General features: G+C 50.9%; 93 protein-coding genes and 1 pseudogene (1 of these 94 running past the window's edge). 44 read left to right on the top strand and 50 right to left on the bottom strand.

What is annotated here, in order from left to right; genetic code table 11:
* On the top strand, positions 1-497 hold the 3' portion of the coding sequence (locus DZC79_RS18610; RefSeq protein ID WP_118953126.1) for an NAD(P)H-binding protein. It extends 430 nt beyond the left edge of the window; the window shows 497 of its 927 coding nt (coding positions 431-927); its start codon lies beyond the left edge, outside the window; it ends in the stop codon at positions 495-497.
* Positions 498-509: 12 nt separating this feature from the next.
* Entirely contained in the window at positions 510-1,436 is a 927-nt protein-coding gene (locus DZC79_RS18605) for a helix-turn-helix domain-containing protein (protein ID WP_118953125.1), read from the top strand.
* A 153-nt stretch (positions 1,437-1,589) separates the two neighbouring features.
* Here the strand turns inward: DZC79_RS18605 and DZC79_RS18595 are convergent, their stop codons facing one another.
* A complete protein-coding gene (locus DZC79_RS18595; protein ID WP_118953124.1) occupies positions 1,590-2,396 on the bottom strand; it encodes a carboxypeptidase-like regulatory domain-containing protein in 807 nt (268 codons plus the stop codon).
* Positions 2,397-2,701: 305 nt separating this feature from the next.
* Between DZC79_RS18595 and xth the strand changes: the two genes are divergently transcribed.
* Positions 2,702-3,427, top strand: coding sequence for an exodeoxyribonuclease III (gene xth, locus DZC79_RS18590; protein ID WP_118953123.1), 726 nt, complete (start codon positions 2,702-2,704; stop codon positions 3,425-3,427).
* 54 nt (positions 3,428-3,481) lie between these two features.
* On the opposite strand, the gene DZC79_RS18585 is transcribed toward xth, so the two are convergent.
* Positions 3,482-4,084: a DUF6630 family protein gene (locus DZC79_RS18585; RefSeq protein WP_118953122.1), complete on the bottom strand. Its 603-nt coding sequence runs from the start codon at positions 4,082-4,084 to the stop codon at positions 3,482-3,484.
* A gap of 231 nt (positions 4,085-4,315) precedes the next feature.
* Here DZC79_RS18585 and DZC79_RS18575 point away from each other — a divergent pair, with 231 nt between their 5' ends.
* Complete coding sequence (locus DZC79_RS18575) at positions 4,316-4,492, top strand: DUF3606 domain-containing protein (RefSeq protein ID WP_118953120.1); 177 nt, start codon at positions 4,316-4,318, stop codon at positions 4,490-4,492.
* 986 nt (positions 4,493-5,478) lie between these two features.
* Here the strand turns inward: DZC79_RS18575 and DZC79_RS18565 are convergent.
* From DZC79_RS18565 to DZC79_RS18525, 9 genes and pseudogenes are all read right to left on the bottom strand, one after another.
* Positions 5,479-6,240 (bottom strand): annotated as a pseudogene (locus DZC79_RS18565) (GNAT family N-acetyltransferase); the annotation flags it as partial.
* Between the two features lie 201 nt (positions 6,241-6,441).
* Positions 6,442-8,427 carry a sensor histidine kinase gene (locus tag DZC79_RS18560; protein ID WP_157977261.1) on the bottom strand — a complete coding sequence of 662 codons (1,986 nt, stop codon included), beginning with the start codon at positions 8,425-8,427 and terminating at the stop codon, positions 6,442-6,444.
* Between the two features lie 395 nt (positions 8,428-8,822).
* Complete coding sequence (locus DZC79_RS18555; RefSeq protein ID WP_118953116.1) at positions 8,823-9,743, bottom strand: hypothetical protein; 921 nt, start codon at positions 9,741-9,743, stop codon at positions 8,823-8,825.
* Between the two features lie 264 nt (positions 9,744-10,007).
* Positions 10,008-10,655: a response regulator transcription factor gene (locus DZC79_RS18550; protein ID WP_118953115.1), complete on the bottom strand. Its 648-nt coding sequence runs from the start codon at positions 10,653-10,655 to the stop codon at positions 10,008-10,010.
* Positions 10,656-10,788: 133 nt separating this feature from the next.
* Entirely contained in the window at positions 10,789-11,832 is a 1,044-nt protein-coding gene (locus DZC79_RS18545; RefSeq protein ID WP_118953114.1) for a YWFCY domain-containing protein, read from the bottom strand.
* 95 nt (positions 11,833-11,927) lie between these two features.
* The gene (locus DZC79_RS18540) at positions 11,928-12,449 is read right to left on the bottom strand and encodes a hypothetical protein (RefSeq protein WP_118953113.1); all 522 of its coding nucleotides are present in this window, start codon (positions 12,447-12,449) and stop codon (positions 11,928-11,930) included.
* A gap of 33 nt (positions 12,450-12,482) precedes the next feature.
* Positions 12,483-13,328: an alpha/beta fold hydrolase gene (locus tag DZC79_RS18535; protein ID WP_118953112.1), complete on the bottom strand. Its 846-nt coding sequence runs from the start codon at positions 13,326-13,328 to the stop codon at positions 12,483-12,485.
* Positions 13,329-13,343: 15 nt separating this feature from the next.
* On the bottom strand, positions 13,344-13,826 hold the full coding sequence (locus DZC79_RS18530; RefSeq protein ID WP_118953111.1) for an SRPBCC family protein: 483 nt from the start codon (positions 13,824-13,826) through the stop codon (positions 13,344-13,346).
* Positions 13,827-13,865: 39 nt separating this feature from the next.
* A complete protein-coding gene (locus tag DZC79_RS18525) occupies positions 13,866-14,186 on the bottom strand; it encodes an ArsR/SmtB family transcription factor (RefSeq protein WP_118953110.1) in 321 nt (106 codons plus the stop codon).
* A gap of 589 nt (positions 14,187-14,775) precedes the next feature.
* On the opposite strand from DZC79_RS18525, the gene DZC79_RS18515 reads away from it, so the two are divergent.
* The 6 genes from DZC79_RS18515 to DZC79_RS18490 all read left to right on the top strand — a co-directional run bounded on the left by DZC79_RS18515 (position 14,776) and on the right by DZC79_RS18490 (position 19,036).
* The gene (locus DZC79_RS18515; RefSeq protein ID WP_118953108.1) at positions 14,776-15,105 is read left to right on the top strand and encodes an ArsR/SmtB family transcription factor; all 330 of its coding nucleotides are present in this window, start codon (positions 14,776-14,778) and stop codon (positions 15,103-15,105) included.
* 53 nt (positions 15,106-15,158) lie between these two features.
* A complete protein-coding gene (locus tag DZC79_RS18510) occupies positions 15,159-16,001 on the top strand; it encodes an arsenite methyltransferase (protein ID WP_118953107.1) in 843 nt (280 codons plus the stop codon).
* A gap of 28 nt (positions 16,002-16,029) precedes the next feature.
* Positions 16,030-17,103, top strand: coding sequence for an ACR3 family arsenite efflux transporter (arsB, locus tag DZC79_RS18505; protein WP_118953106.1), 1,074 nt, complete (start codon positions 16,030-16,032; stop codon positions 17,101-17,103).
* Between the two features lie 2 nt (positions 17,104-17,105).
* Positions 17,106-17,870 (top strand): metallophosphoesterase family protein, encoded by a 765-nt coding sequence (locus DZC79_RS18500; RefSeq protein WP_118953105.1) that lies wholly within the window; start codon positions 17,106-17,108, stop codon positions 17,868-17,870.
* On the top strand, positions 17,871-18,164 hold the full coding sequence (locus DZC79_RS21920; protein WP_118953104.1) for a DUF4365 domain-containing protein: 294 nt from the start codon (positions 17,871-17,873) through the stop codon (positions 18,162-18,164).
* 302 nt (positions 18,165-18,466) lie between these two features.
* Positions 18,467-19,036: a hypothetical protein gene (locus DZC79_RS18490; protein WP_157977260.1), complete on the top strand. Its 570-nt coding sequence runs from the start codon at positions 18,467-18,469 to the stop codon at positions 19,034-19,036.
* A 147-nt stretch (positions 19,037-19,183) separates the two neighbouring features.
* Here the strand turns inward: DZC79_RS18490 and DZC79_RS18485 are convergent, their stop codons facing one another.
* Positions 19,184-20,212: an Atu2307/SP_0267 family LLM class monooxygenase gene (locus tag DZC79_RS18485; RefSeq protein ID WP_118953102.1), complete on the bottom strand. Its 1,029-nt coding sequence runs from the start codon at positions 20,210-20,212 to the stop codon at positions 19,184-19,186.
* Positions 20,213-20,525: 313 nt separating this feature from the next.
* On the opposite strand from DZC79_RS18485, the gene DZC79_RS18480 reads away from it, so the two are divergent.
* The 4 genes from DZC79_RS18480 (at position 20,526) to DZC79_RS18465 (ending at position 23,223) form a co-directional block, all read left to right on the top strand.
* Positions 20,526-21,389, top strand: coding sequence for an alpha/beta fold hydrolase (locus DZC79_RS18480; RefSeq protein WP_232831880.1), 864 nt, complete (start codon positions 20,526-20,528; stop codon positions 21,387-21,389).
* Between the two features lie 70 nt (positions 21,390-21,459).
* Positions 21,460-22,053, top strand: a complete 594-nt coding sequence (locus DZC79_RS18475) for a dihydrofolate reductase family protein (RefSeq protein ID WP_118953100.1) — start codon at positions 21,460-21,462, stop codon at positions 22,051-22,053.
* Positions 22,054-22,103: 50 nt separating this feature from the next.
* Positions 22,104-22,367, top strand: a complete 264-nt coding sequence (locus DZC79_RS21530; protein ID WP_198666946.1) for a hypothetical protein — start codon at positions 22,104-22,106, stop codon at positions 22,365-22,367.
* Between the two features lie 277 nt (positions 22,368-22,644).
* Positions 22,645-23,223 (top strand): dihydrofolate reductase family protein, encoded by a 579-nt coding sequence (locus tag DZC79_RS18465; protein ID WP_118953098.1) that lies wholly within the window; start codon positions 22,645-22,647, stop codon positions 23,221-23,223.
* 24 nt (positions 23,224-23,247) lie between these two features.
* Here the strand turns inward: DZC79_RS18465 and DZC79_RS18460 are convergent, their stop codons facing one another.
* Positions 23,248-23,793: a hypothetical protein gene (locus DZC79_RS18460; RefSeq protein WP_157977259.1), complete on the bottom strand. Its 546-nt coding sequence runs from the start codon at positions 23,791-23,793 to the stop codon at positions 23,248-23,250.
* A 626-nt stretch (positions 23,794-24,419) separates the two neighbouring features.
* Between DZC79_RS18460 and DZC79_RS18455 the strand changes: the two genes are divergently transcribed.
* Positions 24,420-26,348: a T9SS-dependent choice-of-anchor J family protein gene (locus tag DZC79_RS18455; protein ID WP_118953096.1), complete on the top strand. Its 1,929-nt coding sequence runs from the start codon at positions 24,420-24,422 to the stop codon at positions 26,346-26,348.
* A 215-nt stretch (positions 26,349-26,563) separates the two neighbouring features.
* Here DZC79_RS18455 and DZC79_RS18450 read toward each other — a convergent pair whose 3' ends face one another.
* The 5 genes from DZC79_RS18450 to DZC79_RS18430 form a co-directional block, all read right to left on the bottom strand.
* Positions 26,564-27,757 (bottom strand): MFS transporter, encoded by a 1,194-nt coding sequence (locus tag DZC79_RS18450; protein ID WP_118953095.1) that lies wholly within the window; start codon positions 27,755-27,757, stop codon positions 26,564-26,566.
* A gap of 127 nt (positions 27,758-27,884) precedes the next feature.
* A complete protein-coding gene (locus tag DZC79_RS18445) occupies positions 27,885-28,733 on the bottom strand; it encodes an AraC family transcriptional regulator (protein WP_157977258.1) in 849 nt (282 codons plus the stop codon).
* 461 nt (positions 28,734-29,194) lie between these two features.
* Positions 29,195-29,950: an SDR family oxidoreductase gene (locus tag DZC79_RS18440; protein WP_118953093.1), complete on the bottom strand. Its 756-nt coding sequence runs from the start codon at positions 29,948-29,950 to the stop codon at positions 29,195-29,197.
* A 70-nt stretch (positions 29,951-30,020) separates the two neighbouring features.
* The gene (locus tag DZC79_RS18435; protein ID WP_118953092.1) at positions 30,021-30,401 is read right to left on the bottom strand and encodes a helix-turn-helix domain-containing protein; all 381 of its coding nucleotides are present in this window, start codon (positions 30,399-30,401) and stop codon (positions 30,021-30,023) included.
* 84 nt (positions 30,402-30,485) lie between these two features.
* Positions 30,486-31,172, bottom strand: coding sequence for a class I SAM-dependent methyltransferase (locus DZC79_RS18430; RefSeq protein WP_232831879.1), 687 nt, complete (start codon positions 31,170-31,172; stop codon positions 30,486-30,488).
* A 112-nt stretch (positions 31,173-31,284) separates the two neighbouring features.
* On the opposite strand from DZC79_RS18430, the gene DZC79_RS18425 reads away from it, so the two are divergent.
* On the top strand, positions 31,285-31,626 hold the full coding sequence (locus tag DZC79_RS18425) for a winged helix-turn-helix transcriptional regulator (RefSeq protein ID WP_118953091.1): 342 nt from the start codon (positions 31,285-31,287) through the stop codon (positions 31,624-31,626).
* Between the two features lie 2 nt (positions 31,627-31,628).
* Here the strand turns inward: DZC79_RS18425 and DZC79_RS18420 are convergent, their stop codons facing one another.
* Entirely contained in the window at positions 31,629-32,006 is a 378-nt protein-coding gene (locus DZC79_RS18420; RefSeq protein WP_118953090.1) for a hypothetical protein, read from the bottom strand.
* A gap of 132 nt (positions 32,007-32,138) precedes the next feature.
* Here DZC79_RS18420 and DZC79_RS18415 point away from each other — a divergent pair, with 132 nt between their 5' ends.
* The gene (locus DZC79_RS18415) at positions 32,139-32,783 is read left to right on the top strand and encodes an RNA polymerase sigma factor (RefSeq protein ID WP_118953089.1); all 645 of its coding nucleotides are present in this window, start codon (positions 32,139-32,141) and stop codon (positions 32,781-32,783) included.
* A gap of 332 nt (positions 32,784-33,115) precedes the next feature.
* Here DZC79_RS18415 and DZC79_RS18410 read toward each other — a convergent pair whose 3' ends face one another.
* The 4 genes from DZC79_RS18410 to DZC79_RS18385 form a co-directional block, all read right to left on the bottom strand.
* Positions 33,116-36,526, bottom strand: a complete 3,411-nt coding sequence (locus tag DZC79_RS18410; RefSeq protein WP_118953088.1) for an Ig-like domain-containing protein — start codon at positions 36,524-36,526, stop codon at positions 33,116-33,118.
* Between the two features lie 641 nt (positions 36,527-37,167).
* Positions 37,168-37,743, bottom strand: coding sequence for a glycosyltransferase family 32 protein (locus tag DZC79_RS18405; RefSeq protein WP_198666945.1), 576 nt, complete (start codon positions 37,741-37,743; stop codon positions 37,168-37,170).
* Positions 37,744-38,395: 652 nt separating this feature from the next.
* Positions 38,396-39,148 carry a sensor histidine kinase gene (locus DZC79_RS18395; protein ID WP_118953085.1) on the bottom strand — a complete coding sequence of 251 codons (753 nt, stop codon included), beginning with the start codon at positions 39,146-39,148 and terminating at the stop codon, positions 38,396-38,398.
* Between the two features lie 715 nt (positions 39,149-39,863).
* Positions 39,864-40,538 carry a response regulator transcription factor gene (locus DZC79_RS18385; protein ID WP_118953083.1) on the bottom strand — a complete coding sequence of 225 codons (675 nt, stop codon included), beginning with the start codon at positions 40,536-40,538 and terminating at the stop codon, positions 39,864-39,866.
* A 520-nt stretch (positions 40,539-41,058) separates the two neighbouring features.
* On the opposite strand from DZC79_RS18385, the gene DZC79_RS18375 reads away from it, so the two are divergent.
* The 3 genes from DZC79_RS18375 to DZC79_RS18365 all read left to right on the top strand — a co-directional run bounded on the left by DZC79_RS18375 (position 41,059) and on the right by DZC79_RS18365 (position 46,458).
* Positions 41,059-43,962, top strand: coding sequence for a sensor histidine kinase (locus DZC79_RS18375; RefSeq protein WP_118953081.1), 2,904 nt, complete (start codon positions 41,059-41,061; stop codon positions 43,960-43,962).
* Positions 43,959-44,705, top strand: a complete 747-nt coding sequence (locus DZC79_RS18370; protein WP_198666944.1) for a LytR/AlgR family response regulator transcription factor — start codon at positions 43,959-43,961, stop codon at positions 44,703-44,705. The genes DZC79_RS18375 and DZC79_RS18370 overlap by 4 nt, the downstream gene beginning before the upstream one ends.
* 166 nt (positions 44,706-44,871) lie before the next feature.
* On the top strand, positions 44,872-46,458 hold the full coding sequence (locus tag DZC79_RS18365) for a Na+/H+ antiporter (protein WP_118953079.1): 1,587 nt from the start codon (positions 44,872-44,874) through the stop codon (positions 46,456-46,458).
* A gap of 111 nt (positions 46,459-46,569) precedes the next feature.
* Here the strand turns inward: DZC79_RS18365 and DZC79_RS18360 are convergent, their stop codons facing one another.
* Both DZC79_RS18360 and DZC79_RS18355 read right to left on the bottom strand, forming a co-directional pair.
* Positions 46,570-48,420, bottom strand: a complete 1,851-nt coding sequence (locus DZC79_RS18360) for a T9SS type A sorting domain-containing protein (protein WP_118953078.1) — start codon at positions 48,418-48,420, stop codon at positions 46,570-46,572.
* Between the two features lie 165 nt (positions 48,421-48,585).
* On the bottom strand, positions 48,586-49,326 hold the full coding sequence (locus DZC79_RS18355) for an SDR family NAD(P)-dependent oxidoreductase (RefSeq protein ID WP_118953077.1): 741 nt from the start codon (positions 49,324-49,326) through the stop codon (positions 48,586-48,588).
* An 89-nt stretch (positions 49,327-49,415) separates the two neighbouring features.
* Here DZC79_RS18355 and DZC79_RS18350 point away from each other — a divergent pair, with 89 nt between their 5' ends.
* Positions 49,416-49,757 carry a winged helix-turn-helix transcriptional regulator gene (locus DZC79_RS18350; protein WP_118953076.1) on the top strand — a complete coding sequence of 114 codons (342 nt, stop codon included), beginning with the start codon at positions 49,416-49,418 and terminating at the stop codon, positions 49,755-49,757.
* A 19-nt stretch (positions 49,758-49,776) separates the two neighbouring features.
* Here DZC79_RS18350 and DZC79_RS18345 read toward each other — a convergent pair whose 3' ends face one another.
* Together DZC79_RS18345 and DZC79_RS18340 are read right to left on the bottom strand one after the other, a co-directional pair.
* Complete coding sequence (locus DZC79_RS18345; protein ID WP_118953075.1) at positions 49,777-50,427, bottom strand: response regulator; 651 nt, start codon at positions 50,425-50,427, stop codon at positions 49,777-49,779.
* 2 nt (positions 50,428-50,429) lie between these two features.
* Positions 50,430-52,421 carry a tetratricopeptide repeat-containing sensor histidine kinase gene (locus tag DZC79_RS18340; protein WP_118953074.1) on the bottom strand — a complete coding sequence of 664 codons (1,992 nt, stop codon included), beginning with the start codon at positions 52,419-52,421 and terminating at the stop codon, positions 50,430-50,432.
* Between the two features lie 282 nt (positions 52,422-52,703).
* On the opposite strand from DZC79_RS18340, the gene DZC79_RS18335 reads away from it, so the two are divergent.
* Both DZC79_RS18335 and DZC79_RS18330 read left to right on the top strand, forming a co-directional pair.
* Positions 52,704-54,941 carry a gliding motility-associated C-terminal domain-containing protein gene (locus DZC79_RS18335; RefSeq protein ID WP_118953073.1) on the top strand — a complete coding sequence of 746 codons (2,238 nt, stop codon included), beginning with the start codon at positions 52,704-52,706 and terminating at the stop codon, positions 54,939-54,941.
* 33 nt (positions 54,942-54,974) lie between these two features.
* Positions 54,975-57,590, top strand: a complete 2,616-nt coding sequence (locus DZC79_RS18330; RefSeq protein WP_198666943.1) for a PKD domain-containing protein — start codon at positions 54,975-54,977, stop codon at positions 57,588-57,590.
* Between the two features lie 16 nt (positions 57,591-57,606).
* Here the strand turns inward: DZC79_RS18330 and DZC79_RS18325 are convergent, their stop codons facing one another.
* Entirely contained in the window at positions 57,607-59,019 is a 1,413-nt protein-coding gene (locus DZC79_RS18325; RefSeq protein ID WP_118953071.1) for an aminotransferase-like domain-containing protein, read from the bottom strand.
* Between the two features lie 95 nt (positions 59,020-59,114).
* Between DZC79_RS18325 and DZC79_RS18320 the strand changes: the two genes are divergently transcribed.
* The 8 genes from DZC79_RS18320 to DZC79_RS18280 all read left to right on the top strand — a co-directional run bounded on the left by DZC79_RS18320 (position 59,115) and on the right by DZC79_RS18280 (position 71,243).
* Positions 59,115-60,059 (top strand): DMT family transporter, encoded by a 945-nt coding sequence (locus DZC79_RS18320; RefSeq protein ID WP_118953070.1) that lies wholly within the window; start codon positions 59,115-59,117, stop codon positions 60,057-60,059.
* 463 nt (positions 60,060-60,522) lie between these two features.
* Entirely contained in the window at positions 60,523-62,961 is a 2,439-nt protein-coding gene (locus DZC79_RS18310; RefSeq protein WP_157977257.1) for a DUF5686 and carboxypeptidase-like regulatory domain-containing protein, read from the top strand.
* 80 nt (positions 62,962-63,041) lie between these two features.
* A complete protein-coding gene (locus DZC79_RS18305; RefSeq protein WP_118953067.1) occupies positions 63,042-63,899 on the top strand; it encodes a helix-turn-helix domain-containing protein in 858 nt (285 codons plus the stop codon).
* A 196-nt stretch (positions 63,900-64,095) separates the two neighbouring features.
* Complete coding sequence (locus tag DZC79_RS18300; RefSeq protein WP_118953066.1) at positions 64,096-64,506, top strand: OsmC family protein; 411 nt, start codon at positions 64,096-64,098, stop codon at positions 64,504-64,506.
* Between the two features lie 59 nt (positions 64,507-64,565).
* A complete protein-coding gene (locus tag DZC79_RS18295) occupies positions 64,566-65,552 on the top strand; it encodes an alpha/beta hydrolase (RefSeq protein ID WP_118953065.1) in 987 nt (328 codons plus the stop codon).
* Positions 65,553-65,780: 228 nt separating this feature from the next.
* The gene (locus DZC79_RS18290) at positions 65,781-66,518 is read left to right on the top strand and encodes an ImuA family protein (protein ID WP_118953064.1); all 738 of its coding nucleotides are present in this window, start codon (positions 65,781-65,783) and stop codon (positions 66,516-66,518) included.
* A 3-nt stretch (positions 66,519-66,521) separates the two neighbouring features.
* Positions 66,522-68,027: a Y-family DNA polymerase gene (locus tag DZC79_RS18285; RefSeq protein WP_118953063.1), complete on the top strand. Its 1,506-nt coding sequence runs from the start codon at positions 66,522-66,524 to the stop codon at positions 68,025-68,027.
* 15 nt (positions 68,028-68,042) lie between these two features.
* Positions 68,043-71,243, top strand: a complete 3,201-nt coding sequence (locus DZC79_RS18280) for an error-prone DNA polymerase (RefSeq protein WP_118953062.1) — start codon at positions 68,043-68,045, stop codon at positions 71,241-71,243.
* Between the two features lie 11 nt (positions 71,244-71,254).
* Here DZC79_RS18280 and DZC79_RS18275 read toward each other — a convergent pair whose 3' ends face one another.
* Together DZC79_RS18275 and DZC79_RS18270 are read right to left on the bottom strand one after the other, a co-directional pair.
* Complete coding sequence (locus DZC79_RS18275) at positions 71,255-71,992, bottom strand: DUF3108 domain-containing protein (protein WP_118953061.1); 738 nt, start codon at positions 71,990-71,992, stop codon at positions 71,255-71,257.
* A 342-nt stretch (positions 71,993-72,334) separates the two neighbouring features.
* A complete protein-coding gene (locus DZC79_RS18270; protein WP_118953060.1) occupies positions 72,335-72,643 on the bottom strand; it encodes a DUF1905 domain-containing protein in 309 nt (102 codons plus the stop codon).
* Positions 72,644-73,093: 450 nt separating this feature from the next.
* On the opposite strand from DZC79_RS18270, the gene DZC79_RS18260 reads away from it, so the two are divergent.
* The 3 genes from DZC79_RS18260 (at position 73,094) to DZC79_RS18250 (ending at position 75,326) form a co-directional block, all read left to right on the top strand.
* The gene (locus DZC79_RS18260) at positions 73,094-73,306 is read left to right on the top strand and encodes a hypothetical protein (RefSeq protein ID WP_118953058.1); all 213 of its coding nucleotides are present in this window, start codon (positions 73,094-73,096) and stop codon (positions 73,304-73,306) included.
* A gap of 276 nt (positions 73,307-73,582) precedes the next feature.
* Positions 73,583-74,419, top strand: a complete 837-nt coding sequence (locus DZC79_RS18255; RefSeq protein ID WP_118953057.1) for a T9SS-dependent choice-of-anchor J family protein — start codon at positions 73,583-73,585, stop codon at positions 74,417-74,419.
* A 652-nt stretch (positions 74,420-75,071) separates the two neighbouring features.
* Positions 75,072-75,326: a hypothetical protein gene (locus tag DZC79_RS18250; protein WP_118953056.1), complete on the top strand. Its 255-nt coding sequence runs from the start codon at positions 75,072-75,074 to the stop codon at positions 75,324-75,326.
* A gap of 1,097 nt (positions 75,327-76,423) precedes the next feature.
* On the opposite strand, the gene DZC79_RS18245 is transcribed toward DZC79_RS18250, so the two are convergent.
* On the bottom strand, positions 76,424-76,987 hold the full coding sequence (locus tag DZC79_RS18245; RefSeq protein WP_118953055.1) for a DUF4142 domain-containing protein: 564 nt from the start codon (positions 76,985-76,987) through the stop codon (positions 76,424-76,426).
* 127 nt (positions 76,988-77,114) lie between these two features.
* On the opposite strand from DZC79_RS18245, the gene DZC79_RS18240 reads away from it, so the two are divergent.
* A complete protein-coding gene (locus tag DZC79_RS18240) occupies positions 77,115-77,519 on the top strand; it encodes a hypothetical protein (protein ID WP_118953054.1) in 405 nt (134 codons plus the stop codon).
* Here DZC79_RS18240 and DZC79_RS18235 read toward each other — a convergent pair.
* The 12 genes from DZC79_RS18235 to rnhA all read right to left on the bottom strand — a co-directional run bounded on the left by DZC79_RS18235 (position 77,516) and on the right by rnhA (position 90,918).
* Entirely contained in the window at positions 77,516-78,310 is a 795-nt protein-coding gene (locus tag DZC79_RS18235; protein WP_118953053.1) for a GNAT family N-acetyltransferase, read from the bottom strand. The two genes, DZC79_RS18240 and DZC79_RS18235, sit on opposite strands and share 4 nt — an antisense overlap.
* A gap of 86 nt (positions 78,311-78,396) precedes the next feature.
* Positions 78,397-78,849, bottom strand: a complete 453-nt coding sequence (locus DZC79_RS18230) for a DoxX family protein (protein WP_118953052.1) — start codon at positions 78,847-78,849, stop codon at positions 78,397-78,399.
* Positions 78,850-78,914: 65 nt separating this feature from the next.
* Positions 78,915-79,508 carry a Crp/Fnr family transcriptional regulator gene (locus DZC79_RS18225; RefSeq protein WP_118953051.1) on the bottom strand — a complete coding sequence of 198 codons (594 nt, stop codon included), beginning with the start codon at positions 79,506-79,508 and terminating at the stop codon, positions 78,915-78,917.
* Positions 79,509-79,726: 218 nt separating this feature from the next.
* A complete protein-coding gene (locus DZC79_RS18220; protein WP_118953050.1) occupies positions 79,727-80,017 on the bottom strand; it encodes a hypothetical protein in 291 nt (96 codons plus the stop codon).
* A 247-nt stretch (positions 80,018-80,264) separates the two neighbouring features.
* On the bottom strand, positions 80,265-81,839 hold the full coding sequence (locus tag DZC79_RS18215) for a DHA2 family efflux MFS transporter permease subunit (protein WP_118953049.1): 1,575 nt from the start codon (positions 81,837-81,839) through the stop codon (positions 80,265-80,267).
* A gap of 54 nt (positions 81,840-81,893) precedes the next feature.
* Positions 81,894-83,012 (bottom strand): HlyD family secretion protein, encoded by a 1,119-nt coding sequence (locus DZC79_RS18210; RefSeq protein ID WP_118953048.1) that lies wholly within the window; start codon positions 83,010-83,012, stop codon positions 81,894-81,896.
* A 72-nt stretch (positions 83,013-83,084) separates the two neighbouring features.
* A complete protein-coding gene (locus DZC79_RS18205) occupies positions 83,085-84,437 on the bottom strand; it encodes a TolC family protein (RefSeq protein WP_118953047.1) in 1,353 nt (450 codons plus the stop codon).
* Positions 84,415-85,062: a TetR/AcrR family transcriptional regulator gene (locus DZC79_RS18200; RefSeq protein ID WP_118953046.1), complete on the bottom strand. Its 648-nt coding sequence runs from the start codon at positions 85,060-85,062 to the stop codon at positions 84,415-84,417. The genes DZC79_RS18205 and DZC79_RS18200 overlap by 23 nt, the downstream gene beginning before the upstream one ends.
* Positions 85,063-85,345: 283 nt before the next feature.
* Positions 85,346-86,218 (bottom strand): SDR family oxidoreductase, encoded by an 873-nt coding sequence (locus tag DZC79_RS18195; protein ID WP_118953045.1) that lies wholly within the window; start codon positions 86,216-86,218, stop codon positions 85,346-85,348.
* Between the two features lie 89 nt (positions 86,219-86,307).
* Positions 86,308-87,345 carry a class 1 fructose-bisphosphatase gene (fbp, locus tag DZC79_RS18190; RefSeq protein ID WP_118953044.1) on the bottom strand — a complete coding sequence of 346 codons (1,038 nt, stop codon included), beginning with the start codon at positions 87,343-87,345 and terminating at the stop codon, positions 86,308-86,310.
* A 61-nt stretch (positions 87,346-87,406) separates the two neighbouring features.
* A complete protein-coding gene (locus DZC79_RS18185) occupies positions 87,407-90,391 on the bottom strand; it encodes a M1 family metallopeptidase (RefSeq protein WP_157977256.1) in 2,985 nt (994 codons plus the stop codon).
* A gap of 62 nt (positions 90,392-90,453) precedes the next feature.
* Positions 90,454-90,918 (bottom strand): ribonuclease HI, encoded by a 465-nt coding sequence (rnhA, locus tag DZC79_RS18180; RefSeq protein WP_232831878.1) that lies wholly within the window; start codon positions 90,916-90,918, stop codon positions 90,454-90,456.
* A 99-nt stretch (positions 90,919-91,017) separates the two neighbouring features.
* Here rnhA and DZC79_RS18175 point away from each other — a divergent pair, with 99 nt between their 5' ends.
* Together DZC79_RS18175 and DZC79_RS18170 are read left to right on the top strand one after the other, a co-directional pair.
* Entirely contained in the window at positions 91,018-91,770 is a 753-nt protein-coding gene (locus DZC79_RS18175; protein WP_118953041.1) for a menaquinone biosynthetic enzyme MqnA/MqnD family protein, read from the top strand.
* Positions 91,771-91,865: 95 nt separating this feature from the next.
* Positions 91,866-92,072 (top strand): hypothetical protein, encoded by a 207-nt coding sequence (locus DZC79_RS18170; RefSeq protein ID WP_118953040.1) that lies wholly within the window; start codon positions 91,866-91,868, stop codon positions 92,070-92,072.
* Positions 92,073-92,150: 78 nt separating this feature from the next.
* Here DZC79_RS18170 and DZC79_RS18165 read toward each other — a convergent pair whose 3' ends face one another.
* From DZC79_RS18165 to DZC79_RS18155, 3 genes are all read right to left on the bottom strand, one after another.
* The gene (locus DZC79_RS18165; protein WP_118953039.1) at positions 92,151-94,340 is read right to left on the bottom strand and encodes a S9 family peptidase; all 2,190 of its coding nucleotides are present in this window, start codon (positions 94,338-94,340) and stop codon (positions 92,151-92,153) included.
* A gap of 119 nt (positions 94,341-94,459) precedes the next feature.
* Positions 94,460-94,669 (bottom strand): hypothetical protein, encoded by a 210-nt coding sequence (locus DZC79_RS18160; protein ID WP_118953038.1) that lies wholly within the window; start codon positions 94,667-94,669, stop codon positions 94,460-94,462.
* A gap of 86 nt (positions 94,670-94,755) precedes the next feature.
* Positions 94,756-95,067: an FtsB family cell division protein gene (locus DZC79_RS18155; protein WP_118953037.1), complete on the bottom strand. Its 312-nt coding sequence runs from the start codon at positions 95,065-95,067 to the stop codon at positions 94,756-94,758.
* Between the two features lie 161 nt (positions 95,068-95,228).
* On the opposite strand from DZC79_RS18155, the gene DZC79_RS18150 reads away from it, so the two are divergent.
* From DZC79_RS18150 to DZC79_RS18130, 4 genes are all read left to right on the top strand, one after another.
* On the top strand, positions 95,229-96,188 hold the full coding sequence (locus DZC79_RS18150) for a transketolase family protein (protein WP_118953036.1): 960 nt from the start codon (positions 95,229-95,231) through the stop codon (positions 96,186-96,188).
* A gap of 496 nt (positions 96,189-96,684) precedes the next feature.
* Entirely contained in the window at positions 96,685-97,401 is a 717-nt protein-coding gene (locus tag DZC79_RS18140) for a LytR/AlgR family response regulator transcription factor (RefSeq protein ID WP_118953034.1), read from the top strand.
* Between the two features lie 117 nt (positions 97,402-97,518).
* On the top strand, positions 97,519-97,743 hold the full coding sequence (locus tag DZC79_RS18135; protein WP_118953033.1) for a hypothetical protein: 225 nt from the start codon (positions 97,519-97,521) through the stop codon (positions 97,741-97,743).
* Between the two features lie 203 nt (positions 97,744-97,946).
* The gene (locus tag DZC79_RS18130; RefSeq protein WP_118953032.1) at positions 97,947-98,477 is read left to right on the top strand and encodes a hypothetical protein; all 531 of its coding nucleotides are present in this window, start codon (positions 97,947-97,949) and stop codon (positions 98,475-98,477) included.
* A 74-nt stretch (positions 98,478-98,551) separates the two neighbouring features.
* Here DZC79_RS18130 and DZC79_RS18125 read toward each other — a convergent pair whose 3' ends face one another.
* The 3 genes from DZC79_RS18125 to DZC79_RS18115 are packed head-to-tail and all read right to left on the bottom strand — an operon-like array spanning position 98,552 to position 104,205.
* On the bottom strand, positions 98,552-99,880 hold the full coding sequence (locus DZC79_RS18125; RefSeq protein ID WP_198666942.1) for a TolC family protein: 1,329 nt from the start codon (positions 99,878-99,880) through the stop codon (positions 98,552-98,554).
* 32 nt (positions 99,881-99,912) lie between these two features.
* A complete protein-coding gene (locus tag DZC79_RS18120) occupies positions 99,913-103,017 on the bottom strand; it encodes an efflux RND transporter permease subunit (protein WP_118953030.1) in 3,105 nt (1,034 codons plus the stop codon).
* Positions 103,018-103,047: 30 nt separating this feature from the next.
* Positions 103,048-104,205 carry a serine hydrolase domain-containing protein gene (locus DZC79_RS18115; protein ID WP_118953029.1) on the bottom strand — a complete coding sequence of 386 codons (1,158 nt, stop codon included), beginning with the start codon at positions 104,203-104,205 and terminating at the stop codon, positions 103,048-103,050.
* Between the two features lie 230 nt (positions 104,206-104,435).
* Between DZC79_RS18115 and DZC79_RS18110 the strand changes: the two genes are divergently transcribed.
* Entirely contained in the window at positions 104,436-105,221 is a 786-nt protein-coding gene (locus DZC79_RS18110; RefSeq protein WP_118953028.1) for a T9SS type A sorting domain-containing protein, read from the top strand.
* 50 nt (positions 105,222-105,271) lie between these two features.
* On the opposite strand, the gene DZC79_RS18105 is transcribed toward DZC79_RS18110, so the two are convergent.
* Entirely contained in the window at positions 105,272-106,780 is a 1,509-nt protein-coding gene (locus DZC79_RS18105; protein WP_118953027.1) for a GH3 auxin-responsive promoter family protein, read from the bottom strand.
* Between the two features lie 160 nt (positions 106,781-106,940).
* On the opposite strand from DZC79_RS18105, the gene DZC79_RS18100 reads away from it, so the two are divergent.
* Positions 106,941-112,106 (top strand): DUF7948 domain-containing protein, encoded by a 5,166-nt coding sequence (locus DZC79_RS18100; protein WP_118953026.1) that lies wholly within the window; start codon positions 106,941-106,943, stop codon positions 112,104-112,106.
* Positions 112,107-112,413: 307 nt separating this feature from the next.
* On the top strand, positions 112,414-115,343 hold a 2,930-nt coding region (locus DZC79_RS18095; RefSeq protein WP_118953025.1), incomplete at its 3' end, for a DUF7948 domain-containing protein.

Genomic DNA, 115,343 nt, shown 5'->3' with positions numbered 1-115,343 from the left:
ACCAGAGTATCGACCTCATCAAGGGCAAAGGCCTGATGGGCAAACTGCTTACGCTACGTTATTCCGGCCTTTGGGCATTGCTGACCGGGAAGACCGGCCTGCTGATGGGCAACTATGGCGGAGATGACCGGATCGTTTTTGTTTCGCCAAAAGACATTGCTGATGCCGTTGCCGAAGAACTTGTGTTGATGCCTGGGCAAAACACGATCCGGTATGTGGGCAGTGAGGAACTGACCTGTAACGAAGCGGCCCGCATCATCGGAACGGCAATCAACAAGCCCTGGCTGAAATGGGTGTTGCTGACAGATAAAGCCATGATGCAGGGATTAAAAATGGCTAAAGTACCCCAAAAGCTAGCCGAAACTCTGGTGGAGATGCAGACTGTCATGCACAGCGGCAAACCACTGGAAAATTTTCATCGAAATCAGCCGAAAATGGGCAAGGTTAAACTTTCAGCATTCGCAAAGGAGTTTGCCCAGGTATACCAGCAAAAATAAGTACCTTGTATCATGAGCAGTACACCGCTTCTGCGTTTCAGCACCATCAGCGAGTATCACCCTGCCGCCGGCCTGTCCAAACCGGCGCACCCGCTGATCAGTGTTGTCCGTATGGAAAATGTCAATATGCCAATTGCCGAGATCCCCTTCCGCCTGGTCGGTGATTTTTACTGGATCTCGATGAAAAGGAAACAGCATATTAAATTCCGGTACGGTCAGCAAACCGGCGACTTTGATGAAGGTGTATTGTTCTTTATGGCACCAGGTCAGTTGTTTGGCGTGGAAAGTGTGGAGCAGGTCGCAAATTTTCAAAAGCCCGAAGGCTGGATGATCCTGATTCACCCTGATTTTTTATGGAATACACCGCTTGCCAAAAATATCAGGCAGTATGAGTACTTTAGCTATTCAGTGAACGAGGCGCTGTATCTTTCCGAAAAGGAAGAAGCGATGCTTACCGCGATCGTGAACCAGATCGAATATGAATACAGCACGGCTATTGACCACTACAGCCAGGATGTGATCATTGCACAATTGGAGTTACTGTTAACCTATTCTCAACGGTTCTATCAGCGGCAATTTATTACCCATAAAAAAGCCAATCATGAACTGCTGACACGCCTGGAAGATTACCTGAGCAGTTATTTTAACAGCGGTGCTTTAGCAAGCCAGGGCTTACCCAGCGTAACGCGTATCGCCGAAACACTGAATATTTCACCGGGTTACCTGAGCAGCATTCTCAAGACACTAACCGGGCAAAACATGCAGCAACACCTGCACCATAAACTGATTGAGCTGGCCAAGGAAAAACTCACTACCACCACCCTCTCCATCAGCGAGATCGCTTATGAACTCGGATTTGAGCACCTGCAGTCCTTCAGCAAATTATTCAAAACGAAGACCAACCTGTCGCCGCTGGAATTTCGGACGTCATTCAATTGAAATTATCAGCCAGTTAACAGGCCCAGATATTCCACCACTGCGATTTAAAGACGCAAGGGACCCGTTCGCCACTTCTGTTACGCTATATAACGGCGTTCCGATCGAGTCCGTATAAAAGATGCCGGGGCACACAAGAATTTCTACAACTCAAATCTACGCGAAGATTATTGCCCGCAAACTTAGCAATGACCTGCAACAGTTAAGAGAACTGTGGGAAAAATAAAATTCGAGGATACTTGGATAAGTGGCATATGCGCCCCCTTTGGACAGATTAAGGCCAACAGTGCCGCTATACCCCAGCGTTCTATTCTTTTTGAGTATAATATTAATAATCCCTCCTTCACCCGCCGCGCTATAAGAAGCGGGAGGATTCGGCATTACTTCTATACGTTCAACTGTTTCAGCCGGTATGGCCTTTAAATATGCTACTAGTGGAGCACCGGGAGGTACTTGTATGACCTTCTCGTTGATCATAATCGTAACGCCCCCTCTACCTATTATTGATATAGAACTTCCACGGACATCCACCTGAGGTGTTTTAGAAAGCAGATCAAGTAAGTCAGATCCGACGACGTTAATATTGCCGGCAACATTGAAAACCAACCTGTCTATCTTACGCTCTAAAAGGGGCTTTTTAGATGACACGGTCACTTCAGATAATGTTTTTGTAGTTTCCATTAATCGAATGCCAATCACGGTATCACCAGAGAAATGGAATAAGGCTGTTTTCCTTTCATATCCGGACGATGATATCTCCAATAAATAATCCCCTTTCTGCAGACCGCTGTAAGTATATGTTCCAGTGCTATCAGTAATGCCAACCCTCTTTAACAAGGAGTCTTGAAATAAGCGGATTGTTGTATTTGGTAATCCTCCTTTTTCGTTAGACACAATAACTTTTATTGACTGGGCTTTGATTATCATAGCAGGAAATAATAATAAAAGAAGTAATAATTTCATTTGGTTATGAGAAGCGAGATTTGTGGTTTTTTTGATGTTTTTAATAATAATTCACAGTCGTTTTAATCTCCACTATGAAATTATAATATTTATTTTAAATTGAAAAATATTTTTATATTTTTAAAACTTATTATTTCAATAAAATTATAAATTGTTGAAAATCAAATAAATAAACTTAATCACCGCTCCAATCAAGTCGGCCGTAACGACGGCACAGGTCGTCAACTCCAAGATCATATAAAAATCAAGTTGATAATTTACTCCTACTGCTCCTAAATGCAGATTTATGATTTTTAAACGACCACTTGCCGCTTCTGCTTAGATGGTTGAAGGAAGCAAAGCCTGATGTCGTATGTCTGCAAGAGCTTAAAGCACCGGATGACCGCTTCCCGGAAGCTGCGCTTAAGAAAGCGGGGTACAATGCCATTTGGCATGGGCAGAAAGCCTGGAATGGCGTTGCTATACTTTCAAAGTCTGAGCTGCAGGAAACCATGCGCGGGCTCCCCGGCGACCCTGACGATACTCATAGCAGATATATCGAAGCGATCACCTTCCAAATGGTAATTGGCTGCATTTATCTGCCGAATGGCAACCCTTACCCGGGGCCAAAGTTCGATTACAAGAGGCACTGGTTCAGCCGTCTGGAAAAGCATGCAAAAAGGCTTATAGCAATGGAGCTGCCGATTGTCCTGGCGGGTGACTATAACGTTATGCCAACGGAGCTCGACGTTTATAAGCCCGAAAAATACCTGGATAATGCTCTATTCCGAAAAGAGATTCGCGCTGCCTTTCAGAAACTACTGAAACAGGGATGGACCGACGCCTTTAGAAGCCTCCACCCAAATGATGTTATCTACACATTTTGGGACTACCTGCGCTATGCCTACCAACGAAATGCAGGTCTCAGGCTGGACCATTTCCTGCTTAGCCCAATGATAGCAGAAAATCTGAAGTCGGCTGAAGTTGACAAGGAAGTCAGGGGATGGGAACACGCCAGCGACCACGCTCCTGCCTGGATCAAAATAAAATAGCATTGCGAAAATTGTCCGCTGGCGTCGCACGGTCATCGCCGGATGAAGATTCGACTAAATATACTCCCTTATAACTTCGTAATCCGAATTACCCTGCTCGTCAAACAAGACTCTGCCACAATCTTGGCAGACATCATCGGCAAGAACCTCACCTCTTTTAAGCTGCCACACATTCATACTTCCACACCGACAATAGACTGTATACAGCACCTCGCCGGCTTGACTTGCCCAGGGCCGGAATTTCCAGGAATCAGTACTGCTGCCTTGAATGGCTTTACTGTTTTTTTGGTCAACCACACCAATATAGTAGCTATCGTTGCCTCGGTCAAGGAGTACAATTTCCAGGCCTTCCATTTTTAGTACGGTATTCGTTTCCTTAAGGAGCGCCGGGATGAAGTCCCCTGGATTTTTACTCGCGCGATGTGCTTTTTCATAAGCGCTTCCTAAATCAACCTGCGTTCTAGGTTTTACAGCCGCGGCACGCAACTGTACAAAGGTTCCTATCTCGCCTTCATTTTCTTCGCCCTTCCAATCCGCCACATGTAGTATCCCGGTACTCAAAAGGTGCTCAAGCAACGCGTCATTTGACAGGTCTTCGACCGAAAGCTGTGCTATTTCATTTTTGGGAATCAGGAATGGTAGAAATTTGATTTCCATACAGTTTTTGTTTCTAAAATACAACGAAGCGCGCAAAAAGTCTGCCAAGCTAAAAGGATGCAGTCCGGGTCGCAAAAACTCTAAACGTCACTTGATTTATCGTCACAGCTTCATAGCTCGTGTTCAGCTTACCATCCTGGGCGCCTTTAAAAAAGTTTCTTTTGCTGCGGCTTCAGCACGTTTTTTGCAAACTTTTCTAATGAAACTATTGTTGGACCTAAAAATATAGCTATGTCAGACGATAAAAATAAAACAGACGCACGTGACCGCAACCGTGTTGCCGGAAAAGAAGATTACGAAATCAACTATTTGGCCAAGGAGCTGGGAGTATCTGCTGATCAGGTAAGGCAGGCAATAAAGGCTGTCGGTAATGACCGGGCTAAAATCAAGGACTATTTGAAAAAGTAATGTAACCGGTACATATCTGAGAAAATAATGTCGAACCGGCATTTGCCTTACGAACAGAGTGGACATTTTGTGTAGTGTCTAAACATCAACTGGAGCAATTGCGAGCGCAACGAAACCCAAGGCTATAGTTATCAGGGGCAAAAGGACAAGATAAAGGATTATTGCATGACCTCGCCTATACCTGTCCTTTAGCGTAGCTTTTGCCAAATACTTTGCTAAGTACCAGGCACCGATAATGGCCGCAACGTACAGTAAAATAATGATCAGCACCATAATAATGCAAATATAAATAGAATGCTGCTGTGCCTAGCACAGCCCGCGAATCATTCAACTTTATGCGAAACGACTTTGGCTTTCCGCGTTTATCCACTTTTTTCATAAGCCGACTTTCAGCTCTAAAAAGCCTACAGGAAGAACGTATTCTGCCGATCTGGATTCGCAGGCTCATAACTCAAAAGCATTGTAATGGATCATATTTTCCTCATTAAACCTCATTAAGTCATTTTGTGACATGCCAATAACATGACCACCGGTAACAAGGACCTGGAAAGCGGATCGATGCTCTTTTTAACGAGCTGAATATGGGCATCCAATAGATTGTAATGTACGTCAGTAAAGGGGTCGCAGCTCCTTGATTAAAATTCAACCAGACAGGGCCGTTATAGCCGAGCAACAATCTAAAACCGCTGCAGGTTACCGGCTTTAGTACCGTTATCTATAAAAGTCATGATTGGGCCCGACAACTAGATATGGTCCTTTATGACCTCTAAATCGAATTCGCCAGGTCGTTAAACAAGACTGTGCCACAATTTTGGCAGACATCATCGGTAAGAACCTCACCTCTTTTAAGCTGCCACACATTCATACTTCCACACCGACAATAGACCGAATGCAGCACCTCGCTGGCTTGACTTCCCCACGGCCGGAATTTCCAAAATTCATTACTGCCGGTGTCACTAAGCCACGTTCGCATCGGGTGTATTTTATCAGGTATGCGACAGAATGGGCACCATCAGTTGTTGCTTTTCGAAGTACGGTTGCAGTTTTTTTGATACAAGCAGCTTAAGGTCTTCCTCATGATACGGCTGGTATTCGAACGTTCCGTTAAGAGGGGTAAATCCTAACCGGATTTCCTGCTCTTTTTCGCCGGTAAAGGAGTTTATTACCTCCCTGATTGCTACTTCCTGCGGAGCAAATATTTCCTGTATATAGAGTGTTTCTTCGACTTCCTGCATTACTATCACGCTTTTTAGAGCATCTATGTAGTACATGGCGTCGCTGAATCCAAATTCCGGATTGGCTGCACAATAAAAGAAAGACAGTGCCTGACACTGCATCGGGAATGCGCTGTTGGGTACCGCATGGTGCACGGCTTGCCGAAATACATGAAGATCTTCTGGTACTGAAAGGTCTAGTTTGCGTACAGAATGCTTTTTGTTCTCAGTTGATGGCCGGGTATGTGTTACCGCCTGGTATTCGTTAACGGGTACTAAACCAAATTTAGGATAAAACTGGTAGACTGTTTCATTTGCAAACAGCAGTATCCCATCTGATTTGTCTTTATAAATCTTCAGAATGTATTCCATTAGAAAACGGCTCAGTCCGCGGTTCCGGTAAGCTTCATCCGTCATAACAGTCCCTACCTGCAACACGGTTCTGGGTTGGTTATCCCAACTTGAAGTAAACAGGCTTGCGGTGATGTGCGCTACTATTTTATCCTTATCAAACAACGAATACAACTGGCAGCTATTATCCCAATATCCTGACTGGTAATATTTTTCAAAATATCATCTTTTCTCATTACTTTTTTGTGATCGGGTAAATTGCCTCATTCGAACTTGTAGAATTTAATTCGATGAATAAAAAAGGCGACGATTTTTCGATGTATGCTGTTTGATGACGAAATGCTCAAAGCCTTTGTCTATTTATTAATGTACTGTTTTTACAAACTATCTTAATAACACAGATAACTGTATCACGTACCCGTTCGGGTGCTGATTCTGTATACTGTAGTCTCCATTAAGGCCGTTGATCCTTTCTTCAATATTTTTCAGACCCATGCCATTGCTTTTTTGAGCGCCATCCCAGCCGTTGCCATTGTCTTTGTAAGTGATCGTAAGCCGGTTATTGTTTTGCTCAAAATTCACTTCAATTTTGCTGAATTCGGCATGCTTAATTGTATTGGTAATGCATTCATTTAAAATTGCTTTCAATTCAGAGTATTGGTAATGACTGATAAAGCGTTTTTCATTCAATGACTTTCCGATGGCATAAGCAAAACTGTTGTCGGGATTTAGCTTTCGCAATAGCTGTTCGGTATCCTCAATGAGGTTGGCAATAGTATATTGCCGGTCTGACCTGAGATCATGCGACAGGCTGCGGATAAGCATCATGGTATGATCGATCTGTTTTTCCAGTTCGGCTTTTTCGCTGCTGTTGCCGGTTCCCTGTGAGCGCACCAGGGCTTTGGCATACAAAAGAGCCGGGTTGGTTTCATCGTGTATATTCCGGGCAAGGTTCATTTTGAACTTTAAAAACCGGCCTTGCTGTCTGTGACGAACAAATCGTATTATAAATATACCCAGCAACAACAAAAGCCCGAGCGCCAAACCTGTCAGCATTAATTTACGTTCGGTTGCTTTTTGCTTTACGGCGGCTTCTTCCAGTAATAATTGTTTCTCCTCTGCTTCTGCTTGTGCATACAGTATATTGTCTACGTCCTGTGCAATAAGCGAGCGGGACGAGTCCAGGATCGCGATCGCCCTCGTCAGCGTATCGGCGCTTTCTTTAAAAAGCCCCTGGTTATACAGCGCCTGTGCTTTGTAGTTTTCATACTCGAACAGCAGGTAAGGTTTCCCGCCTTTTTCTATAATCCGTCCATAAATATCAAGGTAACGGGCGGTACTGTCGCGGTTGCGCTGCTTTAAAAAATAGTTAAGTTTCCAGAAATTAAGATTGATGTCAATAAGGTTTCTTCGTTCCTGGGGCATTGTGGCACTGTTCCGTAATGCCTCCAGCTGTTGTATGGTCTCCCATTGTTTCTTGGCGTCTTTTGTTGCAGATGCCCCTTTAATAGCTGTAAGGGTCTGCACATGACCGAGGGCACTCATTAAATTGTTGTCTGTGCCGTATTTTTCTTTTGTGATGCGAATGATTTGCTGCATTAATGCAGCTGCAGCATCGCCATTGGTTATCTCCCCGAGATCGTAATAAGCAGCTGCGGAAAAATAAAGAAAAATGACAGCCTGACCCAGATTCTTCCCGGTCATGGGCTCTTTTCTGGCCAGCTGTGGTATGGTATCTATATAGCTCTTTGATTTTTCGTAAAGTGCTATTATTTTTTTCGGCGAACTAACTACCTCGTAATATGCGGCGAGAGAGGATAAAGCCGAAAGTGAGGGCCTGTTGTGGTTGGCAGCTCGCTCCAGTTTGTCAATTTTCTCCGTGTAGTATAACTTTTCCCCCATACGGCTGGCCATATGGGCCTGGGAACTCAAAATAGCGTAATAGTTGCGCTTCTGTTCATAGGTATTATCCTCCTCCCATATTGTTTTTCGGTATTGCCTTAACAGCTCAATAGCTTCTTTGTTTGTAAAGTTAATGTTGGCCGACAGCAGCAAGTTCACTGTCGCATAAACAGAATCGAGATACACTTTTCTTTCTATGCGACCGCCTGTATAGGCCTGATCGATCCCCGAGATTACTTTTCGGGCAGAATCTTTTACATTATCACCATACACCACCGGTGAGATAAAATAGAATATAAAAAAAACGATCAGTATCTTTTTTAACGAGTACCTATTGTGAATCGAGACGCCATCATTGTTCTTAACCGACAGAAGCGAGTCCAATAAAACTTTCATTGACAAAATATTATTCAATTTCTTTGAGTTTCGCTGATGGTATACAAAAGCAGCATAAATGACCAGGCGCAAAGAAAAGAAATAATAATCAAATAATATTTAATTGAATTTGACACCGCAGGTATTATGGAGACCACGGCGTATGTTTATTCTTTACTGATCATATAGTAGAAATATGATATCAATCCTATAAGAACCAGCCCAAAAAGCTCCGTGAAAAGGCCGTTGAAATCGGCAATGCCCTACTGAAGGAAGGTGCGGAAGGAAGGAATGGCTTTGGTGAGCCTAAAAATCTACCGAAAGAATTAAGACCGGTTATTCCCTCAATAGGAGGATCTTGTTCATTTCTTATACATTCCCTATCTTCCAATAAAAAATGGCGATCAGCTATTTGGATAAGATAATGCCATCCGGCACACCGCGCTGGCTAATGGGACAATCACTTCACATTCCGGAAAAGGAGAAGTTTATTGGTTACAAAGGCAAAGGCCTCCCGTGGGGTACTGTTGACGCCGATAAGCTTGACGAAATTGATACCCTCGAGCTGTGGCCTGACGACAGCAGCACAACACAGGTATTGGGTTATTAGAAATATCCATTCCGTAAGCGGCGGCAATGGGGCTAAACGCCTTGTCTGGTCGCATAGCTGCCATAAACTGCATATTACCCCTATATCCAAAAGAAACCGGAAAATCCGTACGTCCCTGGTTGTAGCTGTACACATTGCTAACACTCGTTGTACCGCCAAAAACACTCATGCCGTCATACTTGCTGTTGGTAACCTGTATGTGATCGACTGTTGTGCCCGAACCAACGGAATTGAAGAGCAGCGCTGATTTGGAAGGATCATTGCTAAAGCCCGCACCGGCAAAATGGAGCTGAACGTATTGAAGGCTGCCCGAATTATCCAGGTCGTTTGTCCCTCCGCCACTGAGCGTGTATGAACCACTAAGGGGAATATCCAGCAAATTGCTGTTGTTGTTGGTGGCCTGACCGGCAAAAGCAATGCCGCCCCAATCCCCGGCTGCGCGGCTGCCTGGGGCCTGATCAGAAGTGAAAACAACCGGATTTGACGAGGTACCGGTAGCAACAAGCTTAGCCCCCTTCTCAACAACCAACCAGGCTGTTGCACTGATTGATTTAACACCCTGTAAAACTGTCCCTGCTGGGATGGTCAGGGTGGCCGGGCTTTTTACAACTACAATGCCACTGATCAAATAGGTATTCGCAGCGTTAAGTGTGGTGTTGCTGGTAATATTCCCGGATAAAGTCACAAATGTGCAAGCTGTGACGGACCTGGCTTTTGTCGTATCCGTAACTCCGGTTCCGGGGCGTTGACAAGCCATAATGCTCGTAAAAAGTGCAATGAGTAGGAATTTATGTCTCATGATGAAAGATTTGAGTTTGAAATAATAATTGGTTTGAAGCGTATGATGTCAAAAGCAGACCAAAGGGAGGTGGTCGTATTGGCACCAGAATCGTCGCAGTAAGCGTTGCAAACATGAGGGTTCGTTTTGTAGGTGATCAAAAGCACGGCCAGTCTGAAGGCCGTAATCGCTTCTCATCTGCTTCTACAAAGCTGGATCAATGACTGCAAATAAAAACCCGCTTTTCGGCGGGGGTCTTTTGACGGGTGGGGTATTAACGAAACCTTACTTTAAAGGAACAAAGCCGGCACTCATCGCATAGAGCAGAAGGCCGGTCTTTGTCCTTACGTTCAACTTCAGGAAGAGATTGTCCCTGTAATGATGAACGGTGCGCACACTGATGTGCATCCTGGATGCGATCTCTTTATAAGTCAGGTCCAGGCAGCAAAATTTAAGAAATTCAATCTCCTTTGCTGTTAGCTCCTGCCTTAGACGATCATCATGGAACCTGACCAAAAGATCTTTAGATACATTGGCGGAGCAATACAATTCACCGGCCACTATTGTCCTGAGCGCTTCTGCAATTTCTACGGGCCTGCTGCTGGTTGGCATCAGGACAGAAATGCCGCTGTTTAATAGATTTTCTACCACCGTCTCCTGTTGAAAGTCTGCGCAGATCAGTAATTTAATTTCCGGGTACCATTCCCGTAATGTATCAATAGTGTCGTAGACAGTTGCTCCGGATTGTAGAAGGTTCAGCACAATAATATCCGGCCGTTCGCCCTCCTTCATAAATGACAATTGCCTGAAAAGGCTCTCCGCGGTCTCTGTCTTCAGGCATACCTCGAATGCCCCGGCATCTTCGAGCACTTTTTCTATACCCTCAGATACAAATGGCCGGCTCTCCAATATGGCAATCTTAACGGACTTCATCTTCACTACAAAATTATCACCCGATTATTATTTCAAGACCCGTCGAAAGACGGTATTTATGAAAATGAATACATTAGTTGATTCGGAAAAGAGCGCTATCAGAAACAGAGCTGCCCGTAAATCGAAGACAGCGCTAATCCGCTCCCATAAGTTCAATAGCGTGGGGCAGGGTGCAGTACTTCCCTCCTTTGTATTTTTTCAAATACCAGATAACAGCCGTCAAAAAATTAATTGGTGACTCCACGAAAAATTCGCCAATTTTCTTGGTCCACTCGCGATTTAATCCCAATAGTATTGTCCTTGCGGCTTCTGTTGCATCTGTAATATCCTGCATCCCATCCGGCTCCAGGGGATTACATCGATGCATCGGTCGATCGAAGTTGACAACATAAAACTTGGGCGGTACTTTGTAGTTATGATAGTATTTGAGAAGATAGTTATAGGCGATCTTTGACAGGTCGTCATATTTAAAGTCGTAGAGGAACATGCTAAAACCCTTTCGGATCTGCTGGTCTATGATATTACGGATGATGTAATAGGTCTTACCGGCTCCAGGACTGCCTGAGACAAGAACACCCCGAAAACTGTTTATCAGATTTATATTCGAGTTTCTTACCTTGCCTTTTAACCGGTACTGTGCGGGCAAGTTGATCGAAAATTCATTTTCCAGCAGGCGCTCCTCCTGGGGGAAGGTTTCATTTTCCTTGTTAAATACGTCCCCTAAAAGCTTTACTTTAAGGATACGGGATAAATAGGTGCCCCCTGTAACCATAAGCAGGTAGCCTGTGCTACATGCAGACATATATCCCGCGGCCATCAAATCAGTCCTGCCGGGGATAAAAAGGAAAAGCTCACTGATGAAATAGAGAACAAGGCCCGTGCTCAACAACGTCACGGCATGTTTCAAAGTAACCTTCTCATCTTTCTTGCCTTTTATCCCCAAAAGGAAGACAGCGAGCAAAATCAATGCAGCGCCCTTCGCCGTGAGTATCGATTTGAAAAAAGGAAGATGAAGTAAATTCGAAACAACCTGATCGGTAAAAGTTGCTGTTAGCTGCCATTGTTTGAAAGCAGGATAACAGAATGTGTAAAAATGCAAAATCAAGGTAGCGACGCTAAGCAGCCGTGTAAAGTCGACTATTGTTCTTAGCCCCTGCTCGTTTTCTCCGGTTGACATCCTGGTTTCTATTAAGGTTAGAAAATGGAGGACATGGCTTCGCCAGGACGAACAGTGCATTGTTCATCCAGATCATTGATTGGTATCAGAGAGAACTAGTGCCTGCGGCGACGCTTTCGTTTATGGGGGACGTAAAACGCAATGTCCTGAGCTTGCCGCTGCAACAAATCCTGTAAAAGAGAAGTCAGGCCGGGCAGACTTGTGGAAAGAGCACGTCCATTTTTGATCAGGTCGTCGACAAATGCGTTTAACTGATCAACTACCGGCCGGTGAATATGATTTAATTCAAAGTATGCTTTCATTTTTGAAGAAAGTGTTGTATAGGATTCACCAGAACTTGTCCCGGAACCCAGAAGCAACCGTCCAATATCATCATATTCCAGACGCACACCACGCTGGTAAATATCTAGCAGAGCAGAAGCCGGTCCCTTTGAGAAATCAACAGACTCCTGGAGCTGTTCGGCTAAATTGCTTTCCGCAGCAGGCGATGTCTTAGCGCCAGAACCAGTCGGACTGATGCGCGCCACCAGTTTAGATGCACTATACTCATTACCAAGATCACTGCCCTTGTTTGTATGCGCTTTTCTATTCCAGCGGCCATTTGATTCGTCAATCATAAACCAGGTTTAAACTAAAAAATACTTCGTTTTTCATTTATCAAGAAAGCTTTCAATCATTGGAATAACAAAGACTGATTTTTTAGCGTTAGATTTTAGTGTGGTAATTTCCTCAATATATTCACCGTGTACTCCCGGAATTACGGCCAATTCTGAATTGGCAATCTGCCTGTGCATTTCTATAGCATGCTCGGGTTTTATAATATCCTGGTCGCCTATGATAATTAAGGTCGGTACTTTGATAGATTTAATCCGTTCGTCTGGTATATCTCTAAAATTTATCATCCTTTCGACATCCTTATCATGCATAACTTGTAGCCCCCTCAGATTGGGCGTAACTTTTAAGTACGCTTCTTTTAATTGTTCGGGCATATTGGCTAAAGTTGCCTGTTTCATAAAATCCCAAAACTGCGCAGGCATGCCATTGCGTTTGCAAAGTGTAGAACCCAGGATGAGCTTATCAACTATTTCGGGGTGACGGATGGCGATCTGAACAGCGGTTGTTCCTCCGTTACTGAAACCCAGAAAATCTGCTTTGGCAATATTCAGATTTTTGAGAAGGGTAACAACGTCATCTGCATCTTGCTCAAAAGATTCAGACGCATCCCTGTCACTGGTACGTCCATGTGCCTGTAAGTCCATGGCAATAATTTTATACCTTTTGGCAAGCATTGGAATAACCCTTCCAAATGTTGTTTGGATGGTTGAGCCACCGCCGTGGATCAAAACGAGTGGCTTGCCCTCGCCATAAATTTCATAATACATTTTAATTCCGTTGACTTCTGCATAGCCATTTTGGGAAATTAAGGTATCATTTGCGAAAGATTTGAACGATAATAATAGCAGCAACCCTAAAGCAGCATAAACGATTGTCTTCATCTTTTTATTAGTTTTTTAGTTGAACATAGTTTGTAAATGGTTCAACATTTGCAGCCAACTTGGGTATGCACCTGTTTTTTTAGCTAATTCCTGAGAAACCGTTTGTCGTAATTGCAATTTGGTTTTTCCGTTTTCTTCTGCAAATGTCACGGTGACAAGCGTTTCCCCAGGCCAATCAGGGTCCATTCCAATTGCAACCGGGTTTATTGGGTTGCCGTTTTCATCTGCGTTGATTAGCGTAAACACAATTTTTGTGTTAGGTAACACTTCCCTATATTCCCCTATAACCCAACAGTCCCCGAATTGGGGATTAGCGATACACGAGTGGAATTGTCCGCCTGTTTCAACTTTAATGCTTTTAAAATGAATGGTACAGCCATCCGGTGCATACCATTTTACTAATTTCTCAGGGTCTGTCCATGCATTGAAAACTTTCGCAAGACTTGCGTTAAAGGTTTGTTCTATGAACACTTCATTATTGTTAACACGATTTTCCATTTTTTTGATTTTATTTATTATTGACCTTTTTAGTTCATTTTACTTTGAGGAAGTATCATCGAGGAATTTCTCCAATTTCTCAAAACGTTGCACCCACAATTTCCGGGATTCGGCCACCCAGTGAATAACCTCATCCAACTGCTCAAGCCGGGCTTCACAAACCTGTTCCCGCCCTTTTGAGGTAATAGTGACCATACCACATTCATTAAGAATTTTGATGTGTTTGGCGATCGCCTGCCTGCTAATACCAAAATCTGCTATAATTCCAGCGAGATTCAGCGCCCCGCCCGAAAGCTTCTGTATAATCATCCTTCTCGTAGGATCAGCTATTGCTTGAAAAACATCTCTTCTTTCTATCATAATACAACCAAATGGTTGTCAAATGTAAATACAACCATTTGGTTGTGCAAATTTTTTTAAGATTTTTTTTAAAAGCAAGATTTTGAGCATCAGTCAAACGTTGCCCTTATGTCTATAAGCTCCGGAGGAGGGATTGCTCACCATGTGTAAGTATCAGATAATTAGATGAGCAAGTAGCTTTAGGTCATGTATTAAAACCACCTGCAAAAGATTGTAATTGTACGCCTGCGGGAAGACGAAGTTTATTCAATCAAAGAAGTCTCTGGCTAGTCGTTACAGTTTTTTCGGCATTGATGCTTATCACATTGGAAGATCTCAAAAGAAATCCTGATTTTCCGATATGGCTCAATAGTTTAAGAAGCCAGGGCTTAAGGAGCAGATATTGATTAATATACAGAACCTTATGGTCAATTATAAAGTACGACGTTTTGGAAGAAATAGCTTTGCCACGGAGCAAGAATATGTGGAGCATTTACAAAAGACGTTTTCATAAATATTCGAATTTGGCTTTTGAAATATTCCGACAAATTTGTTGATTTTTTTGGCGGGTTACATATTAATCGTAATATTGCAATAAAAGGAACAGATCATGGGCGCGACTAAGAGCGATTTATTTACGAAGAAGCAGAACAACCTTGCCAATATGGCTAAGGCGTTGGCTCATCCTGCCCGCATTGCTATTTTGCAGGAACTTATCAAGCTGAACGCCTGTGTCTGCGGCGATTTGGTGACAGAATTGGGTCTGGCACAACCAACCATTTCCCAGCACCTGAAAGAGCTGAAAAACGCAAGGCTGATACAGGGAACCATCGAAGGGACAAGCGTGTGCTACTGCATTAATCCGAAAGTCTGGAATGAGTATAAGCAAATTCTTTCGGGATTCTTTGCAGAAGTAAAATTGAAATCGGATTGCTGTTAAAAAAAATTTACCCTAATCAATCGTAATATCGCAATATTAAAATAGTATAAAAAATGAACAACGATCAGGAATTAAAAGAGCTTGTCCGCCAGAAATACAGCGAGATTGCTTTACAGAACAAGGAAACCAACGCCAGCTCCTGCTGCGGTGCAGGTGGATGCAGCACTGAAGTGTATAACATCATGAGTGACGATTATACCAACATGGAAGGATATAATGCAGATGCCGATTTAGGTTTGGGCTGTGGCCTGCCTACTGAATGCGCACAGATGAAAGAAGGCGACACAGTGATTGACCTTGGCAGCGGTGCAGGTAACGACTGCTTTATCGCCCGTTCTGTAGTCGGCGAGAAAGGCCGCGTGATCGGCATTGATTTTACCGAGGCCATGATCGATAAGGCAAGGATCAACGTTGAGAAGTTTGGCTATAATAACGTGGAATTCCGCCAGGGCGATATTGAGCAAATGCCTGTGACAGCCAATGTTGCGGATGTGATCGTCAGCAATTGCGTACTGAACCTTGTTCCCAATAAGGACGGTGTTTTCAAAGAAATTTACCGCGTACTGAAACCCGGCGGCCATTTCAGCATTTCAGACGTGGTACTGGTTGGCGACCTGCCAGAGAAATTGAAGCATGTTGCTGAAATGTACGCGGGCTGCATATCCGGTGCAATCCAGCGGGAAGAATACCTGAACCTTATTCATCAGAATGGCTTTAAGAATGTTACCGTACAGAAGCAAAAGCCGATTATCGTTCCCAATGACATATTAAGCAACCATCTTTCAGCGGAAGAAATCGAAGCGTTCAAGCAAAGCAAGGTCGGCATTTTCAGCGTAACCGTTTATGCCCTGAAACCCGAGGCCGCCTGCTGCGAACCCGGTTCCGGCTGTTGCTAACCTTTAACCACCTGACAAGATCAATAACATGAGCGCAAACAACTGTAACCCGGCCCATGAGCGGAAGAAGCTGGGCTTCCTCGACCGCTACTTAACCCTGTGGATATTCCTTGCAATGGCAACAGGGGTAGCGATTGGCTATTTCATTCCGTCATCGTCAGGCTTGATCAATTCGTTTCAGTCTGGAACAACCAATATTCCTATCGCGATAGGCCTGATCCTGATGATGTACCCGCCATTGGCTAAGGTTAAATACGAACAGCTTGGGCAGGTGTTTAAAAACACAAAAGTACTTTCCCTTTCGCTTGTAATGAACTGGCTGATTGGCCCTGTCCTTATGTTCCTGCTGTCGATCATATTCCTGCGGGACAAGCCGGAATATATGGTTGGCCTTATCATGATCGGGATTGCCCGCTGTATCGCAATGGTGATTGTCTGGAACGAACTTGCAGAAGGAAACCGGGAATATGTGGCAGGGCTTGTGGCTTTCAACAGCATCTTCCAGGTAGTTTTCTACAGCCTTTTTGCATGGCTCTTTATCAAAGTCCTGCCGCCGTATTTCGGTCTGACGGGAATGGATATTGATATAAGCATTAAGCAAATAGCGGAAAGCGTGTTTATTTATCTGGGTATTCCCTTTATCGCAGGCTTCCTGAGCCGCTATGCGCTGATCCGCGCCAGAGGCAGGAAATGGTATGAAAACAAGTTTATTCCTAAAATCAGTCCCATCACACTAATGGCCTTATTGTTTACCATCGTTGCCATGTTCAGCCTGAAAGGAAAGCTGATTGTGGATATACCGCTGGATGTGGTCAGGATTGCCATACCGCTTGTAATCTATTTTGCCATTATGTTCCTTGTGACGTTTTTGCTTGGTAAACGTATGGGAGCAGATTATTCACAAAATACCGCCTTATCCTTTACCGCAGCAGGAAATAACTTCGAGTTGGCGATTGCTGTCGCTATCGGTGTGTTTGGTATTAATTCAGGTCAGGCATTCGCTGGAGTGATCGGGCCTTTAGTCGAAGTCCCTGCGCTTATTGCCTTGGTCAATGTCGCTTTCTACCTCAAAAGGAAATTATATAAAACTGAAACTGCATAAACATGAAAATAACACTGTTTAGCGATATACACGCAAATCTTCCGGCATTAGAAGCCTGTCTGGCAGATATCGACAGCCGTAAGCCGGATGCCATTTATTGCCTCGGCGATCTGGTTGGCTATAATATCTGGCCTAATGAAGTCATAAACATTATCAGGGAGCGCGGCATTCCGACGATTGCGGGGAACTATGATTTCGGCATAGGCCGTACAAGTGATGATTGCGGCTGTGCCTATAAGACCGATGAAGAAAAGGCTATGGGCAAGGTTTCTATCTCATACACCAACGAGATCGTGCAGCCGGAAGAACGGGCCTATCTGCGGACGCTTCCGGCACATATCAAAGTAGAATTCCAGTTGAACGAAGACAAGCTGAACCTGCTTCTGGTGCATGGCAGCCCGCGCAAGATCAATGAATATCTGTTTGAAGACCGTGACGAAAAGAGCCTGTTGCGGATCATGGAACAGGCCGATGCAGATATCATGTGTTTCGGCCATACGCATAAGCCTTATCACAGGGTTCTGTCATCAGGCGATACGCATTACCGCCATGCAATTAATCTGGGTTCTGCCGGTAAGCCCAAAGACGGAAACCCGCAAGGGTGCTATGTAATGCTGACAATAGACGATACCAGCACAGTCCAGGACAAGGACAGCATAAAGGTAGCGTTTATCCGTTTCGATTACGATATTGAAAAAGCGGCAAAGGCTGTCGAGAGCAGTCCCTTGCCTGATGCCTATGCAGCTATGTTGAGGAATGGCCATTAAATGCAAGCCGGTACAAATGACTGTATTTCAATTAAATTACTGTCACAAAGTACCATACCATCAGGCAGATTAATTGCAGCCCAAATAAAATCTGGAAATAGTTATTTCAAAGAAGAAAATAGCAATTGTTTCGTTTACAGAAGAAAAAAGCTTCACGCCTCATATTGGTTAAAGCATTCACTCCCGATAATTATAATCATTTATAATAGAACGTCAGGTTTAGCATACTGGAAAGAAATAAAAAATTTACAGGGAAAGGGTTCAAGCTTCATATACCTAAACAAAATGTTCTAGCTAAAGAAAGCAAAGAGATACTTGAAAAAATTGCCTGCGCAAACCAAGAACCTCAAGATTATCTCCAAGCGTACAAGGATGCAAAAATAATATTAGAGTTAGAGAGAATAAAAAGGAAGTATTACGGTAGCAATTGGGAAGAAGCGGCACAAGTGCCTTGAGAAACTAACGGCGCCATTTATACTTCAAAGCGTTAAAAATGCTTACAGCTTACGATAGAAACCGGTATCTTGAAAAAGTTGTATAACTTGGCCGGGAGAAAGCATTATTCCGACCGTATAGCCCGCTAAAATTCCGCATTTATGAAGAAACTCCTTTTTGCTGCTTTGTATCTGTTGCCAGTTACTTTATTTGCCCAATCAATGTCTGACAAGGCTGTGAAAGCAGATAACTATACAATTCTCCGCCTGCTGATGGTCAATCAGCAGGGCGAAATTCTACTTGCAAAATATAAAACCGGCTGGCTCACGCCGTCGCTGCGCTATAATGAAAACCAGAGCATCAAAGGCGCCCTGGATAGCCTGGCAAGGGCGTTTGGCTATGAAGTTACCGTTCCGCAATTGCGGGCCATGGTGACGTTTCAGTTCGACTTCAAGCCTGTGGTCTCCATCCGTACGCATTACGCTGCACATATCTCCGGCGGTAAGCTGAAGTCGCCGAAAGACGTGGCTGAAGTAAAATGGGTATCCAAAAAAGAAGCGGAAATGCTGATGTCATTGCCGGAAACGCAGGCTGTAGATGCGATCAGGGTTACTACCATGCAAATATTGAATCATCCTGAGACCATCTGGGGAGGCTCTTTTTGGGTGCCGGAAACAGGGACTGCCTGTAAAATGCTTGAGCCTTTCTACCCGGTGGGCAGCAGTAAATAGTACGCAAAAAGTGATCTGGAAGGAAGAGGCATAAAAAAAGCTGCATGAAGTACGCCTTTTCCCCGCCTGCGGATCACCGGAGGCAATCCGGTCGTCCGTGGCAAAAGGACAAAGCGGCTTTGCCGCTTTATTTCCTGAAAAAGTTCATTACACGCCATTCACCAGCGGGATCACCCTGGTACCGATCAGCGCTATTGACTTGTAAACCTGCTCGCTGGTAAGCCCGGGATTATCCATCTGGAAAGTAAATCTTGCAATGCCGCCCAGGGCTTCGCTGTGACGCAGAATCTTTTCCGCTACTTCCTCCGGACTGCCCACCACATAAGCTCCGGTCGGTCCGGCCTGCGCTTCAAACCCGGCACGGGTAGGTGTTGGCCAGCCCCGCTCCTTACCGAGCTTCCCCATCATTTCCTGGTATCCCGGAAAATATTCGTCCTTAGCCTGCTGTGTGGTTTCGGCAACATAGCCCAGGGAATGCAATCCTACTTTTAGCTGCTCCCGGGGATGGCCCGCTTTTTCCCCGGCTTCATAATACAGATCTATGAGCGGCCTGAAATTGTGCGTTTCGCCACCAATAACAGCCACCATCAATGGAACGCCCAATGTACCCGCCCGGACAAAGGATTCCGGCGTACCGCCCACACCGATCCATACCGGGAGCGGCTTTTGTACCGGTCGCGGATAAATGGCCTGTTCCTGCAGCGCCGGCCGGAACCGCCCTTTCCAGCTTACTTGCTCATGATCGCGGATAGTCAGCAGCAACCCGATCTTCTCCGCAAACAGCGCATCGTAATCCCTGAGATCGAATCCGAACAAAGGATACGCATCAATAGCGGAGCCCCTGCCCGCTACAATTTCGGCGCGGCCTTTGGAAATAATATCCAGCGTGGCATATTCCTGGAATACCCGCACCGGGTCAGCGGCGCTTAACACGGTAACGGCGCTGGTGAGATGGATGTTTTGCGTGCGGGCAGCCGCCGCGGCAAGTATCACCGCAGGTGCAGCATCTAAAAACTCTTTTTTGTGATGTTCGCCCAGGCCAAACACATGCAGCCCCATCTGGTCCGAGTATTCGATCTTTTTCAGCAGGGCTTCCATGGCGTCCCTATTCTGCTGCGCATCGAGCGGGCCGTCGTAAGCCCCTGTAGCAGCGAAACTGTCTATTCCAATTTCCATAATTGCTTTTATTTTCTGTTTAAAACATGTTTGCGTGAGCATCATGCGCGCTACAGGATCGGATAGAGGCTATCCACTTCCCTATCCTGTTTCCTGCAGCAAATTTGAGCGTTTACACACAGAATGAAAATGACAAACATCAACAAAATCTATTATCAAATGTCATTGCATCAAGGTCCATTGCTCATGCGCTTCGCCTGTAACGCTATATTGCGGATTCCACCCCCTAAGTTGTCGTGCTGACACCGTATCCGGTACCGGAAGGCGCACCATCTTTGCATTGTCAATAAAATCAAACGAAATCAACAACGAAATGAAAACACGTAATTTGCTTCAATCGATATTGCTATCTGCTCTCTTTATGTGCATAGCATCCCGGTCAAACGGGCAACAGATCAAACCTTCCCAAAGCGGCTACGCGCCGGTTAACGGTATCAAGGTGTATTACGAAGTCTATGGCGAAGGCAGGCCTATCGTTTTGCTGCACGGCGCATTTATGACCATCAATACAAACTGGAGCGAATTGATCCCGGAGCTGTCCAAAACCAGGAAGGTCATTGCTGTTGAATTGCAGGGCCATGGCCATACTGCCTATTCCGACAGAAAATTGTCGCATGCTACTTTGGCCAGCGATGTGGAAGGCGTAATGGATTACCTGAAGATTGACAGCGCCGATGTAGCGGGGTTCAGCTTTGGCGGTGCAGTGGCTTACAAATTCGCGATACAAAGCCCCAAACGGTTAAGGAAGCTGGTTATCATCTCTGCTACCTATAAAAGTAAAGGCTGGCTCCCCGAAATAAACAATGCGTTTAAGACCATGAAGCCTGAGCTCTTTAACAACACGCCGATGAAAGCCGCATACGATGCCATAGCGCCGGATAAAACAAAATGGACTAAGTTTCTGGAGCAAATGATCGCTTCCGCCCGGGAACCTTACGATTTCGGCGATGCCCATATTTCGAAAATTGCTTCGCCCGTACTCATCATTTCCGGAGACAATGACGGACTGGATAAGATAGCGCTGATCAAAACATATCAATTGCTGGGCGGCGCTGTGGCTGCGGATCTGGGGACGATGCCCCGGTCACAGCTCGCCATTGTTCCTGCACAAGGACATATCAGCCTGATGATGCAGACGCCAACGATCCTGAACTACCTGAATAATTTTTTAAAGTAGGCATTGCTCCGCAAGAGCAAAATATAAAGCATAGCGTAACAGCAATACCTTACCATAAAAAAGCAACACAATGAGAAAAATAACTGTTTTGTCCATGATCACATTGGATGGCGTGATACAAGGACCCGGCGGACCGGGGGAAGATACCTCAGGCGGCTTCAGGTATGGCGGCTGGACGGCGCCTTACGGCGACGAGGTTTTCGGCAGGATCATGCAGGAAGAGCTGAAGCCTGCAGACTATCTCCTGGGCAGAAAAACCTTCGACATTTTTGCCTCTTACTGGCCTCATCATGCCGACTTCTGGCCGGGCATCAATGAAGGCACCAAATACGTGCTGTCACAAACCCTGGAAACGTCAGACTGGAAAAATACCGAGTTCCTCAAAAACCTTGCCGCTATCCGGGAGCTGAAACAATCGGAGGGTAGCGATATCCAGGTATGGGGCAGCAGCGAGCTCATTCACCTGTTGCTCCGGCATGACTTGGTAGACGAGCTCCGTCTCAAAATTTATCCCGTAATCCTGGGTGAAGGAAAAAAGCTGTTCGAAAACGGAGCGGCACCGGCAGCCTTTACGTTAATAGAAAGCCACGTGACCACAAAAGGAGTAATTATAGCTTGCTACAAGCGGGCCGGGGAAATCGTAACCGCTGATGTTGAAATATAAAGAAGCCTAAATAGGCAGTATCCCTTTCGTACACCCTAACCCAGGTCCTGTTGGTGATTATTTACTGCACAAAAAATGCAGTGCCGTTTCTGAAATTTGGTAAACAAAACTTCGTTAACCGATTTCACAATAATCATGAAAAAATCAAAAATGGCCGCCAGGCGCCTGGACCTGAAAAAGAAAATGATCGTAGCCTTACAGATGAATACGGTAATGGGCGGCGGGCCTATCTCTACATCTTGTATTTGCCCGCCCCCCGAGCCTGTCTGGACGGAATCGTGCCCCAATACCGTCGCTTGCTTTTCAGCAAATGATCGCTCGCTCTGCTGCGTTTAATACGGGCATCCGTCCCCTGATGCTTCAGACAACAAAACTTGCAAAGACCTGGCCTTAGTTGCCAGGCCTTTTATTTTGCCTGTCATAATTGAGCGGCCCCGATATTTGTCAACCTTAGGAAGCAGGAATCTATACCGTCATTTGCAGGTATTTTTATTCACAACCCATTGAAGACGGGATCACCCCCGGGAATTGTCGGGGCTTGCCCCGGCCGGTACGATAAGAGCGGTTTACCTTTGCCGAAACAACTCTTTTATGCGAAAACTAATGATGAAGATGTCGATGTCCATTGATGGTTTTGTCGCCGGCCCCAATGGAGAAAAAGACTGGATCTTCAAGACCGGGGACGAACAATCGAAGGCCTGGTCCGTCGCAGTAACCAGGGAGGCAGGGCTGATCATTATGGGCAGGAAAACGTTTGAAGTGATTGCGCCTTACTGGCCGACCTCGACCGATGCTTTTGCCGCGCCGATGAACGAGATACCGAAGGCCCTCTTTACCCGGAAAGGGTTTAAAGGTATCGATGCCGGACCGGTGCCCACTCCCGCGGCAGTCTCCTGGATCAATGCGCAGATCATTAGCGGCGACCTCGCCGGAGAGATCGGGGCGCTTAAAGCCGAAGCAGGAAAACCGATCCTGGCCATCGGAGGCGCCGGGTTCATGCGAAGCCTTATCGGGGAAGGACTCGTAGACGAATTTCACCTCATTATCCATCCCGTAGTATTGGGCAGCGGCGAGCCGGTCTTCGACGGCCTGACCATGCCCGCCTATCTGAAGCTGTCCGATACGAAAATTTTCCCGGGCGGAACCGTAGTGCACAGCTACAGCATATAACGACACGAAACCGCCCAGGCGGCTTCAAAGAGTCCCGGCGTTATGGATACTACCGGCTTCAAAACGGGAGAGAGCACTCCGGGCCGCAATCGGTATCAGCTGCTCAAAGCCATGCAAGGTATCCGTATCGTACGGTGAGCGGCATGGCTTATTGCGTGGCAGCACCGACTTCTGCAACCGGGACCAGGGTCGGGTTACAACAATCCCTTTTCCCGCATAAGTGCTTCCTGGCTGCGCTCGCTGATATACATAATGATCTTGGGCAAGGTCCCAGGCAAATGAACGAAATTGTGCGCCCCAGGTCACCGCAGCACCCTTGTACTGTCTGCTTATCGGGAATTCATTGAAGGCTACGATCCGCATGCTTTTCAAACCCGATCGCTCATTGGCCTGCCGCAATTGCTCCAGCCATTGCACAAAACTTTCATCATTACGGAAAGCGGCACTGCCTTCCGGGCCGGCCACCATAAAGCTATCTGCATAAAAACCGGCCAGCGGCTTCAGGTCGCCTGAGCAGCTGATTACGCCATAGCTTTCGAAAAATTCTTTTAATGCTGCATCTTTTTCCATCGTCATCCCGGTTTGAGGCAGGTAAAGAAAGGGTCCGTTCACCTGTAGCAGGAACAACGGCACCGCCCGCAAAAGGTTGGATAGCAGAATGGTAAATTTATGACAACGGGAAGGCGATAAGCATAAGTAACAATGCGCAAAATATTTTTCCATAATCTACTTTATGGCAGCGAAAGCAACCAGGCAAATTTATGGTATATCATGGCATAGCTTCTTTCCGGAATACATGCCGCTATATTGATCTGCGGAACCGATAAACATACTTTTAAACCCTAATACAAGAGCAACCCGCAAATAAAATTGCGCTCCCGCCGGCATTTCTTGTTAAGCGCAATCTTACACAACCGCTGTTTACCGGGAACAGCAGGACACCGTTTGTGGCGTCTCCAAATGGCATATAAAAACCCTCACCCATTTATAAAATGAACAACACAATTACATTCCGCATAGCAAATATCTCAGCATCCATCATCAGACCTGCGGGAAAACAACCCTATGCAATGTAAAAGTAAGCCAAAGGGACATCCCAGGGCGTTACAATTGTTAACGGCCGGCCGCCTCCATTAAGATATGATATCGCAAATAGTAAATTTGATTCTTAATTTATAGATTAATAAAAAGACGACATGAAAAAAAATCTTCTTCTCTTTTGTACGTTGGCTGCTTCCGGACTGGCGGGCATCAAGGCCAATGCACAGCTGGCATTGGAACAATTCGACAGCGGCATGCCCGCTTCCTGGACGGTGATCAATGACGGGCATCCCGCAGCCTGCTTTACCGTGGCTGCGCTGAACGACTCGCTTACCAACCACGGCTGGATCCTTTTCAAGCCACTGACCAACGGGAGCGTAAGCATGTTCACCACATCCTTTTTCACCAGCGCTACGGATACGGCAGACCGGTGGCTGATCACACCGTCCTTCCTGGTCAATAACGGTAATACGATCCTGAAATGGGATGACTGGGATTATGGCTCGGGAGAAAACCTGCAGATCCTAGTGTCGACCAATGCCGGAACGACTCCCGCCGACTTCAATCCTGTTCCCCTGTGGAATATGGCGCCATTCGCCGGCGATTTTGTAACGCACGGGCTGTACCTGGGCGATTATAACGGCCAAACGATCCGCCTGGCTTTCCGTGACAACAACCACAACCGCGGCATTCTGGCCATCGACAACGTGTCGACAACCGTACAAGCCAATGCTACGGATATGGCCACTACGGCTGTAGCGCCTTCTGCAGGCGCTATGGATGCCTACGTTGCTGTAGGTGGTTCCAAGAGCATTTCCGCTGTATTCAAAAACAATGGTGCGGTGCCCGTATCCAACGTTACAGCTTACTACCAGCTCGACAACAATACACCTGTAATGGAGAGCTTCAGCATTTCCCCGGCCCTGCAGCCCCTGCAGTCCGTTGAAAAGACATTCAGCACACCGGCCGCAATTACCACTGCAGGCAATCACAGCGTAAAGGTTTACGTGGCCCAGGCTGGTGAAGCGGTTCCTGCCGACGACACCATGTCTACCACATTGGTAGCGCTGGATTCGCTCGTTTCCCGCATGCAGATGTTTGAAGAATTTACCGGCGCTTCCTGCGACCCTTGTGCAGCCGCCGAACCCAATATCGACTCGGTGTGTGCTAACAACGCCAGCCGTATGAACACGATCCGTTATCATGTCAACATCCCTGCACGCGACCTGATGTATAATGTTACACAGACTGTCGTGAACGGACGGAGGCCTTATTACAACGCCAACTCCACACCCAGCGGCTACCTGAACGGTACTTATGTGTATCCCGGAGCCGGCTTCTTTACTTCGGAGCTGATCGGGCAGGAAACGACAGTAAGCCCCATCCGGATTACAGGAACGGCCTCCTACAACGCCGCCACCAATACCTACCAGGTATCGGCCGATATCAAGTCTTTTGATGCATTCCCTGCCGGACTGGTTGCCATGGCTTCATTAACGATCGATAAGATCACCTACAGCGGCAACATCAGCCTGGAAAGCAGGCCACAAAGCGTCTTTACCGACGTAGTTGAAAACCTGTTCCCCAGCGCTGCGGGCACGCCGCTTGCCGCTTTCACTGCCGGGCAGACCCAAACAATCAATTCTTCCTGGAAAGCCGATCACCCCTGGGGCGATGTAGCCGGTAACCTTACCTATACGGCGACTTCAACCGGTAAGATCACCATCTGGGTAGAGAACCGCGCCAAAAAGACTGTATACCAGAGTGTAAGCGTTCCCTTATCTGGCCTGCAGGACACACCCCTTGGCATCTCTTCTGTGAAGAGCGGCAACATCGACTTCCAGCTGTACCCCAACCCAGCTACGGCGCAGACTACCGTAAAACTAAACCTGCTGCGTGCGGGCACTGTTGCACTGCGCATCACTGATATAATGGGACGTGAAGTAAAAACTGTTTCCACGCATATGAATGCCGGTCCCGGTACCATCGGTATTCCTGTTGCCGGCCTGGTTAATGGTGTTTACAATATCAGCGTTACCACCAATGAAGGTAATGCTACCCGCCGCCTGACCGTATCCAGGTAAACAGACAACAAACTTATAGTGAAGCAGCTGACCTTATGGCCAGCTGCTTTTTTTATCTTTAACGGGTTCATGAATGAGTCGCCATCAAAGCCAGGTATGGTATTGAACCGCGCCGCATGCTGCTGACAATACCGCTCCCTTAACTGATAGCAAAACAATTATAGTCCGGGCTTCAACTGAAGGGAATATTATATTTTCAGGTAGTACTCCCGACATTATTTGTCCTTAGGCATGAACATCTTATTTCGGAGCAATACTGTCATCGCCAGCAGGCAGCAGCAGCCGCCAAAGACATAGATGGCTGCATAGCCATACCATCCAGCAATGATACCGGCAGCAGGCCCGGCAAGGCCCAGCGAGAGATCGAAAAAGGCTGCATAAGCGCCCAGCGCCGTTCCCCGCATCTGCGGCGCTACTTTTTTGATCGCCAGCACTCCGAGGGCGGGAAAGATAAGGGAGAAGCCGATACCGGTAAGGCTGCAGCCCGCGATCGCCATCGCCGCCGAAGAGGCAGATGCGATCAGCAATTGCCCTGCAGCTTCTATGACCAGGGAAACCAGCGCCACCGCATAACCCCCGAAGCGATCGGGAAAGGAAGAGAAAAGGATCCGCGTCACAATATAAGCGGCCCCGAAAGCCATAAAGGCCATCGACGGCGCACCCCAGCGCTGCTGGGTAAACAGCAGGAAAATAAAGGAGGAGATACAGGCAAAGCCGATGGCGGAAAAGGCCAGCCCCAGGCCCTGACCGGCGATCAGGCCGACCACTTTATAAAAGGGTGTACGGATATGCGCCGCATCCACCGGCAAAGCCGGAAGCTTAACCGTGGCCAGCCAGCTGACCGTCGACAGCAGGAAGATCATCGCAAATACACAACCTGCGCCCAGAGCGCCTTTCATCCATATGGCCAGGGGAGCGCCTACGGCAATACCCGCATACATGGCAATACCATTCCAGGTCATGACCTTTCCCGACTTTTGTGCCCCTACCAATCCGATACCCCAGGTGAGCGCCCCGGTAACGGCCAGGCTTTCGGACACACCATGAACCATGCGCGCCAGCAGGAACAAACTTGTTGCCAGGCCCGCATAGGGACTGAGCCATAAAGCTATGAGGTATACTACGCCGGAAAGCAGGACCAGTACGATACCCAGGTGATTACTCGTTTTAGCACCCCTGGTATCGGTAAGCTTACCGGCATAAGCCCTGGTGACCAGCGTCGCCAGCGACTGCAGTCCGATAACAATGCCTACAACCAGGCTTCCCTGCTTCAGGTCATTTTTAATATAGCCGGGTAGTACGCCCAAAGTCATGCCAATAGTGAGGTACACGGCAAAAACCGACACAATAATAGGTGTGATGAGGTTGACCAAGCCTTTCTCTGCCTTGTCCTGAATAGCAATATCCATTTCTGTTTTTTGTTTTCTTAAGATTAATGCATACCCTTTGACACCGTATTTCAGCACATGGGGTATCCTGCTTTTACGAAAGCAAAATTAGAAGGGACGTACAGGAACGCCGATAGCCGTTCAATGGCTATGATGGGACAAATAATGGTTTGGCACCCCGGAAGTCCAGGGCGGTCATCCCGGTATGTTTCCTGAAGAAACGGGAGAAATAAGCATGATCCTCATAGCCCAGCGCATAGGCGATCTGCTTTACATCCAACGCCGTATAATACAGCATGCGCCTGGCCTCCAGCAATACTTCCTGCTGTATCCAGTAGCTGGCGGAAAATCCCGTTACCTCTTTCAGCACCTCGTTCAGGTAAAGGGGAGTGATGTGGAGCAAAGCGGCATACGCTTTCACCTGTTTTACTTCTTTATACTGTGTGCGGAGCAATTGCTTGAAACGAGCTACCGTATGGTACTTTGGTTCGCCGATAAGACTCGCCGCCTGCCGCTCCTGCACCAGACCGGATGCAACCAGGCCGGAGATTGTCTCCAGCAGCGAGCCGAGCACACCAGCGCCCAGTGGCCGCGCCACTTCAGCCAGAACCTGCTCCAGGAGTGGGATCAGCTTAAAGACCGCATCTTCCCTGTCGGAAGAAACAGCCTGACGGACATTCAGGTAAGTGTCAAAAATATTCCGGTATTGCGGAGGCACCAGCGCAGTATCAGCAAACACCAGCCATCCCTTCGCCTTCCTGAAATCGATATAACGATGTACTTGTCCCGGCGCAATAAAACATACCGAAGGGCCTTTCATCCTTATCTCCTTAAAATCCACCTCCCATAAAAAGCTGCCTGCCTGCAACAACACAAACATATAATGATCGTCCCTGTGCGGTACAGGAACGACGCTCTTGAGACTGCTCAAGGGCTGTATATCGACACCAGCCGGCTTCAGCTCATCTCTGTGCAGGGCTATCGTGGATTTGCGCATGCTTTCTCTTCTGACAGGCCACATAGAATGGCGCCACGAAAATACCACATAATGATTATGCCTCCGTATTTATCGTGAGCAACTGAATTTTCTCGCAGCGACGTTATGATGCCGCGGTTATGAGACTCGAATACAAAGACACTAAGCTTTTCATCCCCTCCCGCAGCGGTGCGAAAGGGGATGAATAAAGCAGCACTTCGCGTCTTTCAGTCTTTTTGAACAACACTGCAGCTAACAGATCTACGAAACGAAGCGATCGCGATCCTTCATTCCGCATGCTGCGCAAGCTGCGCTCAGGATGACCATAGGGTGTTTACAGGTAAAGCAGCGGCGTAGCTGAGAAAAGGATACACATACTTGTTCGTGCCGTTGCTCCTTTGTGATCTTTCTACCGTTCAGGCTGCTATCGCATCCCGACCGGCATGCGTCGCGACACCACTGCGGGAAAGGCCAGCAACACCTTACCGCGTAGTATAGCCGCCATTGGCGAATATCGTCTGTCCTGTGATCCACCATCCGTCGGTTACCAGGAAAGACACCAGCGGTGCAATATCCCTGATGTTGGTGAGCCCGCCCAAAGCCGATGCCGATTTATGATAGGCTACCGCATCTTCCGTCTCCTGCCCGTAAAAGAAAGGCGTATCCATAGGTCCGGGCGCCACCGCGGTTACCGAAATGCCCCTGCCGCCAAATTCCTTGGAAGCTGCCCTGGTAAAATGTTCTACCGGTGCCTTCATGCCACCATAGGTCGAATACAAGCCGGTATAAGCAGCCAGCAGAGAAGTCACTATGGTGCAGATCTTTCCGTTATCGTTCAGCCGCTTGCCCGCTTCCCTGATAAAAAAGTAAGCCACCTTCGCATTGATATCGCTCATGCTGTCATACTCTGCTTCGGTAGTGTCTGTGATGCTTTTTTTGAGCACTTTACCTACCGTGTTGATGGCGATATCGACACCGCCGAACTTTTCGATAGCAGCGTCAAAAAGCCGGGTTACATTTTCCGTTTGGGTAAGGTCGCCCTGGAAGAGGAGGCCCTCTGCGCCTGCGGCCTGCACGTCGGCCAATGTCTTTTCCGCATCCGCTTTGGTGCTGTCGCTGTTGTAGTGTATCACCAGCTTTGCGCCGCCGGCGGCGAAGCTCCTGCTTAATAAACCGCCGAGATTTTTAGCGCCGCCGGCAATCAATACCACTTTTCCTTTTATTCCGTTACGTTCCATAACACTGTTTTTTATTTAGGCAAAGTTGCATGATATCTGCCGGTGCATTATGGTGAACTTTTCGGAATTTTTATAAGCGGGGCGCTTTGCCGCAGCTATCCCTGTAGCTGCCGGGTGTCATGCCCGTCCATTTCCTGAAAAATTTGGAAAAATTGGAAGGATCATAAGTAAGCGTCAGCGCAATCTGGGCAATAGATAGCGGCGAACGGGCCAGCAGCGCCTTTGCCCTGTCGATGATCTTTTCATCGTAGAAATGACAGGGATGATGGCCGGTTTCCTTTTGGACCGTGTCCGTAAGATGTTTGTGAGAGACCGCCAGCTCCCTGGCGATCTGGTTCAGCTCCAGGAAAACCGGCGCCGTACCATCGATCACTTCGTCGATATGGCGGTCCAGGAAACTGAAATACTGCCTGGTGATCTGCTTGCTTCTCTTTTCTTCTTTGCTTACCATAGGGCTATGCTTTCCCGATTAAGCGGGTGCTTAAAGTTCGGAATATTTGCAGGAACCGGCATGGTGAACTTTTCGGATAGACATTCAGCCGGCTTTCCGGCATACGACCTGCAAAAAAATAAAGGCAGGCCTACCACTTTCCGGGCTGACCTGCTCCTCTATCTCAAAATATTCTTTAATGCCGTAAGCGCCGAACTCACGTTGCACAGCAGCTTCATCGTAAAAGAAAACTTGTCCGCCCTTACCCACCTCAAAGGTATCTTCGCCCAGCGCCCTGCCCTTTCCGTAGTTCGGCGATTTTTTGGAGACAACCGAAAAGACCATCCAGCCGCCGGGCTTCAGCTGATTGTAGCAGGCGGCGATCATCTTTTTCCGCTGCTCCGGGTTGAGCAGGTACACCAGGCCGTAGCAGAAGATGCCTTCGTATACATGCGCATCGAAAGGCATATCGGTTACCGAGCCCCGGAAGATCTTCATGTCTTCGCCATAATGGGCCCTTGCCATATCAATCGCCTCCTGCGCAATCTCGATACCGGTTACCCTGATCCCGGCATCTGTAAAGATCTTTGCATTCCTGCCATAACCAATACCCGGCAGCAGCATGTCTTTGATGCCCTGTGCTACAAAAAGATCTCTGGCGTGGGCTGCGGAACGGCTGGGATGGAAACCCCACATCGCCTGGTGTTCCCTGAAGGCAGTGTTCCAGAAAGCCTGCATATCTCCTGCAGTGTTAGCCATCTTATCTTCGCTTGCTTCATTTATCGCTGTCATAGCTCATCAGTATGATTACCGATGCAAAAGTACCTATCTTTACTTTCCATCGGATAGCACTTTCCATTTGGAAAGTAGCTGTCAAACTGATAGCATTTCTAAAAAAAGCCTCATGATACCCGGAGAAAAAGACTGTTCCAAAGCCATGCTTTCTATTAAAGATGCCCTGGAAGCCCTGGAAGGCCGGTGGAAGCTGCTGATCCTGTATGCGCTGTGCAGCGGTCCCAGGCGTTTCAGCGAAATTGCCAGGGAAATCCCCGGCCTCGGTGACAAGACCCTGGCCAAGGAGCTGAAAAGCCTGCAGGCCAATAAGCTGATCCAGCGAACGGTATACGACACGGCGCCGCCCACCGTGGAATACAGCATGACGGCCCATGGCCGGTCGCTGCGCAAAGTATTGCACGAGCTATGGCACTGGGGGCGTGCGCACAGAAAAGCGGTGATCGGGAAATAGGCTCAGGAGCGGTTGGGACCGGCCTGAATGCGGGTCAGCTGCGCCAGCGTATAAGCGCCTACAGCCATCACCAGGTCCCGTACTGCCACATCGAAGTATTGGCCGCTGATAATGAGCTGCAATGCGATACAGATAAGCCAGGCCATAACGATATAGGCGCCCGCCAGCGGACGGATAAACACGATAAGTCCCGCAATGATCTCAATAATCCCTACGATCTTCATAAAGAGCATCGCGTCGAAGGGGATCATGCTCTGGTTCCGGCCCAGGTAGTCGGCCCAATGGGTAAGCAGGTTGGTAAACTTATCCAGTCCGGCCACAATAGGCACAATGCCATAAGTAAATTTTAACGTTGTCTGAACCTGTTGAATGGTTACCATGATAGTTTAACTTTGATCTTTCTTTTAGAGCCAAAGACAACAAAAAGGTTACAGATTTTTCTTTAAGTACAGGCAGGCCGGGAATAATACAACAATATTGTAACCTTTTGATCAAAACCGCATCCAAAGGCAATGACGGAACAACCGGAGAGGAACCTCGCTTCCATTCCCGACCAGGAGCTTACCGCCCGGATACTGGCAGGTGAAAAACAGCTGTTTGAGCAATTGATGCGTCGGTACAACCAACGCCTGTACCGCATCGGCATGTCCATACTGGGCAGCGACGCCGAAGTGCAGGATGCCATGCAGACGGCTTATATCAACGCATTCGAGCATTTGCCGGGCTTTGAAGGCCGCTCCTCATTAGGCACCTGGCTTACACGCATTATGCTGAACCAATGCCTGGGACAGAAACGAAAAGCCGGTCAGCTGGCTCCCGGTATACTTCCTGATGACAAATCCGTGAACATGAATACGCCTGCAAAAATGCTGATCAATAAAGAGCTGAGCGATGTGCTGGAAGAGGCCATAGCGCAGCTACCGGAGAAATACCGGCTGGTCTTTGTGCTGCGGGAGATCGAAGAGGTTTCGGTGCGCGATACTGCCGATGCGCTCAGCATCGAAGAAACCAATGTAAAGGTGCGCCTCAACCGGGCAAAGACCATGCTGCGGCAGCACCTGAGCGGCTATATGAAAGACCATGTCTACGGCTTTCATCTGTCCAGATGCGATGCCGTAGTCAATTACGTGCTGCAGCACCTGGGTATTGATCGATAGATTGGCTTAGCATCCACACCACCTGTTCTTTCAAAGGAAAAGAAACTACAAATTCTTTAACGCCACACTACTCACACGGATAGCTTTCGTTAGCTCTTCATTGCTCATTCCCATATCCCTTAGCTTCTTTACGATGGCAACAGCTTTCCTTCGTTCTATTTCATTGTGCGCTGCCTGTTGTTCGGCCTACGGAATAAAAGTGCGTAAAGAAAGCAAGCGCCGGTTACATCTTTCTGCCTGGTCACAGGAAGAAAGCCCTCCGCGAAGGAGGGCATTTCTCTGAACATGAAACAAAAAAGTATCCGGCAGCATTGAGGATTGCCGGAAAGCTGTTACCGGAATATCTCAAATTTACGCACCAGCATGCCCTTGTCCGTCTCCACCATCAACGTATAGCTGCCGGAGCCCAGCCCGGCCGTGTTCAACCGGAGCACATTACTGTTACCTGCTTTTGCATTCAGCAAGGCCTGGCCGAGGATATTGTAAACGGTTGCCTGCATTATGCGCAGCTGCCCTTTGCTTTCCAGCATCAAGCGGTCTGTGGCCGGGTTAGGAAACAGCAGCAGGTCCTTATCGTTTTGCGTTGTAGCAATACCGGTACCGGTGGCGTCAAACACATCGATGGTACGCATGGGCATCAGGCTGTCGTTGCATTCGCCGTGCAGCCTGGCGGTCACATTGAAGATGTGGTTGCTCCTGTAGGTATGCTGCACCATGCCGGAAGCATCGCCCACGGTCACCTGTGGTGATCCGTCGCCGAAATCCCAGGTGCAGGCTACCACGTATTCTGCATCGAGTATATTGAAATTATAGGTAGCGGCATCGCTGTACACGGCATTGATGGTACCACGGGGCAAGCCTTTTACCAGGATATCGATCTGGTCTGAGGCCACACAGCCGTACTGGTTGGTCACCACTACACCGTAAGTTCCGGTAGCAGCCGCTTCCAAGGTCTGCAACGTGGAATTATCATTCCAGAGGAAGCCGGCGCCTTCATTACCGGCATCGAGGGTTAAGGTATTACCATGGCAGAAGACTGTATCGTTACCCAGGTTGACCACCGGCAGGGGACGCACGGTTACGGCTACGGTATCGCTGCCTTTGCAGTGCGCAATATTGCTGACGGTGACGTAATAAGTGCCAGTCGTATTCACGGTCCGGGTCTGCGCTGTAGAGCCGTCGTCCCAGAGATAAGTCTCGCCGGGATTACCGGCGTCGAGCACTACGGTAGCATCGGCGCACACATCGCGCTCATTGCCCAGAGATACAGCCGGGATGGGGTAAAAGGTAGTCATTACCGTATCCGACGCCACGCAATTGAAGGTATTGGTCACCCTTACCCAATGGCTGCCGCTGGCAGTAACACCCATGGTTTGTGTGGTCGCTGCATTGCTCCATAAATACGCAGCGCCGCTGTTGCTCGCATCCAGCACATAGCTGACGCCTTCGCAAAGATTGGTATCGCTGCCCAAGTTAACCACAGGCGTGGGATTGACGGTTACCCTTATGGTATCGCGGGTAATGCAGTTGCTGCTGCTGGTCACTTTTACATGATAGCTCCCAGTGCCGCTTACGGTCCTTGTTTGTGTGGTGGCGCTGTTCTCCCAGAGAAAGCTTGCGCCGGCATTGCCGGCATCCAGCACCAGGCTGTTACCCGAGCAGAATACAGTATCGTTGCCGAGCGCAACTACAGGCAGCGGATTGACATTAATGCTCACAGCCACCGAGGTGTCGGCGCAACCCGAAACAGCATGGGTTACCACCAGGCGATAGCTGCCCGCAGTACCGGTAACCAATGTTGGATTTATCGCCCCGCTGATGCTGCCCGCAGCATTCAGCCATTGATAGCTGCCGGCGCCGGAACCCGTAAGGGTAATCGTGCTTCCGGCACATACCTGCGCGGTGCCGGTGGGCGATACACCCGCCGCCGGCTTTTCTTTAATGGTGCACACAACGCTGGTACGCGGGCTTTCGCAGGTACCTATCGCTGCGGAAACATAATAAGTCGTGGTGGCGCTGATGGCTGGTGTAGCGAAAGGGCTTCCGGTGCCGACAGGCGATCCGCCGCTGGGGCCGGTGTACCAGTTGAGGGTGGTACCGGAAGGCCCGGTGGCCGTAAGGGTAAGCGATCCGCTACCACAGCGGGAAGCCGCAGCGGCAACAGGGGCCGCAGGTGTGGTGCAAGGCACTGATACCAGCTCATGCGCGCCTATGGTAGGATTGACAGGCCTTGCCGCACCGTCGTAATCGGTGGTAATACCGGTAACGGCGATCCCTGCACCCTGCAGGTTGGTGAGGTTGCTGCTGTTGGTGGTCTGCAGGTGCAGATCGGTGGCAGAGACAAATACGGGCAGCACATTCCTGGCGTGGGCCAGGCTGTTTTGCAGGTTGGTCTGCACATCCGTCAGCGCTGCCTGTGCCGAGCCTGCATAAGCCAGCGAGGTACCGCTGCTGTAATAGTCGTTATAATCGATCGTGCTGCCGGTAGGATTGGCATTGACCGCGTACACGCTGAATTTATTGGTCGTATTGGCGCTGGCCTGTACGAGCAGGTTGTTGCGCACCTGTATCGTGTTCACCGATCCGTCCAGGTACAGGGCTGCCTGGTAGCCATTGGCCGTGGAGGTCGGGTTAGTGTTCATGTGCACCGAATTGAAAGCGATATCATAACCGGTACCTGCGCCTATCGCAATGCCGTAGGCATTGTTGGCTGCTGTAGTGGAACCATTTGAAGCGATATCGGAAATGAAATTGTTGCTTACCTTGATCGTATTGGCAGCAGCGCCCCTCAGCAGGATGCCTCCGGTAAGCACGGTGGTCTGGCTGAAGCGCAGACCGGTCAGGGTATTCCGGGCGATGCTGCCGCCGGAGCATCCGGCGCCGATGGAAATGCCGCCCGGTGCTGCATTGGTATTGCTGGCAGAGAGCCAGGTAAAGGTATTCTGCTCTATCTTGAAGTTGGCCTGGTTCAGCAGGTACACACCGACATTGGTAAACTTAAGATTGGTGGCGCTGGTATTGTCGCCGATCTGGTTGCCGATGATCTGGTTGCCGGTCTCCCCCACGCTGGCGCCTCCCGAGAACACGACTGCGGCATTCGTGCCGTTCATCAGGTTGTTCTGGATCAGGTTGTTGCTGTTGGCGCTTACCGTAGGCGCACCGGTTTCCCAATAGCCCGCCAATGTGGAATTGCTGCTGTAAATGCAAACGCCCATGTAGGGCGCGCCGCCGGGGGCGCCGGATCCCAGCAGCTTACAATTCTTGATCACGTTATTCGTTGCCCCATTCCCGCTTTTGCTGGCAAGCCAGATGTTGGAAGCTTTACCCGAACCGCTGGTATTGGTATTTACAAAGGTGAGGTTGCGGCTGGTACCCCCTACGGTATTAGAGCCGTCGATCGTCACGCTATCGGCTCCGTCGAGCTTGATCGCTGCGGTATTGTCAGCTGTGCTGGTGATTACAGGATCGGCTCCAGCAGCGGGTTTGATCAGTATGGAGGTATAGCTGGCCGAGCCTGTTCCGCTGGAATTAATAGTAGGTGTGGCTGATTCGGAAAAATTGCCGGTAACCGAAACGGTTATAGCGCCCGTATGTACCCCATTGTTAATGGCCGTAAAGGCCGTGGTGAAATTGGTATAGGTCGTAGGACCTGTAGTCCCTCCGGTTGCGGTGACCGACACCTGTGCCGTAAGCTTCATGGCGCAGAGCAGCGGCACTGCGATGGTGAATAGATTTTTTCTCAATGCAGTAAATTTAGGTTTTATTGGTTTTTATTGTGGTCAAACAAATTTAAGATTTGTAGAGGAGCAGCATACCTACATGAAAATGTTACGAGTTAAGCGGAAGGTAGGGAATTATAAAAGGTGCACGGAATGATGTATGAGCACTTTAATCATTACGAGATAAGAAAGTAGCACAGCCTGGCAACAATGCTTATCTGCAAAGCTATCCGTGCTATAGGCTACGTAGGAGCCAAACGTTTGTAGCGACAGCAAGAACAAACATAAATTTGTTCCATAGGAGCAAAACCAGGGTTGCTAAGAAAGATACGCATGCAGCCGCCGTTCAGGCCGTTGCACTCCCGACCGGCCTGGCTGTACAGGTGTGGTACAAGATCCTCTCATAAGTATTGAAGCGTTCAATCCTCCGGGTACCGGGTCGATATTCCGGATTTCATCGGGACATACTTAAATTGCATCTCCCAATTCTTTCGCTTGATCCAATGTTACACCGCCCGTTAAAAAGCAGCTATGGTGCGATCCGGACACGAAAAAACCGCAGCGACTGTTCCTGGTCGCTGCAGGTCTGTACAACCATCCAGGCAAAACTATGCAAAGGCAGCACATTGATACTATGCTACCTTATGCAAAGCCGCCGGGACCTGCTATTCTTCTTTCAGTATCGGCCGTGCCGCCTGCGCTTCCCGCCAGTGTTCGCCCTTCTTATAAAGCCTTTTCCGGAAGGGGTGCCTGGGATTGAGAAAGCCGTTATAATCCACGCCCCATATCCGGTATCGGTCCGTAATATTTTCTGCGATACATTCATTGACTGCTGCAGTGAAGACTGTCGGCCCTGTCATTTGATGTCCATCGTGCGGATGACGGTTGGTCCGTAAGTTGTCGACAACCTTTTCCAGCGTACGTTCCAGGAAAGGATGACCTTTATCAAAGACGAGCGCATATTGCGCATACAATCCCGGATTGCCTTCATTGGTGACGATACAGTGATCATCAGGACGGATCATCTTATCCAGGTTCTTCAACGTATAACCGTCGACGTCAAGGTACACGCCACCTTTCTTATACAGGATGGCATAACGGAAAAAATCTGCTTTGACAGCGCCTATATTTATTTTCTGATACAGGTTATTGATCTCCTCATCAAACTCTTCTTCTATAAATTGATCGATCCGCGCGTCGTCATAGAACTGGTAATCATAAGCCGGGTTACGGAATCTCATGAACCTGATAAACTGCCGCGTGACAAAAGGAAGATGATTGCTGTGAAAGGTTTGGTATATAACCTTGGGAATGGCCATTTTCAAAAGGGGGGATTTGTGGGATGGGCGTTCCTTAGACGAAACGAAGGCCGTAAGGTTTATCGGCAGAGGAAAACTTAATTATGCATTAATATGCCTGAATTATGCCTGCCGGCAAGATAGCATCGTAGCTTCGATCTTTACCCACTGAGGCTGAAAACAGCGCTACACAAGCTGTATGGATGATATTAGTCAATGCTTAGCTGGCTTTCTTGCCGGAAAAGAAATAAAAACAAAGGCAGCGAAGGGGACCTGACTGATGGAGAAAGGAAAGCGCCGGAACGGCTGAGCTGCGCCAAACAAACTTTGGTTATCCATCATGTTGTTCCTCAGAAGCAGCAGGGCAGCGCTTTTCCGGGTATAGCAAAAGCCCGGGACTACCCGGGCCTATAACCAATAAGGTCGAACCAAGACCCTAAGAACCTTCAGCAAAGATAAATCGTTCCGGCTAAGCTTTTTGTAGAAAAAAGGCCACAATTGATGATGAAGAGGAACAGTTTTGCCGGAAATAATGATTGATGCATGCGCTTCCCGCGATAAATCTGCGATGGATCAGGCTTCAGCTGCGCCTCTTTTACCCGCGGGCAGGAACCGTAAGCGTTATTGCAGTGCCTCCTTCCCCTGAATCGATGGCGATAGTGCCGCCTATAATCCTGCTTCGCTCATACATGCTGTGCAAACCCAGTCCTTTCCAGGGAGATTGGGGATCGATGGTAAACCCTTTGCCGTCGTCCTTCAATACCATCGTCAGCGATTGCTCCTGGTACTGCAGGCGGATTACGAGGTTTGAAGCGCGGGCATGCCTGAGCGTATTGTGTATGGCTTCCTGGGCAATCCTGATGATCATAAGCTCCATATCGCGATCGAGCGACCGGAAGGCGCCTTCAATTTCCAGCGTGCAATGGATGTTTTTTGAAATATTTACCCATTTTACTTCTTCTTCCAGCGACGCCAGCAAACCTCTTTCCTTCAGGTAGCCTGAATTCAGGGAATGGCTTATGTTCCTCAGATCGCCCATCGCCGTATCCAGCATACGGCCCGATTCACCAATGTATTTCTCCTGCTCGGGGATGGCAAATTTGCCGATCATCTTAAGCGACATCCTGGCAAGACTGAGCACCTGGTTAACATTGTCGTGTATTTCAGCAGAAATGCTGAGCATCGTCCGTTCCCTTTCTTCCGCGATCGCCTTGAGCAATTGTCGTTCCTTCTTCATTTGATTACCTTTAAGCCGCACGAGAGCCGCGATCAGAAAAAAAATAAAAGCTGTAGACAGCATGGTCATGGTAATGAATACGGGGACCAGTCCCGCTTCTACGCTAAGCATGGGTTCTGCTCATTTTGGGATATGCTATGAGGATAATGGCACAAGAAAGATAAGTAATTATATTGATTACATTATTGCATACAGTCAGGAGATAGGCCTGCCCTACCCTCACTTGTTCATAAATGCTCGAATTCAATATGGTCCCGCACAAGTAGAATAAAAAAATACAAGGTATCCAGAAATGCGTTTCCCTGCTGAGGTAGAGATCCGGGATCAGTAATCTGCGGTAAATCGTGTACAAAATGAGACATACAAGCACCAGGCACTCGAAAAGCTGGAAATTGGAATTAAGGCTTTGAACCGGCTGAAGCCATAGCATGTTGACAATCCCCGCGGGGAGTCCGATCCCGGCAGCGATCAGGCCGATCTTCCGTTCCTGATAGTAATGGAGATTATTGTTCAGGTAAAGACAAATCAGCACAAACTCGACGATGCTGGATGCCGAATATACCGGCCAATTGGTTTTGAACCGGGATATCCAGTATAAAGAAACAGCTTCCGTCAGCATTCCCAGCCACAACCACAAGCATAAATACCGGGTGGGGCGGTCCACTTTTCTGAAACAGTAAACAGCATAGACTGCAGCAAGCGATAAGACATACCAATAAACGTAGAACAAGATGTAAGACAATGGCCGCATAGCTTTTCATATAAGACTTCCCGTTAACGGAGATCTTTCATCCCGCTCACCAGCAAGCCACAAAGGTTTGGTTTATTAAAGAGGACCGCTATCCATAGGTATAATGCCCGTTTTCACTGCAAAAAGCGCCAGGCTGACCCTGCTATTCACCGCCAGCTTTTTAAACAGGCTGTCCCGGTACCCTTCAACGCTTTTAACGCTGCACTTCATCAGCACAGAGATCTCGGCATAAGTCAGATCGCTACAACAATGCTTCAGGAAGATACGTTCTTTTTCTGTAAAATTGGGTACCCTCATTTTATCATCCTGGACCGCGATCATCGCTTTCTCTACATAGAGGCCGGAGTAATACATGCCTTTCTGGGCTATAGAGACCAGGGCCTCTTTTATTTCTTCGGGGTCGCAGGATTTAGACAAATAGCCATTGACACCGGCCCGGATCATCCTGACGACATAATACTCCTCCAGGAAAGTGGTGAGCACCAGTATTTTCATGCCTTTCCATCTTTGCTTGATAATGGCTGTCGCTTCAAATCCATCCATGTCCGGCATCTTAATATCCATAATGCAGACATCCGGCAATATTGCGGCATCGGTCAGCAGCTGTACGAGCTCCTGGCCGTTCCCGGCTTCAATGACGACGTCTACGCCGCCAATGTCGTGCAGGTAAGATATGATGCCTTTTCTGACAGCAACATGATCATCTGCATAAGCGACGGTAATTTTCGAATTTGTAAGGTTTACACTCATTCCTGCTTTGGTATTGGCTTTATTGTCTGGCGATAAAAGTAAATGCTTTATTTAAATTATGAAATTCCCCGCTTTCGCCATCATTATCAACGACTGATACGATTGAATAAGATAAAAACCTGAAAAATTGCAGATTAAAAAGGGTGTGTGCTTAAAGTGCTTTTGCATAGACGCCATCCTACCTTCGCATATACCAGGCCCGGCCTGCCTGCGTTATGTAAAGGCTTGAAGTGTCCTTCCCCCATGCGAAAGCCTCCTGGTACGCTTTCCGGCTACAGGAGTCTTTCTATTGGTAAAAATAATACTGTCCCGGGTTCCCGCAAGGGGTGTTTCACGATTATACCGGCCGGGTGCACAGCCCTGTCTTTTGATGACATACTTCTGCAAGGGGCGATGACGCGTAGCCGGGTCGGGACCGCTTACGGGAAACAGGGGAAAAAACTTATTTTTAAACGACCCGGAGACAGCGGGCGCTATAGCGACCTGCTGGAAACAGCTCTTATGATGCATCTGTAGTGAAATGAACAGAACTTGTCTTCTATCCTATCTCATCCTGACAGCAAGCATGCTGTTCAACGGCATTTCCAACGGACAGGAATATAGTTACCTACAATACATCACAAAAGACGGGCTGGCGGGATTGACGGTCCATGGCATTTCCCAGGACAATTCCGGCTTCCTCTGGCTGGCCACCGATGCCGGTCTCAGCCGTTTCGACGGCAAACAGTTTCACAACTTCACGGTAGCTGACGGTCTTCCGAGCAATGAAATCTTCTTTACCTTCTGCGACTCGGAAAACAAGCTTTGGATCAGCTGTTTCAAAAACGCGCTATGCTATTACTACAAAGGAAAAATATACAATCAGCACAATGACTCTTTCCTGAAAACACTTAAAATGCCCAGCCATCTAAGGGGTATGGCGGAAACGGAAGACGGCCGCCTGCTGATCATATTTCAGGAAGGCACTTATGTCCTGTCAGGGGGGAAAAGAAAGAACACCATTTTTGTGCCCAGGGTTCAATACGCAAACAGTATCCTGCAATCGCTCCAACTCGCGCGGATGCAGGGAGACTTTCCCAACATCTTTCTTCCTCCGGCCGTAAGAACGTTTGCCAGGGATACGATATCGTATCATGCATCCAGGAAAACGGGGCATTCTTACACCTATATGCTCTGTAACGATCGGGCCATGATTTTAACGGGATCGGATACGACAAAGAGCATTTCTATACCCTATCCTAACCTGCTGTTGAAAAAGTTCTATAACGACAGCATTGTTGTAATGAGCAGCACATTGGCAGGCGTTCAGTTCTACGATTTTAAGAACAGGAGATTCATCCGGGACTATCTGCCCCGAACAAGAGTACAGGATTTCTTCGAAGACAGCGAGGGGAACTTCTGGTTTTCCACCAAAGGCACCGGCCTGTTACGGCTCGGCCGGGCTCCTTTTGTTCATTATGCCTTCGGTCCGCCGGAACGGCCCTTTGCCGCCTACCAGATCTTTCTCAGGAACAAGCAGATCTATGTGGTTACCGAAGCGGGCAGATACTGGCGATTTCCCCAATCCCGAAAATCCGTAGCCGGCGAACCGCTCCCGCTCATCAAACCATCGGAAACAGCAGCAGGCTTCGACAAGCTGAAATTGCAGCCGAATACGATGCTTCATTTTTACGATGCCCACATCTCCGATATCGTCTGCCCTTTACCGGCACCACTAGGGCTTGTCAAAACAGCTTTTTATTACCAGGATACGGTCCTTCTGGCCTGCTTCGACGCCGTTTACCGCTTCGACATAAAAGGGCAACGCATGCTGGATACGATTTTCAGCAAAAGGGCCACCTGTGCCACTAAATTGCAGAACACGATCTATATCGGCGCGCTGGATGGCTTATATACCTTCCGGGACGACAGCCTGCATTACCTTGGCCTGGAATCACCCTTACTAAGCAACCGCATCAGCACGATCGTTAACGGGGACGATGGCATACTGTGGATAGGCACTTACGAAGGTGGCGTCGCCGGAATATGTAACGGGAAAGTACAGGTCAGCCTCAACAAAAAAAACTGCGGGCTGTCCAGCGACGTCTGCCAATGTCTTTTCCCGGATGGGAATTTTCTTTGGGTAGGAACAGAAAAGGGAATCAACAAGATCGATATCAAGGCACCAAAGCCCAAAGTGGTTGCCCGGTACGACATGGCGGATGGCCTGCGTTCCGACAATATCAAGTCGCTGTTTGTAGACGGCGATATTGTTTATGCCGGCACCCAGGATGGGATCACCTGCTTTGACCAGAGTCGCGTACCACTGCACGGACCTTGCAACATCCTTTTTACCCGCATCGTCGTCGGAGGACAAACGGTAGATCTCGAATCGGGCGAAGACCTGAGCATTGCTCATGCCCGCAATCATATACGATTTGAATATGCAGGGCTGTCCTTTGCTTCTGCCGGGAACATTGTCTATCGCTACCGGCTGCAGGGGCTGAGTGAAGAGTGGTTCAGCACAGACCAGACGTTCCTGGATTACCCGGCCCTGCCTTCAGGCGCCTATACCCTCCAGATCAAAGCGGTCAACAAATTCGGCGATGCCAGTAAGATACTTGAAAAGCGTTTTACCATTGAGCCGTTGCTATGGGAAAGAAGAGGCGTACAGGCGCTGGCTGCCGGCATATTGGTTGCAGTAACCGGCCTGATGTTCCAGCTAAGGTTCCGGTCAGTCCGGAAAAAAGACCAGGAGCAGCAATTGCTGCAAAGAAAGATGGCAACACTGGAACAAAAGGCCCTCAGGGCACAGATGAACCCGCATTTCATTTTTAACTGCTTAAACTCCATACAGCACTTCGTCATCACTAACGATGTCAGGGGCGCCAACTTTTACCTGTCCCGCTTTGCGAGCCTTGTGCGGAGCACACTGGAGCATGCTGCGCTCATGTATATACGCCTCTCGGCAGAGATCGACTACCTGACCAGCTACCTGGAACTGGAACAGATGCAATCCCCTTCCGCCTTTCAATATTCGATCCACATAGATCCCAGTATCGACATCCACCAGGTAAGCGTGCCCAGCATGCTCCTGCAGCCCTTCCTGGAAAATGCCATCAAGCACGGCGTATCCAGGTTACCTTCCGGTGGCCTCATCACGCTCGAGCTGCGCAAGAATCCGGATGAAAAAACAATGACCTGCACGATAACAGACAACGGACCGGGTATCCACAATCTTGCCCGGAAAAACACACAGGGGCATATACCGCGGGGTACCTCCATCACACAAGAAAGGATCGAGATCCTGAACCAGGTGCTGGAAACCGGCCGCATAGAAGTACAGACCCGAAATACATTCGACGATAATACAGGCACCAGCGTGATACTAATTTTACCAATCCTTAATTACAGCGAAGAATGGAAACAAACACAGACACTATGAAGAAAGTCATTATTCTCGATGACAAAGCCACCAACATCAATACGCTTAAAGCTTTGCTGGAAGGCTTCTGCCCGGGCGTAAGCGTAGCAGCAACCGCAACGGACATCGAGACAGGCTATCAATGTATCCAGCAGCACCGGCCGGATATCGTTTTCCTCGACATCGAGCTGAATCATGAAAATGGCTTCGACCTCATCCACCGGTTCAGCCATGTCTTTTTCGAAATTATTTTCACTACGGCCTACCAGCAATATGCCGTAGAGGCCTTTAGGGTACAGGCCCTGGACTACCTGCTGAAGCCCATAGGCATAGATGCGCTGCAGGCTTCCATTGCCAAAGCGGAGCAGAAGATAGCGCTGAAGCAGGCGAATCAACAGCTGCTGAAATTGCTCGGAACGCGCGACAAAAATGATTCGGGTAAAATAGCCCTGGCTACCCTGGAAGGGTACAAGCTTGTCGATCCGAAAGATATTGTCTACTGCGAAGCATCGGGAAGCTATACTTACTTTTTCTTCACCAACGGTAAAAAGGAAATACTGAGCATACGCATCGGCGAATGCGAACGTTTGTTGCCACAATCCTCTTTCTTCAGGGTACACCATTCCTATATCGTCAACCTGTCTTATGTTGAAAAATACATCAAGGGAAGAGGCGGCTACCTGATGCTGCACAACGGCATACAGGTCGATGTATCGGTATCCCGGAAAGAAGCTTTTTTAAAAACAATCAGCAAGCCGGCATAGCTTTGCGCTGCCTGTACCGAAAACAGTCCCGGTGATATTCATCCCGGGGCTGTTTTCTTTGCCGGCCCCTTTACTTTAGTAAGGATCCATTGTGTTTGACCGCCAGTCCATCGGGCGCAATAGAAAAATACATATATTTAGGCGTCAAAATCCCGGAACGCTTCAGATGCATACACTGTTACCTTTCTTTATCGCTATGATCGCCGCCGTAGTGCTGTTGTGCATGCTGGCCAATAAGATCAGAGTTGCTTATCCCATTTTGCTGGTCATTGCCGGGTTGCTCATCAGTCTCATTCCCGGCCTGCCGACCATAAAAATTAACCCCGACCTTATCTTCTTTATCCTGTTACCACCGCTGCTGTTCGAGGCGTCGTGGACCATTTCTTTTAAAGAGATGCAGAAATGGTGGCGTATCATCAGCAGCTTTGCCTTCCTGGTCGTGCTGTTTACCGCTTTCTCTGTAGCGATCGTCACCAATTATTTTATTCCCGGGTTTACCATAGCGCTGGGGTTCCTGCTGGGCGGCATTGTATCCCCGCCCGACGCAGTCAGCATAGGCGCCATCACCAAATTTGTGAAGATATCCAGGTCCACCTCCGCTATCCTTGAAGGGGAAAGCCTGCTCAACGACGCTTCATCCCTCATTATATTCCGTTTTGCGCTGGTAGCCGTAGGCACCGGCCAGTTCATCTGGCAGCAGGCCGCGCTCAGCTTCCTGTGGATGGTGATCGGTGGTGTGGGCACCGGCCTGTTGCTGGCCTGGCTCTTCGTCCAGGCGCATAAACGGCTGCCGACCGACGCTTCCTCCGATATCGCGCTTACGCTGATAGAACCTTATATCCTGTATTGGGTAGCCGAGCAGCTCCACAGCTCGGGTGTGCTGGCCGTTGTGGCCGGGGGATTGTTCATGGCCAACCGCCGGCTGTTTTTCCTCAACAGCAGCAGCCGGATCAGGAGCTATAATGTATGGGAGAGCTTTTCTTTTATCCTGAATGGTATCGTATTCCTGATCATCGGCCTGGACCTTCCCGAGATCGTAGACGGCCTGCGATCGAAAGGTATTCCGCTACGTACTGCCATAGGCTACAGCCTCCTGGTTACTGCAGTCCTTATCGTGGCCCGCATCATCAGCTCCTATGCCGCCCTGATCGCCACCCTGATCTTCAGGCCCGGCGTAGCGCCCAGGGTCAATTCCAGGCTTGGGCGGCTGCTGACACCGTTGCTGCTCGGCTGGACAGGCATGCGCGGTGTCGTGTCCCTGGCTGCCGCACTCTCTATACCGGCAACGCTTGCCAACGGCAATGACTTTCCTTACCGGAACCTGATCCTCTTCATTACCTTTGTTGTCATTCTGCTCACCCTGGTCCTGCAGGGGCTGACGCTGCCCTACTTCATCAGGCGGGCCAACGTATTCCGCGACTATCCCGGCGAGCCGCCCGAAACAGCGAAGCAAAAGCTCCTGCAAGGCTTGCGCAGCCACACCTACCAGTTCCTCAAAGACAAATACGACAACGGCATGCAGGACCATGGCGGTATGCGACAATGGCTGCAGCATTGGGAGGAGAAGATGAAGGCATCCAACGAGGACTGGATGAGCAGAAAAACAAAAACCGTCTTCCTGGAAATGCTCGAATGTCAACGCCAGTATATAGCAGAGCTCAATAAGGATCCGTCGGTGGATGAAGAGCTGATCCGCGAGCAGCTTTTCCTTATTGACCTGGAAGAAGAGCGGCTGAAGCTGTCCATGCGGTAACACCGGGGAACTGCTTCATTGCTTGTCCTTCAAAAATAAAATAGCACAGGATATCCTGTGCTATTGCTGTATAAAACCATTCCGGTCTATGCCGCCTTGCGGTTGTACCGATTACTGCCGCACCATAATCTTTTTGCTGCATTCATTGAAGCCATCGCTGACCTTCAGCAGGTAGATGCCATTGGCATAACCGGACAGATCAATGCCAAAAGCCCCCTGCCGTACCTTGTTCAGCGTATAATTGCTGATCTTCTTTCCGCTGATATCGTAAAGCTCCAGGTGCAGATCGGCCGGTGCTTCCAGGTTCACTTTTACATTGACCCGGCCACCGCTTGCAGGATTAGGGTAGATGCTTACCGATTGTTCCAGTGTTTCAGCGCCGGGTGTAATGCCGGTAGGCGGGTTGGTGCTCAAAGGCGTGCAATCCGATTTAACCGCGTTGATGGTAGCGACATTGCTGTTGGCAGGATCGAGCCAGGGCTTCAGCTTGCTGTTGGTGGCAGACCCGTCTACTGCATAATCCCATATATTGGCCAGCTTGCTGTAGAGCACGATCTTGGCGGTGCTGGCATCGTTCGTGCCTTTGGCTGTCGTCGCACAATTGGCAGGAACCCCTAGCATGGGCGCGGCCACACTGGCTACCCCGATAATACGGCCGTCCCCGTTAAACAGCGCACTGCCCGAGCTACCCTGGGCGGCATAACCCGAATCCAATTGCAGCAACCAGTGTGAGTTGGCTTCGCCAACCGAATAGTTCTGGATAGCGCTGCCCGCCGATACTTTCTTCACATCTCCGGCAGGATGGTGGAAGCCGATAAATTTTTTGGGGCTGGCCGCTGTTGTGGGGATGGTCGGGGATTTATCCCAACCGGCCAGGTTCACATTCCAGGAAGCCGGGATCTTGTTCTGGCCTGTAAATTCCAGCAGGATAAAATCGCCTTTGATCTGCTGCGCATCGGGCTGACCGGCGCCCGGGCCGGAGGCGATGATGGGAACCAGGGACCTGGACACAAATTTGGCGCCGGTAATGCTCTGCTGCGTATTCGTCACCGTACCGGCAGGCGGATTACAGGTATTGTGCTGGTAATTGAACCTGAAAATATATTGCGCAAAGCCTGCATCCACCTTGGAATTGGAAAACTCGCAATGGCTGGCGATCAGCAGGTATTGCTTACAGCTGCCGGGAGCATTGTTGGCCGTATTGATCATCGTAGAAGAGCAGGTACCTGTACCCACGCTCATGACGCATAAGGTGTGCAACGCCGCATCGCGCTGCGGCACATAGCCGTTGCTCAGGGGGCAGACCGCGTTGAAATTACATACGGACGAGCTGCCCGCCAGCTGGCTATCGAACTGGTCGATCGTTTCGAAGTTTCCCGAGAACGGCATCAGGTATTCAATACCCCTGAAGTAAACAGCTGCACGGTTGATGTGCATTTTTATCGCGGAAAGATCGACACCAGCCTCAATATTCAGCTCGATATTGACCGTGCTGCCCTGAACAGGTTCATTGGCGAACAAACCGGTCTCACTATTATTCGCTTCGGTAAAAGCACCCAGGATCTGCTTGTTGTTCCCGTTGGTCAGGAACAGCTGCACCCCCTTGGGCAAGTAAAAATTGTCATAATACAGACCGATCGCCTTGGCACCGGGAATGCTTAATGTCGCGCACCATACCCTGGTACCGTTTTCTGCTCTATACAATATCCCTGATTGGGGAAAACCCAGGTCGGTAGGTGTAAACAGGGATACCAGGAAAGGTCTGGTGAACGAAGAAGTGTCCTGGTTCCATTTACGCAGCTGGGTTTCCCAGTCGGGCAGCTCTGCCTGTACTACCGGAATTTTGTGCTCTACGGCACCGGCCGACCGGATGCTCAGGGGAAGTCCTCCTTTTCCCAACTGCGCGCTCGTTGGCAAAGACAAGGCCGGCAACAGGAACAGGCTTAGCATTAATTTTCTCATCGCTCATATTTTTTCCAAAACTCCAACAATGCATCTATATTTAGAGTTAGCAACAGCAAAATTGTGTTAAATAGTGTTAACCGTGAAACACAGGCTGTGCAAGGCTTCTGGTGTATCGTTGTCCGGCTGCGTTAAGCATTCCCGGCGCCAAGACAATGCGCTCTTTTATAAGGTGATGCCGCCGTCGATCACGAAATCAGAGCCGGTAACGAAAGAAGCCGTATCGCTGCACAGATAAGCAACCATTTGCGCCACCTCTTCAGGCTTCCCAATCTTCTTCAAAGGAATAGTAGTGGCCAGATCGTCCCAGATACCCTCAGCAGTTGCTGCATCATAGGATTTGCGCAGTACATCCGTCCTTGTTGGGCCGGGGCTCACGGTGTTGACCCTGATCTTCCGGGGCGCCAGCTCGGCTGCCGCGGTTTTTGCAATAGAATTCAAAGCCGCCTTGCTGGCCTGATAGACGGAACTTCCGGGCCGGTAGGTCGCTGCAACAATAGAGGAAAGGAAGACTACTGAGGCGCCATCATTCAGCAAAGGGATCAACCGGCTTAATGTAAAATAAGCACCTTTGAAATTGATGTCCATAACGCTGTCGAAGTTCTCTTCTCCCGTGGATTCGATAAGGCCGGCAGCCCCGGTAATGCCCGCATTGATGAAGAGGATATCGATCTTACCGAAACGGTTTACGATCGCCTCCCTTAACCGGTCTATGTCTTCCAGTCGTGACTGATCGGCGACAAAAGGTATCGCACCAATCTCAGCAGCCGCTTTTTCTATTGTTCCCTGCTGCCTCCCGGTGATGATAAGCCTCGCCCCGCGTCGGGACAGCTCCTTTGCTGCGGCGTAGCCGATACCGCTGCTGCCGCCGGTAACCACGGCAACCTTGTTCCTGAAATCTTCCATACAATGATTTTTTTGACAAAATTATTATGCAATTGATATAATTTTGTAACCAGTATCACTAATTATATCAAGTAACAAACAATTTCTATATGAAAAGGGACCAGGCAGAAGAGCTGCGGGCGCTGCAGGACACGCTGTATTTCATCGGCGGCAAATGGCGGGTACCGGTCATCAATTCGCTTTGCAACGGCAACCGGCGTTTCCGGGAAATAGAGCGCAGCATCCCGGGCATTACGACGCGGATGCTGTCGCGGGAGCTCAAAGAGATGGAGCTGAATAAGCTGGTCGTACGCCAGGTATATGCAGAAACGCCGGTGCTGGTGGAGTATGAGCCTACGGCCTATTGCCGCACCTTCGGCAATATTATACAGGAAATGATCCGCTGGGGCAGGAAGCACCGGAAGAAGATACTTGCCCAGGCTGGCCGATGATCTGGCCGGTGCAAGGGCCTTAGCTGAGCAGGCCGATCTGTATGGCCACTTTGATCAGTCCAGCCGTGTTCTTTACATCCAGCTTCTGGATCAGGTTATTGCGATGGTTCTCGGCTGTATAGTAACTGATGAACAGCTTATCGGCGATCTCGCGCGTGGTGTATTCCGCTGCGATCAGCGCCAGTACTTCTTTCTCGCGCTGGGTGAGCTCAGGGACAACGATCTGGTTCCGGGGATGCTCTTTGAACCTGAGAAAATTCTGGAACAGCTGTTCCTTCAGCTTGGGCTCGATATACTCCCCGCCGCCGTGTACCGCCTCTATCGCGTCTATCAGTGTATTGGACGGCGCCCCCTTGAGCAGGTATCCGCTGCAGCCTCTACGCAGCATGCTGCTCACCATGGAGGGCATATCCAGGCTTGTGAGCACCAATACCCTTAACGCGGGATAAGCTTCCCGTATAGTTGTGATCAGCTCCTTTCCCGAAACGTCGGGCAGCAATATATCCAGCAGGAGCACATCGGGACAGTCCTTCTTCAACCCTTCCAGCAGTCCGGCGGCACTGGTATAGGTACCCCTGACCACGATCTGGGTATAAGGCCGGAGAATGGCCACCAGCCCGCTGATGATGAGCGGATGATCGTCCACGATAGCAATATTGATCGTTTGCATAGCTATATTTTTAGTTCGATATTGATAGAAGTGCCATTGGGTATGCGGCGGTGGATATCAATGCTGCCCTGTAAGGCCTTGACCCGCATGCGGATGCTTCTGAGCCCCATCTTATCCCCGGCGGCTTCGCTCTCCGCGCCGATCCCGGTTCCGTCGTCTTCCACAGTAAGACTGAGCAGGCCTTCCCTGCAATTGATCTGGATCAGCACGTTCCGGGCCTTAGCATGCTTGATCACGTTCTGTACCAGCTCCTGGATCATACGGTAGATGCTGATGCCGATCTCCGGACTTAGCTGCGCGATATCGCCATAGTGCTGCAAATTGATATGAAGCCGGGTTATAGTCGCCACATTATTACAGAAATATTGAATTGCCGGGACCAGGCCATCGTGCAGCAGGATATCCGGCATCAGGTTGTGAGCAGTCTGCCGGATCTTCAGCCCCGTATTGTCGATCTGCTGCAGCACACCCTTATAATCGTCGGCATCCAGGATAGGAGGATGGTTCTGAGACAAGGCGTCCAGCCCCATCTTGACAATAGACAGCTCAACCATAATATCATCGTGCAGCTGCCGGCCGATCCGGCTCTTCTCGCGTTCTTCGCCATCGATCACCGCTTTCAGCTGTTCGATACGTTGCTTTTGCCGGGAGGTCTTTGCTTTCTGCAATTGCAGCCGGTGCTTCTGATACAGGATAACCAGCAGTACCAGCGCGCAGGAAACGATACCAGTGATCCATAGATCCTTCTGATGCAAGGCCTTTTTGTTCAGCGCCAGCTGAAGCTGCTTTTCTTTCAGCTCATTGTTCTTCTGCGCCAGCTGGTAGCGATCTTTGAGCTCTTCCATCCAGCGGGTACTTTTAACATTGTCCAGGCTATCCTTCAATGCCGTAGCAGCACGGTGATAATGATAGGCTTTCTTATAATCCTGCAGGGAATCATAAACTTCGGATAGATTGTTGTAAATGCTCAGCACTTCTACGCCACCCATTCCCTGCCTTGCAGCAATCTTCAGCCCTTCTTCCATATAATAAGCCGCCTGGCGATATTGCTTCAGCAAAGTATAAGCGGCGCCTAAACCTTCAAAGCTATTGATGAGGTTTCCCTGGTCCCCGTTACGAAAGGCAATGGCTTTTTTAAAAGCAGCGATCGCTTTTTCCGGCTGCTGCCACCTGAAGTAGAGTATACCGTACAAAAGGTGGATCTGCTGCTCGAGATAACCGTTCCTTTCAGGGTTTAACCGTTCGATCTCCCTGACATAATACAGCGTCGAATCGAGTTGTTTCAGCTCTGCGAAAAGGCCGGCAAGGGTAAGGTAAGTCGTAGTAAGATCTGCAGAGAAATGGTCTTTCAGCACAATATCTCTTGCCTGCCGCAGGGAGGCTGCAGCCTTATCGTATTGTGCCATACCATAGTAATTGATTCCCATGTTACGATGCAGACGGAACAAGTAATCTTTGTCTTTATAGTCCAGGCGCTGCGCCAGTGCCAGCCCTGTGTAGTAATAGCCTGCAGCGCTGTCGAAAATGCCCATATTACAGAAGGCACAGCCGATATTATTGTACCACAGCAGGAGCAGCTTCTTTTTAGCCAGCAGGCAAAAAGGATAGACTTTCCGCAGGCAGATCAGCCCTCTCTCCGGGTCGTCTTTCTGATCGATATAGACAGCACCTATTCCCAATAATGAAGCAGCAATGCCGTCGGTATAGTCCGAAAGTCTGCTGTACTGTAGTGCGGCGGAGAACAAATCGATCGCTGTATCGGGTTGCTGCTCCTTGAAACCGTAAGCCAGGCGGATCAGCGAGTCTATTTTGGGGCCATTGCTTTTCGCCGTACGACTTCCGTCTTCCAGGTAGCTCATGACCGAAAAGACCTGCGCCGGCACGGCGGAATAGAATCCAAAGACATAGCCCGTCAAGACAACAAGTACGATACGCCAATTCATGATCACGGGGCCGCACTGTATAGAAGATGCAGCACTTGCTAAGTTATCCATTATTCTCCAACCGGCAGCTGATCCCGGAAGGCTTGCCCTGACTGTTTCCCGTTATTTTTTTTAAAAATGACTGTTTTCAGCCCCTGCGCATAGTCCCCTCTTCAATGTCTACATAATCTATTGCAGCTCCCGGCTAATCCGGCGCCGGCGTCTACCGGGAAACCGGGAGAAAAGAGTACCGGCGCTTATTTCAGGCCGTATAAGGTGCACAAACCAGACAACAACAGGAAAGGCAACACCAGGAACCCAACCCGGCTTCTTAACCCATAAAGACGATCAAACATGCGCAACACTCTGCTACAGCTTTTCTTTATTGCATGCCCCTTTCTGCTCCCTTCAGGCAGCTACGGGCAAACCTATTATAACCAACGGTCCGAATACCTCAAAGCCAATAGCGTATGGCCGCTGTTCTCCGCCGGCTTTGAGCCCAGCATCGGCCTCAACTTCAACACAACACCGGCCACTACCTTCCTGCTGGATACCATCGGCTATGAAGGGGATGAGGGACTGGCTTCTGTCTCCGACCCGGTGACCGGCGCTTTATTATTCTATTCTAACGGCAGCCGCTGCTGGAACGCCGACCATGAGATCATGCTCAACGGTGATACGCTGATGGGCAATTACGGTCCGCCTGCCGGCCCCTATGCCGGAATAGGGGTCAACAGTACGACCCAGGGTGTCTGTATCGTACCTTTCGTTAAAGAGCCTGGCAAATACTACCTGTTCTCTCTCGACGGGACCACCAGCTGGTTCTACGATCCCCAACCCGACACACCCTTTCTTTATTATTCAGTAGTCGATATGTCGCTCGACGGTGGCAGGGGCGGCATCGTTCCCGGACAAAAGAATATAGCGCTGGGCAGCAATCTTCCCCTAAGCGAAAGCATGATCGCGATACCCGGCGACAATTGCGACATCTGGCTGGTGGTACACGACTATATCCACCCCGTATTTCGCGCCTATCATATTACACAATCCGGGGTGGATCCCAACCCGGTAGTATCAACGGCCGGAACACAGATCCAGGGGACGGGGGGAATGGGCGCCTATTTTGCAGGGGGAATGGCCGTTAGTCCCGACCGGAAAATCATAGGTATTACCAGTTTCGCCTCCCTTTTCGGTACAACGACGGGCAGCACGGGCGCGTTGCTTTGCCGCTTTGACCCCGGCACGGGCATTGTCAGCGATGCCGTGCAAATGAATCAAACGGGGATGGCGTCTTACACCATGGCCTTTTCACCGGACAACAGCAAGGTGTACCTCAGCGCGCTCCTTGACATCAACCTGGCCACGTTTACCACACCTTGCCCCCTGCTTCAATATAATATCAGTGTTTTCGATTCCGCCGCCATTGCAGCTTCTGTGATTACCGTCGGCACGGGAGGTGTTGTGTCCGGGTACTTCAAATCTTATCATGACAAGATCTACCTGAAATCTTTTGCCGGCCCTGAGCTCTTTGTGATCAACCAGCCCAACCTGTCGGGGGCAGCATGCGACTTTCAGCCTTACATGTACAATAATCCCGGCAATTATATTTTCGGTGGCGCCAGCTTACCCAATGATGTTGTATATGCTTTCCCGGCCGACACCACTCCTTCCCGAAGAGATACCACGATCTGCCTGCGCAACAATGCATTGGACAACGCCGTTCTATCGGCAGCACCGGGCTATGACGCTTACCTCTGGGATGACGGCAGCACCGGCGCCACCCGTAACATTACAGATACCGGCGCCTACTGGGTATTGTGCAAAGATGATTGCCATTCGCTCGCCGATACGATCAGGGTAAAGGCCGGCGGGAACATTTCATTTTCACTGGGTGCAGATACTTTACTGTGCAATGGCGGATCGCTTAGCTTAAACGCTACGGTCCCGGGAGGTAGCTACCGGTGGCAGGACGGCAGCACTGATCCCGTTTACCGCATCACGGACAGCGGCAGCTATTGGGTGACGGTAAAAGCGCAGGGCTGCACGGTATCGGATACGATCAGCATCAATACACTGGATGTGCGGCAAGACCTGGGCGAAGACATTTTCTTCTGTAAAGGAATGCCCATACCCTCCAATATCCTTTTGTCGGCCAATGCGCCCGCCGGTTCATCGGTATTCTGGAATACAGGAAGCCACGTCCCTTCCCTGCAGGTGCAGGATACCGGCACGTATTGGGTAACCGTAACGGATATGACCTGTGCCGGATCAGATACTATCAGGATAGCCGAAGCCCTGTGCGGCTGCCAGGTGAGCATGCCCAACGCCTTCTCCCCCAACGGTGACGGCCATAACGATATCTTCCGGCCGGTGATCGAGCAGGGCTGTACCGTGGGCAACTATATCCTCAATATCTACAACCGCTACGGCGCCAGGATATACAGCGGTAACAACCCTGCCGCCGGCTGGAACGGCAATTATTCCAACGGGCAATCCGCCGACGCCGGGACCTATATGTACGACCTGTCTTTCTCGGGAGGTACAAAGCAGATCCGGTATCATCGCAAAGGCGACCTGACATTGCTGCGCTAAAGAGATAGCTTATCCAGTAAACAAACAATGCTCATGAGAAAGGATTATTACCTGGTTGTGCTGATACTGTTTTTCCTTCACCCGGGGATACTATATGCGCAAAGGGAGCAGGTATGGGTCTTCGGAACCCATGCCGGGGTTAATTTCAACAGTGCGCCGCCAGCTGCTTTCAGCAGTGCGATCAACAGCCAGGAAGCCTGCGCCAGCGTATGCGACCTCTCCGGCAGCCTGCTGTTTTATTCCGACGGGGATACCGTATGGAACCGGGGCCATGCAGCCATGCCCAATGGCACTGCGTTGATCACAGGCATTCCCATCCCGTCTTTCGGTCCTACCACCAGTACCACGCAGGGTGCGCTTATTGTACCGGCACCGGACCACCCTGACCTCTATTATCTTTTTTCTCTCACCTCGGGCGAGCTGGGCGCCAACCGTGGCAAGCTGTATTACAGCCTGGTGGACATGACGCTTAACGGCGGCATGGGCGATGTGGTGGCTACGGAAAAAGGTATTCTCCTTGATTCGCTTAACACCGAGCACCTGAGTGCGGTGGTCGGTGACCGCTGTAATATATGGGTCGCCACCGCAGCCATTACCGGGGCAAATTCCGAACGGATCAAATGCTTCGAAGTGACCGGCACCGGGGTCAACCCTGTTCCTGTAACCTCCGATTTCAGCATCCCATTTACACTGAGTAACTGCGTAGGTCAAATGGATTTTGCTCCCGACCGTAAGCAGCTGGCGCTATCCCGTGCCGTCCCTTTTTCCCCGCTCGGCGCTGTAGAGCTGTTTACCTTCAACCCCGTTACGGGAGCCGTTACCAACCGCCGTATGCTGGATACTTCGGGCTCCTATGGTATCTGCTTCTCCCCGGGCAGCACCAAGCTATACGCCGGCGGCTCTACTACTACCATAGGGCTTACACAATACGACCTGAGCCTGGGTAGCACAGCCGCCATCATTGCCTCCCGGGTAGCTTTAGGACCTGTCAGCGCCAGCATTATTAAGCGGGGACCTGATGGCAAGGTATATGCCGCCGGCGGTGGCGGCCTCAGCGCCGTTGCTCATCCCGACCTGCCGGGGAGCGCAAGCCAGTTCAACCCCGGCGTGATCACTCTGGCAGCTAATACCGCCCTGATCTTCGGCCTGCCCAATGTGGTACCTGTGTTCCACCGCGACAGCATTTACAATGCACAGAAGGTACAAGCCGCCTGCTTCAGCAGCAGCCATACGCTTAGCGCCAACGATACTACCGGCTGGGATTATCTATGGAGCAACAACGCACATGGCCCGGCTACAGCTGTTGACCTGCCCGGCACCTACTGGGTAAGCTATCATACACCGCCCTGTGTCTACAGAGTCGATACTTTCCAGGTACAGTTCAAAGGACAGCGGCCCGACCTCCTTGCCCTCGGCGGCTGCGCGAACGACAGCAATGCCATGGCGATAGCCGTACCGGCCTATGGCGACACAACAAACTACAGCTATACCTGGTACAACAGCAGCGACGTCGTTCTCAAGGGTCCGCTGCCGTCCGATCATGGCGATACCCTGCACTCCATCACGCAGGGCCTCTATAAGCTAAAGATTACAGCGGACAGCAGCTGCGACATCATTTTAACTATCCTCGTTCCGCCACCGTCCGTTTACGAAGCTTCATTCACGGCCTCAGACACGCTTATCTGCATGGGAGAAACGATTTCTTTCCAAAGCACCTCGCAAGGCGGAATGTCCGGCTATCAATGGCTTTTCGGCGATGGCACCACAGCAGCTACCGGGAATGTGCTGCACACGTATCCTTATCCGGGAGATTATACTGTACAGCTGGTTGCACATACCGCCTACCCCTGTTATGATACCGCGTCGCTGACGATCATCGTAGATTCAATAACCGGCAATACATTCCTTACTGACAGGGACAGCATCTGTAGGGGTCAATCGATCACCTTCACACCTTCTGAACAGCATACGCTGCTGTCGCTGGATTGGCAATTCGGGGACAGCAGCAGTATCAACGGCGCCGCCCCGGTACCGGTCACCCATGCCTACGACAGGGACGGCGCCATACCGGTACAGCTCCGGAGCCATTTCCGCGCCTGCCCCGATACCGGCTTCACACATTTTGTCCGGGTATATTCTTTACCAAAGATCTACCTGGGACCAGACACGGCGCTATGCCTTAACGGCGCGCCGGTATGGCTGGAAAACCTGCAGCCATTGCCCGCCGGAAGCTATCATTATCTCTGGAATACAGGCGACACCAGCTCCCGGCTTAAAGTCGTGCATCCCGGAAGCTATAGCCTTACCCTGAGCGCAGATCCCCTGGGCTGCAGCACAACGGAAAACGTGCTGGTCCGCAAAGATTGTTATATCGATATCCCCAATGCCTTTACCCCTAACGGCGATGGCGTCAATGATTATTTTTTCCCAAGACAGCTGTTATCGCGCCGCGTCACCCGCTTCCGGATGCAGCTCTTCAACCGCTGGGGGCAAGTGATTTTTGAAACGGCCAAAACAGACGGACGGGGATGGGACGGACGGTTTAACGATAAAGAGCAGCCCCAGGGCGTTTATATCTACCTGATCGAAGCAGAGATCGACGGGCGGCAGGAAGAGCGTTACCAGGGCAATGTAACCCTGATCCGGTAAAGCCGGGCTGCATTGCTCAGAACATCCGGGCCATCCTGCCCAGCTGCTTCAGCTTTTGCTCCAGCTCGGATGTCCAGGGAAGGCCTGTACACAAGCGCATACAATTCCGGTATTGATCCTGCAGGGTGAACATACGACCCGGAGCGATGCTGATCTGCTTCTTCAGCGCCAGTTCATACAATAGCGTGGTGTCTACCTGCCTGCCCAACTCCACCCATAGCGCCAGGCCGCCTTGCGGTCTGCTGGTTTTCGTGCCTGCCGGAAAATGCTCGGCGATGGTCTGTACATAGCGCTGGTAATTATCTTCCAGGGTACGGCGAAGACCGCGGAGATGATGTTCATAACGGCCGGTCTGAAGAAAGCTGCCCACCGCTTCCTGGGTAAGGGAAGCCGAAGTGATCGCATGCACCAGCTTCAGCTTCATGATCTGCGCCTTGTATCTTCCGGGTGCGATCCAACCCACGCGGTAACCCGGCGCCAGTGTTTTGGACACGGAGCTGCACCAGAGCACATTCCCTTCTGTATCGAACGATTTACAGCATTTCGGCCGCCGCGTGCCATAGTAAAGGTCGCCGTACACATCATCTTCGATCAGCGGGATCTGGTGCGCCGATAAAAGCGCAACAACTTCCCGCTTATGCGCTTCAGGCATACAGCTGCCCAGCGGCGTATTGAAGTTTGGGATCAGCAGGCAAAGCTTGATCCTGGGTATCACCTTCTTCAATGCCCCGATCTCTATGCCCGTAGCCGGATGTGTCGGCAGCTCCAACACCTTCAGGCCCTGGCTCAGCGCCAGCTGCAAGATACCGGGATAGCAAGGGCTTTCTATCGCAATCGTATCGCCCGGCCCGGCCAGCGCCATCAGGGCCAGCGAAAGCGCATCCATACCGCCGTGCGTAGTAATAAGATCGTCGTCCACCAGGCGTCCCCCCCAGGCCAGCGATCGGACAGCCACCATTTTCCGCAGCTGTACGCTGCCCTGCAAAGGCGCATAACCGGTACCACCATCCTTCAGCGTACGTGCTGCTTTAGCCATCTCCTTTTCCAGCCTCGCCGCAGGCAGCAGGCTACCTGAGGGTGCTCCGATAGAAAAAAGCGTCAGCTTATCATTGCCCATATTGGCATACACTTTACTGATCAGCTCTTCCGGCTCGTAATCCTTTGCTACCGGCGAAGGCCGGCTTATGCCCGGCAGGGGCAGCCTGTGATAGGGCAGACTGCTGACATAGTAGCCCGATTGCGGCCGGGATTCGATAAGCGATAAGGCCTCCAGCTCGACGAATACTCTTTTAGCCGTATTCATGCTGATACCATGCTCCTGGCAAAGCGCCCTTACAGAAGGTAGCCTGTCGCCGGCCTTAAAAACACCATTCCGGATCTGGTGTGCCATGCGGCCCGCGATCTCGTTGTAAAGAAAATCCCTGCTCATGCAGCAAAGATAACTGTATCCATTAAAATACAGGAAACTGATACTGTATCCATATGTAACAGGCGACTACTTTTACTTTCAAAAAATCAAGAGTCATGCAAATCCCTCTTTCTCATAAAGCGGCAACCGCAAGCGGCTGGATCAACGGCTTTATCGGTGTGCTCATCTTCAGCGGCTCTTTACCCGCTACACGTGTGGCCGGCCGGGAGCTCCACCCGATCTTCCTGACAGCGACCCGGGCTTCTGTTGCTGCCGTGCTGGCGCTTTGTCTTTTATTATTGAGCAAAGAAAAACGGCCTACGGCCAAACAGCTTTTGCCGCTGGGTATTGTTGCCGGAGGCGTTGTTCTCGGCTTCCCCCTGCTTTCAGCGCTGGCGCTGCAATATGTTACTTCTGCACACTCTATTGTCTTTCTTGGCCTGCTGCCGCTCACTACCGCCCTGTTCGGCGTGCTGCGCGGCGGAGAACGGCCGCATCCTGCCTTTTGGGTATTTTCTGTGATGGGAAGCCTGCTCGTGATCGGTTATGCCATTGCCCAGGGTTTATCCGCATCGCCCGCCGGCGACCTGCTGATGCTGCTGGCGGTCATTGTCTGCGGCCTGGGTTATGCAGAAGGTGCGAAGCTCTCCCGGGAGCTGGGCGGATGGCAGGTCATTTCCTGGGCCCTGGTGCTGTCCCTACCGGTAATGACGCCGCTGGCATTCCTGCGTTTACCCTTGTCTTTTGCCGCCATAAGTCCTGCCGCCTGGATAAGCCTCGCCTATGTTTCGGTCTTCAGCATGTTCATCGGCTTTGTCTTCTGGTATCGCGGATTGGCCCGGGGCGGTATTGCGGCCGTAAGTCAATTGCAGCTGCTACAACCCTTCTTCGGCCTGGCTGTAGCGGCAGGACTGCTGCACGAGGAGGTGAGCATGGGTATGCTGGGCATTACCGTAGGGGTTATTCTTTGCGTAGCCGGCTCAAAGCGCTTCTCCCGCAAAGCAGTTACCGGGAAGCCGGCAGTCAGACAACAGAAGCACAAGCAACAGCAAGCGGTATAATAAGCCCGCGTCTGTCCTTCCAGCAATGAGCAGCATTTTGCTCATAAGGCAGAGCATTATTAAATGTCTCTCACAGCGATAGCCCAGCGGCTAACGGGAATGCAATAGCAGGCTGAGCAGTGATAATTTCCTCTCCCATAGGTGCGGAATATTGCAAATATTTCTTGCAGCGATGCAGCGGCGCCGGGTATATAAGGCACACAAACCACGATCCACGTAATTGCTCCGTAGGAGAAAACCCAAAGGATCAGGAGGACACAAAAATATTTGGCATGCTTCACCGTTAATCTTGAGGCCAGGGTATAATGCCCGGCTGGTTTGCATATAATGATATCCTCCTTGTCAAGGCTCTGTATGATGGACTTCCTATCCGGTTGATTATTTTTTTCTGCCAAGGCAACCCCGGTTATGCCGACTGCATTTATAGGTCGTAACAGCATTCACACTAAAAAATTTTCTGCCTGTGCACGAGCTCCCTATCCCCCTGAAGACCGCACCTGTTCTTATTCTGACAATCATCCTATTGCTTTGCTGCAGTCATCTTTCGCTGGCGCAAAGAACGGTTTCCGGCATTGTAACAGATGCCGCTACAGCAGAGCCGCTACCCTTTGCTACGATCAAGTCTGGCCGGGCCACCGTCGCCCTGCTCACTGATCTGAACGGAAAATTTGAAGCGACCGTGCCCGACAGCATTCAATCGCTTACGGTCCTGTATCTCGGTTATGAAGCGCTCCAGCTGCGGCTTGTTCCCGGACGCAATACCGGCCTGGAAGTAAAGCTCAGCGCAAAGGAAGACAAGCTGGACGAGGTCGTGATCACGCCGCCTTATGATAAGATCAGGGCCATCGTCAACAAAACAATCGCCAACAGGTCGCTGCACCGGCCCGATAACTACGACTGGTACCGCTGCAACATCTACCAGAAAACCATACTGGATATTGTAGCTCCAGACTCTGTTACACAAGACACGACACAAACGGTACTCGGCAATTTCCTGAAAGATAAGCATGTGCTGCTGAGCGAAACCTACAGCCGGCGCACACATCAGAAACCTCAGAAGCTACAGGATGAAGTGCTGGCGACAAGGGTGAGCGGCTGGAAGAAAGCGCCTTTCGCCACCCTGATCACCAACGTGATCCCTTTCGATGTTTATGGCGATTATATCTCGATGAACGGAAAAGACTATGCCAACCCGATCAGCAAAGGCTGGTCTGCACGCTACGAATTTGATCTCGTTGATGAACTGCAGCAGGGGCAAGACACTTTATACATTCTCTCCTTCCGGCCGAAGCAGAAGACCCGGTCGGCAGATCTGCTTCGCGGCCAGGTGTACATCCATTCGCAGCAGTATGCCATTGCCTACTTCCTCGGCAGGAATGTGGATCCATCGCTGAAGCGCACGATCAAAGTCGAGCAAAAATACCAGCAGGTAGCAGGGCGCTGGTTCCCGCAGCAGCTGAACTACGAGCTTATCTGGGAACAATACATTAAGACCAGCAAAGGCATTCCCCTGGGACTGCACCTGAAAGGCACCTCGGATGTCGATACGCCGCAATGGCAGCCCCTGGATCATTTCCGCTTCGACCGTGCCAAGACGATACTGATGGCCGAAGGCGCCGATGAAAAGCCGGACAGCGCCTGGAGCGCTCTGCGTCCTGTTGCGCTTGACAGCAAAGAAGCGACCACTTACCACTTTATGGACAGCCTTTACGAGGAAGCGGGTCTCGACAAAATGCTGCCCTTTATGGATAAGCTTTCCGAAGGCAAAATACCAGTCAGTGTGATCGATTTCGACATTAAACGCCTATATTCTTATAATGCCTATGAAAAGACAAGATTGGGCCTTGGGATACAGACCAATGAACGATTGTTTAAATATGCTGCCGTAGGTGGATGGGCAGGCTACGGCTTCCGTGATAAGGCCTGGAAATACGGAGGCTTTGCCGAGTTTTACCTCGACCGTTATAAAGATTATACGATACGGGCGGGGTACGAGAACAACCTGCTGGATCCCGGCCGTGTATCGATCCATAAAGATATTGACCGGAACTACCTGCAGATGTGGGTGATGAACAGGGCCGACAAGATAGAAGGCAGCTACATCAAAGCGGATGCACGCATGGGTTACTGGAACCTGGGACTGGAGGCGCGTATACAGGATATTACGCCTATGTACGCTTACACCTTCCGGGGGTACGAAAGCGCGCCGAAGTTCAAAGTAAAGGAAGGTTCCATCAGCTTGCGTTACGCTTTCGGCGAAAGGCGAAGCCTTGTATTCAGCAGGTATGAGAATATGGGAACGAAATACCCGGTTGCTTACCTGAAGCTGACCGGCGGTGATATCGAAGGCCAGGCCGGATACAAAGCACGGTATCTGCAAGCGGTAGCGGCGGTACGCTGGACCAAGCACTGGAACAGGATCGGCAGGGAAAGCTTTCTCCTGATGGGTGGCGTTTCACAAAGCGATGCCGACCTACCCTTATCAAAGTTGTTTGCCGGCCGCGGCGTAAGGAACAAGAGCCCCATCTATGCTTCCGGCAACTTCATCACCATGTATCCATACGATTATTATGCCGACCGCTTCGTCAGCTTCTTCTGGAAGCATGACTTCGACCGGAAGCTGTTCAAGGTGGGCAGCTGGATGAATCCTTACATCAGCCTGGCGCATAATATGCTCTACGGCAGCATGCAGAACCCGCAGGAACATGGTTCCGTAAGCTTTTCCGTCCCCCGCAAGGGCTATCATGAAAGCGGCATTATGCTCAACGACATCCTTAAGTACAAATACCTTAACCTTGCCTATATCAATCTTAACGCCGGCTATTACTATCATTGGGACGACGGCCGGATCGACCTGAAAAAGAACGGGAACTTCGTACTCGGCATTTCTTTTAATCTCTAGGCAGCAACCTTCTTTTGCATACGCGCTTCCTTCACCGGGAGCGCTTATCTTTATGCCGGAAAAGATAAAAGCACTGCCTCATGACACCACAATTCCTGGCCTCCAACCATAAAAAGATCGGCCTGCTGGAAGCCAACCGCGGCAATTACGATCAGCTGAATGAAGAACGGTACAGGAGCTACATCAGGGTGCTGTACCTGCCGGCGGGCTATACGCTGACCATCGACTTCAGGCAATTCACCACGAAGACGAATAGCCTCTTTTTTATTAATGCCAACCAGTACTTCGCGGTACAGCAAGCCGGAAGCAAGCCCGGCCTGCTGCTGTACTACAACCGGGATTTTTACTGTGTACAGATACATGATGAGGAAGTCGCCTGCGATGGCTTGCTCTTCAATAATGTTTTCGAGATCCCTATGCTGGCTTTGCCGGCAGGAGAGCACCGGGCGATCAGCGCCATCCTGCAACAGATCGGGGAAGAATTCTCTGCGCAGCTGTCTTCGCGCGAAGAGATGATCCGCACTTACCTGAAGCAGATCATTATACGAGCCACACGCCTGTGGAAGCAGCGACACCAGGCGCAGGCAGAGCCTTCGAACGATATGGAGTTCTTCCGCAGCTTTAACCGGCTGGTCGAGATCCATTTCCGGGAAAAGCACGGGCTTGCCGATTATGCCGGCCTGCTGGCCATGACGCCCAAGACCCTGAACAAAAAGCTGGCACGGATCCATGTGCTGCGTCCCAACGACCTTATCAAAGACCGTATCCTGCTCGAGGCCAAGCGCCTGCTTACTTATACGCCCATGAGCATAAAAGAGATCGCCTACCATCTCGGCTACGACGATCCGGCCTATTTCAACCGGCTCTTTACCCTGAAGAACCAATGCACGCCGGCTGCCTTCCGAAAGCAATACCTGGCCGAGGAAGTGGCGGAATGATTGTTGTCGCGTTTATTACCTGTCTGATACCGGCACATCCCAAGTCAATCATTATATAGCGGCACAGCATGCTGTGCCATTAACAACAGAAATGTACAATTTTCTTCCTAAAGGGATAAAAGTACAATTTTATGACCCGTTCTGCTCTTGAAAGCGGGGGTGTCAGCGGCGTAGCTTTGCTTAAAAATCAAAAGCAATGAAACGCAGATCAACCGCCGTATGGCAGGGAAACATTAAAGCCGGCAACGGCCACCTCACTACCGGGAGCACCGTGCTGAACCAAACACCTTATTCTTTTAACAGCCGCTTCGCCGACGGCATCGGCACCAATCCGGAAGAGCTGCTTGCCGCAGCGCATGCCGGCTGCTTTACCATGAAGCTAAGCCTTGACCTGACCAATGCCGGCTTCACCCCGGAAGTGCTGGAAACAGAATCGGTGATCACGCTGGACAATGGAAAGATAACCGGATCCGACCTGTCGCTCAAGGCCCGTGTTCCCGGCATTACGGAAGCGCAATTCCAGGAAATTGCCCGCCAGGCCGAGCAAACCTGCCCTGTCAGCCAGGCATTTAACTTTAAGATCACCCTGGAGGCTGTTTTACTGTGAACCTCTTTTCCTTTCCGGGGTTAACAGAATACTTTATCCACTAAAAATCTAATCATATCATGTCACAAACAACTAACGCCGTAAAGGCCGCAAACGATCCGAACATACTGGCTGCTATACGCATTTTCCTGAAAGGGCTGAACGAAAGTGGCGGCGCGCCGATTGAAACGCTGAGCCCTGAAGCGGCCCGGCAGGTGCTGACCGGTGCACAGGAATCTGTTACCGTAGATGTGTCTGGCATTGAAGAAAGCGAGAAGACCATTACGGAAGACGGACACAGCATTAAGCTGCATATCGTAAAACCTAAAGACGCCGCACCCGGCCTCCCGGTATTTATGTTTTTCCATGGCGGCGGATGGGTGCTGGGCGATTATCCCACGCACCGCAGGCTGGTAAGAGACCTGGTGGTCGCCAGCGGCGCTGCGGCCGTATTCCCCGACTATACCCCTTCCCCCGAAGCCCGGTATCCTGTAGCCATTAATGAGGCCTATGCCGCCACGCGTTGGGTAGCGCAGCATGGCGATGAGATCGGCGTAGACGGCAAACGGCTGGCCGTAGCAGGCAATAGCGTCGGCGGCAATATGACGGCCGTGGTCGCTTTAATGGCCAAGGCCCAGGCCGGCCCCGAGCTTAAAGCGCAAGTGCTGCTGTGGCCCGTTACTGATGCCGGCTTCGATACCCCTTCTTATCACGCCTTTGCTGAAGAACGCTTCCTGACCAGGAATATGATGATCTGGTTCTGGGACAACTATACCACTGATCCTGCCGCGCGCAAAGAGATTTATGCCTCCCCTTTACAAGCCACAACTGAACAGCTGAAAGGCCTGCCACCTGCGCTGGTACAGACAGCGGAGAACGATGTGCTGCGCGATGAGGGTGAGGCTTATGCCCGTAAGCTGGATGAAGCCGGCGTGCCGGTTACGCTCACCCGCTACGGGGGGCTGATCCATGATTACGGCCTGCTGAATCCATTGGCAGAGGCGCCTGCGGTACAAACCGCGCTGCTGCAGGCTGCTGCCGTACTCAAAAAAGCTTTGTTCGTTTAACTGTATCAGAGTCAGGAGTCAAGAGTCAAGAACCAGGAACCAACTGCAAGAGATAAGGACAACAAGGTAAGTGATTGTAAGTACTTGTGGTTTTGAATTTTGGGATTTGGGCTTTTGACTTTTGGCTTTTGAATTGCCCTTGTGTAAAAAATTCCAACCCTTTCTTCGCTATTTTTGCTATTATTGACAACAGAACAATGTCACCAATAGTGACAAAAATAATTTTCGATGAATCAGGATATAGTGAAGAGGGAGCGTATACAAGCGCTGCAGCAGGAGATCCTGTCTATGCAAGGCTACCGTCCGTCGCAGGAAGCCGTACCATTGGATACCGGCCTGGGCCCCGTGCTCCGGGCTTTTCCCAATCATACTTTTCCAACTGCGGCGATCCATGAATTCCTGAGCCTGGACGCAATGCAAGGGGCAGCCACCACGGGTTTTATCTCCAGCTTGCTGGGTACGCTGATGCGGAAAGGTCCCTGTCTCTGGATCAGTCCGCAACCTGTTATTTTTCCAGCTGCATTAAGCCTCTTCGGTCTTCCGCCCGACCAGGTGATCTTCACCAGGGTTTCCCGCAGCAAAGACTTACTCTGGGTCATGGAAGAAGCTCTGAAATGCGCATCGCTGGCGGCCGTAGTCGGTGAGGTGCGCGATCTGGGCTTTACACCATCCCGCAGGCTGCAGCTTGCCGTGGAGGAGAGCCGCGTTACGGGATTCTTACACCGGCCGGGCTGCAGGGCGCCAGGCCCTACTGCCTGCGTATCCCGCTGGCAGGTAAGTTCTCTGCCCGGCCTTACGGAAGAGGGTCTGCCTGGCGTCGGCTTCCCGCAATGGCAGGTAACGCTGTCCAGGATAAGGAACGGAAGGCCGGGTTCCTGGCAGATCGGTTGGTCCGACGGCAGATTCCGGGTAAAGGCCGGCCAACCTGCAAGCCGGACGCAAACGATCACTCTTGCAACTGCTTAGCCGATGAAAAGATATGTGAGCCTGTGGCTGCCTTTTGCCGTTACCGATAAAATGATCCTGTTGCAACCGGAGCTGAGAGAAACACCCTTTGTCCTGGCGGAACAAGCCAGGGGACGCATGATGATCTGGCATGCCAGCCCTGAGGCGGTGCACAAAGGCATACGTATTGGTATGGCTGTTGCCGATGCCCGCGCTATCTTACCAGACCTGGAAGTGCTGCCTTATCTGCCCGGCTTTACCGAGCAGCTGCTGACGGAGCTGGCGCTCTGGTGCCTTCGCTTTACGCCGGTGGCAGGCATCGACCCGCCCGACGGGCTGCTGCTTGACATGAGCGGCTGCGCGCATCTCTGGGGCGGTGAAGCGGCTTATCGCGAAGACATCCTGAAGCAGCTGAAACAGCTGGGCTACCGCGTGCGGGCGGCTATAGCCGATACCATAGGCGCTGCCTGGGGCATGGCCCGCTTCGGCGCAGAACCGGGTATTGTTGTGCGGGGCGGCCAGCTTGAAGCCTTGCTGCCACTACCGCCTGCCGCTTTGCGCCTGGAACCTTTGCTCCTGGATAAGATGCGCAAGCTGGGTCTTCGTCATACCGGCAGCTTTATCCGCCTGCCACGTACCGTGCTGCGCCGGCGCTTTGGCCAGGTGTTGCTGAATCGTATCGACCAGGCCCTGGGACAAGCCATAGAGCTGCCCACGCCTGTGCAGCCGCCTGTGCTCTTCCGGGAGCAGCTACCCTGCCTGGAGCCGATCTGCACGGCCACCGGGATCACGATCGCACTGGAGGCCTTGCTGGAACGTTTGTGCCGGCAGCTGCTGAAAGAAGGTCAGGGCTTGCGCAAGGCTTTGCTGAAATGCTATCGCTTAGATGGGGATATACAGCAGATCGTGATCGGCACCAATCGCCCGGTGCGCGACAAAGCTCACCTGTTCAAGCTGTTTGAGCAAAAGATAAGTACGATCCGCCCGGCATTAGGCATCGAGCTGTTCCTGCTTGAAGCACCGGTGACGGCGCCGCTCTCGGTGCAGCAGGAAACCCTTTGGGCGGTCCCGGGCGATAGCGATGGCAACACAGCCCTGGCGCAGCTGCTGGACCGCATAGCCGGCCGTGTAGGCAATGATGCGATACGCCGCTACCTGCCCGCCGAGCATTACTGGCCCGAACGTTCTGTAAAGGTGGCCGTCACGCTGGACGAGCAAGCTAAGACCCCATGGCGCTGCGACCGGCCACGGCCTGTTTACCTGCTTCCCAGGCCGGAACGGATCGAAGTATCGGTACCCCTACCCGATTACCCGCCTTTGTTTTTTCTCCATAAAGGGCAACGGCATAATATTAGTAAAGCAGACGGGCCCGAAAGGATAGAACAGGAATGGTGGCTGGAAGAGCGCCCGGTAAGAGATTATTACATGGTAGAAGACGATCAGGGCGCACGCTACTGGCTGTTCCGTTCGGGACGATATGAAGAAGAAGACAAACAACCGGAATGGTTCCTGCATGGATTTTTTGCCTGAAAAAATAAAACTTCTATGCCGTACACAGAATTACAGGTAACCACCAATTTTACTTTTCTCCGGGGTGGCTCCCACCCGCAGGAACTGGTGGCGCATGCTGCCGGACTGGGCCATAACGCTATCGCCATTACAGACCACAATACGCTGGCGGGTGTGGTACGCGCCCATACCGAAGCCAGACAGCACAACATAAGGGTGATCCCTGCCTGCCGGCTCGACCTGGCTGATGGTCCCGGCCTGCTGGCTTATCCCACGCACCGAGAGGCCTACAGCAGGCTCTCAGCCTTGCTTACAGAAGGCAACTTACGCACCGAAAAAGGGAAATATCTGCTGTATAAGGCCGATGTATACCGCTATGCGGGCGGGATCAAATTCATTATGGTCCCACCTGCGGAGCTGAATGCACGCTTCGATCTCGACGAGGCTTTTAAGGCTGCTGCGGGCGAATACAAACGTATGCTGGGGACCGACCTGTACCTGGGCGCTGCCTGCACCTACCGGGGCAACGATGCCAAAATGCTCTTCCGCCTGTCGCAGCTATCGGAGCAATATGCAATACCCTTAGTCGCCACCAATGATGTCTATTATCATAACGCTCAACGAAGGGAACTGCAGGATATCTTAACCTGCATCCGTGAAAAATGTACGATCACTACGGCAGGCTTCCGGCTTTACCAGAATGCAGAACGCTACCTGAAGCCCGAAGCGGAAATGCTGCGCCTGTTCCGGCAGTATCCCGATGCCATTGCCCGTACGCAGGAGATCGCCGAAGCCTGCCGGTTCTCGCTGGATGAGCTGGAGTATGCGTATCCCGAAGAGCTGACAACCGATGGCCGTACGCCACAGCAGGAACTGGAACTGCTGACCGGAAAAGGCGCTCAGGAGCGCTTCGGCGATGACATTCCTCCGCAGATACAAAAAACGATCAACGAAGAGCTGGCCTTTATTGCACGCAAAAATTATGCTTCCTACTTTCTTACGGTGTACGACCTCGTCCGTTTTGCACGGGATAATCATATTCTCTGCCAGGGGCGCGGTTCAGCGGCCAATTCAGTAGTATGCTTTTGCCTGGGCATTACCGCTGTTGATCCATCCAGGATCAGGGTATTGTTTGCCCGTTTTATGTCCGATGCCCGCGACGAGCCGCCTGATATCGATGTGGACTTTGAGCATGAACGCCGTGAAGAGGTGATGCAGTATATCTATGAAAAATACGGCCGCGACAGGGCCGGCATTGTGGCTACCGTAACGCAGGTGCGCTGGCGGGGTGCTGTGCGCGATGTGGGTAAAGCCATGGGCCTGTCGATGGATGCCGTAGACCACCTGGCCAAGTCGGCATATGAGTTCGGGGAAGAATGGGGCGCGCAGGAAACGGCTTCCAGCCATGGTTTTACGGCAGGAGACCTGCACCTGCTCAAAGTGCTCGATCTCACCAGGCAGTATATGGGTTTTCCCCGGCAGCTGGGACAACATACGGGAGGTTTTGTCATCACACAAGGCAAGCTTTCCGACCTCTGCCCCATACTCAATGCCCGCATGGAAAACCGCACCTGCATCGAATGGAACAAGGATGATATCGAAGCCCTGGGCTTTCTGAAAGTAGATGTGCTGGCCCTGGGCATGCTGACCTGCATCCGCAAGGCCTTCGACCTCGCCAGGGACCATCATGACAAGCACCTGACGCTGGCCACTGTACCACCTGAAGACAAGAAGGTATATAAAATGATCTGCAAGGCCGAGACTATCGGCGTGTTCCAGATCGAAAGCCGCGCCCAGATGTCGATGCTACCCCGCCTTAAGCCGGAAGAATTTTACGACCTGGTGATCGAAGTCGCGATCGTACGGCCGGGGCCGATACAGGGCGATATGGTGCATCCTTACCTGCGACGACGCGACGGGAAAGAGGCCATCACCTACCCGTCCAAAGAGCTGGAAGATATCCTGGGAAGGACTAAAGGTATTCCTTTGTTCCAGGAGCAGGCCATGGAGATTGCTATTGTGGCGGCGGGATTTACCCCTGCCGAGGCAGATGGCCTGCGCCGCAGCATGGCTACCTTCAAATCCCATGGACAGGTAGTGAAATGGCGGGAGAAACTGGTTGGCGGTATGGTGGCGAAAGGCTACGAAAAAGATTTTGCGGAAAGAGTATTCAAGCAACTGGAAGGCTTCGGCAGCTATGGCTTCCCGGAGAGCCATGCGGCCAGCTTTGCCCTGCTGGTCTATGTTTCTTCCTGGATCAAATGCCATTATCCCGATGTATTTGCCACGGCCCTGCTCAACAGCATGCCCATGGGCTTTTATCAGCCGGCGCAGATCATTATTGATGCTCGTAAACGCGTAAGTGTACTACCTGTGGATATCAACACTTCTCAATGGGACAATATACTCGAAGAAAAGGATGGCGCTTTCTGCCCCATCCGACTGGGTTTCCGGCAGGTAAAGGGCGTCAGTGAAGAGGAGATGAACTTGCTGATCGAAGGACGGACACAGCCTTATACCAGCCTGTATGAAGTACATTACGCTGGTGTATCGCAGGCTGCGCTGGAGAGGCTGGCAGACGCCGATGCCTTTCGTTCCATAGGCCTGGACCGGCGGCAGGCTTTGTGGGAAGTTTCTGCACTGACAGACAAGCCTGTTGGTGTATTTGAAGGACAACCTTCTGAAAGCGCCACGGAGCCTGCAGTACAGCTGCCACGACTTACTTTGCCGGAGCATGTGCTGCAGGACTACAGCAGCACCGGCCTGTCGCTGAAGGCCCACCCGGTAAGCTTTTTGAGGGAAAGACTGAACCAGTTCAGGGTATGCCCTAACAATGACCTGCGTAATCTTACTGATAGAGATCATATACGCGTAGCCGGGCTGATATTGGTACGGCAAAGACCGGGAACCGCTACCGGCGTATGTTTCATCACCCTGGAAGATGAGACTGGCATTGCCAACCTGGTCGTTTTCCGGAAGACTTTTGACCGCTACCGGCAGGAGATCACACAGGCGAGGCTGCTGATGGTGAGCGGGAAGGTACAGATAGAAGGCGAGGTGATCCATATTGTAGTCAAACGCTGCTACAACATGAACTGGCTGCTGCAAACGCTGCAGCTGCCACCCGAAGACGCTCCCGAGGACGGCGAAGGCCTGTATACGCCGCCGCCAAAAGACAAGCATGCAGCCCCGAAAGCAGTCCAGGGTGAGCTATTCCCTTCGAGGGACTTCAAATAATCGATGAGCATCTATTCCACGGCTGCCATCAGCATCCTGCGACCGCCGGCAATAATTTCCTGCTGCCACAATTTACGATCTACCTGGTCGAAGTAATAAACGCTGGTATTGTCGCTGCCACCGATCTTATCGCTGACGGTGACGATCCATACCTTCCTCAGGCCCGCACGGACAGAAGGATAGACGCCGCTTTTTACGTTTTCAATACGGACCGCCGTAGGGCCGGAAGCTGAGGGATTATAGTCGTAAACCTGCAGCGATTGCCGGTAGCCTTCTTTCAAAGGAAGCCAGGCCAGCAGCCGGGGATAGAGATTGCTGTCAAAACACCCGGCAGGCGCGGGATCGTTGATGGTTACAGTATCCGGCTTCGTCTTATCCCGGTAGCTGCCGGTAACCGATGCGCCGAAATACAATACCATATCCCGTTGCGCATTGTAAGAAGCGTGATAAAGGGGCCTGAGCGTAGGCAGTTCGGCTACAGAAGTATCTATCCAGGGCGCCGGTGCATTTTTAAGCTGCACCCGGGTCACCAGGATCAGCTTCCCGTTCTGCTTAAGGATCTGGTTATCGATATGGCCTATGGTTATTCTTGCGGTATCTTTTAGCATATACCAGGCCAGACGCTGCTCCTGCGCTCTGATCCATTTCTGTTCAACAGCAGGATCACCGGGAGCCAGGACGGTCTGGCCATAGGACAATACAGGGAGGGATAAAATTAAGAAAGTACTTACATATTTTACGAGGCCCATTCGGTTTGTTCTTTAAAGACAAACAAAATTAAAGGACTGTCTTCCGGAATTCGCTACCTGCTTTCCGGGAATTTATACCGGCTGGTCAGGGTTGTAAGTCTTTAGTCCTGCCGCCGCTCAGGTCGCTGTGCGTCCCGGCCGGCCTGACAGGGCATATTGCGACCGCGATGACGATCGGGGACTTATGGATGTATGTTGGTGTAGATACGCTGCATGGCAACATATCTACACCAACAGCCGGTTAATAATGCTATAAAGAAGACATTTTCAATCACGCCATACGCCTGTTATAAGAAGCGCAATCTGTTCACCACTAAAACGGATCGTGCCGGGCAAAGGTTCTTATCGGTGAATGCGGCCCTGGAGGTGCACCTCAACAGTGTCCCCGGCCTCTTTGCCGATGGCCTGACGCAATTCCGCCTTTACAGGGAGCTTATGCCGTCCATCGCCGAGGGCCATAAAGGAACTTTCGAAGGGTATGCCGTCAATAGTGCCCTTGACTTTTACCAGGCCGCGGGTACCGAAAAAGGTTGCGGATTCCGGCCAGACCAGGTAGGTCCAGCCGCCTTTGCTGTCGCTCTTCTGCAACACCGCGCTGAACCGGCGATCCAGCGGCTGTATATCGGCGGCGTTTACTTTTGCTACTTTCATTGGATGAACATTTATGTTGATCAATTATCTATCCAAAGTTACAAGAGGAACAAAACCTCTTCGGGGTGCCTTCGCGACGAAAGCAGGGTTTGCTGCGACAAAATGCTGCCAGAATATCTATTCTGTTGCGGCCGCTCCCTACATAAGGCTACCCTGTTCAATGATCATTAAGTGCTTCATTCTGTCCTCCATTTGCCAAGGCCTTGTTATATCCCCGGCTGTTAATGACAGCGTGAACTTAAGGCAGCTGAAAGCCGGAAACAGGGGAAAATACCGACAGGATATCCTGTTTTTATCCGGTCTAAAAAAACTGCTGAAAACCTTATACAATACAAAAACAATACAGGACTTTCGCTGTTATACACGAGCAAGAAAAGAGGCTTGTCGACTGTTGCGCCACTCCTAACAAGGGTGGCTTTGTTCTTGCCTAATCCAAACCTAAGCCCAACCATGCCCATCATATTTGATGAGATCACCGCTTTGTTCCAGGGGAACGAAGCAGTGACCCAACTGAAAGCCGGTAAGGTTTATACCTTACGGATCCTCTATTTCAGAATAACGGGAAAGGTGCAGATCATAGTGAACGGAAGGGAGCAATATTTGCTGTATGCCTCCTGGACAGCGCTGATAGAGGATTGGGCGATCGCGGGCATTTTGTATTAACCACCCCGGCGATTCCCTGCCGGCAAACAGGCCGCGGCATCTTTGTTAAACAATAGCGCAGTGCGGGAGCGAGCGGCCGGAAGCCTTACTGCACAAGGTTCAGAGCAAAAAGGGAGGGACTATATTCCTCTCTTTTTCTATAATGACAAGGAAAAATAGCAGCATTTCGCAACCCGTATTGCCTGTCTGCGGCCAACGTCTACCAACAAGCCCAAGGTCTTATTCTGCTGATTGACCTAAACCAATTTAATCTTTAACCACTAAAAGAAAGGTAACATGAAACGCTACGCTATCCTGACTGGCGCAATGACCGGACTATGGCTTTCCACATCGGCACAAACCGCATTACCCTATTCCACTAACTTCGACAATGCTACGCAAAAGACCGGCTGGCAGTTTTTCCGGAAAGGCTATAACAGTGTGCACTCCTGGAAGTATCTCTCCGATGCGCCCGATGGGGCTATCATCCCTCCCTCGGCGCCCGACTGCCTGTTCCACCAGTATCCCATGGACGGCGATGCGCAGCTGACCAACGACTGGGCGGTATCACCATCGCTGAACCTGAGCACCGGTGCAAAAGTATCCTTTAAGATCAATGTCTATTCTATCATGGGCCTTCAGACGGGCGACAGCGTGCAGCTGTACCTGCTTAAGGGCAGCGCAGACCCGGCAACGGCTACAGGCAAGGTATTGCTGGCTAACCTGATCGGCCTGCACAGCAGCGCCAACCACAATTTCAGGGACACCGCCAATATAGTTGTTCCCGCAACCAGCGGTCCGGCCTACCTGGCCTTTCACTATACTTCCTATTCAAACTGGTATACGGTCGCGGTAGATAACTTCGAGGCGAAGGCGATAACAACATCGGTTGAAGAAAGCCGCATGGCGCGGGCCGCATGGAAGCTTTATCCCAACCCGGTACGTCAAACCCTTTACTGGGCATACACAGGCAAGGAAGACCTGAATGTGCAGGAAGGGCAGATCATTGATATTACGGGCAGCACAAGGGCCCGCTTCGCCTTTAAAGACAAAAGCCTCGACCTGCATCAGCTATCGCCTGGCATGTACTTCCTGAAGCAAGGGCAAGCCATGATCCCTTTCGTCAAACAATAAGGAGCAGAAGATAAACCCGCTTTATGCGGGCTTTTTTGCGGGTAAAAGAACACCTAACAAAGAAAAAACCTGTCCCCAACGCGTGCCAACCCCTTCAAGAACCGTAAAAAAGAGAGGAGGCCCGCATCAGGGACAGGAGTTCTTTATGATGATCAGCGAAAGGCGCCGGAAGAGCCCCTCACCTAGTCCCATAAGGGAGCAGGCAATAGTCGTCATCCGTTTCCGCTATTCAGAACTTACATTTTGAATTCGGTGATCGGCAGGTAAACAGTGAGCCAGAAAATAAGGACCAGGGCCCCTATCGTCAGCAAGGTGATCAGCTGATTACTGTTAATAAATTCCTTATCCATATCCTGTGATTTATTGGCTTTCCAGCCGGTAACAGGTGATAGTGCTTTCAGTATCACAAATATAAAGCGGAGAGCGACAGGAAAATACAGGTAAAAAACAGTAAAATTTCCAGGTTCATTTTAACAAAAATGAAGGCTTTGGGGGAGACAAAAGAGGGGGCACTAAAATGGGGGTTGTGCCGACTGGCGCTGAAATGTACTTTTGAAGCCTGTTTCGCCGCATCCGGCGGTATCCAAACCAATATTTCCGGCCCTGGTTTCTACCCCATGCAGATCAGCAGCCGTTCGACAAAAAAAACAACATGAAAGACCAGGTGAGTTGCCTGCTGACCCAGGCAATCAGGGCCAGGCTGGCGCAAGGGCCCGTATTCCGATTCGACGGCAGCAAGGAAGATGCTTTTGACCGTGTCGTCTACTTCGATGATTTTATTCCTTCGGCCCTTGAGGCCTTTGCCGGCCTTTACCAGCAAATACTCGCCGATCACCACGACCTGTCACTGGCTGATATCGACATGGAACTGCTTAGCATTACGCGTAAGCAACTCCGGCTACCTTGATCGGCGGGAACCAGCATATAGGTTATAAAAAAGAAAGCCAGCCCAAGAATGAGCCAGCCCCTATAAACCCTATCACCATGAAAGAACAAAGGTAGCAAATAATCTCCCCCGATTTGTATAAAGAATGCTAATATGCACATCGGCGCCGGCATAATTTATTCAGTCTGGCCGCTTAACCGTTGAAACCTTCAAGGCCCTGTAGGGGCAATTTCATGGATTATCGTTGTTTTATCTACAAATCTTTTGCCCCTACGGGGCAAACAGCTACAGGAAATTTATTCAGGCGAAGGCACGAAGGTTTTAAGCACCAAATAAAAGCTCATTACATCACCGCGGGAAAAACACATCTTCTTTCAGCACTCGTGCCTCTGGGCTCTTATGGAGCAAAACAGCATTCGCTGCACCGCTGCGAGAAATGATTGCCTAAAAAAAGAAATAGGGTTATCCTCCACGGATAACCCTTCCTTTTTCTGGTGATAGTACTGATCGGAATCAGTCAGTACATTATGTTGCGCCCAAACAAGGGCCGTTGGTATCGATTCCGGATCTTAATCATTCACCGCGCAGCAAATGTTAAAATCCGGCTTTGCAATATTACCCGCACTTAAAATAATACTGCATAAATTATACTAACTCAATAAACAATATGTATTTGAAGCAAATACATGACGAATGTAAAAAGGAACGATGAAATCAATGTACAAAATTTAACAAACGGTACTAATTAGTTTATAAGTGGTCATTTTCAGGTAATAAACGTAGAGATTCCGGGGGTTTTATCGAGGGTCCAAAGAGGAGAAAAATGGCAAAAATGCCTGGAAACAAAGCAAACGATCGCCCAATCTATTTATTATCAATAATTTAAAGTAACACAAGTGCCTTTGTCATAAATCTATAAAAAATGGGCTGCATTCCTGCATTGTTATGTCGTCACTCCTCATAAAAATCCCTGAGAAATGTTAATTTTTAGCTGACTACCCGATATAGGAACAAATAAACTGCCGGTCCTTGAGCTTGTCGAAAGGACAACCATATAGCGGCGCTTCGACAGGCACAACAACCGAGGTGGGAAGCTAAGTCTCCGCATCAGAATTTTATCACGGAGCAGCCCAACGTTTCTTTTTAACATTGATACTATCCCTGATCGCTGTGATGCGTACAAGGTGCTGCAACAGGCTGTCCCGCTCTGCAGCGGCAAAAGCTTTTATCTGCGGATCGGGGATCTTCTGAATTGCCCGATCGTAATCGCCGATCATCATCTTTTCCCTTTCTGCCATTACAGACATAAAGGTAGAGTCGAAGGGATTGCCGGCCTTTTGTTTCAAGCTATCGACAAGCCGCCGATAACCTTCGCCCATGGTATCGTTAAGCCGTATATCACGAGCTGTAGCAATAAATCTTACCCTCTGCAGCGCGGCCCGGTGAAAGGCCAGCATATGCCAGCCATAAGTGCGCAGCCGCCAATCAGAGGCCTGGCCGGAAGCATAGCGACCCAACTCTGCTGATGCCATATGCTCTTCAGCTACCTTTACGATGAAATCGCCGGCCGGCCGGGAAAGCGCTGCCACATCGGATGCCGCCGGATCATTGTGCCGGCCGGTACAGTCGCAAAGGAAAAACAGCGCCCATAGTACTGCCCGGCCTGCAAACAGCCTATTCATGATCTTATAGCTAATGGATATGCAGGAAGAACATAGGCCACGTTGAAAAGTTGCGCCGGAAACATTAAAAAGCGAAGCACAACCTTGTTGCCTTCATCGTGGTTATTATAGTACAAACAACCTGCACATGACTTCCCAGGTACGCTGCGATATCTATTATTCCATACCCGGCGATGCTTTCGATATAGGAGAGCGCCATGCGGGGCATATCGCTCACGCGAAAACAACGATCCATATCTATACCCGCGAAAAAGCGGATATCGCAGTCACAGCTCCCGGGGGCCTGCCCAGCGGTATTACCACGGAGCTCTCCATTCCCATTCCGATCAAAAAAGAACGTTTCTTCAACAGCGAAACGCATTGCCTGTTCCTGAACGATAAAGGAGAAGTGTTAACGATCGCGGGTCAGTATCTGTTCCCGGTGCTGATGATGCGCGATGCGGGCGACCAGGAACGGCTGCATATCAAATTCAGCCAGCAATACTATCCGGGAAAGCATCAATGGAAGCCTGTGACGACTGAGCATGGTTAGCCCAAAGCTCCTCCTGTAATATTGAAGATCATACCGGGCTGCCAGGGCCGGGCGGGGCCCTGCCGCATGCGCCGCGACCGCCGCTGCTCCCGGAAGCCGAGCTGCTGCAGGGCAGCAATCGCTTCCGTATTTTCTTCGGGCACCATAGCATGGGTCTTACAGCTCAAACGCAAACGCAGCAGGGCGCGTCCTGCTACAGGATCGCCGGCAACAATAAGTCCGCGGTGAAGCGTAGGAAAGAAAGCCCCATGTACCTGATCTCCGTCCAGGTAAAGCCAGGCATGGTCCAGGTGTGCCTGTACAGAAGCCTCCCGGTTCTCGCCGGTAGCTTCACGGTCCAACTGTAAGACGGCCTGCCGGTAGGCCGGCTGGTAAGGAATGATTCCGGGTATAGAGGGTTCAGGAAGCAAAGGGCCGGCAAAGTGGACATGCCGGGTAATGGTATCGAAGCCCAGGCTCCGGTACACAGGATAACCCATATCAGTAGCATCGAGCAATACCGTAGGAAAACGTTCCCGGTCGACCTGCTCCAGCAGCGCAGCCGTGATCGCTTTTCCGATGCCCCGTTTACGAAAAGCAGGATGCACTACGATCTGGGCCAGCCAGGCGGTGTCTTCGTTATAGATAATATTACCTACACCTGCGATCTGACCGTCCAGCAAGGCTTTCAGCGGCCGGCAGAAAGGAGCCTGCAGGTTAAAGGTAAAATGAGGAACCAGATTGTCCCAGCCTTCGGGCGTAAGCAGGTCCAGCTGCGAGAGATCGTCTGGCTGCATTGCAGTGATCAGCATAAAGCGATGTTTGTATAAAACTAATACAACGCCGCCATATCCGTAAACATTGTGTCAACAGAATCCGCCGCTTTGTTTTCCTGTATTTACCGGCGCAGGGCAAACCAATATACCCAGGCAATGAGGAATACTTGCATGGGTATACGGAACCACAGGTAGGCCGGTCCCGGACCGCTATAGGTTGCTTTTTCAAAATCAATATGCCTGGCTGCGGCATTGATATTGGCCGGCAGGATCAGCACCAGCAGGATCACCAGCGACACGCCTGCCATAGAACGGGTCGAAGGGAATAATAGTCCCAGACCCAGCAAAATCTCCAGGATACCGCTCCAGAAGACGATCTCTTTCCTGAAAGGAATGAAGCCGGGCATCATCATCGCCATACCGGGGGCAAATTTATAGTGCCCGATAGCAGTGACACAGAGCATCAGGAACAGGGCCAGGTTCCCGCTGAAAACGAGATTCCAGCTGCCGGTGATCATACGCGAGATACCGGTGCTCAAGCCGAATGTGATGATCAATATGGCCAAGACTTTCATGATTTTCCAGCTTTTGATGACCACACAAAATTCGATACCGGGAAGGGCATGAACAATGATGTATGTTAGCTTTTACCGAATTGCCTGCGGATACGGCTGAGGCTCTCGGGCTGTATGCCCAGGTAAGAAGACAAATGCTTTACCGAGAGCCTGGCGACCAGCGCGGGATTCCTGGCCATCAACGCGGTATAGCGTTCTTCAGCGGTAAGCGAGAGCAGGCTCATTTCTTTGCGCAGCCGCTTTACGTATTCGCCTTCCGCGATCAGGCGGCCGATACGTTCGCTATATTTTGAGCGGTCGTAGAAATACTGCAGCGCGCTGAAGGGGATGCTCCAGGCTTCGGCCTCTTCCAGCACTGTTATATACACGGCGCTGGGTTCGCGGGTGATGAGCGAATAATAAGCGGTAACAAAGTCGCCGGCAAACTGGAAATCGACCGTAAACTCTTTACCATCGCGGATAAAGTAATGCCTTGTGGCCCCGCTGTTGAGAAAATAGATATGATTTTCGACCTGCCCTTCTTTCACCAGGAAGGCGCCTTTGGGATAGCGTTTCAGGGTCATCTGCGCTGCAAATGCTTCCCACTCTGCTTCGGGCAGAGGCTGCAGGCGGTTTATAGCTGCTTTGATCTGTTGCCGTGGATCGCTGTCCTTGCTCATCGTGCTGAAGTGTTAAAGTGCTTTTGTAAAAACGACACGGTGCGGGCCGGGACCCGAATAATCCGGCACCATGGGAATGCCGTCCACTGTAATATCGCCGTTCAGCCGATTGCCGTCCTGGTCTGGTCAAAATCCATCAGCGCTGCACTTCATAGGCTGCCTAAAACAGAAGCGGCAGGATCTCGTCCTGCCGTTTTCCATATCGGTTATCGTATGCGTTAACGATCAAAATATTTCTGGAGCAATTCACCGGCATAACCGTTCACTTTCTGCAGGTAGCGGAAGGTGTCCAGGTCGATGATCCCTTTGATCCATTGCTCTTCGTCCTTGAATTCCTTTTCCACTTTCACTTCGATCAGGTTATAGCTTTCGGGCGCACCTGAAAAATATTCCTGTACAAACTCCCGCAGGCTTTCCTCATCAAGGCGTTCTCCGCGATAAGGAGCCACGCCGCTTTTCACTTTCCGATTGTTGTAGTGGACGCTAAAGGAAAAAGTACAATATTCCATTTATCTTGCTTTTTTTGTGACAAAAGTAATTGTTTATTTTTCGCTTTGCTATCATTTTCAACTATTATCAACAAAATAATATAAATCTAAGATAAAAAACGTATGCGTTTACACCCGGAACGCCGGGCTGAACCTGCCTGCTATAAGGGCCATGCGTCTTCTCTTCTGTCCGGTATAAAAAAGAAGAAGCTGATCCTTTATGGAACAACCCCTCTTCTTCTTTTGATAAAAAATATTTGTCTCCGGCCTAGTGCATCGCTTCGGACATGCTGACCTTCTGCTTGCTGCTGCGGATCATGAGGATGAAGGGTACACACACCAGGAACATAATACCGATATACAGGAACACATCCATATAGGTCAGCACGGCGGCCTGGCGCATCACTGATCCGTCTAGCATTTGATAGGCTGCTGTCCTGGCCTGGTTAGGCGGCATTCCCAAGTTCATCAGCCGTGCAGTAGAACCGGCCACTTGTTGCTGTACCTTAATATTGTCTGCAGTAATATTCTGCAGAAGATCGTTACGGTGAGTTGCGTTACCCATCGTCATAAAGGTGGTAATAAGCGCGATACCGAAGGAACCACCTAACTGCCGCATCATACCGGTAAAGGCAGCGCCCTGCCCTATCTGTTGCCCTTTTAAGGTAGATAAAGACATCGTGGAAACAGGGATGAACAACATACCCATGGCTGCGCCACGCATCATCAGCATCCAGAAGAAGGCTTGCTTGCTGGTATCGGGTGTAAGAATATTTCTGCCCCAGAAACTATAAATGAAGAACAGGAACATTCCTGCGGCTGCCAGGTATTGCGGTTTAATTCCTTTTTGCAATAACTGCCCGATAATAGGCATCATAAACGCCGTCATTAAGGCTGCCGGAATCATGATCATACCCGCCTGCTGCGCATTCCAGCCCAGGGAGTTTTGCAGGTACAAGGGTACCACGAAGGTTGATCCATACAGACCGAAGCCCATGATAAAGGACAGTACGGTGCCGATACGCAGGTTCCCGTTCTTCAGTACCCGCAGCTCAACAATCGGGTTTTTATAGGTCAGCTCTCTCCAGATAAAGAAATAAAACCCGAGCGCCGCCGTTATACTCAGGAACAAAATTTCCCTGTTATTAAACCAATCGTCTTCCTGTCCCCGCTCCAGCACATATTGCAGCGAGCCTACGGCAACAGCCAGGAACAAGATTCCCCACCAGTCGATTTCTTTGGATGATTTTTTCTCCCCGTATTTAGGACTTCTTACATATTGCAGGGTAAGCATAAAGGCCATAATACCGATAGGGATATTGATGTAAAAGATATAAGGCCAGCTGAAATGTTCCACAATATAACCTCCTAAAGGCGGTCCGAGCGTGGGTCCTATAATTACGCCAAGACCGTAGATGGCTTGCGACATGCCTCTTTTTTCCGGGGGCCAGCTCTCTGTAATGATCGTTTGAGAAGTCACCAGCAAAGCACCACCGCCGACACCTTGCAGGAAGCGGAACAAGATCAATTCCCACATCGTGGTGGCATTACCGCAGAGGAAAGAGCAGACGGTAAACAGCATGACGGAGGCCGCAAAGTAATTGCGCCGGCCAAACTGCTGCGACAGCCAGCTGGTCATCGGCACGATGATCACATTGCCGATCGCATAGGCCGTGATTACCCACCCGATCTCGCTCAAGGTCGCACCCAGGTTGCCCTTCATGTTGTTGAGGGCCACGTTGACAATAGTCGTATCCACGATCTCCAGCAGCGCGCACAAAATAGCAGTGATGGTGACAATGGCTCTCCTGCTGCCGTATTCAACTAAAGATTCCTGTTGCATAATGATTTAAATTGTTGAGTGCCGGTCTTGGCCGACCGGCGGCATTGGCCGGTGCTATTTGGAATCCAGGTGCACGTCCACGTATACGTTCATACCGGCGCGCAGCAGCTTCAGCTTGTCGTCTTTGGGATTGGAGAACTCAATCTTCACCGGCACGCGCTGCACCACTTTTACGAAGTTGCCGCTGGCATTATCCGGAGGCAGCAGGGAAAACTTAGCACCGGTAGCGGGGCTGAACGAAGTGATCTTCGCTTCATATTCATGATCGGGGAAAGCGTCCACTTTCACAATCACTTTCTGTCCCAGCCTCATCTTGGTGAGCTGGGTCTCCTTAAAGTTGGCGACGATCCAGCAAGCGCCTTCCGGCACGACATTGAACAATGCCTGTCCTGCCTGGAGCAGCTGTCCGGGCTGCAGGTTCACGCGGGATACCTGGCCGTCTACTGCTGCAATGATGATAGTATAGCTGAGATTCAGCTGTGCTGCCTGCAGCTCGGCTTCCCTTTGCTTGATGGTAGCGTTGGCTACAGATACCTGGCCGGAGGTCACATTTCTTTGCTGGGTTACTACAGCTGTTGCCCTGCTGGCGCTTTGCTTTTGGGCCTTCAGCACGTCCAGCTGACGTTCAGCTGTTTGCTTGGCTGCAAGCGCCTGCTCGTATTGCTGCTGGGTAATGCTGTGATCCTTAATCAGGTTCTCATAACGGGCAAAGTCCTGGTTGGCGCGCCAGACATTTACTTTAGCCGCTTCGATCTGCGCATCAACCGTATTGATGTTGGACTCGGACGAGAAGATATTGGCAGAGGCCACCGGTATACCGGCGCCGGCTACGGTTGCGCTGCTTTGGGCAGCTGCCAGCGCAGCTTCTGCTTCTGCAACTTTAACGCGCAGGTCGCGGTCATCCAGGATCAGCAGGGTATCGCCTTTTTTAACCATCTGGTTATCGCTCACCCTGATCTCTTTGATATAGCCGGATACGCGGGGAATAACAGGGCTGATCAGGCTTTCTACCTGTGCATCATCTGTTTCCTCATGTTTTTGCGCATGCATGTACTTGATCACACCATAAGTACCGCCCACGATCACCAATGCGGCAAATACGATGGCAAAACGTTTACTCTTTGGTTTTTTCGCTTCCTCAGCAGCCTGAGGTTGTGCCTGATTATTTTCCATTGTTGTTTATTAGATGTGCTGTTGAATGTGAGTTGTATTGTATCCGGCGCAGGAATGCGCCATAATTATCTTTTATTGTTTTGCTCCGGGATCCCGGGGTACACCCGCAGTTTCATAGAGCTTATTGATCGCCACTTCGGCATCGGCCCTGGCGTATTCATAATTGATATCGGCCTGCAGCTGCGCTACGTCTGCATCCAGCAGATCGGTAGTGGTCACAAGCGCATTATCATATTTGTTCTTCGTGATCCGGTAGTTTTCCCTGGCCTGCTCTACGGCTTTACGGTAAACTTCGATCTTCTTCACGCTCTCCAGGTAGTTCTGGTAGGCCTGGTGGATCTCCATCCGGATGCCGTCGTTGAGCTGCATGGATGACCAGTGCAGCTGCTGCTCCCGGGCTTTGGCCTGTTTTACTTTGGCGCCGTTCTTATAGAGCGAAGCGATATTATAGCTCAGTCCCACACCTACGTTCAGCGCGTTGGTTACGGTCAGGAAATTGGGAATATCGGCTGCTACATAGCCACCGCTCAGGGCCAGCGAAGGATAGTATTCACCCTTTGCTGCTTTGATACCGGCTTTGGAAGCCAGCTGCCTTTGCTGCAGCGCCTGGTAGTCCGAACGGCTGGCAAGGGCTTTATCTTCCCAGGCCTGGAGGCTTTCGATCTTGTAGGTCCTGCCCAGACCACCGGCATCCAGCTTCAGCTCGGTTTGCTCGTTGAGTCCCAGCATCAGGTCCATATTGAAATTGGCGATGTCGCGGGCATGCTGGGCATCCACCAGGGCCAGCTCCACATTGGATTCCTGCAGCTGTGCCTTCAGCAGGTCGTTGCGGGCCATCAGGCCGTTCTGCTCCAGGTTGCTGAAGTCCTTTACTCTTTGCTGTGCCTGCTTCAGGTTCTCTTCTACCAATCCCAGGGCCGCCTGCGCTTTGTACAGATTGTAGTAGGCAGCGATGGTGTTCTGGATCACTTCGTCCTTATCCTGCTGCGCATCCAGCTCGGCGGCCCTCTTCAGGTACTTGGCTGATTCGATACCGCTGCGGATACGCAGGCCGGAGAATAGGGGTAAGGACGCGGTGGCCATACCATAAGCTACCTGGTCCACTTTTATCTCAGAGGCTGAGCTGCTGCCCTCGCCCTGGCCGCTGCCGCCCAGCTTGGCCTTCATATCTATATTGGGCTGGTTCACCCGCAGGTAGGAGCCCGAGATTTTAAGATCAGGATATTGACGCAGCCTGGCTTCGCTCAGCTCGGCGGCCGCCTGGTCGATCTTAGCCTGTGACACTTTAAGGTTCTTGCTGTTATCAAGGCTCAGCTGTATCGCCTCGTCCAGCGATAGCTGCCGGGTTTGCTGGGCCTGCAGGGTATTGGCCGAAAGCAACAGGGCCGCCATGAGCCCTACCTTACTTTTTGTTCGATATTCCATAAGTTAAAAATGCTTTGAACATGACTTTTATATGCGAGCGGAGCTTTTCGGTGGATTCGGCGTCGTAATCACCTTCCTTTCCCGATTTCTGGTTAGACTCCTGGCATATGAATTTGTAATTAGAGAAAAAGTGGTTTACGGTTCCGATAAGGGTCACTGCCAGCATATTCACTTCTATATTCTTCTGAAACAGGCCTGCTTTCTGTCCTGCCTTCACGGCAATTTCGATCAGGTTGCGGTTCTGTGTCTTCATATCCTTGATCAGCGTATATAAAGGTCCTTCCTTCATTAATACCTGCTCGCGCATCATCAGCTGGTGAAAACTATGGTTCTCAATGATCACTGTTATATAAGTATCGATCAGCAGGTCTACTTTTTCAAGCGGATCATGTGTTTTGGAATGAATAATCGACTCGATCTTCTTACGCATGCTTCCCGTGTGGTTTCTGAAAATCGCTTCCAGCAACTTTTCCTTCGATCCGAAGTAGTAGGAAATCATCGCCACATTCACTTCTGCTCTCTGCGCAATATCGCGTACCGATGCAGAATCAAATCCCTTCTCTGCGAACACTTCCAGCGCCTTATCCATAATCTGGAGCTGCTTGTCGTTCAATTCAGTTTCCATCGCCGTTAATTTTATTCGTTGACATATACAACCACAAAATTAAACAAACGTTTGAATTAAACAAACGTTTAATTAATTTTTTACAGAAAAATTATCTCCCGGCTATATAGACAAAACCTATTACAAGCGTGAAACAAGGGGTTTGAGATGGAAAGCTGGCACTTTCTCGGGCAGCAGAGCCTTCGCCGGAAGGAACCTGCAATAGAAACGGACGACTGACGCCGGCGTAAGCCAGCGGCCGTCGTCCGTCTGCTATAAAAAGCGTCAGTTCAGGAAACCGGTATCAGCGCAGCAGCGATTGCACGTAGCTGTCAACTGTACCGAAAAGGAAGCCGGGATATTCCGTAGCGAATTTCAATTTCACAAAGCCGCCTAAGAGTGGGCGCGCGGCGGGCTGGTTCATCTCTTTGGTGCTTACGGGGATAAGGTCGTATTCGGCCGAAGGGAAATAGCTGAGCACTCTTAAGGCCAGTTCTATCCGGTTCATATAATCGCTGCCGCCAATGTGGTAAATACCTTCCTTATTATCTTTCAGCAGCAGGTACATGGCCCTTGCGATGTCCCAGGCATTGACCGGGCTGGCAAACTGGTCGTAAGGCAATTTGAGCGTCAGCTTCCTGCCCTCCCTGCACTGCTCTACAATGCGGGCCACGAAGTTTTTGTTGCGGAGCTCATTACCATATACATTGGTGATACGCAGTACCAGGGTATGCTCCAGCTCCTTCAGCGCAAGGGTTTCCGCCTCCAGCTTATGCCGCGCATAAACGCTGAGCGGGTTGACTGCGGCATCTTCGCGGTAAGGTCCGTTCACACCATCGAATACATAATCGGTGGAAATAAACACGAAACGCGCCTTGCATTTACGGGCCAGCGCTACCAGGTTCCTGGTGCTCTGCACCGTTTTTTCATAGCTCTCCTCCGGGTGGGCCTCGCAGTAGTCCACATGTGTCAGGGCGCCACAATGCACGATCACATCGGGCAGAAAGGTCTCCACATCGAAATTTTCAGGGTGCGCCGGCTCAAGCGTGTTGTAAAAAACGGTATCGGCTGTTGCAAAAGACAGATGGGAACCGATCACATTCCAGCCCATCTCTTTAAAGTGTTTCAGGCAATTGCTTCCCACCAACCCGGATGCCCCGGAAATAAATACTTTCATTATTGTTTCATTAAGTGCGCTGCGATAAAGATCGTGATATCCACTCAGATGCTTCGCGCATTCCTTTGGAAGGCCTGTAAAAAACAAGGTTAAGGCGCTACTGCTTCTTCCGCTGTTCCGGTCGTCACAAATTCAAGAGCCTTATGTACCATCAATTTGGAGCCGATAAAAATGGGTACCCGTTGGTGCAGCTCCGAAGGCTGTATATCCAGCACTCTTTGCTTACCATCTGAGCTGAGGCCTCCTGCGGCCTCTATGATAAAGGACATGGGGTTGCATTCGTATTGCAGGCGCAGCTTACCGTTGGGGTTTTTCTTATCGCCAGGATAAATAAAGATACCGCCCTTAATGAGCGTACGGTGCAGGTCGGCTACCATAGAGCCGATATAGCGGTGTGCGTAGGGGCGTCCGTCGTCCTTGTTGAGCTCCATGCAGTAATCCAGGAAGGCCAGCATACCTTTGTCGTACTGGCGGCTGTTGCCCTGGTTCAGCGAATAGATCTTTCCTTTCTCGGCACATACCATATCAGGATGCGACAGGCAGAACTCACCTATTGAAGGCTCGAGCGTGAAGCCGTTTACACCCAGGCGGGTAGCATACACCAGCATGGTGCTGCTGCCGTAGATCACGTAGCCGGCGGCCATCAGCTTGTTGCCCGGCTGCAGGAAATCTTCCCTGGTACAGGGCTGTCCCAGCGGGGATACGCGGCGGTAGATAGAGAATATAGTGCCGATGGAAGCATTGACATCGATGTTGGAAGAGCCGTCGAGCGGATCGAACAGCACCACGTATTTAGAATTCACAGAATATTCATCGTCGAAAGCGATAAAGTCGTCGTTTTCTTCAGAAGCAATACCGGCACAATCGTTACTGTTACGCAATACATTGATCAGCATTTCGTCGGAGTAGATATCGAGCTTCATCTGCTCTTCGCCCTGCACATTGGTGGCACCGAATTTGCCGATGATATCGACCAGGCCGGCCTTATTTACCTGCTTATTGATCAGCTTGCAGGCCAGAGAAATATCGCGGAGAAGCGCCGACAGTTCCCCTGTCGCTTTGGGAAAGGCACGGGTTTGCTGGATCGTGAATTCGTCTAGTGTAATCAGTTTACGGGATGTTGCCATTTTTTACGTAATAATTAATGTTTTTCGGGGCACAAAGATACGTAACCCCGGGCACAGATAGCTATAGTTTCAATATTTTACCCGGCAGCTTCATCCAGTCCACATTGCCCAGGTTGAGGCTGAAGGTAATCGTTTTCAGGAAACGATTTTCGGGGTATACCGATTTGGTATAATCGGTGAAGTCGCGGCTCATGATCAATGGGATATAGATCGACAGCAGGTCGGCGCTATAGATCTCCACCCCGGCCACATACAGGACGGTAGCCCCGCTGGGGTTCATCTGGCGGGCATTGGAAAAGGTAGAGACATCGGCAAACAGCCGTATGGGCAGGTTAAATAAAGGCAGGTCGCTCTTGATGTTGAGCGATACCAGCCAATCGTCGCTCAGCCCCAGCTGCGACGAATACTGCAGCGTATTGACCTTAAACCCGCCTTCTTTCATGCTTACCTGCTGCGACCAGGTGCCTGTGGCTTCGCTGCGCCCGACATAGGTCTCGTCGTAGAGGTAGTCGTTCCAGCCACTGTAGGTATTGGCAATGCGGTACCGGTAGGCATCGGAGCCGGAGCTGGTGAGGTCGAAGAACTTGCCGGCATATCCGCGGAGATAAAGGGCTTTATCCTTTTTGAAATAATCGATCTTAAGGTTGGCTTCCAGGCTCAGCTTGGCAAATTGCTTGCCTGCCTGCGCTTCCAGGACATAGCTGAACGGATTGAAGGTACGTTTGTTCTGATGCCGGTAACGCAGCCTTGCGTAAAAATTATCTTCATAGCCGCCTTTTGAAGGATAGTAAAGGCTATCGGCGGGGTTCATATTGAAAGCGAACTGCTCTTCCCGGATCCAGTAGCCTTTCAGCGAAATGCTGCGTTCCACTGTGCTGCGCCAGTCGGGTTTGCGCAGGTTGAAAATGATTTCGGGCGCTACCTTGACATAGCGGCTGTGCAGGTAGTCCGGTATATTGGTATTGGTCTTATCATAGCTGAAGGTCTTTCCTTCCAGGCTCAGCTGTATATCATGCAGCCAGCCTTTGTCGCAGTAAGCGGTATAACCTATAATGCCGGTTCCGGCGAAAGTCCCGCTGCTGAAGCCGTACAACGGCGCCAGGATAAATTTGAACTTATGCTGTGGCACCGTTATGTTGTGCAGCAAAAGGCCTGCCATAAAGCCATCGTAATAGTTATAGCCGATGGCGGGTGCATACCATATCTTGTTTTGCGGCGTGGTATTGAAGCCGAAGAAAGGACGCAATGCCAGCGGGGAACGGTTTTCATTGTTCTGCGCATTGTAATCGGGTATGGCCTCCGCGATCTTCACCCGGCTGTAATTACCTGGTGTAGTATAGGCTACCCGCTTGCTGCCGGTAAAAGGCTCGACCCATTGCGTGACCGAGTCTTGTCCCTGGTAGGCGACAAAAGCGACCGGCGCGCTGAAGCCTGTCCTGTTCTTCAGGGTCACCCCTTCTTTATCTGCCTTTAGCGCAAAGTCAACAGGCTTGGTCGTTTGTATGGCTCGGTTGAAAAACCAATCCAGGTTCTTTGCAGAATGCCTGCGAAAGATCTGCTCGAAATCGGCGGGCTGCGGATGTTTGTACTGCCAGGTATTAAAGTATTCCTGCATGGCCGACCTGAATGTATCGGGGCCCATATACGCCTCCAGCCAGCGCATAAAGCCGGCCGACTTCACATAGATATCGGCGAGATAATTCATTTCGGGCATTACCGCAGCGGCCGTATCGGCAGGCACCAGGTCGTGCGTTGCCGATAGCATATCATAAACCAGCTCATTGATATCTTTGCCGCCAAGCCACATGGCGCCGGTGGACGCAAACTTATGCTCGTAGAAGCTGTTAATGCCTTCATCCATCCAGGGGTAAGCTCTTTCATTGCTGCCGAGCATACCATAGAACCAGTTGTGTCCCACTTCGTGCACGACTGCGGTGCGTACTTCGTCCGGGCTGTTGGATGCTGCGATCACGGTAATGGTGGGATATTCCATGCCGCCGCCCGCGCTCAGTGCGCCTTCCACGGCCTTAACCGTTTTATAGGGATAGGGACCTACAGCACTGCTGTAGCCGTTGATGGCATCCCGTACCCACTGCAGGCTTTTCTCCCAGCCGGATTCATGTTTCGGAAGATAGCAGGTATATGCCGTAACAATATTCCCCGTACCCGGTACGCTGATCGTATCTTTCCGCACCTGCCAGCGCTTGTCCGCAAACCAGGCAAAGTCGTGTATGTTTTCTTCCTCGAAGGTGATCGTCTTCATCACCGGCGAAGAAGGGATGTTGGCAGTATCTTTCAGCAAAGCGCTTTTGCGGCTTTCCTTACCGGTAAAGCCTGCCGGTAGCTTAGCCAGGCTATCGAGCCACAGCCGTTCTTTTTCCTCCAGGATGTTGCCCGTTCCCATCAGCACGTAATTTTCGGGCAGGGTCACTTCCACATGGTAGGCGCCGTATTCGCTGTAAAATTCTCCCTGGTCGAGATAGGGCATGGGGTGCCAGCCGTGGGCATCATATACCGCCGGCTTGGGAAACCATTGCGATACCTGGTAAGATTGCCCCTGGTGCCCCATGCGGGAAAAGGTCAGGGGAAGCTTCACCCGGAACGGCGTTTCGATGGTGATCTGTCCGCCCGGCGCCAGGGGTTGCGGCAGCACCACGCGGATCACGTCGGGGTCGCCGGTAGCCACCACGCCGGCCTGCCGGCTCGCCTCATCGGAAACGACAGTGAACTTCAGGCTGTCGATATAGCCGCGATCGTCTTCCTTGCTGAAATAATGCGCGGTGTTTTTGTTCTCTACCGCCTGCCGCTCAAATGCCGTACGGTCGCTGCTATAGGCATTGGGAAAAAGATGCATATAGATATAACGCAGCGTATCGGGAGCATTATTGGTATAACGCATGCTGATGTGCCCATGAAGCATATGCTCCCGGTCGTCGAGCGTTACGGCGATGTTGTTATCCACACGTTGCTGCCAGTAGGCTTGCTGCGCCGACGCTGTGCAGGACAAAGAAAGCAGGAGCGCGGCTCCGGTTCGTTTCAGGTTCAAAGGTGATCGTTTTGAGCAGCCTGCGTGCAGGCCGCTTGTTATGATAGTAGGTATAAAAACGCTTATTGCGCGTAATACTCCGCTTCGTAAACCTCGTCGGTAAGCAGGTTACCGCCGTCGGCAGCGCGGGTGGCCAGCACATCGCAACGGTTGTTCATCACATTGCTGGCGTGTCCTTTGACCCAGTTCATCTTAATGCGATGCCGGCGGTAAAGCTTCAGGAAGCGTTGCCACAGGTCGGCGTTCTTTTTACCGGCAAATCCTTTCTTTTCCCAGCCAAACACCCATCCTTTCTCTATAGAATTGACCACGTATTCCGAATCGGTGAAGATCTGGATGTCCAGGCCTTCGCGGGTGAGCGCCTCCAGCGCCTTGATCACGCCCAGTAGCTCCATACGGTTATTGGTGGTCAGCTTGTAACCGGCAGAAAGCTCTTTTTCCTTACCGCCCCATTGTAATATGGCGCCATAGCCTCCCCTGCCGGGATTGCCGCGCGATGCGCCGTCGGTATAAATAATCAGTGACAAATGTGGAATTTAAATATCAGTCAATAGACGGGCAGCGCATCATCTCCATGCCTTGCCCAAGGATACATTTCGATTACCTTTGCGGTCAAAATTACAATCTTGGACCGCAAAATAAAAGTTTCTGCTGTAAGTTACCTTAATACAAAACCCTTACTTTTCGGTATCTCCCGCCATGCCGTAATGGAAGAGATCGACCTGGTGCTGGAATATCCTGCATTGATTGCCCAACATCTGCGCGAGGACACTGTAGACCTGGGCCTGGTGCCTGTTGCCGCAATTCCTTCTATTCCCAATGCCCGTATCGTATCCGATTATGGTATCGGCGCCGAAGGCAAGGTCGCTTCCGTATGTCTCTTCAGCAAGGTGCCGGTAGCAAACATTGAAAGGGTTTACCTCGATTACCAGAGCCGTACTTCTGTAAGGCTGGCCCAGGTGCTGCTGAAGCACTATTGGAAAAAAGAGGTCGAAGTGCTGCAGGCGCCCGAAAATTATATTGAGCTGATCGACGGCAGCGACGCCGGGGTCATCATCGGCGACCGGGCGCTGGAACAGCTTCCGCATTTCCCCTACATCTATGACCTTGCCGAGCACTGGCAGCAGTTTACCGGCCTGCCGTTCATTTTTGCCGCATGGGTAGCCAACAAAGAGCTGCCGCCGGCTTTTCTCAGGCAGTTTGATGAAGCCAATGCCCTGGGATTGCAGCACCTGGAGGAGGTGATACAGGAAAACCTCTACCCTGTTTATGACCTGAATATTTATTACCGGGAAAATATCCGGTACTTCCTGGATGAGGAAAAGAAGAAAGGCCTGGCACTATTCCTGGAATACCTGAAAGCGCCTTCCATCGTCTGATCTCCGGCGTTTTGCTAAGCGTTTGCTATTAACACAAGCTTAGCCGGTTTGTCTTTCGGGCTTCTCCTATCTTTAGGTTTCAAAACATACGCAAAATGAAAAAAGTAATGATCGCAGCTTTAGCCCTGACCATGTTCAGCGGTGCTGCCTTTGCTCAAAAAACAACCACCAAAACCACCAGGGAGACCAAACAGGAACAGCCGAAAAGCGATGAGGCCAAGCCTGCCAAAGCCAAAAAGAAAAAGGCTGAGAAGGCCAAGAAAGCTGAGAAAATGGAGACTACTCCTCCGGCAGCAAACTAAACGGACAACAAATTTTAATGAAGAGGCCGCCTGTTTTTTTCTACAGGCGGCCTCTCTCTTTTAAGTTATTCGATGTGGCTACAGGTGCGCCAGAATATAGTCGGTCATACGGCGGTAGAGCTGCAGGCGGGTAATGCCGCCATAAATACCGTGATTCCTGTTGGGGTAGTATTCCGATTCAAATTGCTTGTTGGCTTTGATCAGGTGATCGGTAAGGATCGCTGCATTCTGAAAATGCACGTTATCATCGGCGGTGCCATGGATGATCAGGAAATTGCCTTTCAGCTGTTCCGCCATTTTTTCCGGAGCATTTTCATCGTAACCTTTGGCATTTTCCGCCGGCCGGCGCATATACCGTTCGGTATAGATATTATCGTAGAAACGCCAGTTGGTTACCGGCGCTACGGCTACGGCCGTCTTGAACACATCGGCTCCTTTAAGGATGCAGGTCGCGCTCATAAAGCCACCGTAGCTCCAGCCCCAGATACCGATCCTTTTCGGATCAACATAGCGCTGTGCCGCCATGTATTTGCCCACAGCGATCTGGTCATCGCTTTCATATTTGCCCAATTGCAGGTAGGTCTTCTTCTTGAATGCCTCGCCACGGCTGCCGGTGCCGGTACCGTCGGCACACACGATAATATAACCTTTCTGTGCGAGCATCTGGTGCCAGAAATAGTCTTTCAGCGGAAATTTATCGGTCACCTCCTGTGAGCCCGGGCCGCTGTACTGGTAAAGCAGCACCGGGTATTTACGCGCAGGATCGAAGTCCGGTGGTCTGATCATCCAGGCGTTCAGCTGCTCGCCCCTGCCATTAGGAATCTGCAGGGTGGTCACCTGGGATAAGGCATAATCTTCCATTGTCTTTTTCAGCTGGGCATTGTCCTCCAGCACCCGGACTGTTTCCCCTTCTCTGTCGATGAGCGTGTAGACCGGCACAGCGTTCATCCGGGAATGCTTGTCGAGAAAGTACTCAAAGCCCGCACAGGGTGTGATCTCATGCATACCGTCCAGGGGTGTCAGGCATTTAGCAGCGCCACCTTTCCAGTCTACGCGATAGAGCTTGCGCTCCAGGGGGCTGTTCACACCGGCGGTATAATAGACACATTGCCTTTGTTCATCCACGCCCTGCAAGGCATCTACATCCCAGCCCCCGGGCGTGAGCGGTGTCAGCTGCTTCCCCGTCCAATCCCAGCGGTAGAGCTGGTTAAAGCCGGCCCGCTCGGAGGTGATGATAAAAGAATGGCCATCGGGCAGGAAAGTAAGGTTGTCGTTGATCTCGATGTAGTAAGGATTGTTTTCTGTGTAGATCGTCTCCGCCTTACCGGTAACGGCGTCAGCCAGCAGCAGCTCCAGCTGGTTCTGCAGGCGGTTCATCCGGTAGATGCAAAGCTTATTGGATTTCGCTGCCCAGCGGATGCGGGGAATATACTGGTCGGTTTCCGTACCGGTCTGCGCCTGTACGGCGCTGCCCTTAGCCAGGTCGTAGATGTGTATGGTCACTACAGAATTATCTTCGCCGGCCTTGGGGTATTTGTAGGTGTAAAGGTCGGGATAGTTGTCGTCCCCGTAATAGGGAATGGTATATTCCTTCACCTTACTTTCGTCGAAGCGGTAGTAAGCGAGGTAATTGCCGTCGGGCGACCATTCGTAGGCTTTCGAAAATTCGAATTCCTCCTCGTAGACCCAGTCGCAGTTGCCGTTGATGATACGGTTGCGCTGTCCGTCGCGGGTCACGCGGGTTTCCACGTCCGAAGCGAGATCCCGGATGTAGAGATCATTGTCCTTTACATAAGCCACTTTAGTGCCCTGCGGGTTGAAAGCGGCATGCAGCACCAGGTCGGGGGATAAGGATTGTAGCTTACCTGAAGCCAGGTCGTAAACCCTGGCCTTATATTGTATCGAGCGGCGGTAGACCGGCTTGGGATCGGTCAGCAGCAGGATCTTCCGCTCGTCGGCCGACAAGTCGTAGTTGACGATAGTCCCTATATCGGCAACGATCCCGCCAAACAAGGTCTTCGTCTTTTTGCTGGTGGCGATATCGTAGACATTGATCTCCTGCCGGCTGCCCTGCTGGTCGAGCTGTGTATAGCGATGGCCGTCGTTAAGGGCATTAAAGCCCGGGACATTTTTCAGGGCAAAGGTGCCCTTTTGCCAGATATCCTCAAGCGTGATCTGCCGGTCGCCCCTGGCCGAGAGGCTTAGGGGGACGATGCTCAAAAGAAAGGCTGCCAGGCGCAGCTTCCGGAGTAAAAACAATTGATTCATAGACGCGTTCAAAATACCGCGCTAATGTACGGTACAATGATCGCATATTCCTCCCCCTGATCAAGGGAATTATTTATGCTGCAGGAGGCATATGAGGCGAAATGAGACGGAAAGGGCTGCTAGTGCTGCTCCGCTACGGATTGCTGCGCGATCATTTGCAGCAGCTGCGCTACGGCCTCGGGCCGGGGCATCATTTTTTGCTGTTGTAATACAGCCAGTTCGGCACTGAATTCTTCTTCCATTTGGGCTTGCTGAATGGTATGGTGCGGATCGGGCAGGGAAAGAATAGATAGGTTAACAGGTAAAGAAGTGTGTAGTTTTTTTTCCATTTGGGCATTATTTTAAGGTAAAACGGAACATAAAGTTGTTTTAGTATATCCTGCTCAAATTTTGCTCCGCCCTACAGCGGGGACACTTATTTTTTCGCCGGTGCTTTTACCGAATCAGGTACAATGAGGTACACATCTTCACCGTCTCTTTTTTCGTGGTATTTTTCCCGGGCATATTGCTCCAGCCTGGTATTGCTTCCGTTCAGATCGTTCAGCTCCTTTTCCATACGGACCACTTCGCCATTGAGGTGGTCGATCTTTTCCTGGGTGTGACGAAGCTCCGATTCCCTTTCGTGCTGGGTAAACCAGTCGTTCTGATCGAAGAACAGCATCAGCAGCAGGAAAAGCACTGCTGTAATGGTGTATTTATTGGCAAGAATTTTTAGCGCGCGTTTCAATATTGCAGATTGGGGATTGCCTGTTGCTGCAAAGTTGAAAAAAATATAGCAGAAAAAGTCCGCAACTTTTCCCCAGCGCCCGCAAAATGCGTTACCATAACAGAATAAATAGTTTTACTTTTGCGGCACATTTTTCCATACTTAACAATTTTCATTCCCACATGTTGCAGGATTTTACCGCACAGAACGAAAAAGAAACCCGCGCGGGCTTTGGTGAGGGTATTCACGAGGCTGCTCAGAAGAATGCCAATGTAGTAGCGCTTACTGCCGACCTTGCCGGTTCCCTCAAGCTCAATGCCTTTATCAAGGATTTCCCCGAACGTTTTATACAGGTAGGTATTGCCGAGGCCAATATGATCGGCATCGCCGCCGGCCTCACTATTGGCGGTAAGATCCCCTACACTACTACTTTTGCCAACTTCTCCACCTCCAGGGTTTATGACCAGATCCGCCAGTCGGTAGCTTACAGCGGTAAAAATGTGAAGATCTGCGCTTCCCACGCCGGCCTCACCCTGGGCGAAGACGGCGCAACACACCAGGTGCTGGAAGATATCGGCATGATGAAAATGCTGCCGGGCATGACCGTGATCGTACCCTGCGACTTCAACCAGACCAAGGCTGCAACGCTGGCTATCGCCGACTACCAGGGTCCGGTGTACCTCCGCTTCGGAAGGGTAAAATGGGCCAACTTCACCAAAGCGGACGGCAGCGACTTCGTGATCGGCAAGGCGCAGATCATGAATGAAGGTACAGACGTTTCTATCATCGCCTGCGGCCATATGGTATGGACCGCGCTGGAAGCCGCCCGTGCGCTGGAAGCAAAGGGTATCTCCTGTGATGTGATCAACATGCACACCATCAAGCCCCTGGATGAAGAAGCGATCATCGCCTCTCTGAAAAAGACCGGCTGCGTGGTCACTGCCGAAGAGCACCAGATCAACGGCGGCCTGGGCGACAGCGTAGCTAATGTGGCTTCCCGCCATTGCCCGGTACCGCACGAATATGTAGCTGTGCAGGACACTTTCGGAGAAAGTGGGAAGCCAGCCGACCTGCTGAAAAAATATGGTCTCACCGCCGAGCACATTATCGCTGCTGCTGAAAGGGCCATCCAACGCAAATAAAACTTTCAACAACGATTTTTCCAAACAATACACGGGCTTTTCAGCCCGTGTATTGTTTTTTGTACCCTTTATCCTAATTTAGCCATCAACCAGATATCAATACACGAATTACAGATTTGACCATGGTTACCAACCATAAACCCTCTATAATGGCCCCGCCCATTCCTAAGCACACCTGCTACGACCATAAGCGTATTGCGCTGCTTCGTCTCCAAACGTTACCGCACCTTTTCTATAACTGCATAACGCCGGCCGGTTATGTTTTCCCAGAGGTTAAGCCTTATTTTATGGAACAGTATGCGGCTGGCAACCTTGTATGCGGGCCCGGTACGGGCGTTACCCGGCCCGGCACTTTTGCCCCCCTCCGATGGCAACAATCATGAGACGCGCCACCTTTTGCAGAGGTATCTGCAGCGGCACCGGCTTGCCGGCCGCTCCGGCAATAAGCCAACGACGGCAGGAAGGCTAAACACCAAACCCTAAACGAAAACAGAATATGTACAGAGCCATCATCATCGACGACGAACTGATGGGCGTGAAAACCCTGAAATTATTAATTGCCCGGAATTGTCCGGAAGTAAAAGTCGTTGCCAGTACTACGGATCCGGAAGCCGGCATCACGCTTATCAGCGATTATCGCCCCGACATCGTATTCCTGGATATCAGCATGCCGCAGATCAACGGCTTTGAGTTACTGGAGCAGACGAGCTATAAAGAATTCTGCCTGGTCTTCACCACAGCCCACGCCGATCATGCGATCAGGGCGATCCGGAACCATGCGCACGACTACCTGCTGAAGCCTATTGATGCGGAAGAGCTCAAAGACTGCATCCGGAACATTGGCAGCAAGGCAGCTGTCCCCGGGAACAATGGAGCAGTGCAGCACCGCCGGGTAATTGAGCTGCCGGTTAAGGATGGCATTATTTTTATCAAGCCTGAAAATATTATCCGGATAGAAGCTTCCGGCAGCTACACCGTTTTCCACCTGGACAATGGCATACGGCACCTGGTCTCCGGCAGCATGAAGACTTACGAAGCCTATCTGTCCCCGGCAACTTTTTTCCGCTGTCACCTGTCCCATATCATTCACCTCGGCAAAGTGGTCAAGCTGCACAGCGCCGATGGTCTTTTTGCAAAAATGTGCGATGGTTCCATGGTCGAGGTAGCCCGGAAAAACAAGCAGCTTTTCCTGGAAAAGCTGCAATGCGGCTGAGGCCATAGGTCACTGCACAAATTCTTCCCCGGTTTTCACAAATCAGGACAGCTATACTGCAAATCCGGCCAGTGCACTGGTAAGCAGTATTTTAGATTTGCAGAAAACCACTCAAAGATGAAAAGAATTGCTACAATTGCTATCCTTGGCCTGGCCGGAATGATGTTCTTTCCCTCCTGCAAAAAGGACTACAAATGTACTTGTACCTGGACTGTAGGCGGGCAGCAGCAAAGTGCCACGGTCGACCTGAAGAAGATGTCCAAAAAGGATGCCAAAGCAGCCTGCGAAGGCAACAGCGGCCAGTACAGCGCTTTTACCGGCGTAAGCTGCAGCCTGAATTAAGGATTTTCTTTCTTGATAGGAAAATCAAGGAGTTGCCAAGCCGGCAGCTCCTTTGTTATTTTCTTAAGTATGTGGAACAAATTGCGGGAATACTGTTGTGGATGAATATATTTGTGCCGGTATCGGCAATGAAAAGGTCAACAAACAGCGGCCGGCATTGTTCCTGTAGAAGAGAAAAAATCATATTCCTCCAAACTAAGCTTATGCGACAAAAATTATCCTTTTGCACTTTACTGTTCTGCTGCCTGCTGAGCACGGCTGTTTCCGCGCAGAAAAAAACGACGCCGCTCGAGTATAATGACAAGCTGGCATCGATTACCGATTCCCTGTACAACCTGGGCATGGAATGGGGTGCCCGGTTTCAGCAGATCATGAGCAGCGATAAAAATTACGGGCAATTGTCGGAGCCCCGCCAGAAGGTCGCGGCATTCACCAACAAAAAAATCGCCGAAGTAAAGAGAGAAGCGGCAGTGGGCAAAGGCGGCGACAACCTGAAAGCTGCCGTGCTCAATTTCCTGGCTTTTGAAAAGTCCATGATCGAAACGGCTTTTATGCCTATAGAAAAACTGGACAACAATTCGACCCAGGAAGAGATCGATGCCGCCATAAAAAAGCTGACCGACCAAGCCGACCTGGAAGCCGATGCTTTGAAGAAAGTGAATGCTGCACAGGAAGCCTATGGCAAGCTGCACGGCTTCGAGCTGGAGCCGGCCGAAGAAGAAGACAAAGACTAACCTGCTCTTTGATACAAAAGAAAGCGCGCAGTCTTTGCTGCGCGCTTTCTTTGTGCAGGCAATATCGCTACCTGCTATTTAACCAGGTTGTTCTCCAGCTCAAGCAGGCGCGTCTCCGTAACTTTTACCGTATAGGCAGCATCGACCAGGCGCGCCAGTGCCGCCACATAGCTGCTCTCCGCTTCCCTCAGCTCCAGGGTATTGGCAACGCCCACACGGAAGCGGGCCTGCTGGATCATGACATTTTCTTCCGCATAACGGATGTTCTCTTTTTCCAGGTCAAGGCTTTTCAATGCATTGTCGTAGCTGCGCCAGGCGGTACGGTAACGGGCGGCCAGGCTGGTCTGCAGGCGCTGTACCATCAGGTCCTGCCGGAACACTTCCTGCCGGGCTACTTTTTTCTGGCGCTGCAGGTTGAAGCCGTTGAACAACGGCAAAGTCAGGTTCAGCCCGCCCTGCGGACCATAGGTCCGGTTGAACAAGGTAACGCCTGCGCCATTTTGCGTACGGTTGTAGTTGTAGGCCGCCGAAAGGTCGAGCACCGGCAGCTGGGCCCCGTTGGCCAGCTTCAGATCATACTCCGACAAGCGCTTTTGCTGCCGGGCGAGCTGTACCGAAAAGTTACGGTCCATCCAACGGTCCTTATCCTGGTAAACCAAATCCTTATTCAAATGCAGGCTGTCCTGGACATCATAGTTCATGAACTGGTCGCGCCCCAGCAGGACCATCAGGCTATCCTTAGCCTGGCGCAGCAAGGCCGACTGTGTGAGAAACGCCGACTTGCTGGCATTATAGTCCACCTGCGCCTGCAGGTAATCGGTCTTGGCCGAAGTACCCACTTCAAATTTTTTCTTCGCCAGGTCCATACGTACCCTGGCCAGGGCCATGGCGGTATCGATGGCCACCAATTGCTGCTTCTGGCGCACCACCTCGGCATAGCTGATCACCACCTGCGAAACCGTGCTCTGTATCTGCTGCTTCAGATTGGTATTCCCTATAGACTGCAGCTCTTCCAGCCGGCGCTTGTTGGTAAACATGCGTAAACCGTCGAACAGTATCCAGTCCAGCTGCACAGCGCCGCTCAGGGTTTGTGAGCGGGCGCCCTTCCGGTTCTGCACATCGCCGGTGGCCAGCTCTACGTGGGCATCGGTAATATTGCCGTTCAGGCCGCCGGTAGCATTCAGCACGGGCAGCATACCGGCATTGCCGATCGTGTTGTTGGTTTTTGCCTGGTCCAGCTGCACCTTCACGATCTGGATGTCGAAATTTTGATCCAGCGCTGCGGCAATCGCATCGTTCAGGGTCAGCATAGAATCCTGCAGCGTATCCTGCGCAGCGACCGGCAGCGACAGTGTCATCAGCAATAAGGCAGGCCACAGGGCGTATTTTATCTTCCGGATCATTCTTGCTTGTAAATTTCTTTTTTTATCGGGAATCATTCATCCAGCTTTTGTATGGCCGATACCTGCTTTACTTTTCTACGGCTCAGGAAGGTATACATCACGGGCACAACAAAAAGCGACAGCAACAGGGAGAACATTACCCCTCCTACAATAACGATACCCAGCGGGATACGGCTGGTACTGGCTGCGCCCAGCGACAAGGCCAGGGGCAGCGCGCCGCCTGCCATGGCAAGGCTGGTCATCAGGATCGGCCGCAGCCTCATCTTAGCGGCATTCACCACAGCCTCCCGTTTGGAGGCGCCGGTATCCCGGATATGGTTGGCATATTCCACGATAAGGATACCATTCTTGGTCACCAGGCCGATGAGCATGATCATACCGATCTGGGAAAAGATGTTCAGCGTTTGTCCGAAGAGCCATAGCGACAGTACCGCTCCGGCAATAGCCAGGGGTACGGTAAGCATAATGATAATGGGGTCGATGAAGCTTTCAAACTGTGCGGCCAGCACCAGGTAGATCAGCACCAGGGCCAGCAGGAAGGCGAACAAAGTATTGGAAGAGCTTTCCGCGTAGTCTTTGGACGATCCGGCAAGGGCCGAGGTAAACGATTCGTCGATCACTTTTTTCTGCTGCAGGCTGCTGTAGATCCGCTGCATCTCGGCAATACCATCGCCAAGCGTATAGCCGGTAGCCGGGTTGGCCGATATGGTCGCCGATTTATAACGGTTATAGTGGTAGATCTGCGATGGGCTGATGCTTTCTTCGGCATGGATCACATTGTCGAGCGAGATCATGGCGCCGCTCGGCGTTCTTACATAATAATATTTCAGGTTGACCGGTTCGTCGCGGTTGGCGCGGGTTACCTGGCCTATGACCTGGTATTGCTTACCGTTCATGGTAAAATAACCCAGGCGTCCGTTACTGAGCGCCATTTGCAGGGCCTGCGATACATCGGCAACCGATATGCCCAGCTGCGAAGCCTTGGCCCTGTCTACAGTAACCCTCAGCTCCGGCTTGTTCACTTTAAGATCCACGTCCACGTTCTGGAACACTTTGCTCTTGTTGGCCTCGTCCATGAACTGCGGCAACGCCGTACTCAGCTTATCAAAATTAATGTTCTCCAGAACAAAGGCTACGGGCAAACGGCTGCCGCCGCCACGCTGCACGGCGATGGTCTGTTCCTGTATGGCATAGGTCTGACCGAAGTTGAATTTTTTAAATCCTTTGTTCAGGGCCTGCACGATATCGTCCTGTGAACGGGTACGTTCTTCGGGGGGAGACAGGCGGATATTGCCATTGGCCGAATTGACAGCGCCAGCGCCGCTGAAGCCCGGCGCAGTGGTCGTAAGCACGATCTCCTTTTCCGGTACGGAATCGATAACATACTGGCCTACCTGGTCCACATATTTGTCCATGGCATCATAAGAGGTGCCTTCAGGCGCAGTAAGGGCCAGGCGAAAACGGGAACGGTCTTCCAGCGGCGCCAGCTCGCTCTTCAGGCCCGAACCGAAGAAATAGATCGCTGCCAGGCAGGCCACAATACCTGCGGTCGCGATCCAGCGATGTCCCATGATCCATTCCAGGGCGCGCCGGTAGCGGTTTTCCAGGCCGGCGAAAAAAGGCTCGGTCTTCGTATAGAACTTCGATTTCTTCGTCGTATCCTTCCGGGAAAGATAAACATTGAGCACAGGCGTAAGGGTGAGCGATACAAAGCAGGAGATAATAACCGCGCCGGCCACCACGATACCAAACTCCCGGAAAAGTCTTCCTGTAAAGCCTTGCAGGAAGACGATCGGCAGGAAGATGATGGCCAGGGTAATGGATGTGGCGATAACGGCAAAGTAGATCTCCTCGCTTCCTTCGCGGGCTGCCCGGTGCTTGTCCATGCCGGCTTCCATCTTTTTGTAGATATTCTCCGCCACCACGATACCATCGTCCACCACCAGGCCGGTGGCCAGCACTATAGCCAGCAGGGTAAGGATATTGATGGTAAAGCCCATGATGTACATGATGAAGAAGGCGCCGATAAGGCTTACCGGTATATCGATCAGCGGCCGTATGGAAATAAGGATATCGCGGAAGAAGAGGTAGATGATGATCACCACCAGGGCAAAGGCGATAAAGATCGTTTCTTCCACCTCGCTGATGGACTTTTTTATGGTAACGGTATTGTCCAGCGCGATATTGAGCTTGATATCAGAAGGAATATCCTTTTTGATCTGGTCGAAACGTTTATAGAATTCTTCGGCGATGGCTACATAGTTGGACCCCGGCTGGGGAATTACGGCAAGGGCAACCATGGGCACCCCGCTTTCTTTAAGCTGGGTCTCTTCGTTCTCGGGACCCAGCACGGCTTCGCCGATCTCGCGGATATGAATGTCGCTGCCGTTCACGTTCTTAACGATAAGGCCTTCAAAGTCATCTTCGGTCTGCAGGCGGCCCAGGGTCCTTACGGATAGCTCGGTCTGGTAGCCGGCTACCTTTCCCGAAGGCAGCTCAATATTCTGGCGGTCGAGCGCAGCCTGCACATCGCTGAAGGTAATGCCGTAGGCGGCCATTTTCATCGGGTCGAACCACAAGCGCATGGCGTAACGCTTCTGCCCCCATATCTGGATGCTGCTGACGCCGGGTATGGTCTGCAACCTTTCCTGCAATACATTTTCGGCATAGTCGCTCAGCTGAAGCTGATTGCGCGTATTGCTCTGCACGGTCATAGAAAGAATGGGCTGGGAATTGGCGTCGGCTTTGGATACTACCGGCGGAGCGTCGATATCCTGGGGCAGGTTGCGCAGCGCCTGCGATACCTTGTCACGCACGTCGTTGGCTGCCGCTTCCAGGTCTTCGCCCAGGTCGAACTCGACGGTGATATTGCTGGTACCCTGGCTGCTCGACGAAGAGATATTGCTGATACCGGCGATACCGTTGATCGATTTCTCCAGCGGCTCCGTGATCTGCGATTCGATAATATCAGGGTTGGCGCCGGCGTAGCTGGTCCGCACATTGATGATTGGCGGATCGATGGAAGGGTAGTCCCGTACCCCCAGGAATTTAAAGGCAATAAAGCCGAAGATCAGGATAAAGATATTGGCTACTACTGCGAAAACCGGTCTTTTTAACGCGAGGGATGGTAAGCTCATTAGTTATATATGCGATGTAGATACGGAAGCTTAATGCTGTTTGTTCGATGCCGACAGTGACTGGTCCTGGACTTCTGCTATGGCGAGAAACATTCTTTTCCAGTCGGTATGCTTTCCTTCCTGCTTACCCAGACGAACGATAATGATCCCGCTTTGCGGGTGCACATAAATATATTGTCCCAACAGGCCTACTGCCATAAAATCGGGTGTCTGTCCATCAGGTCCCCTGTTGTGCCACCATTGATAAGAATAAATACCGTTATTTTTCGGACGATCGAAGGTAACGGAACGCTTAACCCACTCGGCGGGCACTACCTGCCGGCCATCCCAGCGGCCGCCATTCAGGTACAGCCGGCCGAACTTGGCATAATCCCGGGCAATCGCATTCAGGCAGCAGAACGCCTTTTCTGTCTGGCCCTTTTTGCTGTCTATGCTCCAGCTGGCATCAGATTCCATATGCAGGGGCTGCCATATTTTTTCCTGCAGGTAAGCTGCCAGCGTTTTCCCTGTGGCCTGGCTGACGATCATACCCAGCAGCTGCGTGTTGAGGCTGGTATATTCAAAATGCTGCCCGGGTGCTTCCTTCACCTTAAGGCGGGAAACGTACTTTTTCAGGTTGGTACCATAATAGTATTTGGCTACATCGCCGAAAGGGTTGAAATAGCTTTCATTGAAAGCCAGCCCCGACTGCATGTCCAGCAGGTGCTCAATTGTGATCTTTCCGAATTTTTCTTTATCCAGCGCGGGGAAATAGTCGGTGATCGGCTGGTCCACACTTTTAATATATCCTTCGCCGATAGCAATACCGACCAATGCGGATACAAAGGACTTGGCCGCCGAAAATGAGGGCACGATACTGCTCTGATCGTAATGATCAAAATATTTTTCGTAGTAAAGGCTATCGTTGCGAATGACCAGGAACGCAACTGTTTTGGTACGCTCCAGGTATTGCTCAAAGGTATACTGCTTGTCCTTAACCGTTACCTCCCGGGGTAGCCTGATGATGGCGGAATCGTTCCTGATGTTGGCCGAAGAGATGAAGCGAAAGGCGGCGCCATTACGGGCGACTGTGTGCGCCGGAAACTTTTTATAGTCCTTAATATCGGCAAAATTGTAGATAAAAAACCGCCCCACATGGCAGGAGGAGCAGCAAAGCAAGCAGCATAGCGAGGCGATGGTTAATCTCATGCGAACATTGGCCGGGTTAGAGAGACAGAACCGCTTAGACCCCGGAATCCCCACAAAGTTTAAGCGCTGTAAACATTTTAGCATAGAAGTCATCCTTTATAGCTGTGAATACCTTGAATGCATTTTTCACAACACCTGCAAACAAACACTAATTAGCACAAATTTACATTCGTTAACAGCGCCCCTTTGTACCTTAAGCTCCTGTTATTCACTTATCCTTATTAATTGTTATGAAAAAGACATTTTTACAAACAGCAGGTATTTTTGTATGTGGTCTCTTGCTGGCCATAACAACCCAGGCGCAGATCCGCCAGACCAATCTCCAGGTGCAGCTGGTAAGTCCCACAGCCAACCAGGTGTATAATTTCGGCGACACGATAAAGCTGAGCTTTACACTTAAAAACAACGGCCCCGATGTATTGCGTGCCGGGGATACCCTCGTATTTTCGCATTCGCTGAGCCAGAATCCTGCCGCCACATTGGTAGGACAGCTGACCAACAATGCCGACCTGGCCAGCGGCGCCACCACACCAGCCGCGATTATCGCACAGGCTAAGAACAACAACACAACCGGCTCGGATCAGACAGCAAGTATCTGCATTGTGGCACTCAATGTCAATACTGCGGGTCTGACCATAAATGGCAACCCGTTTAACGTTACCTGGAATGATTCCGACACGGCCAACAACCGCAGCTGCGCTACTGCTACATTAAAGAAACAACCCACCTCCGGCATCTTCGAAACCGGCAACGGGTATGCTGCGCTAGTCTTAAGCCCTAACCCTGCACAGGACAAAGTTAGTTTCACCCTGGATCTGGACAAACCGGGGCAGGTAACCCTGTATATAAGGGACATTCAAGGCAGGGAAGTGATCCGCAGGGACTACGGTAAAGCTGCTGCCGGAGCCGGGAAACATTTCGATCTTGACCTGGCCCCCTTAAAGAGCGGCATGTATTTTGCCGAACTCAGCGCAGGAGATCATAAATTTAAAGGAAAGCTAAGCGTGCAACGTTAGACCCTGAGCCCGACAAAAAGGGACCGTTTTTATAAGCGGTCCCTTTGTATTTACAGGAAATGCAATATTTCTTCCAGGTGCTTTCTTTCGTTGCTTAAGCGGGGCACTTTATGCTGGCCGCCCAGCTTCCCCTTGCTTTTAAGCCAGGTATTGAAGCCCCCCTTGGGCATCCGGTGCACGATAGGCATACGCAGCGCGATATCCTTGTGGCGCTTGGCTTCGTAGTCGCTGTTGATCTTCTGCAGCGCTTTGTCCATTTCCGCAGTAAAGGTTTCAAGTGGTACCGGCAGGTATTCGAATTCGATGATCCATTCATGTGCGCCGTTTTCGCTGCCACTCATATATACAGGCGCTGCGGTATAGTCGTTGACCACGGCGCCTGTGATCCGGCTGGCTTCTGCTATGGCATGATCACTGTTGTCGACGATCACTTCTTCCCCGAAAGCATTGATGTAGTGTTTCAGTCTGCCGCTCACTCTGATCCGGTAGGGTTCGGTAGAAGTAAATTGCACGGTGTCGCCTACAAGGTAGCGCCACAGGCCACCATTGGTGCTGATGACCAGCGCATAATTTTTACCGGTCTCTACTTCCCGCAGGCCCAGGGTCTCCGGGTGATCTTTGCCATACTCCTCCATGGGCATGAACTCGAAAAAGATGCCATGGTTGAGGAACAGGAGCATGCCTTCCTCATTGATATTGTCCTGGGCGGCAAAGAAACCTTCAGAAGCATTATAGGTTTCCATATACCGCATATTTTCTGAAGGGATAAGCTCGGCAAACTGGCTGCGGTAAGGCGTAAAGCTTACGCCGCCGTGAATGTACAGCTCCAGGTTGGGCCATATCTTATGCAGGTCTTTTTCGCCCGCGATCTCCAGTATACGCTTAATGAGGACCAGGGTCCAGGTAGGCACGCCGGCGATGAAGGTGATGTTTTCATGAAAAACACTATATATCATCGCCTCGAGCTTAGCCTCCCACTCGTCCATCAGCGCTACCGACAACTCGGGCGCCCGCATCACCTGGCCCATAAAAGGCATATTTTGCAGCATAACGGCCGAAAGATCGCCGTAGAAAGAGTCGGCGTTCAATTGGTTGACCTGGTGGCTGCCGCCTATGGTCAGGCACTTCCCGTTCATCATGCTGCTTTGCGGGAACTGCCTCAGATACAGCGACAATACATCTTTGCCCGATTTGAAATGCGTATCATCGAGCGAGTCCTTGCTCACCGGGATAAACTTGCTTTTGTCGCTGGTGGTACCGCTGCTTTTGGCAAACCAGTTGATGGGATCGGCCCAAAGGACGTTTTGCTGCCCTTCCAGTATTTTCTGGATATAAGGTTTCAGCGAATCGTAGTCGTTTACAGGCACTCTTTGCTTGAATTCCCGGATGGAATTGATATGTTCAAAGTCGTATTGCTTGCCGTATTCGGTGAACTGAGCGGATCCCACCAGGTGGTTGAATACCTGCTTTTGCGTATCGATCGGGTTCAACGCAAAATTGTCAATTGCGCTCAGGCGCAATTTCATATAGCTTTTGATGGCTGGCGAGATGATGCTCATGTGGTCCAAAATTATTCAAATTTCCCATAAAGTCAATACCCCGCAGCAATTCGGGCCAAAGCTCCCGGGAAATGTTAAAGATCACCCAACTAATCGATTCTGCGCCATGTCTTCTACCCTAGCGACCAAGACATAACCAGTATCAAACAGCATTCGCCCCATGAAAAAATGTATTTACTCAAATGCATTGTGCATCTTTCTTGTGCTATGCTCCTGCATGACCACTTTTGCCAGAGGCTCCCATTCTCATCCTGCTACCGGCCAAAGACAAATCAATGTAAAAAAAGTTGGCCTTGATTTCATTGAGAATAAAGGCCAATGGGATGCCCGCGCGCGCTATGGCGCTGAGCTGCCGGGAGGCGCCGTGTTCCTGACCGGGAACGGCTTTATGTATAGCTATTACAACCAGGAAGAGGTAGCAAGGCTGCATGAGCTATGGCATGAAAAAAACAAAAATGTAGACAAGGAGATCGTGCACGGGCATGCTTACTCGGTTTCATTTGAAGGCGCCCTGGCTGGTGTGCGCAGCGCACCGGATGAAAAACGCGGCTACTATGTGAACTATTTCCTCGGTAAGGACCGCGCCCACTGGGCCGGTGGTGTTTCCGTTTTCGGGAAAGTAGTGCAAAAAAGTATCTACAATGGTATTGATATGGCCGTGTACAGCAAGGAACACGCCATGAAATACGACCTGCTTGTAGCGCCGGGCGCCGATCCGGCGCAGATCGTGCTCGCTTACGAAGGCGTAAAGCCCCAGCTCACCGAGCAGGGACATCTGCGTATCAAGACCTCGGTGAACGAGATCACCGAGCAGGCGCCCTATTCTTACCAGGTGATCAACGGCCGCCAGCAGGAGGTTAAGTCCCGCTACAAGATCAGCGGCAATAAAGTAAGCTTTGAATTTCCCGAAGGATATGACAAGAGCCTGCCGCTCGTAATTGATCCGGTGCTGGTATTCGCTACTTTCAGCGGCGGCGGTGGCGGCGGTAACGGCAACGGCTATTATGCTTATAGCTCTACTTACGATGCCCAGGGCAATATGTATGCTTCCTCCGGCGCCTACCACCTGGGCTGGCCTACGACTACCAATGCCTTCCAGACTACTTTCGGCGGTGTAAGGGACGTGAGCATCAACAAATACAATGCCACCGGCAGCACCCTGATCTATTCCACTTATTACGGCGGCTCGGGCACCGACTTCGCTCATGCGATGCGCGTGAATAATGCCGACGAGCTGGTTGTTGCGGGCAGCACCAATTCCATTGACCTGCCGGTAACTACCGGCTGCTACGACAACTCGCTTAACGGCGGCTCCGATATCTTCGTCGCACACTTCAACGGTACGGGCACCGACCTGATCGGGGCGACGTATATGGGCGGCGATAACGTAGAGCCAACGGCCTTCAGCTTTGGTTTTACCAACCCGATCACCGATAATAATGCCGGTGTTTCCAGCCCCCTGGAGCTCACCTTCGATCAGCAGGACAATATCTGGGTGGCCGGCAATACCAATTCCAATGATTTTCCCACGCAGACCGGCACTTTTTATACGACCAATACAGTTTACAAAAAACTGTGCCCCGGCACCAGCTACACTTTCGGCACCACCGTGCTGACCACTGCCGGTGTATATAAAGATACCTTTACCACTGCCGCATGCGACAGTATCGTCACCCTGCACCTGATTGCGGCTCCTTATAAGACTTATACCTTTAACCATACCATTTGCCAGGGCAGCACTTATAATTTCGGCGGAACGCTTCTCAGCACTACCGGCAACTATGTAGATACGTTCGCTACTTCCGGCTGCGACAGTATCGTAACACTGAACCTGACGGTAAACCCGCTGATCACCAATTCAGTTGTGGCTACGGTTTGCGCCGGCAACGCTTATAATTTTGGCGGGACCATCCTGACGGCATCGGGTACTTATAAGGATACCTTTGCCACAGCGGGCTGCGACAGTATTGTTACCCTGACCCTGACCGTCAATCCCTACCTGCGCGACACCCTGAACGAGACTGTATGCGCAGGAGGAAGCTACCGCTTCGGCGATACCTCGCTTACTGCCGCAGGTATGTATACCGATACGTTCAAAAACTTCAACGGCTGCGACAGTATCGTGACACTGTTCCTCAACAGCGGGACCTATACTGTTCATACCGTGACCGCGGGCTTCTGTCCCGGCGGCAGCTATACCTTCGGCGATGCCGTACTCAACGAGCCGGGTACCTACCGGGATACCTTTGCTACTGCGGCCTGTGACAGCATCGTTATCCTGCGGTTGAAGGAGAGGCCTTATATACGGAATACCATTACACCGACAATCTGTGTGAATGGCAGCTTCCCCTTCGGCTCGCAGGTACTGACCACAGCCGGCACCTATGTGGATACCTTCGCAACGGCAGGCTGCGACAGCATTGTTACCGTGGAGCTGACCGTAAAGCCCAATATCCTTAATGCCTTCCCCGTCACCCTGTGTCCCGGCACGACTTACCAATTCGGGTCGCAGACCATCAGTACGGCGGGTATTTACATCCAGACTTTCCCGACCGCTACCTGCGACAGCGTGGTCACGATCACTGCCAGTGTAAATCCTTATATCACCAATAATATAACGGAAAGCCTGTGCCCGGGCGGTACTTATCTTTTCGGCACGACAGTGCTGACTGCGCCGGGCGTCTATACAGATACTTTTGCGACTTCGGGATGTGACAGTATTGTTACCCTTACGCTGAACGGACCTTATACCAATACGCTTAACGGAGGTATCGACGTGGTGCTGTTCAAGCTGAATCCCGCCTGCGACGACCTGTTGTTCAGCCGTTATATCGGCGGTGCGGGCGATGATTCGCCTACAAGCCTCGAGTTTACCAATTCGGGTAAGCTGGCGCTCTGCGGCATTACAACAAGCGCAGATTTCCCCACCACTGCCGGTGTATTGCATACTGCTGCACCCGGTGGCGGCCAGGACGGTTATGTTTCGCTTATCGATCCCAACAGCGGCAACCTCGACCGCGCTACCTACCTGGGTACTACTGCAACCGATCATGCTGTAGCCGTGCAGGTAGATGCCGGCGATAATGTTTATGTGCTGGGCCGTACACTGGGTACCTATCCCATCAGCCCCGGCGTATGGGAAAGTGCCAATAACGGCGACGTGTTCATTGACAAGCTCAACCCCGACCTGTCAGCATCTGTGCTGTCGACAAGGGTGGGCAACCCCCAGGGCGCCGGACAGTTCTTCCCGTCGGCCTTCCTGGTGGATATCTGCCGCAATGTATATGTAGCGGGATACTACGCCCAGAACGGCATGCCGCTGTCGACCGATGCCTACCAGACCAATCCCGCGCCGTTCTGGTTCGGTGTGCTCCAGCCAGACTTTACCGGCCTGCTCTTCGGCTCTTATTTTGGTGTGGGTAACGACCATGGGCACTGTGGCGTCAGCCGTATGGACCCCGAGGGCATCGTATACCACTCTATCTGCTGCAGCAACAATACCTATCCCGGTACTACCGCCACCAGCTGGGCCCAGAACAAGAATCCCGCGATAGGCCAGGACATCATCAGCTTCAAGTTCAACTTCGAGGCAACCGGTGTGCGTTCCAACTTTGAGCTGGCGCCCGGTGTCAACGACACAGGCTGCGCTCCCTATACCGTAACGATGGTGAATACTTCCAACGCGGCAGTAAGCTACGTATGGGATTTCGGCGACAATACCGGCACCGTAACCGCGACCAATCCCAGCCATACCTATACCGATTCCGGTACCTATACGATCATCCTGTATGCGATCAACCCCAATACCTGCATCACAGAAGATACCGCTACCATGAAGATAAGAGTGCTGAAAGTATTTACTCCCGATCTTACCCTGAAGGATACGATCCTGTGCAGCAACCAGCAGGCAATAGACCTGTCCGTCGTCGTCAATAATCCCACGCCTAACAATACCATTGTCTGGGGACCCGCCAACGGTATTTTCGGTCCCAATAACCAGCCGACCGTAAGCGTCGATCCGGCCCTGCATGATGCCTATTGGGTAACGGTAAAAGATACGATACCCGGCATCTGCGGCCTGTCGACCACCGACACCCTGCACATAGACCTGGCGCCGAGGGTGCTGGATATCCTGAACAACGATACGGCGATATGCGACGGCGCTACGGTGCAGGTCAATGCCACAGGCACACCCGCCTACAGCTATCGCTGGTACCCCAATACCGGTGTAAGCGACTCAACCATCCTGAACCCGACGATCAAAGTAAACGAAACCACGCTATTCAGCCTTACCGGCCGTTATAAGACTTGCCCCGATACGACCGTACTGTTCAAGATCGAGGTCCAGAAAATACCCAAGCTGACAGTGTCTCCGGACAAAGATGTCTGCCAGTGGACGGAAGTAGCGCTGGAATCCGGTGTTACGCCATTCCGCAACGACTACCAATACCGCTGGACGCCGGCGACGCCTAACCTTACGGCGCCGACCGGTCCCAACACCAGCCTGGTAGCGGACACCAGCGTGACTTACCAACTGTATGTTCAAACACCGATCGGTTGCTCCGACAGCGCCAAGGTCCACATCAATGTATTCCCCGGCGGCTTTGGCGCAGCAGCCAGCGATACGGGCTACTGCCCCGGCAGCGAGGCGCCGCTATGGGCCAGCGGAGGTGTCAGCTATACCTGGACACCGGCCGACGGCCTGTCTGATGCGACTTCAGCTGCTCCTGTTGCCACACCGCAGACCAGCACCGATTATACGGTACTCATTAAAGATATCCACAACTGTCTCGACACCGAGAAGGTCAGCGTGAGGGTGTACCCGCAGGCAACGATCAATATGCCTGATAGCATTACGATCTATTCCGGCGAGCAGTACCATCTTGAACCGGGCACCAACGCATCGTATTTCAAATGGTTCCCGCCATCGGGTCTCAGCGGCGTCAATATCGCCGATCCCATAGTGTCGCCTGCTGTGCGGACAAGATATTTCGTAACGGCTACGACCGAAACCGGCTGCATCGTCCTGGATTCGATCGATGTGCTCGTTAACGAAACCGTGATCGATATGCCCAACGCCTTCGCACCATCCGGAACCAACAATCTCTTCAAACCCGCCAAACGAGGTATTGCCAGGCTGAAAGAATTTGCTGTATTCAACCGCTGGGGCAATAAGGTGTACAGCAGCAGCAATATCGAGGAAGGCTGGGACGGCACCTTCAACGGACAGCCGCAGCCCATGGGCGTGTACGTTTACAGCATCGAGGCGGTAACCGACAAAGGCGTGCCCTTTGTCAAAAAAGGCAATGTGACGCTTCTCCGTTAAAAAAAGATGCCTTTCCACTATACCAATTTTAAAAATCCCCCGTCTAAATGGAAGATGGGGGATTTCATTTTTTAAACAGGGAAAAACAGCAGGAAGTAAACCGGACCAGGAAGGACGGTGCACAAAATGATTTCACTGGCAACAAAAGCCTGCAATTTTGTTTTTTTGTTTAAAAACCAAAATCAGCTCTTTACAATTTACAGAAATTAAATTTTTACATTTAATTTATATTTTCATCAAAAACCGTTCGTTTTTGTGTATTTATTTTGATATTGTATACATTCTTTTATAAAAAAAGCGAGTACTAATGAGCTCATATTTTCCTAAAAAGACCTTGCTCTTTTTTTTGCTTTTGCTCAGTACCTCCTGGGCATTTGCCCGGACCAAGCATCCGGCCAGCGCAGCGATACCCAAGTCCGCGAAGAAAACAGGGCTTGATTTTATCGAGAACAAGGGGCAATGGGTAGCGGAAGCCAGATTCAAGGCCGAGCTGCCCGGCGGCGTAATGTTTGTCACTGACCGTGGATTTGTATACAACTACCTGAGCGCTGACGACATGGAACGTTTCCATGAGCTCGGCCACCAGAGCGGCGTCGACTTGAGCAAAGAAGTCATCCGCTCCCATGCTTATCGTGTAAACTTTGTCGGCGCCAACAACGGCATCGCCTATAAACAGGAAAACAAAAGAAGCGCTTATCACAACTATTTCATTGGTAACGACCCTTCAAAATGGGCGGGCAATGTGGGCTTGTTCGGCAAAGTGATGCAGCTCGATGTATACAACGGCATCGATGTAGCGGTCTACAGCAAGAACAACTTGCTGAAGTACGATTTCATTGTGAAGCCCGGCGCCAATACGGCGCAAATCCGCCTGGCTTTTGAAGGGGTACAGCCCGAGCTGACCCCGGAGGGCAACCTGAAGGTCAAAACTTCGGTGAACGAAGTGATCGAGCAGGCGCCTTATTCTTACCAGATGATCAATGGCAGGGAAGTACCGGTGCCTTCCCGTTATGTTTTTGAAAAAGGCCAGCTCAGCTTCGCCTTTCCCGAGGGCTATAATGACCAGTATCCCCTGGTGATCGACCCTACCCTGGTATTTGCCACCTACAGCGGCGCCACCGCCGGCGGCAGCGGTTTCTATGGCTTCAGCACCACCTACGATGACGATGGTAATGCCTATGCCGGCAGCGGCGCAGGCGGCGCAGGCTGGCCCACCTCCTTCGGCCCGGCTTTCCAACCTGCTTACAGCGCCTTCGGCAACTTTATCGTGGGGATCAACAAATACAGCCCGCTCGGCAATGCCCTGGTGTACTCCACTTATTACGGCGGCACCACGGGACCTGAATTTGTGCATACCATGAAAGTGAATCACCTGGGCGAGCTGATCATAGCCGGCAGCGCACAGTCGTCTAATATACCCACTACTGCCGGCTGCATCGACAACACCCTGGGCGGCGTGGTTGATCTCTTCGTTGCGCACTTCAACAGCACCGGTACCGCCCTTATCGGCGCCACCTATCTCGGTGGCTCCTCCTCTGAGCCGAATACCTTCAACTTCAGCAGCCTGAACGGCGGCTTCTTTGGTAACAATGGCGATAACTTCTCCCAGCATACAACCAGTCCTGTAGAGATCAACACCGATGCCACCGGTAATATATGGCTCGTGAGCAATACAAAATCGACTGATTTTCCCGTTTCCACCAATGCCCAGCAGGCTACCCTTTCCGGCGCAGGCACCACCGACGGTGTGATCTGCAAGCTGGACCCTACCTGCTCCAACCTGCTGTACAGCTCCTATATCGGCGGCAATGGCAATGACGGCGTCTTCTCCACGCAATTCAACAGCGCCGGCAATCTGGTGATCGGTGGTGTTACGCAAAGCACCGACTTCCCCACTACTGCAGGAGCCAAAACCACCGTTGCCCCCAGCGCCGGCGGCAGCCTGGACGGCTTCGTCTCTATTATTAACGCCACCAGCGGCGCCATTATGCGCTCCACTTATATGGGTACCGGCAACTCCGACCAGGTGGTGGCCGTGCAGGTGGATGCGACCGACAGGGTATTTGCCTTCGGCCGTACCGACGGCGCTTATACCGTATCGGCAGGGGTGTACTCCATCGGCGGAGGAGATGTATTCATCGACAGGCTGAGCCCTGATCTCAGCACCTCGCAACTGTCTACCATCGTGGGATCGGGTGCGGGCTTCAGTCACTTCTTCCCCGACGGCTTCCTGGTCGATGTATGCGGCAATACTTATGTGACAGGAATGCTGGCGCCTACCGGCCTGCCCACCACAGCAGATGCCGCGTCGACCGATGACAACCTGCCCTTCTGGTTCTGCGTGCTGAAGCCCAACTTCCAGGACCTGCTGTATGGTTCCTATTTCGGCGCAGGCGGCGACCATGTGCACGTAGGCAACAACAGGCTCGATCCCAATGGCGTGGTGTACCACTCCATATGCAACAGCACTACAGGCGGATGGGGAACACCTTCCCTGATCACGCCGGGGGCCTGGTCGACCACAAGGCAGACTACCGGTCAGGATATCATTACTTTTAAATTCGACTTTGAGGCTACGGGGGTCATTTCCAATTTTGCGCTCGACACTACTGTTAACAGGAAAGATACCGGCTGCGTGCCCTATACGATCAAGATGGTCAACAAGACCAACTCGCCTACAGCAGCAGCTGCCACTACTTATCAGTGGGATTTCGGCGACGGCAGCCCGCTGGTGACCACCTCTACGCCTACTCATACCTATACCACTACCGGCGTATTCACCATAACGTTGTATGCGCATAACGATTCGGCCTGTATTAAGGACGATACCGCTTACATGACCGTTACCGTGCTGAAAACTGAGCTACCCGATATAACGGTCAGGGACACCACCATTTGCGGCAGCCAGCCCTCGATCGATATCAGCGTAACCATTCACAACCCATCTCCCAACAATACGATCCAGTGGGGACCTGCTACCGGCATCCTCAGCCCACCCGACCAGGCTACCATTACCGTTGACCCTACGGCCAGCAATCGTTACTGGGTCGTGGTCAAGGATACCATACCCGGTATCTGCGGCTTCTCGGCGACGGATACGGTCCATATCGACCGGGCGCCCAGGGTCCTGGATATCATCACTAACGATACTGTCGTCTGCGAGGGTGCTGTCGTGCCCATTGTCGCCATCGGGACTAGCGGATACAGCTACCATTGGTCGCCGGCCACCGGTGTCAG

The sequence above is a fragment of the Taibaiella helva genome (assembly GCF_003545695.1).
GTDB classification, from domain to species: Bacteria; Bacteroidota; Bacteroidia; order Chitinophagales; family Chitinophagaceae; genus Taibaiella; species Taibaiella helva.
This window is presented reverse-complemented; position numbering and strand designations above follow the sequence as displayed.

Coding starts and splice junctions, on each gene's coding strand:
- DZC79_RS18605 (WP_118953125.1), top strand. CDS start 510: ATGAGCAGTACACCGCTTCTGCGTTTCAGCACCATCAGCGAGTATCAC.
- DZC79_RS18595 (WP_118953124.1), bottom strand. CDS start 2,396: ATGAAATTATTACTTCTTTTATTATTATTTCCTGCTATGATAATCAAA.
- DZC79_RS18585 (WP_118953122.1), bottom strand. CDS start 4,084: ATGGAAATCAAATTTCTACCATTCCTGATTCCCAAAAATGAAATAGCA.
- DZC79_RS18575 (WP_118953120.1), top strand. CDS start 4,316: ATGTCAGACGATAAAAATAAAACAGACGCACGTGACCGCAACCGTGTT.
- DZC79_RS18555 (WP_118953116.1), bottom strand. CDS start 9,743: ATGAGACATAAATTCCTACTCATTGCACTTTTTACGAGCATTATGGCT.
- DZC79_RS18550 (WP_118953115.1), bottom strand. CDS start 10,655: ATGAAGTCCGTTAAGATTGCCATATTGGAGAGCCGGCCATTTGTATCT.
- DZC79_RS18545 (WP_118953114.1), bottom strand. CDS start 11,832: ATGTCAACCGGAGAAAACGAGCAGGGGCTAAGAACAATAGTCGACTTT.
- DZC79_RS18540 (WP_118953113.1), bottom strand. CDS start 12,449: ATGATTGACGAATCAAATGGCCGCTGGAATAGAAAAGCGCATACAAAC.
- DZC79_RS18535 (WP_118953112.1), bottom strand. CDS start 13,328: ATGAAGACAATCGTTTATGCTGCTTTAGGGTTGCTGCTATTATTATCG.
- DZC79_RS18530 (WP_118953111.1), bottom strand. CDS start 13,826: ATGGAAAATCGTGTTAACAATAATGAAGTGTTCATAGAACAAACCTTT.
- DZC79_RS18525 (WP_118953110.1), bottom strand. CDS start 14,186: ATGATAGAAAGAAGAGATGTTTTTCAAGCAATAGCTGATCCTACGAGA.
- DZC79_RS18515 (WP_118953108.1), top strand. CDS start 14,776: ATGGGCGCGACTAAGAGCGATTTATTTACGAAGAAGCAGAACAACCTT.
- DZC79_RS18510 (WP_118953107.1), top strand. CDS start 15,159: ATGAACAACGATCAGGAATTAAAAGAGCTTGTCCGCCAGAAATACAGC.
- arsB (WP_118953106.1), top strand. CDS start 16,030: ATGAGCGCAAACAACTGTAACCCGGCCCATGAGCGGAAGAAGCTGGGC.
- DZC79_RS18500 (WP_118953105.1), top strand. CDS start 17,106: ATGAAAATAACACTGTTTAGCGATATACACGCAAATCTTCCGGCATTA.
- DZC79_RS21920 (WP_118953104.1), top strand. CDS start 17,871: ATGCAAGCCGGTACAAATGACTGTATTTCAATTAAATTACTGTCACAA.
- DZC79_RS18490 (WP_157977260.1), top strand. CDS start 18,467: ATGAAGAAACTCCTTTTTGCTGCTTTGTATCTGTTGCCAGTTACTTTA.
- DZC79_RS18485 (WP_118953102.1), bottom strand. CDS start 20,212: ATGGAAATTGGAATAGACAGTTTCGCTGCTACAGGGGCTTACGACGGC.
- DZC79_RS18480 (WP_232831880.1), top strand. CDS start 20,526: ATGAAAACACGTAATTTGCTTCAATCGATATTGCTATCTGCTCTCTTT.
- DZC79_RS18475 (WP_118953100.1), top strand. CDS start 21,460: ATGAGAAAAATAACTGTTTTGTCCATGATCACATTGGATGGCGTGATA.
- DZC79_RS18465 (WP_118953098.1), top strand. CDS start 22,645: ATGCGAAAACTAATGATGAAGATGTCGATGTCCATTGATGGTTTTGTC.
- DZC79_RS18460 (WP_157977259.1), bottom strand. CDS start 23,793: ATGGAAAAAGATGCAGCATTAAAAGAATTTTTCGAAAGCTATGGCGTA.
- DZC79_RS18455 (WP_118953096.1), top strand. CDS start 24,420: ATGAAAAAAAATCTTCTTCTCTTTTGTACGTTGGCTGCTTCCGGACTG.
- DZC79_RS18450 (WP_118953095.1), bottom strand. CDS start 27,757: ATGGATATTGCTATTCAGGACAAGGCAGAGAAAGGCTTGGTCAACCTC.
- DZC79_RS18445 (WP_157977258.1), bottom strand. CDS start 28,733: ATGCGCAAATCCACGATAGCCCTGCACAGAGATGAGCTGAAGCCGGCT.
- DZC79_RS18440 (WP_118953093.1), bottom strand. CDS start 29,950: ATGGAACGTAACGGAATAAAAGGAAAAGTGGTATTGATTGCCGGCGGC.
- DZC79_RS18435 (WP_118953092.1), bottom strand. CDS start 30,401: ATGGTAAGCAAAGAAGAAAAGAGAAGCAAGCAGATCACCAGGCAGTAT.
- DZC79_RS18430 (WP_232831879.1), bottom strand. CDS start 31,172: ATGACAGCGATAAATGAAGCAAGCGAAGATAAGATGGCTAACACTGCA.
- DZC79_RS18425 (WP_118953091.1), top strand. CDS start 31,285: ATGATACCCGGAGAAAAAGACTGTTCCAAAGCCATGCTTTCTATTAAA.
- DZC79_RS18420 (WP_118953090.1), bottom strand. CDS start 32,006: ATGGTAACCATTCAACAGGTTCAGACAACGTTAAAATTTACTTATGGC.
- DZC79_RS18415 (WP_118953089.1), top strand. CDS start 32,139: ATGACGGAACAACCGGAGAGGAACCTCGCTTCCATTCCCGACCAGGAG.
- DZC79_RS18405 (WP_198666945.1), bottom strand. CDS start 37,743: ATGAGATTCCGTAACCCGGCTTATGATTACCAGTTCTATGACGACGCG.
- DZC79_RS18395 (WP_118953085.1), bottom strand. CDS start 39,148: ATGCTTAGCGTAGAAGCGGGACTGGTCCCCGTATTCATTACCATGACC.
- DZC79_RS18385 (WP_118953083.1), bottom strand. CDS start 40,538: ATGAGTGTAAACCTTACAAATTCGAAAATTACCGTCGCTTATGCAGAT.
- DZC79_RS18375 (WP_118953081.1), top strand. CDS start 41,059: ATGAACAGAACTTGTCTTCTATCCTATCTCATCCTGACAGCAAGCATG.
- DZC79_RS18370 (WP_198666944.1), top strand. CDS start 43,959: ATGAAGAAAGTCATTATTCTCGATGACAAAGCCACCAACATCAATACG.
- DZC79_RS18365 (WP_118953079.1), top strand. CDS start 44,872: ATGCATACACTGTTACCTTTCTTTATCGCTATGATCGCCGCCGTAGTG.
- DZC79_RS18360 (WP_118953078.1), bottom strand. CDS start 48,420: ATGAGAAAATTAATGCTAAGCCTGTTCCTGTTGCCGGCCTTGTCTTTG.
- DZC79_RS18355 (WP_118953077.1), bottom strand. CDS start 49,326: ATGGAAGATTTCAGGAACAAGGTTGCCGTGGTTACCGGCGGCAGCAGC.
- DZC79_RS18350 (WP_118953076.1), top strand. CDS start 49,416: ATGAAAAGGGACCAGGCAGAAGAGCTGCGGGCGCTGCAGGACACGCTG.
- DZC79_RS18345 (WP_118953075.1), bottom strand. CDS start 50,427: ATGCAAACGATCAATATTGCTATCGTGGACGATCATCCGCTCATCATC.
- DZC79_RS18340 (WP_118953074.1), bottom strand. CDS start 52,421: ATGGATAACTTAGCAAGTGCTGCATCTTCTATACAGTGCGGCCCCGTG.
- DZC79_RS18335 (WP_118953073.1), top strand. CDS start 52,704: ATGCGCAACACTCTGCTACAGCTTTTCTTTATTGCATGCCCCTTTCTG.
- DZC79_RS18330 (WP_198666943.1), top strand. CDS start 54,975: ATGAGAAAGGATTATTACCTGGTTGTGCTGATACTGTTTTTCCTTCAC.
- DZC79_RS18325 (WP_118953071.1), bottom strand. CDS start 59,019: ATGAGCAGGGATTTTCTTTACAACGAGATCGCGGGCCGCATGGCACAC.
- DZC79_RS18320 (WP_118953070.1), top strand. CDS start 59,115: ATGCAAATCCCTCTTTCTCATAAAGCGGCAACCGCAAGCGGCTGGATC.
- DZC79_RS18305 (WP_118953067.1), top strand. CDS start 63,042: ATGACACCACAATTCCTGGCCTCCAACCATAAAAAGATCGGCCTGCTG.
- DZC79_RS18300 (WP_118953066.1), top strand. CDS start 64,096: ATGAAACGCAGATCAACCGCCGTATGGCAGGGAAACATTAAAGCCGGC.
- DZC79_RS18295 (WP_118953065.1), top strand. CDS start 64,566: ATGTCACAAACAACTAACGCCGTAAAGGCCGCAAACGATCCGAACATA.
- DZC79_RS18290 (WP_118953064.1), top strand. CDS start 65,781: ATGAATCAGGATATAGTGAAGAGGGAGCGTATACAAGCGCTGCAGCAG.
- DZC79_RS18285 (WP_118953063.1), top strand. CDS start 66,522: ATGAAAAGATATGTGAGCCTGTGGCTGCCTTTTGCCGTTACCGATAAA.
- DZC79_RS18280 (WP_118953062.1), top strand. CDS start 68,043: ATGCCGTACACAGAATTACAGGTAACCACCAATTTTACTTTTCTCCGG.
- DZC79_RS18275 (WP_118953061.1), bottom strand. CDS start 71,992: ATGGGCCTCGTAAAATATGTAAGTACTTTCTTAATTTTATCCCTCCCT.
- DZC79_RS18270 (WP_118953060.1), bottom strand. CDS start 72,643: ATGAAAGTAGCAAAAGTAAACGCCGCCGATATACAGCCGCTGGATCGC.
- DZC79_RS18260 (WP_118953058.1), top strand. CDS start 73,094: ATGCCCATCATATTTGATGAGATCACCGCTTTGTTCCAGGGGAACGAA.
- DZC79_RS18255 (WP_118953057.1), top strand. CDS start 73,583: ATGAAACGCTACGCTATCCTGACTGGCGCAATGACCGGACTATGGCTT.
- DZC79_RS18250 (WP_118953056.1), top strand. CDS start 75,072: ATGAAAGACCAGGTGAGTTGCCTGCTGACCCAGGCAATCAGGGCCAGG.
- DZC79_RS18245 (WP_118953055.1), bottom strand. CDS start 76,987: ATGAATAGGCTGTTTGCAGGCCGGGCAGTACTATGGGCGCTGTTTTTC.
- DZC79_RS18240 (WP_118953054.1), top strand. CDS start 77,115: ATGACTTCCCAGGTACGCTGCGATATCTATTATTCCATACCCGGCGAT.
- DZC79_RS18235 (WP_118953053.1), bottom strand. CDS start 78,310: ATGCTGATCACTGCAATGCAGCCAGACGATCTCTCGCAGCTGGACCTG.
- DZC79_RS18230 (WP_118953052.1), bottom strand. CDS start 78,849: ATGAAAGTCTTGGCCATATTGATCATCACATTCGGCTTGAGCACCGGT.
- DZC79_RS18225 (WP_118953051.1), bottom strand. CDS start 79,508: ATGAGCAAGGACAGCGATCCACGGCAACAGATCAAAGCAGCTATAAAC.
- DZC79_RS18220 (WP_118953050.1), bottom strand. CDS start 80,017: ATGGAATATTGTACTTTTTCCTTTAGCGTCCACTACAACAATCGGAAA.
- DZC79_RS18215 (WP_118953049.1), bottom strand. CDS start 81,839: ATGCAACAGGAATCTTTAGTTGAATACGGCAGCAGGAGAGCCATTGTC.
- DZC79_RS18210 (WP_118953048.1), bottom strand. CDS start 83,012: ATGGAAAATAATCAGGCACAACCTCAGGCTGCTGAGGAAGCGAAAAAA.
- DZC79_RS18205 (WP_118953047.1), bottom strand. CDS start 84,437: ATGGAATATCGAACAAAAAGTAAGGTAGGGCTCATGGCGGCCCTGTTG.
- DZC79_RS18200 (WP_118953046.1), bottom strand. CDS start 85,062: ATGGAAACTGAATTGAACGACAAGCAGCTCCAGATTATGGATAAGGCG.
- DZC79_RS18195 (WP_118953045.1), bottom strand. CDS start 86,218: ATGAAAGTATTTATTTCCGGGGCATCCGGGTTGGTGGGAAGCAATTGC.
- fbp (WP_118953044.1), bottom strand. CDS start 87,345: ATGGCAACATCCCGTAAACTGATTACACTAGACGAATTCACGATCCAG.
- DZC79_RS18170 (WP_118953040.1), top strand. CDS start 91,866: ATGAAAAAAGTAATGATCGCAGCTTTAGCCCTGACCATGTTCAGCGGT.
- DZC79_RS18165 (WP_118953039.1), bottom strand. CDS start 94,340: ATGAATCAATTGTTTTTACTCCGGAAGCTGCGCCTGGCAGCCTTTCTT.
- DZC79_RS18160 (WP_118953038.1), bottom strand. CDS start 94,669: ATGGAAAAAAAACTACACACTTCTTTACCTGTTAACCTATCTATTCTT.
- DZC79_RS18150 (WP_118953036.1), top strand. CDS start 95,229: ATGTTGCAGGATTTTACCGCACAGAACGAAAAAGAAACCCGCGCGGGC.
- DZC79_RS18140 (WP_118953034.1), top strand. CDS start 96,685: ATGTACAGAGCCATCATCATCGACGACGAACTGATGGGCGTGAAAACC.
- DZC79_RS18135 (WP_118953033.1), top strand. CDS start 97,519: ATGAAAAGAATTGCTACAATTGCTATCCTTGGCCTGGCCGGAATGATG.
- DZC79_RS18130 (WP_118953032.1), top strand. CDS start 97,947: ATGCGACAAAAATTATCCTTTTGCACTTTACTGTTCTGCTGCCTGCTG.
- DZC79_RS18125 (WP_198666942.1), bottom strand. CDS start 99,880: ATGATCCGGAAGATAAAATACGCCCTGTGGCCTGCCTTATTGCTGATG.
- DZC79_RS18120 (WP_118953030.1), bottom strand. CDS start 103,017: ATGAGCTTACCATCCCTCGCGTTAAAAAGACCGGTTTTCGCAGTAGTA.
- DZC79_RS18115 (WP_118953029.1), bottom strand. CDS start 104,205: ATGAGATTAACCATCGCCTCGCTATGCTGCTTGCTTTGCTGCTCCTCC.
- DZC79_RS18110 (WP_118953028.1), top strand. CDS start 104,436: ATGAAAAAGACATTTTTACAAACAGCAGGTATTTTTGTATGTGGTCTC.
- DZC79_RS18105 (WP_118953027.1), bottom strand. CDS start 106,780: ATGAGCATCATCTCGCCAGCCATCAAAAGCTATATGAAATTGCGCCTG.
- DZC79_RS18100 (WP_118953026.1), top strand. CDS start 106,941: ATGAAAAAATGTATTTACTCAAATGCATTGTGCATCTTTCTTGTGCTA.